Below are 112453 nucleotides of genomic sequence, written 5' to 3'. Positions count from 1 at the left end.
AATACCAGCAAGCGTTAGCCGGGCATATGCCGCAAGCGCTCAATACCCCGCCGCTCCGCTTCCCTGTTATAGACTGAAAAAGTCAATTGCATTCTCGGTTTTTGCACATAAAAAAGATCGCTTTTAAAGATTGCGCCAGCGACTTCTAGGCACTACAATTAGTAAAAATCAAATCCAGAAACCTACATGTAGTGTTTTTTGTGTCTCGCATTTGGCTGTTTTGTTGTCTGTCTGCATATTTGAATGCTCTATATCGTACTTATATAGATGTAGTGCAGATGCAGGTGCCGGATAGGCGGCAGGGCGGTTTCCCAGTTGGTCGAGTTTGCTATTGGTTGTATTTGGCGCTCATTTTTTTTCATCTTGTTTTCAACGTATTTTCAACTTAGGTTCGTGCATTTCCAGTCATTCCGTTGAGATGTCAGTCATGGGTATCAAGTCTTGCTGTCGCAGCATAAAGGCAGGTTCGACGCAGTATGTGACTGATGTAGAAATGGCATGCGTTGTATCTGCACCGGTGAACCCTTAGCGGTTTCAAGGTTCTAATTAATAACAGCAGGCGTAATGAGTTCGCCTGCTTTCACAGTCTCGGGAGGCTCAGTGCAATCTACTCAAGAAATTTCCGTCAAATCATCAGCCGATGTTGCTGGTGTCCCGCCATCGGCCGGTAGCGGCTCTCCCGTCAAGGTGTCCAGCAGTTTCGGCGACTACCGGATCATCCGCCGTAACGGCGCCGTGGTCGGTTTCGAGCCATCCAAGATTTCGATCGCTGTCACCAAGGCTTTCCTCGCTGTCAACGGCGGCCAGGGCGCAGCTTCGGCGCGCGTGCGCGAGTTGGTCGAACAATTGACCTCCAACGTGGTTGCTGCGCTGGTGCGCCGCCAGCCAAATGGCGGCACATTCCATATTGAAGACATCCAGGACCAGGTCGAACTGTCCCTGATGCGTTCCGGCGAACACGATGTGGCGCGTGCCTACGTGCTGTATCGCGCCAAGCGCATGGAAGAGCGTTCGCAGCAGCAGACCGGCAGCAAGCCGGCTGTCGGCGGCACTGAATTGTTTGTCACCGAAGATGGCCAGCGCCGCGCGCTGGACATGAACCAGGTGCGTGATCTGATTACCGCAGCCTGTATCGGCCTGGAAAAGCATGTCGATGCTGAAGCGATCCTGGCGGAAACCGTCAAGAACCTGTACGACGGCGTGCCGGTTGAAGAACTGCACAAGTCGGCGATCCTGGCAGCGCGTGCATTGATGGAAAAAGACCCTGCTTACAGCACGGTTACCGCACGTCTGCTGATGCACACGATCCGTAAGGAAGTATTTGGCAAGGAAGTGGCGCAAGCCGACGCACCAGCTGAATATCTTGAATATTTCCCGAAATTCATTAAGAAGGGTATTGAAGCAGATTTGCTCGATGCCAAGCTGGCGCAATTCGACCTGGCGTTGCTGGGCGAAGCATTGAAGCCGGAACGCGACCTGCAATTCGGTTACCTCGGCCTGCAAACGCTGTACGACCGTTATTTCCTGCACGTCCGCGATATCCGCATCGAAATGCCGCAAGCGTTCTACATGCGCGTGGCGATGGGCCTGGCGCTGAATGAAGTCAACCGCGAAGCGCGCGCCATCGAGTTCTACAACCTGCTGTCCAGCTTCGATTTCATGAGCTCGACGCCGACCCTGTTCAACTCCGGCACCCAGCGCTCGCAGCTGTCGTCCTGCTACCTGACAACGGTGGCCGACGATCTCGACGGCATCTACGAAGCGATCAAGGAAAACGCCTTGCTGGCGAAGTACGCCGGCGGCCTCGGCAACGACTGGACGCCAGTACGTTCGTTGGGCGCTCACATCAAGGGCACCAACGGCAAGTCGCAAGGCGTGGTGCCATTCCTGAAAGTGGTCAACGATACCGCCGTGGCGGTCAACCAGGGCGGCAAGCGCAAGGGCGCGGTCTGCGCCTACTTGGAAACCTGGCACATGGACATCGAGGAATTCCTCGACCTGCGTAAAAACACCGGCGATGATCGCCGCCGCACCCACGACATGAACACCGCCAACTGGATTCCAGACCTGTTCATGAAGCGTGTGATGGAAAAAGGCGAGTGGACCCTGTTCTCGCCAAGCGATGCACCGGACCTGCATGACAAGGTCGGCAAAGCCTTCGAAGCAGCCTACACCGGCTACGAAGCCAAGGCTGCGCGCGGCGAACTGCGTCTGTTCAAGAAGATCCAGGCGCTCGACCTGTGGCGCAAGATGCTGTCGATGCTGTTCGAAACCGGCCACCCATGGATCACTTTCAAAGATCCATGCAACATCCGTTCGCCGCAGCAGCACGTCGGCATGGTCCACAGCTCAAACCTGTGCACCGAGATCACGCTGAACACCAATGAATCCGAGATCGCGGTCTGTAACCTGGGTTCGGTCAACCTGCCGGCGCACATGAAAGATGGCCAGCTGGATCGCGCCAAATTGCAGAAAACCATCAATACTGCGATGCGCATGCTGGATAATGTGATCGATATTAACTATTATGCAGTCAAGAAGGCGCGCGATTCCAACCTGCGTCACCGTCCGGTTGGCCTCGGCATCATGGGTTTCCAGGATTGCCTGCACATGATGCGCGTGCCTTATGCCTCGAAAGCAGCGGTTGAATTTGCCGATACCTCGATGGAAGCAGTCTGCTTCCACGCCTATTGGGCATCGACCGAACTGGCGGAAGAGCGCGGCCGTTACAGCAGCTACCGCGGTTCCTTGTGGGATCGTGGCATCCTGCCGCAAGATTCGTTGAAATTGCTGGCGGAAGAGCGCGGCGGCTATCTCGAAGCAGACCTGTCCGAGTCCTTGGACTGGACCGAACTGCGTGCCCGCATCAAGGAATTCGGCATGCGCAATTCGAACTGCGTAGCGATTGCGCCGACAGCGACGATCTCGAACATCATCGGTGTATCGGCATGTATCGAACCGACTTACCAGAACCTGTACGTGAAATCGAACCTGTCCGGCGAGTTCACTGAAATCAATGAATACCTGGTGCGTGATTTGAAAGCGCGCGGTCTGTGGGATGAAGTGATGATCTCCGACCTCAAGTATTTCGACGGCAGCCTGGCCAAGATCGACCGCATTCCGCAAGATTTGCGCGACATCTATGCCACCGCATTCGAAGTTGAGCCGTCCTGGCTGGTGGAAGCTGCATCGCGCCGTCAGAAATGGATCGACCAGGCACAGTCGCTGAATATCTATATGGCAGGCGCATCCGGCAAGAAGCTGGATGAAACCTACAAGCTGGCATGGTTGCGTGGTCTCAAGACCACTTACTACCTGCGTACCATCGGCGCAACGCATACCGAGAAGTCGACTTCGAAAACCGGCGCATTGAATGCGGTGGCTGTCGATGGCGGCATGAGCGGTGGTGCGGCAGCGACTTACGGTACAGCGCCAGTAGAAGCTGCGCCACTGGAACTGGACGGCCCGGCGTGCACCATGCGTCCTGGCGATCCTGGTTTCGAAGAATGCGAAGCTTGCCAATAAATACTGTTCAGCTATAACGAAATAATGAAAAAGTAGGGTGGGCATGTTTTTCTGCCCACGCGTTACCGAAGCAAACCTAGTGACGGATTTAACGTCACGCGTGGGCGCAACTGCCCACCCTACAAAGATAAAGGAATAAAGAATGCTCTCCTGGGATGAAGAAAAAAGTTCGGCGCCCGCTCCTCGTACTCCGCCGGCACAGCCAGGGTTTTCCCCTTCGGCTCGTCCGCAAATGTCCGATACCGCTTTCAACCCGGCAGTGATGGGACAAGCCGCAGCACCGGTGGTCGACACCACACACCGTGTCAATGCTGCCGACAAGCGCATCATCAACGGCCATACCGACGTCAACCAGCTGGTGCCGTTCAAGTACAAATGGGCTTGGGATAAATACCTGGCCGGCTGCGCCAACCACTGGATGCCGCAGGAAATCAACATGCAGCGCGACATCGAGCTGTGGAAGAACCCGAACGGCCTGACCGAAGACGAACGCCGTCTGGTCAAGCGCAACCTGGGTTTCTTCGTCACCGCCGACTCGCTGGCAGCCAACAATATCGTGCTCGGCACCTACCGTCACATCACAGCGCCGGAATGCCGCCAGTACCTGTTGCGTCAGGCTTTCGAAGAAGCGATTCACACTCACGCTTATCAGTACATCGTGGAATCGCTCGGCCTGGACGAGGCAGAGATATTCAACGCCTATCACGAAGTCAAATCGATTCGCGACAAGGACGAGTTCCTGATCCCGTTCATCAATACGCTGACCGATCCTGAGTTCAAGACCGGCACGACTGAAAACGATCAGAAACTGCTGCGCTCGCTGATCGTATTCGCCTGCATCATGGAAGGACTTTTCTTCTATGTCGGCTTCACGCAGATCCTTGCGCTGGGCCGTCAGAACAAGATGATGGGCGCTGCTGAACAGTATCAATACATCTTGCGCGACGAGTCGATGCACTGCAATTTCGGGATCGATTTGATCAACACGATCAAGATGGAAAACCCACATTTGTGGACACCGGAATTCCGCGATGAGATTAAAGCGTTGTTTTTAAGCGCAGTAGAGTTGGAATATCGCTACGCAGAGGATACAATGCCGCGTGGAGTGCTCGGTTTGAATGCGCCAATGTTCAAAGGGTATTTGCGGTTCATCGCAAATCGCCGCGCGCAACAGATCGGACTGGACCCAATGTTCCCTCAGGAAGAAAATCCCTTCCCCTGGATGAGTGAGATGATCGATCTGAAAAAAGAACGCAACTTTTTTGAGACTCGAGTAATCGAATACCAAACCGGCGGTGCACTGAACTGGGAATAAAGGTTTCAGATCTCGGACAAGAATAACGAGGTGGTTGGACGAGGTAGACGGAGACCTGCAGCGCTTAGTAGATAAAAAAAGAGTGCGCAACTGAAAGGTGATTTCCAAATTTAATGAACAGTCAAAGACAGCTTCGATCTTATCTGTTGTCGCCGCTTACCCCGATTCAATCGGGTTTGGCGGCGTTTTCTTTGGGAAAAGCAAAGTGTCTCTGCAATAGAATTCCGACGCTGGCGTAACCGCCGGCGTTTTTTGGCCCTGGAGCGCGGCAGATAGGTGCTGCGACAGACTCCGGGCCAATGATGGCTGAAGTGCTGCATCAATGAGGGGATGGAGCAGTTCAGCTGGTGCCGAATTCATTAGCGCAAGCAGAATTGATTGTGCCGATGAATAATCCGCCGTACCCATCGCGATGGGTTCGTCGGGTTTCCAACTTGGAGTTTGATTTTTTCCATCACGTGAAGGAGAAACAAAATGGCAACAGCAGCAAAGAAACCCGCAGCGAAGAAACCCGCTGCGAAGAAGGCAGCACCGGCCAAGAAGCCAGTAGCTAAAGCAGCAGCAAAACCAGCAGCGGCAAAGAAGCCAGTTGCTAAGAAAGCTGTAGCAGCGAAAAAGCCGGTAGCTAAAGCAGCAGCAAAACCAGCAGCTAAGAAACCAGTTGCTAAGAAAGCTGTCGCGGCCAAAAAGCCAGTAGCTAAGAAAGCAGCAGCAAAACCAGCAGCGGCGAAGAAGCCAGTTGCTAAGAAAGCTGTTGCAGCTAAAAAGCCAGTAGCTAAGAAAGTAGCAGCTAAACCAGCAGCGGCGAAGAAGCCAGTTGCTAAGAAAGCTGTTGCGGCTAAAAAGCCAGTAGCTAAGAAAGCAGCAGCAAAACCAGCAGCTAAGAAGCCAGTTGCTAAGAAAGCTGTCGCGGCCAAAAAGCCAGTAGCTAAGAAAGCAGTAGCAGCCAAGAAGCCAGTAGCTAAGGCAGCAGCGAAACCAGCGGCCAAAAAGCCGGCAGTTAAGAAAGTCGCGGCTAAGCCAGCAGCAAAAAAGCCAGTAGCTAAGGCAGCAGCGAAACCTGCCGCCAAGCCTGCAGCTGCTAAGCCAGCTGTGAAGAAAGCCGCAGCTAAGCCTGCAGCAAAAAAGCCAGTAGCTAAACCGGCAGCTGAGCCAGCAGTAAAGACAGTGCTCAACCCGGCAGCAGCTTGGCCATTCCCAACTGGCACACGTCCGTAATTAGTGTTTGTCAGTTCGCCTGAGCAGCTTCAGGCGTATCGCCCGCTGTATAGCCTAGCGCTATCCAGCGGGTTTTTATTTTTACAGGCCCTCATGGAGGGCTGATGCGGCGAGCCTGCCTCCGTTACGCCGGCCGCTCCTGCACGCTGCCGACAGGGCTGGGCAAAGCTAAAATAGCTGGTAGGATGGGATTCCTGCTGTGTGCCCGATCCTGATTTCCTGGCATCGGTGCTGCGGCCTGGCTCACAATTTTCAGCTGAATTCGGGTAAGTTATTGGCATGTCGGGTGGCAAGCGCCACGCTTCGTTGCAGCTGAAAACCTGCATGTCCAATCTGGAAAAGGAAACGCTTCGTGTTGCAGAATATTTTTACCTTGATTATCGAAACGATTGCCAGCGTCGTCGGCGGCGTCTTGCTGCTTCGGTTCTGGATACAGGCGGTTCGGGTGCGTCCGCCGCAACAGCTGGCGCAATTCATCTTTACCCTGTCCGACTGGGCCGTACGCCCAATGCGCAAAGTGCTGCCGGGTCTCGGCGGCTACGATTGGGCCAGCCTGATTGGCGCCATCCTGGTTGCGGTGATCTGCATCCTGCTTGAGCTGGGTGTCAGGTCCGCGCTCAATGCCTCGCTGATTTTCAGCCTGTCGGCGCTGCTGTTTTTCCAATGGGTGTTCTATGGCTTGATCGCATTGCTGATTATCGAGGCGATCTTCAGCTGGGTGAATCCGAATGCGCCGCTGGCGCCCTTTGTACGGGCGTTGAACGAGCCGCTGCTGCGTCCTTTACGCCGGATCATCCCGCTGATCGGCAATGTCGACCTGTCGCCGCTGGCGGCCTTGATACTGCTGCGGGTGGTACATCAACTGGTGATTTATCTGATCATGTCGCTGGCATGAGCCGCAATGCGCCCGCTGCCGCCCTTGGCGGCGCCTGGTGCAGCGAGATTACCGGTGGCGTCCGGTTGGTGCTACAGGTAACGCCGAATGCCAAGAAGAGCCAGGTAATCGGTCCGCTGGAGGATGTACTCAAGCTGCGCTTGCAGGCGCAGCCTATCGAAGGCAAGGCGAACGAGGCGCTGTTGCGTTTCCTGGCGGAGTTGCTGGATGTGCCGCGCAGCAGGATCAGCATCAGCCACGGCTTGACCAGCAAACGGAAAATGGTGGAAGTGCTGGGTGCCGCATTGACCGCTGAGAAGGTCATGCGTGTGCTGCTCGCAGACGCGCAATAGCTTCGCTTAAAGTAAAAACGACTTCCGATAAAGATATCGGAAGTCGCTTGGTCCGGCTTTCCCGCTGCGGCGTCAGGCGCTCAGCGGCAAGGTGTGCTGAAAGATGCCGGTTCAGGCATCCATCTGGCTTTGCAGATAGTTCTGCAGGCCGACTTTGTCGATCAGGTCGATCTGGGTTTCCAGCCAGTCGATATGCTCTTCGGTATCTTCCAGGATCTCGCGGAACAGTTCACGCGACACGTAATCGCCAGCCTTTTCGCAAGCCGCGATACCTTCCTTGACGGTTTTTTGTGCGCCTTGTTCCAGCTTCAGGTCGCATTCCAGCATCTCCGGCGTCGATTCGCCGATCATCAGCTTGTGCAATGCCTGCAGGTTCGGCAAGCCGTTCAGCATCAGGATGCGGTCGATCAGCTTGTCGGCGTGTTTCATCTCGCCGATCGATTCTTCGTATTCTTTCTTGCCGAGTTTTTCCAGGCCCCAATGCTTGTACATGCGTGCATGCAGGAAGTATTGGTTGATGGCAGTCAGTTCGTTGGTCAGCTGTGCGTTGAGCAGCGTGATGATTTGTTTTTCGCCTTGCATGGGGACCTCTTGAGAATAGGGGAGCGGGACGAGGGGGCCGATACGCCGGATGCAACTGGCGATTTTCATGCCGTATCCTCGCACTATCGGTGTGTTACAACCGAAATCGCAGCCATGATAGCGCATGCTCCGCGCTTTTTCATCATCAGATAGCGCGAATCATTTTCATTGTGATTTGTGCACCAACCGGTCGGCGATGGTGAGTCGGGACAGGTGCTCCATATGCAAACAGAGCCTGCGCATCGTTAGATGGGCAGGCTCTTTGCGTTGCGGCCAGTGCAAACGATCGATAGCGGTCAGCTATGGAAATCTGCAAGTGATCGATAAAGGCTTGGCATCATATCGATTTAGGTTATGACTTACTTTGCATCCGGCTCCGTCACGAAGCCTATCTTGCCGAGTCCGCCCGATTGCGCCGCCGCCATCACTTGCGCCACTTTTTCATATTGAACGGTGCGGGCGGCACGCAGATGCAACTCCGGTTGCGGCTGCTTTTGCGCCGCTGCGGCAATCCGTACAGCCAGTTCATTATGGTCGATCGCCTCTTCATTCCAGAACACCTTGCCGTCGGCATCGATCGCCAGGTTGATGTTTTCCGGCTTGGTCTGGTCCGGCTGATTACTGGCGCGCGGCAAGTCGATCTTGACCGCGTGATTCATGACCGGAATCGTCATGATGAAGATGATCAGCAGCACCAGCATCACGTCGACCAGCGGCGTGGTGTTGATCTCCGGATTGAAATCGTCGTCCGAATCGGACAGTGAGCCCATCCCCATCATGCACCTTTCACGGCAACCAGCTTGGCGCCATTACCCGAACCGTTGGCCTGCTCGGTTTCGTTATTGCTGGAACGGGAACCGGTAACGAACAGCGCGTGCAGGTCAAAGCCGAACTTGTTCAGTTTGGCGATGATGGTCTTGTTGCCGCGCACCAGGGCGTTGTAGCCGAAGGTAGCCGGAATCGCCACTGCCAACCCCAGCGCCGTCATGATCAGCGCCTCGCCGACCGGGCCGGCAACTTTGTCGATACTGGCCTGGCCGGAGGTGCCGATCGATACCAGTGCGTGGTAGATGCCCCAGACGGTGCCGAACAAGCCGACAAACGGCGCGGTCGAGCCTACCGAAGCCAGCACCGCCATGCCGGCCTGCAATTTGCCCGAAACCTCGTCGATTGCCTGGCGCAGCGACAGCGTGACCCAGTCGCTGACCGACAGTTGGTCGTGCAGATGGCCCTTATGAGCAGCGTGGTGGCGCATCGAAGACACACCGGCTTGCGCTACTTCGGCGAACGGATTCTCGGTGCCAAGCGTGGCGATTCCCTCTGGCAGGCTGGTGGTATCCCAGAACTGGTGGCCGGCGGCGTGTGCGGCGCGCTGGAAACGCAGGATCTGCAACGCCTTGGTCAGGATCACGTACCACGATGCAATCGACATCGCGACCAGCAGCACGGCCACGCTCTTGATGACAAAATCGCCCTGACCCCAAAGCGCTTCTAACCCGTATGGACTTGCTTCCATGATGAACTCCCCTTGTATCTTTTGAATTGATTGCGGCTGAATTGGCTCTATGCGCCAAAAAATGCCGTGGCTTGACTGAAATTAACTGGACAGCTGGAAATTGATCGGCACGATGGCAAACACCGGCAGCGCCTTGCCGTCTTCCATATAAGGCTTGAACAAGGCACGCATGACCGCCTGCTTGGCAGCGTCATCGAGACGGCTGGAGCCGGATGATTTCTGCACTTCGACGCGCTCGGCGCGGCCTTTTTCGTTGATCAGGACCCGGATCACGGACTTGCCTTCTTCGCCCATGCGCTTGGAGACGGCCGGGTATTTCACATCAGGCGGCTGGATGTACTCGACGCCGGAGGTGATGGTGCGCGGTTGCGCCGGGGCGGCAACTGGCGCCGGTGCAGGTGCCGCGGCAGCAACCGGTTCTTCGCGCTGCGGTGGTTGCGGCGGCGGCGTTGGCACTGAAATGGCGGTTTCCGACGGGGTATTGTTGACGACCGGGATGGGGCGCGGAGGAGTGATGCTTTTCTTGACGATGGCGACGGTTTTTGGCTGCGCTGGCTGCGGTTTCGGCGGTGTCGGTTCAGGCGCTTTTTCAGGCGTAATGAAACTGGCGATGATTTCTTTCGGCAAGGCTTGTGCCGCCTGATGAATCAAGCCGTTTTCCAGCGCCCAGAAAAAAGCGACATGCAGCAGCAGAATCGTGCCCAGCGGGCCGATGCGTTTGATTTTTTTCCACGTAAGCGCAGGTGGACGCGCGCGTGGACTGATTGTTGCTGACGACATGGTTATGCTGACTCTGCCAGATTACGCGGCTTGTATGTTTGGTTGGAACACCAATGCCTGAACATGGCGGAGGGCTGCCGGGGCGCGGTTATCCAGGCATTCGCGCAACACGCTTTTTGCACAGGTATGGCATTTCCCGCAGCAGGTTGCGATGCCCAGGTTCTCGCGCAATTCGGACATGGAAGTCATGCCCGAATCGACAGCCTGCCGGATCTTACGGTCAGAAACGTTATTGCAAACACAAACAATCATTTTGCACCTTACTGCCATAGTTGGAAGGCAGATTAAAAATAAAAGCAGGCCGGAAAATGCAGTTGCGGCCGTATGGTTTATCGATATTGCTTTAGCAAACTCTGCTGCCGGCGCCAAATCTGCCCAGCAACGTGTACTTCTCAGGGCGCGGCATCGTACTTTCGACGACGCTACCCCATTGTTCCGACAACTGCTGGCAGGTTGCGCGCAGCACCGGCGCCAGATTCGGCAAGTCGGCCAACGCTTTCAAATGCCGCTCAATCACTGAAGCCAGCTTGACGCAGCCGCTGCTTTCCTGGCTGTGTGCGGTGTAATGCGACATCAGGTGCAACACCGCTGAAACCAGCAACTCCGGCTGTGCCGGTGCGCCGTTTGGCTCCACGAAAGCCGGATTGATTTTCTCAGAGACCATTCAGTACTCCTCTATCAGTATCTCGCTGGCTGGCGGGTGCGGCAGGCGGGCTTCACAAGTAATGGCTTTAAAAAACTGCTTTTGCGGCTATGACGCCAGGCTCAAGCAGTCAGGATCAACTTGTTCAACTGGGTCAACCGCAGCTTGTAAATTCTGCCGCCATGATCGATTTCCAGTTCGCGCATTTGCTTGAACAGATCCTGGCTCTTGATTCGCGTGACTGCTGATGCAACTGACTTCGTGATGCTGGACACAGTGTCTTTATCAACTGGGGTTTCGCGTCGTATCGAGTGGCTCATTATAGTCCTTTCTGTAAATGCGAACAATTCGTATTTGTATTATTCTCCACTTGAACAGGGAATGCAAGCGCTTTTGACGCTTGCTGTGCGCGCCATCCACAGGCAGTTTCCCCGGGGATAATATCTATTCATTTTGTTGTTTATTTAAAATCAAATACGGCAAGAAAAGCCGCTTTGAGCAAGATTCCGCCGTATTTCGAGCCAGTTGTTTCTAACGAGAAATGGGGAGAGGCGGTATTCAGGATGCAGAAATGAAACAGGCGCAATCCACTGGATTGCGCCTGTTTATTGGGAGAGGCTATACAGCGCTTGGCGTGCTTATTCGGTTTTCGGCTTGGCCGCTTCGCGCCGGTTGAAGCCAGCCACCATGTCGAAACGGAACAGGCGGCATTCCAGTGCGCCGTTGAAGAAAGGCGTCTTGCGCGCCTCTTTCAGACGCAGCAGCTTCGGCAAGCCGAGGTCGGCCGAGAACAGGAAGATGCTCCAGCCGGCAAAGCGCTGCTTCAGCGTGGTGCTGAAGGCGGTAAAGAATGCGGTCAGCAAATCGTCGCTGCTCAAGGTGCTGTCGCCGCGCACGCCAATCCGTTCGCCATACGGCGGGTTGGTCAGCATGATGCCGCCTTCGGCATCGCTCGGCGGTTTGACTTCCTGTGCTTCGATCTGCTTGATCGGTACTTCAAACAGGATGCCGGCATTGCGCAGGTTGTTGATGGCGATTTGCACCATGTCGCCTGAGATGTCGCTGCCGAAAATGGTTGGTGTGGTCGGCAACGGGTTGGGCTTGAAGCTGCCTTTGATCGCCAGCCATTTGTCGCTTTCGAAATCGTTGAATTTTTCAAAGGCGAAATGACGCCGGGCGCCGGACGGGATGCCAGCCAGGATCTGCGCCGCTTCGACCAGGATCGTGCCGGAACCGCACATCGGATCGAACAATACCGTGCCTGGCTTCCAGCCGGTAGTGCGCAACAGGCCGGCAGCCAGGTTCTCGCGCAACGGTGCATCGCCGGTTTCAGCGCGCCAGCCGCGCTTGAACAATGCTTCGCCCGAGGTGTCCAGGTAGAGCGTGAAATTGTGCGCATCGAGAAAGCCGACGATACGCATGTCCGGCGTGCCGGTGTCGACCGAAGGACGCTCGTTGTACAAGTCGCGGAAACGGTCGCAGATGCCGTCCTTGATCTTCAGGGTAGTAAATTGCAGGCTGCGCAATGGCGATTTCACCGCAGTGACGTCGACGCGGATGGTGTGGCTGACCGGAAACCAGCTTTCCCATTCCTGTTCCAGCGTCATGTCGTAGATATCGTTTTCGGTTTTATACGCGCCGTGCGTCAGGCGCAGCAGCACCCGGCTGGCGATGCGCGAATGCAGGTTGATGCGCCAGGCATCGCTCAGCAAGCCGGAACAATGGACGCCGCCCGGCACCTGGGTATGCACCTTGAGCGTGACCGCAGGGGCGCTGAATTGCGCAATTTCATTTAACTCTTCCGCCAGTGCGCCTTCCAGGCCGCGTGGGCAAGGGCAAAAATAGGAGTGTTTATCGGTAGATTTGTGTGACATAGGAGGACCTTTTATCCGTTGGTATTACAATTTTGCGTAGGGTGGGGACGCTGTGCCCACCCTACAAAACAATTTATTTGGCGAAGGCGCGCTCCACAAAATCAAGCCGGTCCTGGCCCCAGAATCCTTCGCCGTCGACCACATACCAGGGGGAGCCAAATACATTGGCGGAAATCGCTTCTTCGGTAAAGCGGTCGAATTCACTCTGGACGCTGGCGGTTTCGGCCGATTTCAGCAAGGTCTTGCCGTCATGGCCGAGGTCGGTGGCAATTGCGATCAGGGTAGCGCCATCCGCGATATTGCGTTGTTCGGCCCAGACTGCGCGCATTATAGCGCTGGTCAGCGTCAGTGCCGCTTCGGTGCCATGCGCCAGTTGCGCCGCGATGATCAGTTTTGCCGCGTCGTCGCTTTGCACCGGGAAATAGGTCGGCTGCAGGTTCAGCGGCACTTGCAGGTATTCGCTCCAGCGTCGCAGCTCTGCCAGCCGGTAGGCCTGGCGTTGCGGTGAGCGCTTGGCCAGCGGCAAACCGCCGGAGATGCTGAAGACTTTCGACAGGTCGCACGGCTTCAGCGCGATCTTGACGTTATATTGCTTGGCCAGCTCCAGCAGGCGCGCGTGGCCCAGATAGGCGAACGGCGAATGCGGCGCAAAATAATATTCGCAAAGCTTGCTCATGGCGAGTCCTTGGATAAGATTAGAACGGTTTGACCACGACCAGGATGACGATCGCCAGCAACAGGATGACCGGCACTTCGTTGAACCAGCGGAACCATGTGTGGCTGCGCGTGTTCACGCCATTTTCAAATTTCTTCAACAGGCTGCCGCAAGCATGGTGGTAACCGATCACAAAAATCACCAACAGCAGTTTGGCATGCATCCAGCCATTGCCCGGACCTTTGCCGATGCCGTAACCAAGCCACAACCAGGCGCCGAACAGCACCGCAGGGAACGCCAGCATTGTCATGAAGCGATACAGTTTGCGCGCCATCAGCAACAGGCGCTGGGTCGCCACGGTTTCGGTTTCCTGCGCCAGGTTGACCAGGATGCGCGGCAAGTAGAACAAGCCCGCAAACCAGGAGGCGATGAAGACGATATGTAGCGATTTGATCCAGAGCATGAAGTTTCCTTTTTGATTATTGCGGGAAGGGCGATGCGTTTGCTGATGACGACAAGTGGGGCCAGTTCCTTGCGGTCTGGACCAATAGCTTGAAGCGGGCTGCAGCTGCTACTTCGACAGCGCGAAACTGCCGCAGCCCGATTCAATATAACGGTTTCTCAAAGCTGCCTGACGGTGTTGCTTGCCTAAAAACGGGTACACAAAGGAGCATGCCGCGTCAGGCACGACGACATTACTCGCGTACCTGTCCTTGCCCGAACACCACATATTTCAGCGAAGTCAGGCCTTCCAGGCCGACCGGTCCGCGCGCATGCAGCTTGTCATTGGAAATGCCGATCTCGGCGCCCAGGCCGAACTCGAAGCCGTCCGCAAAGCGGGTTGACGCATTGACCATGACCGATGCCGAATCGACTTCGCGCAGGAAGCGCAGTGCGCGTGAGTAGTTTTCGGTAACGATGCTGTCGGTGTGTTGCGACGAATAGGTATTGATGTGGGCGATCGCTTCATCGACGTCGGCGACGATCTTGACTGCCAGGATCGCGGCCAGGTATTCGGTGCTCCAGTCCTCTTCGGTGGCGGCGCTCAGGTGAGGGTAGCCTTGCAGCAGCGCACGCGCTTCGTCGTCGGCGCGCAGTTCCACTTCCTTGGCGCGGTAGAGTTGCGCCAGCGCCGGCAAAACCTGAGGCGCGATGGCGCGCGCCACCAGCAGGGTTTCCATGGTGTTGCAGGTGCCGTAGCGATGGCATTTTGCGTTGAAGGCGATCGGCAGTGCCTTGTCGAGATCGGCCTGGTCGTCGATGTAGACGTGGCAAATGCCGTCCAGGTGTTTGATCATCGGTACCGTTGCTTCCTTGATCAGGCGTTCGATCAACCCTTTACCGCCGCGCGGCACGATCACGTCGACATATTGCGGCATGGTGATCAGTGCGCCAACGGCGGCGCGATCAGTGGTGTCGACCACTTGTACCGCATCTTCCGGCAAGCCGGCGCCGGCCAGGCCTTCCTTGACCAGCTTGGCCAAGGCCTGGTTGCAATGATGGGCTTCGGAACCGCCGCGCAGGATGGTTGCATTGCCGCTCTTGATGCACAGGCCGGCGGCATCTACGGTGACGTTCGGCCGCGCTTCGTAGATGATGCCGATGACGCCGAGCGGCACGCGCATCTGGCCGACCTGGATGCCGGTCGGGCGGTATTTCATGTTCGAGATTTCACCGATCGGATCGGGCAGGGCGACGATCTGCTCCAACCCTGCGATCATGGTGTCGATCGCCTTGTCCGACAGTGTCAGGCGATCCAGCATGGCTGGCGCCAGACCGTTGGCGCGCGCCGCGTCGAGATCGAGCTGGTTGGCGCTGCGCAGCAGCGCGGCATCGCGCCGGATGGCGGCGGCGATCAACGCCAGCGCGCGGTTCTTGGCGGCAGTGTCGGCACGTGCCATGGCGCGCGATGCGGCGCGGGCGCGCTGCCCGACTTCGGTCATGTATTGTTGGATGTTCATATATTTATTGATGCTTCCCTGCATTTTTACACGTGTTGTTCCGCCACCTGGCACCGGCCGCGATGCGCATTGAATCAGCGCGGTTGCGCAACTTTCAATCCCAGCTGCAGCAATGCATCCCATGCATCGCCGGAAAACGCCTTGGCGCGCAAGCCCTTGACCATCTTGTCGACCTGCGCCGCATCTTTCAAGGCCGCTTCCAGCGTCGCCACGCTCAGGCGCCGCAACGCCGGCTCCATCAGGCGCTCGCGCGGCCCCCAGATCCGGTACTCCTTCAGCAGCGCGGCAATCGGACGTCCCTGCGCAGCCGCCGATTTCAATTTCAGCAAGGTGCGGATTTCTTCCGAGACCGCCCACAGCACCAGCGGCAGCGCTTCGCCTTCGCCTTTCAGGCCGTCCATCATGCGCACCAGGCGCGTCGCATCGCCGACCAGCATGGCTTCGTTCAGCTTGAATACATCATAGCGCGCGACGTTCAGCACTGCATCGTGGCACTGCTCAAAGCTCAGTTTGCCGGGCGGATGCAGCAACGCCAGCTTCTGGATTTCCTGATGTGCTGCCAGCAGGTTGCCCTCGACCCGGTCGGCGATGAAATCCAATGACTGGCGGTCGGCGCTTTGTTGTTGTGCCGCCAGCCGCACACCGATCCAGTTCGGCAGATGGGCGCGCTCCACCAGCGGAATATCGATATACACCGCAGCCTGCTGCAGGCTGGCGACCCAGGCCGCCTTTTGCGTGGCCCAGTCGAGTTTGGGCAGGCTGATGATCGTGATGTTGTCGGGATTCAGCGTGGCCGCATAGTTTTGCAAGGCCTGGCCGCCATCCTTGCCGGGTTTGCCACTGGGAATCCGCAGCTCGACCAGCTTCTTGTCGCCGAACAGCGATTGCGACTGGTTGGCCGCCAGCAATTCGCCCCACTTGAAACTGCGGTCGACCACCAGCACATCGCGCTCGCTGCAACCGCTGGCGCGCGCACTCTTGCGTATCTTGTCGGATGCCTCCAACGCCAGCAGATGCTCGTCGCTGGTGATCACATACAAGGGCGCCAGGGTTTTCGCCAGATGGCCGTCGAGCGCGTCGAACCGCAGTTGCATTGCCGATCCCGTTACTTGACTGCCGGCGCTGCCGGCGCCGGTGTCGTTTGTTTGTCAACTGGCTGCTGCGTCGATGATGGCTCCGTTGGCGTCGACAATGGCTCTGCCTGTGTCGGCTGTGCCGTCTTGATCGCAGCCAGGCGGCGCAGGACCTGTTGCACCATGTCGGTTTGCATGTCGCGGTACAGCAGCACTTCTTCCGCCGCCTTCGACAATTCCTGCGACGAGTTGTAGCTGATGTCGCGCTTCAGCGTGATCAGCGTCGGTGCCAGCAGTTCTTTCTTGTCGGCGTCGATGACGCGGAAAGTCAGCTTGTAGTACAGCAAATATTCGCTGGCTTGGCCTGAGCTGTTGAGGATCAGAACGACTTTCTCGCGGGTTTCACCCAATACCTGCAGGGTTACCTCGGCACCTTTTTCCGTCGGTAGCACCGCCGTATTGCCGCTGGCCAGGATGTTGCGTCGCAATTCCACGCCGAGCGGCGAGTTCGCGCCGAAGGTCATGTAGATCGATTTGAATGGCAGGTTGGCCGAAGCACGCAGATGGAAGCCGCAGGCGGACAGTAGCGCTGCCGTGAGCAGCAGCAGTGGCCAGTGCAACCATGAACGGGGGGCGGCAAACATTCCGAGAGACATTCTATTCAGCATTCGGGCATTCCTTGTTTCAAGATTGAAGGCCGGACTGGCTAGTCCGGCCGCACCGCGGGTTAAGCGACGATATTGACCAGCTTGCCGGGCACTACGATGATTTTCTTCGGTGCGCCTTCGAGATACTTCTGTACGTTCTCGTTGGCCAACGCAGCCGCTTCGATGCTGGCCTTGTCGGCATCCTTGGCGACGGTGATGCTGCCGCGCAGCTTGCCGTTGATCTGGATCATCATTTCGATTTCGCTTTGCTCCAGCGCTTTGGCATCGACCTGCGGCCAATCGGCATCGAGCAGGTCGCCGTGCACCGCAGCGAAGCCGAGTTCCTGCCACAGCGCGTGGGTGATGTGCGGCGCCACCGGGTTGAGCACGCGCAGGAAGATCGAAAAGCCTTCAGTCAGCACCGCATTGCTGGCCGGCGACTGATCGAGCTTGGCGCCATCGAGCGTGTTGAGCATCTTCATGCAGGCCGAGACCACCGTGTTGTACTGGATCCGCTTCAAGTCGTGATCGGCTTGCTGCAGGATCTTGTGCATTTCCCGGCGCAAGGTCTTCTGGACATCGTTCAAGTTCGAAAAATCGGCGCTGACGGTTGGCGTGATGCTGTCCTTGCGTGCATGGCCGAACGACCACACTCGGCGCAGGAAGCGATTCGCGCCTTCGACGCCAGTGCCCGACCATTCCAGGGTTTGCTCTGGCGGCGAAGCGAACATGGTGAACAGGCGCGCGGTGTCGGCGCCGTACTGGTCGATCTGCGCTTGCGGGTCGATACCGTTGTTTTTCGACTTCGACATCTTTTCGGTGCCGCCGATTTCCACCGGCTGGCCGTCCGATTTCAGGATAGCCGTCAATGGCCGTCCCTTGTCGTCAAAGGTCAGTTCGACATCTTCCGGGTTGAACCAGGTCTTCTTGCCGCTGGCGTCTTCGCGGAAATAGGTTTCATTGAGCACCATGCCTTGCGTCAGCAGGTTGGTGAACGGCTCGTCGTATTTGACCAGGCCAAAGTCACGCATGACCTTGGTCCAGAAACGCGCATACAGCAAATGCAGAACGGCATGCTCGATGCCACCGATGTACTGGTCCATCGGCATCCAGTAATCGTTGCGCGAATCGACCATCGCTTCATTGTTGTTTGGCGAACAATAGCGCATGTAATACCAGGACGAATCGACGAAGGTATCCATCGTGTCGGTTTCACGGCGCGCCGGCTGGCCGCATTTCGGGCAGTCGACGTGCAGGAATTTCTCGTGCTTGTTGAGCGGGTTGCCGCTGCCGTCCGGCACGCAGTCTTCCGGCAGGATCACCGGCAGGTCTTTTTCTGGAACGGGTACGTCGCCGCAATCGCCGCAATGGATGATCGGGATCGGCGTGCCCCAGTAACGCTGGCGTGAAATGCCCCAGTCGCGCAGGCGATAGGTGATTTTCTTTTCGCCGAGACCGTGCGCCGCCAGGTCGGCAGCCACCGCATCAACGGCTTGCTGGTAGTTGAGGCCGTCGTATTTGCCGGAATCGACGCAGACGCCGTTTTCCTTGTCGCCATACCACTCGTGCCAGCTTTCGTCGGAATAGGTCTTGCCTTCGATAGCGATGACAGGGCGGATCGGCAGCACGTATTTCTGGGCGAAAGCAAAGTCGCGCTCATCGTGTGCCGGTACGCCCATCACGGCGCCGTCGCCGTAGGTGATCAGGACGTAGTTGCCGACCCATACTTCAATCTGTTGGCCGGTCAGCGGGTGCGACACGTACAGGCCGGTCGGCATGCCTTTCTTTTCCATCGTCGCCATATCGGCTTCGATGACACTGCCCAACTTGCATTCGGCGATGAACTGGGCCAGTTCCGGATTGCTCTTGGCGGCGAAAGTGGCCAGCGCGTGTTCTGGCGCTACCGCGCAGAAGGTGACGCCCTTGATGGTGTCGGCGCGGGTGGTGAAGACCCACAGCTTGCCATCCTGGATCAGTTGGCCGTTTTCTTCGATCTTGTGCGGAAACGCAAAGCGCACGCCGGTCGATTTGCCGATCCAGTTGGCCTGCATCAGGCGCACCCGTTCCGGCCAGCCTGGCAGCTTGGTTTCGACGTGATCCAGCAATTCTTCAGCGTAGTCGGTGATCTTGGCGTAGTACATCGGGATTTCGCGCTTTTCGATCAGCGCGCCCGAGCGCCAGCCGCGGCCGTCGACTACCTGCTCGTTGGCCAGCACGGTCTGGTCAATTGGATCCCAGTTCACGGTGCCGGTCTTCTTGTAGACGATGCCTTTTTCCAGCATCTTCAGGAACATCCACTGATTCCACTTGTAGTATTCCGGCGTGCAAGCCGTCATTTCGCGCGACCAGTCAATCGCCAGGCCCATCGCTTCCATCTGTTTCTTCATATGGGCGATGTTGGCATAGGTCCATTGCGCTGGCGGCACGTTATTGGCCATCGCGGCGTTTTCCGCCGGCATGCCGAACGCGTCCCAGCCCATTGGCATCAGCACGTTATAGCCATTCATCCGCAGGTAGCGGTACATCACGTCATTGATGGTGTAGTTGCGCACATGGCCCATGTGCAGCTTGCCCGAAGGGTAAGGCAGCATCGAGCAGGCGTAGAACTTCTTCTTCTCCTGGCCGTTCTTGTCCTTGGCATGTTCGACCGCCTTGTAGGCGTCTATCGCTTGCCAATGGTCTTGCGCTGATTTTTCGACTTCGGTTGGGCTGTATTTTTCTTGCATGACGGGATGAGGCTAAAAGGTGAATGTTATTCCGCTCGCTGTATCGGATGAACCAGGCGCCGGGCTGTTGGCAATAAGCCATGCACCGGCCGCGACGAACTCGCGAATCCTGATCGTTCCTGATGCGGAGCGGAATGGGAACTTGCCGGATCATTAAATAATAATCCTCGAACCGGTGATTATACTGGTTCGGCTGCCGCTTTAGCGTATAGGACTCGTGGAGTCGTGCGACAGGTTGGGAGAGGGCGGTTCAGGCGTCGTCGAATGTGGTCGCAAAAGCGGCCGGCGCGGCCTGGGCTATGCGTTCGGTCGATGCCACGCGCCTTCTTGCTTTCGGGCATTTGCGGGGCGGGATTTGTTGCAGATCGGCGACGGGCTTGGTGTCGGAAGAGAGTGCATAGCCGCCGTCCGCACGGCGCCAAGGATTACTTGGCCGCCGCGGTTTTACTTGGGACGGTAACGAAGCCGATCTTGGTCAGGCCGTTGTTTTGCGCCAGCGACATGACCTGCGCCAGGATTTCATAGCGGGTGTCTTTGTCTGCGCGCAACTGCAATTCCGGTTGCGGCTGGTGCTGGGCCGCTTCCACCAGGCGGTTTTCCAGGTCGGCTTCTTGCACCGGCTGGTCATTCCAGAACATTTTTCCGGCGCGGTCGATCGACAGCGATATCGTCTCCGGTTTTTCCGGTGCCGGCGCCGACTGCGCTGTAGGCAGGTCGACCTTGATCGCATGTGTAAAGAGCGGCGCGGTGATGATGAAGATCACCAGCAGCACCAGCATGACGTCAACCATCGGCGTGATGTTGATATCCGCCATTGGCGCCTGGTTCTGATTGTCGTTGAAACCGCCGAAAGCCATGGTTTGCTCCTCTTAGTCGCTACGTGCAGATGGGCAAATGGTTATTTGCCGACCCGGCTGCCGGTTGTCAGGTAAGCATGCAGGTCGTGCGCAAAGGCGTCGAGCTCGGCCAGCGTGATCCGATTGACCCGGGTGAAGGCGTTATACGCCAGCACCGCAGGAATCGCCACAACCAGACCGAGCGCCGTCATGATGAGCGCCTCGCCGACTGGACCGGCAACTTTATCGATCTGGATGGTGCCAGCGCTGGAAACCGCCTCCAGCGCATGATAAATGCCCCAGACCGTACCGAACAAGCCGACGAACGGCGCGGTCGAACCGACCGATGCCAGCAAGGTCAGGCCGCTTTCCAGGCGCGAAGAAACGCGGTTGATTTCGCGGCGCAGGGTGCGTGTAATCAACTCACCTGGATCAGACGCAGCGTTCAGCGATGCTGCCGCAGTGCCGGGTGCAGGCGGTTTGATGGCGGCGGCATCGGCGGCCTGGCTGGCCAATGGCGAATAGACATTTTCGGTATCGAAAGGCTTGATGCCGGCAATCGCTACTTCCAGCGTCGAGGCTTGCCAGAAATCGTCGAGCGCTGCGGCGCTGCGGCGGATGCGCCAGGAGCTCCAGGTTTTCGACAGGATATAAAACCAGCTGACCACCGACATCAGCACCAGCACGTAAGCCACCGAGTGAGAAACCGCGTCAGTTTGCGCCCAATATCGCGCCAGTCCGAGAGATTGATCCATGTCGTCGATCCGAGAAAAGTGTTTGTTGCAAAACCAGCATCACCGTGCTGCAAGCGACTCGCCGCCGCCTATCCGCACGCAGTTGGAGTCGTTGGAGTCAATTGTGCCGATTCAGGTTCATTTGCATTTCAACGCAGGCCCAGCACATCCTGCATGTCGAACAAGCCGCTGCTCTTGTCGCTCAGGAAACGTGCCGCGCGCAAGCTGCCATGGGCGTAAGTGACGCGGCTGGAAGACTTGTGCGTGATTTCAATGCGTTCGCCGATGCCGGCAAACAGGACGGTGTGATCGCCGACGATATCGCCGCCGCGGATGGCAGCAAAGCCGATCGATGACGGATCGCGCTCACCGGTGACGCCTTCGCGCGCGTAGACCGCGACATCGTCCAGCTTGCGGCCCTGTGCGTTAGCGATCACTTCACCCATCATCAATGCCGTGCCGGATGGGGCGTCGACCTTGTGGCGGTGATGCGCTTCAATGATTTCGATATCGTAGCCGTGCGAAAAACTCTTGGCGGCCAGTTCCAGCAGCTTCATCGTGACGTTGACGCCGACACTCATGTTGGGGGCAAACACAATCGCGGTCTTCTTGGCGGCAGCGGCAATCGCCGCCTTGCCGGCTTCGTCGAAACCGGTGGTGCCGATAACCATCTTGATGCCGTGGGCCGCGCAGTATTCGAGATGCTTCAGCGTTCCTTCCGGACGGGTGAAGTCGATCAGGTAGTCAGCGCCAGCCAGGCCTTTGGCCAGGTCGGATTCGATCAGGACGTTGGCGGGCTGGCCGAGAAATGCAGCGGCATCGGTGCCCAGTTCCGGCGCACCCGGTACGCCGAGCGCACCGGCCAGTACTGCATCGTCAGCGTTCTGGATGGCTTCCACCAGCATGCGCCCCATGCGCCCCGAAGCACCTGCAACGGCAATTTTCATCTGAGTCATTATTAAATCGACGATCTGTACGGTTGGTCTGTTAGCTTACAGCTTGATTGGGGACGGCCAGGCGCGCCGCATGGCGGCGTTGCCCGAATCCTGTCCCGCACATAAAAAACAATCAGTTTTTCGAAGGAGCGGGTGCTGCCGGCACTGACGGTGCAATTTCGACATTCTTCACGCTCTTCTTGGCTTCCGCGGCGCCGCCGGAAATCCGTGCCAGGTAGTCGGTTTCGGTCGGCAGGTTACCGCCTTCGATCCGGCTCAGCAGATTGCCGTTGAAGAAAGCGGTCACTTTGCTGGAAGTGACTTCGCCATTACCTTTTTGCAGGCGGAAAACATAATCCCAGCGATCCGCATGGAAAATATCCGTCAGCAGCGGCGTGCCCAGCGCAAAACGCACTTGCTCGCGGGTCATGCCTTCTTTAACTTGCGCCAGCATTTCTTTCGAGACAAAGTTTCCTTGCTGGATATCGATGCGATATGGGGAAAAAATGCCAAGGAAGCGACGATGCTTGACGGTCTGGACGCCACTGCCGTCGTCTGTGCTGACAACAGGTGCCGGTGCCAAGGCAGCGTCGGTATTGACTGGCGCTGCGGCGGGAGAGCCGTCGATCAAGGGGTTTTTCGAGGCGCAGCCGGCCAAAGCGGCCATCAAGACAACTGCAGCGGTCAAAGCGGAGGTACGGACAGGGGAGAGCAACATTCGCATAAGGATCTCAATTGATTGAGCAACTGTGCTAAAACGCTATATGATAAAGCAGATCATCCATTTGTGACCAAAACATGCCGAACAATCCATCCGAACTGAAAGCCAGCGGCCTCAAAGCCACGTTACCACGACTTAAAATCCTGGAAATTTTCCAGAATAGCGAGGTGCGTCACCTGAGCGCTGAAGACGTGTATAAAATTTTGCTGAGCGATAATCTCGATGTCGGTTTGGCAACTGTCTATCGCGTATTGACCCAATTTGAACAAGCCGGACTGTTGCAGCGCAACCACTTTGAAACCGGCAAGGCTGTGTTCGAGCTCAACGAAGGCTCGCATCACGACCATCTGGTTTGCCTGGACTGCGGCCTGGTCGAAGAGTTTTATGACGAGGAAATTGAAAAGCGCCAGAAAATCGTCGCCAAGGAACACGGTTTCGAAATTGCCGACCATGCGCTGGCCCTGTATGGCCATTGCCGCGATTGCCGCAAGAAAAAAGGTCAATAGTGCAAGGCTTAGCCCTTGATCTGACTGTTCCTCAGCGTTTGCGCGGCTTGGCTGCTGGCTTGGCATTCGCCTTGCGCAGCGCCGCCGCGTAGGCCAAGCGCGCCCACGGCAGCATCGCCGGCGGCGAATCCAGCGCCTCTTCAGGCGCTGACCAGTAACTCATCTCGATCTGCTTCCCTCTGCTTTCATAGACAAACGGCCTGCAACCGGCAGCGGCAAACTGCGGCCTGGTTGCGTCGTCGGTCTTGAGAAACAGATCGCCGTCGAACACGATGCCGATCATCACGCCGTCATGGTAGATACCGTAGCCGCCGAACATCCTGCGGGCGCTGATCGCGCCCAGAGGTGCGAGCAATTCATGGATGTAGTCGATGAGCGCGTCGTTGCGGGACATGTGCCGGTGCGGTTGACGCTGCTTAGCTGTGGCTCAGTGCGTTCGACAATAATTTCGCGGTGATATTGACGATCGGGATCACCCGTTCGTAAGCCATGCGGGTAGGCCCGATCACGCCCAGCGTGCCGACGATCTTGCCGTTGACTTCATACGGCGCCGTGACCACGCTCATTTCATCCATCGGCACCAGCTGCGATTCGCCGCCGATGAAAATCTGCACGCCGGTCGCCTTGCCGGAGATGTCGAGCAATTGCATCAGGCTGGTCTTTTGTTCAAACATGTCGAACAGCTTGCGCAGGGAATCCATGTTGGACGACAGATCGGTCACGCTGAGCAGGTTGCGCTCGCCGGAAATCACCACTTCGTCGCTGTTGTCGGTCATGGCGTCGCTGCCGGCTTCGACCGCAGCCTGCATCAGCCAGGTCATGTCGTCGCGCAGCTTGCGCAATTCGCTTTGCAGGCGCAGGCGAACGTCGTCGATGCTGAGGCCGCCGTAATGCTGGTTGATGTAATTGGCCGCCTGCACCAGTTTCGCCGGGCTGTAATCGACATCGGTCAGAAGCAAGCGGTTCTGGACATCGCCGTTGGGGCTGACGATCACCAGCAGGATGCGTTTTTCCGACAGCCGCAGGAATTCAATCTGCTGGAAAATCGATTCGCGCCGTGGCGTCAGCACCACGCCGGCAAAGTGCGACAGCGAAGACAGCACCTGCGCCGCGTTGGTAATGATTTTTTGCTGCGAATTCGGCTGCAGGCGCGCCTGCATTTTCGATTCCAGCGCGGTCTCGTCGATTGGCTCGACCGTCAGCAGGGTGTCGACAAACATGCGGTAGCCGCGCGGCGTCGGCACCCGTCCGGCGGAGGTGTGGGGACTGGCGACAAAGCCCATCTCTTCGAGATCGGCCATGATGTTGCGGATGGTCGCCGGCGATAGCTCGAGGCCTGAAATCTTGGACAAGGCGCGCGAGCCCACCGGCTGGCCGTCGGCGATATATCGTTCGACCAGGGCTTTGAGCAGGGTTTGGGCGCGGTTATCTAGTTGCATATCAGTATTTTAGTGTACCAGCGGGCAGTGTGGTGCTTCGGCAGCGATAGAACGCCAGAAGTTAGCTTGCCAGCGGCTTATGGATGCACTTATACACTGTTTTTGTTATCGGGCGTTTGTTTGTTCCAGCCACGCCTCCAGCTCGTGCAGGCTGGTAAAACTGGCCTGGGCCGTGATGCCATCCGGCAGCACCCGGTCGAAACGATTGATCCAGACCGCCTGCAACCCGGCTTGCTGGGCGCCGGCCACGTCCAGTAGCGGGTCGTCGCCGGCATACACGGTTTCTTCCGGCGCAACGTTCAAGGCCGTGCAGGCCGCGTGGAAAATCGCCGGATCGGGTTTGGCGCGGCCGAAGCGGTGGGCGGCGATCGAGGTCTGGAAATGCTGCGCCAGGCCGATCTTGCCGAGATCGGCGAAGCCGTTCGACACTGTACCCAACAGCACGCGGCTTTGCAGCCGGGCCAGCGCCGGTTGCACATCGGCGAACGGCGTTACCGCATGGCGCGCTTCGGAAAACACCTCCATCGCAGCATCCACTTTGCGCACATCTTCGCCGACGCCGGCAAACACCTCGGTCAAGACGGCATGGCGCAATTTCCACAAGTCGATCCGTAACGCCGGATTGGTCGCCGCCAGATCCATGCGGCGCTGGCGCAGGCTGTCGATGCTGGACTGCTGCGTGACGGCGGGGGCATTCTCGACTAGCCATTCAAACAATAATTGCTCGGCGCGCGCGATCACCGGGCCGATCGGCCAGAGCGTATCGTCGAGGTCGAACAGGACCGCCTTGATGGCAGGCGGCTTGCCGGGCAGAGTCGGTGAATTATTCGTGTGGGGCATGTGCGTATCCTTCATGGCAAGCCTAAATTATGGTCTAATCGCCAGCATGTGGCCTATAAAATTACCTTCTCAGCAGGATTTGTCCGACCCTTCGCCAAAAACCATTGCGATCGTCGGCAAGTATTTTGCCGTCGGCATCTCCGAATCGTTGACCGAAATCATCGATTTTTTGCAAAATCGCGGCCATATCGTCGTGCTTGAAGCGGAGACTGCGCAGAACGTCGACATGGCCGGTATCCCGGCGATGACGCCGGCGCAGATCGGCGAGCAGGCCGATGCCGCGATTATCGTCGGCGGCGACGGCACCATGCTCGGTATCGCCCGGCAGTTGGCGCCCTACGATGTACCGTTGATCGGCATCAACCAGGGCCGGCTCGGATTCATCACAGATATTTCGCTGGAGCGGATGTTGCCGGTGCTGGCCGATATGCTCGATGGCATGGTCGAATCGGAACGCCGCAGCCTGTTGCAGGGTGTGGTGATGCGCGAGGACCAGCAGATTTTCAGCGCGCTGGCGTTCAACGATGTGGTGGTGTCGCGCGGCGCCGCTTCCGGCATGGTGGAGCTGATGGTCGAGGTGGATGGCCGCTTCATGTACAACCAGCGCTCCGACGGCCTGATCGTGGCAACCCCGACCGGCTCCACTGCGTACGCGCTGTCGGCTGGCGGTCCGTTGTTGCATCCATCGCTGGGCGGCATGGTGCTGGTGCCGATTGCGCCGCATGCGTTGTCGAACCGGCCGATCGTGATTCCCGACAGCAGCGAGATCGTGATTGAAATCGTCAACGGCCGCGATATCAGTGTCAATTTTGACATGCAGTCGCTGGCCAGCCTGCAGCACGGCGACCGCATACTGGTGCGGCGCTCGGAACATACGATCACCTTCCTGCATCCGGCCGGCTGGAGCTATTACGACACCTTGCGACAAAAGTTGCATTGGAACGAGTATCCGTCGGCAGAGGGCAAGCTGAAGTAAACTATTGATGAGCGACACAATGGCAAATACGCCGTTGTTAAGCCAATGATGCATTTTGATGACGACGTCGCCTGCGGTCGGCGTCGTGTTTTATTCTGAATCCTCGCACCCACTTTTAAGCCATTTCCAGACTCCCATGCTGCGTACACTTTCCATCCGCGATTTTGTCATTGTCGATGCCATCGAGCTTGAGTTCGCCGCCGGCTTTACCGTTTTCACCGGCGAAACCGGCGCCGGCAAATCGATCCTGATCGATGCGCTGGCACTGGCGCTGGGCGGCCGCGGCGACGCCAGCGTGGTGCGCGAAGGCGCGGCCAAGGCTGATGTGATCGCCGAATTCGTGCTCGGCAACGGCGCTGCCGATGACGTCGACGCCTGGTTGCAGCACAATGAATTCAGCAGCGACGAAGGCGTGATCCTGATGCGCCGCGTGATCGACAATGCCGGCCGTTCCAAGGCGTTCATCAACGGCGTGGCGGCGACTGCCGGGCAGTTGCGCGAATTGGGTGAAATGCTGGTCGATATCCACGGCCAGCATGCGCACCAGTCGTTGTTGAAGAGCGATGCGCAACGATTGCTGCTGGATGGCCAAGCCGGCTTGCAGGATGACTTGCTGGCGGTGGCCGCCGCCTTCAAGAGCTGGCGTTCGCTGGCGCGCCAACGCGAGGAATTCGAAACCAACGCCAAGAACGTATTGCTGGAACGCGAGCGGCTCGAATGGCAAGTCGGCGAACTGGAAAAGCTGGCGGTCAAGCCTGGTGAATGGGATGAGATCACCAACGAGCACAGCCGCCTGTCGCATGCCGCCAGCCTGATCGAGGGCGCGCAGGAAGCGCTGAACGTGATTTCCGAAAACGACGCCAACGACACGCCGCCGATGCTGTCGCAGTTGTCGGCGCTGAATCAGAAAATCGGCAAGCTGGTCGATGTCGACAGCAGCCTCAAGCCAGTGCTGGAAGCGCTGGAGCCGGCGCGGATCCAGTTGCAGGAAGCGGTTTACGCGCTGAACGATTACCTGAGCCGGGTTGAACTCGATCCGGCGCGCCTGCATCAAGTGGAAGATCGGATGGAGGCGATTCATTCAGCCGGCCGCAAATTCCGCCTGGCGCCGGACGAACTGCCGCAGGAGCTGGAGACGCTGTCGGTGCAATTGCGGCAACTGGCCGATGCCAGCGATCTCGACGCCATGCGCGCGCAGGAAGAAAAATTGAAATCGGCCTATCTGGCGCTGGCGCAAAAGTTGTCGAAAGCGCGCGCCAAGGCGGCCAACGCGCTGGGTACGGCAGTGACCGCGGCGATGCAGGATTTGAGCATGAGCGGCGGCCGTTTTGCGGTTGCCCTGAATCCGTGCGAGCCGGCTAGTTATGGCGTCGAGCAAGTCGAATTCCTGGTTGCCGGCCACGCTGGCGTGGCGCCGCGGGCGCTGGCTAAAGTGGCGTCCGGCGGTGAGCTGGCGCGGATTGCGCTGGCGATTTCAGTGATCACATCGAGTTCTACCGCAACGCCTACCCTGATTTTCGATGAGGTCGACAGCGGCATCGGCGGCGGCGTCGCCGAGGTGGTCGGACGGCTGCTGAAACGGCTTGGCCAGGATCGCCAGGTGTTGTGCGTGACGCACTTGCCGCAGGTAGCCAGCCAGGCCAACCAGCACTTCCAGGTCAGCAAGCAAAGCCAGGGCAACAAAACGGTGTCGGCGATCGACGGCCTCGACGCCAAGAACCGGATCGAAGAAATCGCCCGCATGCTTGGCGGCTTGGAAATTACTGCGACGACGCGCAAGCATGCGCGCGAGCTGCTTGCACTGTAAGCCGGAGGGTGGGCAAGTTTTTTGCCCACGCGTTGCAACGATAAGTGGCGTGGTGCAACCAGAGAGCAGCCAGAGAAATTCCTAACGTGACGCGTGGGCACAGGCGCCCACCTTGCGTCGGCATTTAATATTATCGCGATATCCATCGCGTCCAACTTCCCGGAAATCCCACATGGCATTTCGTAAAGAACCGCAATTCACCCACGGCACGCTTGCCAAGACCGCAGTTGTGCTGGTTAACCTCGGCACACCCGATGCGCCAACCACCAAAGCGGTGCGCCGTTACCTGAAGCAGTTCCTGTCCGATCCGCGCGTGGTGGAAATCCCGCGGGCGATCTGGTGGGCGATCCTGCATGGCGTGATCCTGCCGTTCCGCTCCAGCAAGTCGGCGCATAAATATGCTTCGATCTGGACCAACGAAGGTTCGCCGCTCAAGGTCCATACCGACAAGCAGGCCACCTTGCTGCGCGGCTATCTCGGACAGCGCGGCCATCAGGTCAAGGTGGCGTATGCGATGCGCTACGGCAGCCCGTCGATCACTGAGGTCCTCGATCAGCTGAAAGTCGATGGCTGCGAGCGCATCCTTATCCTGCCGGCCTATCCGCAATATTCCGCGACCACCACAGCCTCGATCTACGACGCGGTATTTGCCCATTACGCGCAGGTGCGCAACGTGCCGGAATTGCGGCTGATCAAGCATTACCACGATCACGAGGAATACATCCAGGCCCTGAAAGAGTCGGTGCAGGCGCATTGGGCGATGCATGGCATGCCGGACCAGCTGGTCATGAGCTTCCACGGGGTGCCGAAGCGCACCTTGACGCTGGGCGATCCGTATCATTGCGAATGCCATAAGACGGCAAGGTTGCTGGCGCAGCAACTGGGGTTGGGGCCGGAGCAGTATCAGGTGACCTTCCAGTCGCGCTTCGGTAAAGCCGAATGGCTGCAACCCTATACCGCACCGACCTTGAAAAAAATGGCGAAGCAGGGCGTCAAGCGGGTCGATGTGATGTGCCCTGGATTCACCAGCGATTGCCTGGAAACCCTGGAAGAGATCGCCATGGAGGCCAAGCAGGACTTCCTCGGCGCCGGCGGCAAGGAATTTCATTTCATCCCCTGCCTGAATCAGTCCCAGCCCTGGATTTCGGCCATGGCCAGCCTGGTCGAGGAGCACATGATCGGTTGGCCGACGCATCTGACCGACGCCGAACGCACTGAACTGAAACAACAGGCCGACGCCTCGAAGCAGCGCGCCGAACGCCTGGGCGCTGCCCAGTAAGGGCTGCAGCGAGGGTTGTAGCGGGTTTGCAGCAGAAATTTTGAGATGGAGTGCGCCACACAGGCGGGGCACAACTATAATGAGCGCCCAGCTTGCAGTTGGGCGTTCAGATCGGGGTGTTATCGGTTTGGCAAGGGCAGGAAGTCTGGCAAGACATCAACATAAAAAATTAATACAGCGCGACCAGTTGCGAATAACTGATCCAGCTGGCTGCCAGCACGATATAGACAACCAGAAATGCGGAAATCAACGGCAGTTTCACGATCTTCCCCTTTCATCGGCTTGATTTGTTGAGCACTTTTGCGTGTACCAATCCACGTCTTTAGGATAGTTCCTATGGCGCGTTGCAGCAAACCCGCAGGTGGTAAATTTTGTTTCAATTTGTTGCTGGAAAATGGCGTGGACAGTAGCTTTGACGCTGCTTTTGCCGGAATCCGGGTGGCCGGTGTTTTTAACCCTTGAAAAAGTAGGGACATAGCCTCATTTGGCTTTGCATACACCACTAAGTTATTGATTGTTGGAGGTTTTTGAATGGAAAACATGGAAAATCAGAGCGGACAAGCGCAAACCGAAAAGAATGCTGTTGCTGAAGATGCAACGGTAGTCGCCGAATCGGCGCTGGAAGTCCAGTTGTCCGAGGCGCAGGCCAAGATCGCGGAAATGCAGGATGCTTTCCTGCGCGCCAAGGCTGAAGCGGAAAATATCCGCCGCCGGGCCCAGGAAGATATTGCTCGTGCACACAAATTTGCGATTGAAGGCTTTGCCGAAGCGTTGGTGCCGGTGAAGGACAACCTTGAAATGGCGTTGAAAATTGAAACGCCATCGGTTGAATCGCTGAAGGAAGGCGTCGAAATGACGCTCAAGCAGCTTTCTTCGGCCTTCGAAAGAAACCGTTTGCTGGAAATTTCGCCGCAGGTCGGCGAGAAACTCGATCCGATGAAACACCAGGCAATCTCGACGGTTCCGGCCGAACAGGAAGCCAATACCGTAGTAACAGTGCTGCAGAAGGGTTACACCATTGCCGACCGCTTGTTGCGTCCGGCACTGGTCGTCGTTGCGCAAGGAAAATAACAAAAAATCGCTTGGCGAGCGCTTGAAAGCGCTGTTTTTCTCCTTATATTCAGAACATCAAAACATTAATCAGATTTCAGTAAAGGACATACACCATGGGTAAAATTATCGGCATTGACTTGGGTACCACCAACTCTTGCGTTTCGGTTATCGAGGGCGGTCAACCTAAAGTGATCGAAAACTCGGAAGGCGCACGTACTACGCCGTCCGTCATCGCTTATCAAGAAGACGGCGAAATCCTGGTCGGCGCGCCGGCCAAGCGCCAGGCAGTCACCAATCCGAAAAACACGCTGTACGCAACCAAGCGTCTGATCGGCCGCAAGTTCGACGAAAAAGAAGTGCAGAAAGACATCGCCCTGATGCCTTACCAGATCCTCAAAGCCGACAACGGCGATGCATGGGTCGGCGTGCGCGATCAAAAACTGGCGCCACCACAAATCTCCGCAGAAGTGCTGCGCAAGATGAAGAAGACTGCCGAAGACTACCTCGGCGAAGAAGTCACCGAAGCCGTGATCACGGTGCCGGCATACTTCAACGATGCACAGCGCCAAGCAACCAAGGATGCTGGCCGTATCGCTGGTCTGGACGTCAAGCGCATCATCAACGAACCGACTGCAGCAGCGCTGGCATTCGGCCTGGACAAGGCTGAGAAGGGCGATCGCAAGATTGCCGTGTACGACTTGGGCGGCGGTACATTCGACGTCTCGATCATTGAAATCGCCGATGTCGATGGCGAAAAGCAATTTGAAGTGCTGTCCACCAACGGCGATACATTCCTCGGCGGTGAAGACTTCGACCAACGCATCATCGATTACATCCTGGACGAGTTCAAGAAGATCAACGGTATCGACCTGGGCAAGGACGCGATTGCTTTGCAACGCATCAAGGCATCGGCCGAGCGCGCCAAGATCGAACTGTCGTCGTCGCAACAGACTGAAATCAACGAGCCGTACATCGCGATGGCTAACGGCGCACCGGTCCACTTGAACCTGAAGATCACCCGCGCCAAGCTGGAATCGCTGGTTGAAGAACTGATCGCCAAGACCATCGAACCTTGCCGCATCGCCATCAAGGACGCCGGCGTCAAGGTTTCCGATATCGACGACATCATCCTGGTCGGCGGCATGACCCGTATGCCTAAGGTGCAAGAGAAGGTCAAAGAGTTCTTTGGCAAGGATCCACGCAAGGACGTGAATCCGGATGAAGCTGTTGCCGTTGGCGCAGCGATCCAGGGTTCGGTCTTGTCGGGCGACCGTAAGGACTTGCTGTTGCTGGACGTGACTCCGCTGTCGCTGGGTATCGAAACCATGGGCGGCGTGATGACCAAGATGATCCAGAAGAACACCACGATCCCGACCAAGTTCAGCCAGGTGTTCTCGACTGCCGACGACAACCAGCCGGCCGTGACCATCAAGGTTTTCCAAGGTGAGCGCGAAATGGCTGCAGGCAACAAGGGCCTGGGCGAATTCAATCTGGAAGGTATCCCGCCAGCAGCACGCGGCACACCGCAGATCGAAGTGACCTTCGACATTGACGCCAACGGCATCCTGCACGTCGGCGCCAAGGACAAGGCAACCGGCAAGGAAAACAAGATCACGATCAAGGCCAACTCCGGCTTGACCGAAGAAGAAATCCAGAAAATGGTGCGCGACGCTGAGGCGAATGCCGAGGAAGACAAGCGCCTGAAGGAAGTTGCCGAAGCCCACAACCAAGGCGATGCATTGGTCCATTCGACCAAGAAATCCCTGGCGGAATACGGCGACAAGCTGGAAGCCGGCGAAAAGGCCAGCATCGAAGCTGCAATCAAGGAACTGGAAGAAGCATTGAAGGGCAGCGACAAGGCAGCCATCGATAACAAGACAGCCGCCTTGACCACCGCAGCGCAGAAGCTCGGCGAAAAGATGTATGCCGACATGCAGGCGCAGCAAGCCGCTGCCGGCGGCGCTGAAGCTGGTGCCGCAGGTGCCGGTGCAGAAGCCAAGCCAAAGGAAGACGACGTGGTTGATGCTGACTTCAAGGAAGTGAAGGACAAGTAATCTCTTCGTCAGCGATGGCTTGCTAGTCTGATTTTGAATCGGAATTGTGACCATCGCGAAGACGCGCCGGACAGATGCCATCGCTTGCGATGCCCTGTTCGGCGTTTTCGCTTAAACAAGAGGGTGTAAAAAGATGGCGAAGCGTGATTTTTACGAAATACTGGGTGTTGCGAAAAACGCTTCTGATGAAGAAATCAAGAAGGCGTACCGCAAGCTCGCAATGAAGCATCATCCGGACCGCAATCCGGATAGCAAAGGTGCGGAAGAGAAGTTCAAAGAGGCGAAAGAAGCCTACGAAATGCTGTCAGACCCGCAAAAGCGGGATGCTTATGACCGCTATGGCCATGCCGGCGTCGATCCCAACATGGGTGGTGGCGGTGGTGGCGGCGCGGGCGGATTTGCCGATGCCTTTGGCGATATCTTCGGCGACATTTTCGGTGGCGGCGGCGGTGGTCGCGGCGGCCGCGGTGGCGGACCGCAGGTGTATCGCGGCGCCGATCTGCGCTACAACCTGGAAATCACGCTGGAGCAGGCGGCGCACGGCTTCGATACGACAATCCGTGTGCCAAGCTGGGACGAGTGCGAGCCGTGTCATGGCTCAGGCGCCAAGCCGGGCACCGAACCAGTCACTTGCCCAACCTGCGGCGGTCACGGCCAGGTACGCATGCAGCAAGGTTTCTTCAGTATCCAGCAGACTTGCCCCAAGTGCCATGGCAGCGGCAAGATCATTCCGGAGCCATGTCCGTCTTGCGCGGGTGCAGGCCGCATCAAGCGCAACAAGACACTGGAAGTGAAGATTCCGGCCGGTATCGACGACGGCATGCGGATTCGTTCTTCCGGCAACGGCGAGCCAGGCATGAATGGCGGCCCGACCGGCGACCTGTATGTGGAAATCCACATCAAGCCGCACGCGGTGTTCCAGCGCGAAGGCGACGACCTGCATTGCGAAATGCCGATCTCGTTTGCCAAAGCAGCTTTGGGCGGTGAAATCGAAGTGCCGACACTGAACGGCAAGGCTTCGTTCACGATCCCTGACGGCACCCAGTCCGGCAAGACCTTCCGTCTGCGCAGCAAGGGCATCAAGGGCGTACGCTCAGGCTACGCCGGCGACCTGTTCTGCCACGTCGTGGTGGAAACTCCGGTCAAGCTGAGCGAGCGCCAGAAGGAATTGCTGCAGGAGTTCGAGCAGCTCACCAGCGAAGGCGGCGCCAAGCACAGCCCGCAAACCAAGTCCTGGAAGGACAAGGTAAAAGAGTTCTTCGAATAATTTCGAGCGTGGACGCTTTCATGGAAACCGCCAGCCATTCAGGTTGGCGGTTTTTTTTCGTCAGGAATTTCTCTGTGGAAATGTTATCCAAAGTGGTCGGCGCCATTAACAATTTCTCTATTGCATAATCCTGCGCGTCTCTCTATTCTGTAGGTGGTAATAATAAAACGATCGTTCTTTTATATCGGCGATCAACACAAAACAAACTCCATATACAAACCATAGGAGGAGACATGAAGATAGTTGCTCGTTTGAAGCGTGCAGGGGCTTGCGCCTGCATATTGTCTGCGCTGATCGTGGCGCAGCATGCGTCTGCGCTGGATGTGGCGGGCGTCAAGGTCGACGAAACGGCAAAGGTCGGCAATCAGGATTTGAAGCTGAACGGCGCCGGCATTCGCTACAAGGTGATTTTCAAGGTGTATACGGCGGCGCTTTACCTGACCGACAAGAAAACCACTGTGCCGGACGTCTTGGCAGCGCCGGGCGCACGGCGGATCGAGCTGGTCATGCTGCGTGATGTCAGCAGCGAAGATTTCAGCCGTGCTTTCATGGCCGGTATCCAGAACAATGTGGATAAAGCCGATAAGTCGAAGATCATCAACCAGCTGCTGAAATTCGGTGAGCTGTTTGCCTCGATCCCGGAATTGAAAAAAGGCGATGTGCTGACCACCGACTGGATTCCCAACGTCGGTACGCAGATCCACTTTAACGGCAAGCCAGTGTCAGAGAATTTGCCCGACCAGACTTTCTATAACGCCCTGTTGAAAATCTGGCTCGGCGAGAAACCGGCGGACAGCAAGCTGAAGCAGGCGTTGCTCGGTCAGGCAGGATAGGTAAGCCCGAAGCGAATATCGGTTATAGGAAGTAAAAACCGATAAAAGCTGATGGGATTTGCCAGTTTTCTATAAAATAAGGCCTAGGATGTCTTGCATATCGTTATCAAAATGGTATGCGGATGGAACTTTATTGAATAGAAAACAATGACAGCAAAAAACAAGCAATCCCTGACCAGAGAAGATCTTTTCCAGAGAAACCGTGAGTGGGCGGCGGCAATTACCGCCCGCGACCCGGACTTTTTCAAAACCCTGGCAGCGCAACAGACGCCCGAGTATTTCTGGATTGGGTGTTCCGACAGCAGGGTGCCGGCAAATGAATTGCTGGGCTTGCTGCCGGGTGAGTTGTTCGTTCACCGCAACGTCGCCAACGTGGTTGCGCACAGCGACCTGAACTGCCTGTCGGTGCTGCAATTCGCCGTCGACGTGCTCAAGGTGAAGCACGTTTTCGTGGTTGGCCATTATGGTTGCTCCGGCGTGCATGCGGCGCTTACCAAGCGCCGCGTTGGCCTGGCTGACAACTGGTTGCGGCATGTCGAAGACGTGCATCAGAAGCACGAACGCTACCTGGGCGAAGCGTTGCCGGAAAATGTTCGCCACGATCGCCTGTGCGAACTCAACTCGATGGAGCAGGTCGCCAATATCTGTCGTACGACGATTGTCCGGGATGCCTGGGAACGCGGCCAGCCACTGACCATCCATAGCTGGGTCTATGGGTTGCGCGACGGCCTGCTGAGCGATCTGGGCGTGACCGTGAGTTGCATGGCCGATCTGGAAAAGGGCATGGCGACGAGCTTGAAGCGTTACGAAGATTAAAGCCGGCGGATGCGGTAGTTGTGCATCGAAGCGATCATTGAATAAAAAAAACGACCAGTAGCTTGGTCGTTTTTTTTATGTGCGGTTCATCTGTATTGCTTGCCTCGGCAACGTCGGCACTTGTACCCACGTTGCCGGGCAATAATTGGATGACGATGATTAGATGACGATGGTTTGCGCTTCGCCTTCAGCGCGGGCGCGGATTTCGCCGATGCGGTTGACGGTTTCGCCGGCTGCCTGCAATTGGGCGATGGCGGCGTCGGCGTTTTCCTTGGAGACGATGACAGTCATGCCAATGCCGCAGTTGAATACGCGATGCATTTCCGCATCGGCGACTTGGCCGTGTTGCTGCAACCATTTGAACAGTGGCGGCATGGTCCAGCTGTCGGCATGCAATACCGCAGTCAGGTTGTCTTGCAGCACGCGTGGGATGTTTTCCACCAGGCCGCCGCCGGTGATGTGCACCATGCCCTTGACTTCCATCGACTCCATCAGCGCCAGCAACGGCTTGACGTAGATGCGGGTAGGTTCCATCAGCACGTCGGCCAGTTTGCGGCCGTGGAAGTCGGCGTCGAGATCCGGTTGGGCGACGTCGATGATCTTGCGCACCAGCGAGTAGCCGTTGGAGTGCGCACCTGACGATGCCAGGCCGAGGACAACGTCGCCCGGTACGATCTTGGTGCCGTCGATCAGTTTGGATTTTTCAACCGCGCCGACCGCGAAGCCGGCCAGGTCGTATTCGCCATCCGGATACATGCTTGGCATTTCAGCGGTTTCGCCGCCGATCAGTGCGCAGCCGGCCAGTTCGCAACCCTTGGCGATGCCCTTGATGACATCGGTGGCGCTTGGCACATCGAGTTTGCCGCAGGCGAAGTAATCGAGGAAGAACAGCGGCTCGGCGCCTTGCACCAGGATGTCGTTGACGCTCATGGCGACCAGGTCGATGCCGACCGTGTCGTGGCGCTTCAGGTGGAAGGCCAGCTTGAGCTTGGTGCCGACACCGTCGGTGCCGGAGACCAGTACCGGTTCCTTGAATTTCTTGCTGATTTCGAACAAGGCGCCGAAACCGCCGATGCCGCCCATCACGCCTTCACGCATGGTGCGTTTGGCGAAGGGCTTGATTGCCTCGACCAGGGCGTCGCCAGCGTCGATATCAACACCGGCATCGCGATAAGAGAGGGGCACGTTGGAAACGTTTGAAGTGGAAGTCATGATGTGATTGGCGGCAGAGGCGGTAAAATAGAGGAATTCGGCCACGCATTCCCTATACATTGCTGTATTTGGGGTGAAATAATCGGCCAGCGACAGGCTTGCGAGGGCAAAACAAGCGGAAAATACGACTTTTCCACGAGATTTTGCCTGTCCCCAGCTTGTCATTCGCCTGGTGTCGGCTGGATTATTGCGCGGTAAAAGCGGTATTTTATCAAACCGATCCATCAAACTCTCGATTCCATGCCATTTTCTTTTACCGACGAACAAAAACAAACAGCTTTGTGGCTTGGACTTGGCCTGTTGCTGATAGCCCTGATGGTGGCATTGGGGCCGATCCTGACTCCTTTCATCGCCTCTGCGATCCTCGCCTACGCGCTCAATCCGGGCGTCGACTGGCTGTCGCGCAGGCGCATCGGCAAGTTCCCGTTTCCGCGGGCGCTGGCGGTGCTGATCGTGATCATGCTGCTGGTGTTTGCAATCCTGGCGGTGATCCTGATCGTAATTCCGGTATTGCGCAAAGAGTTTCCTTTGTTGCAAGATCAGATTCCGAATTTCCTCAGCAAGCTGGACGGCTTCATCGGTCCGCATCTGCAGGATTTCGGCATCAACATGCGGCTCGACGGCACTGGCATCAAGGAAATGCTGACCAAGCAGCTGTCCGCCAGCAGCGATGAAATCTGGACCTCGGTGCTGGCTTCGGTCAAGGTGGGCGGCACGGCGGTGTTGGGCTGGCTGGCGACGATCCTGCTGGTGCCGGTGGTGCTGTTTTACCTGTTGCAGGACTGGCATCAGATCGTTGCTCGCGTGGGCACGTTGGTGCCGCGCCGCTGGCTGGGCAAGACCGGCAACATGACGCAAGAGGTCGATAGCCTGCTGGCGCAGTATTTACGGGGCCAATTACTGGTAATGTTGGTTCTGGCGATTTATTATTCGACCGGGCTGGCGATTGCGGGCTTTGATGTGGCGTTGCCTGTTGGCATTATTACCGGTTTGCTGGTATTTATCCCATATGTCGGCTTCGGCCTCGGCCTGGTGCTGGCGCTGATTGCCGCGATGCTGCAATTCCAAGGCTGGCATGGGCTGATCGCGGTTGCCATCGTTTATGGCATCGGCCAGGTACTGGAGAGTTTTATCCTGACCCCGCGCCTGGTGGGCGAACGCATCGGCCTGCATCCGCTGGTAGTGATTTTTGCATTGATGGCCTTTGGCCAACTGTTCGGCTTTGTCGGCATACTGCTGGCGCTGCCATGTTCTGCAATCATGTCGGTAGTGGTCAAGCACGTGCGTGCGCACTACCTGGACAGCAGTTTTTATAAACATTAATTATTATTAATTAAACAAATTAAAAGGGGTTCGAAAAATCGTCGCGAGCAACGCAGAATTAAGAGGGAGCATCGCAGCTCCCATATCGTGTCGCGCAGCCGGTTTGTCGAGCCTCCTCTTGGGTAAAGAAGTATGAGGCAGCTTACGCTGGACATTACTGCGGAAGAACCGCAGACTCTCGACACTTTTGTGGTCGGGCAGAATCAAGAAGCTTTACAGTTCTTGCAGCGTCTGGTCGCGCCGTCGACGACATCCATCACCGCACCGGGCGACCGCTTCGTCTACCTGTGGGGCGATGCCGGCGCCGGTAAAAGCCACGTGCTGCATGCCCTGGCGAGCAGCACCGGGGCCCGCCTGATCCGCGGCAATCAATATAACGGAGATGTGTTCAATTTTTCGCCGGAGGTATCCGGCTATCTGATCGACGATTGCGACAAGCTGTCGGCCACCGACCAGATTGAAGCGTTTGCCCTGTTCAACCAGATCCGCGAGCATGGCGGCTGGCTGGTCACCAGCGGCGAACTGCCGCCATCCGAACTGAGCGTGCGCGAAGATTTGCGCACCCGTCTCGGCTGGGGCTTGATCTATCAATTGCATGGTTTGAGCGATGAAGAAAAGATCGCCGCACTGACGCACGCCGCGCAAGTACGCGGCCTGCACCTGTCGAGTGGCGTGTTACCCTACCTGATCACGCATTTCCGGCGCGATATGCGGTCTTTGACAGCCATGCTGGATGAATTGGACCGTTATTCGCTGGAGACTCAGCGTCCTATTACGCTGCCTTTGCTGCGCAGCTTGTTGCAACTCGAATCCGAAGATAATAAACCTCTATGAACCTGGCCTTATTCGACCTTGACCATACGCTGTTGCCCGTCGACTCCGACTATGAATGGGGACAGTTCCTGGTGCGCATCGGCGCAGTGGATCCCGATGCCTTTGAAAAGAGCAATGCCGAATGGTTTGCGCAATACCAGGCCGGTACGCTCGATCCGGTCAAATACCTGGAATTCGCATTCGGCACGCTGGCCAAATTCCCGCGCAAGCAGCTCGATGCTTGGCACGAACAATTCATGGCACAAGTGATTCAGCCGCAGATCAAGCCGGCCGCGCGCGCGCTGCTGCAAAAGCATCAGGACGCAGGCGACCTGGTGGCGATCGTGACCGCTACCAACAGTTTTGTGACAGAACCGATCGCCAAGGCGCTCGGCGTCGATTTCCTGATCGCCTCCGATCCGGAAACTACCGGCGATGGCGAGATTACCGGCAAACTGCTGGACACGCCGACCTACGGCCCCGGCAAGGTCGTCCATACCCATGCGTGGCTGGCCACCATGGACATGACGCTGAAAAGCTTCCCGCGCAGTTATTTCTATAGCGATTCGCACAACGACCTGCCGCTGATGCTGCTGGTCACGGATCCGATTGCCACCAATCCGAACTCGCTGTTGAAAGCGCATGCCACCGCGCACGGCTGGCCCATCCTGAATTTATTCGACGCGCAATGATCAAGAAGCTGATTCGCTCCATCCTTGGGAAAAAGAAAAAAGATCCCACCCAACCGTTGATACTCGGCCCGAAGCAGCACGGCATCAATCCGCAACTGGTGTCGCCGAATGCCGTCAGGGTTACCAAGACGCTGCAGGATAACGGCTACAAGGCGTTCATCGTCGGCGGCGCTGTGCGTGACCTGCTGTTGGGCGTGAAACCCAAGGATTTTGACGTCGCCACCAACGCCACGCCCGAGCAGGTCAAACGCCTGTTCCGGCGCGCCTTCATCATCGGCAAGCGCTTCCAGATCGTGCACGTGATGTTCGGCCAGGAGCTGATCGAAGTCACCACTTTCCGCGGCGCGTCGTCCGACGGCTCACCCAAGGATGAACATGGCCGCGTGTTGCGCGACAACACCTTCGGCGAGCAACACGAAGATGCCGTGCGACGCGATTTCACCATCAACGCGATGTACTACGATCCGGCCACCGAAAGCGTGCTGGACTACCACGGCGGCATCGACGATATTCGCGCCAAGACCTTGCGCATCATCGGCGATCCGGAAGCCCGTTATCGCGAAGATCCGGTGCGCATGCTGCGCATCGTGCGTTTCGCCGCCAAGCTCAAATTCACGATTGATCCGGCCACGCGGGCGCCGATCCCGGTGATGGCGGCGTTGATCGATAACGTACCGGCGGCACGGGTATTCGACGAGATGCTCAAGTTGTTGATGAGCGGCCATGCGCTGGCTTGCTTGCAGCAACTGCGCAAGGAAGGCCTGCATCACGGCTTGCTGCCGTTGCTGGATGTGGTGCTGGAGCAGCCGCTGGGCGAAAAATTCGTCACGCTGGCGCTGGCCAATACCGATGTCCGCGTACAGCAAGGCAAGCCGGTGTCGCCTGGCTTCCTGTTTGCATCGCTGCTGTGGCACCAGGTGCTGGAAAAATGGAGCGCCTACAAGGCCGCCGGCGAACTGCCGATCCCAGCCTTGCATCTGGCCGCCGACGACGTATTGGAAGCGCAAACCGACAAGCTGGCCTTGCAACGCAAGATTGCGTCCGACATGCGCGATATCTGGGCCATGCAGCCGCGCTTTGAACGCCGTGTCGGCAAGGCGCCGTACAAGCTGCTGGAGCATCTGCGTTTGCGCGCCGGATACGATTTCCTGCTGTTGCGTTGCGCCTCAGGCGAGATCGATAGCGAAATCGGCGAATGGTGGACCGCCTTCATGGAAGGCGACGGCGAGCAGCGTGAAAAGCTGCTGGCGCAAAAACCGAAGGTAGCGGCTGCGGCGGACGCTGCGCCGGCCAAGAAACGGCCGCGCCGACGCGGTCCGCGTGGCGCTGCCAAGACCACCAATGCGGGCGGCGGCAATAAAGAGTCAGGTGGTCAATGACGGCAGGTTCCAGCAAGGTTGACGATCCGGTAAAGGCGTACATCGGCATCGGCGCCAATCTCGGCGATGCGCGCGGCCAGGTGCAGCGCGCCATCCTGCAGCTCGGCAAGTTGGCCGACACCAGCCTGACGGCGCAATCGAGCCTGTTTCGCACAGCGCCGCTGGATGCCGGCGGCGACGATTACATCAATGCCGTCGCTTGCGTCGCCACGCGCCTGAGCGCGCATGCGTTGCTGAAGGAGCTGCAGCGGATTGAACTGGATTTTGGCCGCGAGCGTCCGTATCAGAATGCGCCGCGCACCCTTGACCTGGATTTGCTGCTGTACGGGCAGTCGACCATCGCCGATGAGGTGTTGACGCTGCCGCATCCGCGCATGACGCAGCGCGCTTTCGTGCTGATCCCGCTGTTGCAGATCGATCCCTTCATCGTCATTCCCAACCATGGCCCGGCGCATCAATTTGCACCGCAGGTTGCAGACCAGGTCATCAGCAAAGCATAAAATCCGATTAATGACGGATGCCTGCCGGTTACGCCGGCTTCTGGCACACTGTCCACTTCTTGCGTATCCGCACACCATTCTCGAACATGAATCTAGCCAGCTACAAATACATCGTTGTCGAAGGTCCGATCGGGGTCGGCAAGACCACGCTGGTCAACAAGATCGCCATGCACCTGGGCGGCAAGGTTTTGCTGGAACAGCCGCAGGCGAATCCGTTCCTGGAAAAGTTTTACCGTGACGCTCCGCGTTACGCGCTGTCGACGCAAATGTTCTTCCTGTTCCAGCGCATCAATCAGTTGCGTGATGCCGCGCAGGAAGACCTGTTCGACAATAACGGTCACCTGATCGCCGATTTCCTGCTGGCCAAGGATCCGATTTTCGCGCGCCTGACGTTGGCTGACGAAGAACTCAAGCTATATCAGCAGATGTACGACCATCTGCGGCCGCAGGTGGCGACGCCGGACCTGGTGATCTATCTGCAGGCCGAACCGGAAACCCTGGTCGGACGCATCAGGAAGCGCGGCATCGAGATGGAGGCGGGTATTTCGCCCGAGTACCTGGCGCGCCTGTGCGAGAGCTATAGCAGCTTTTTTTATCATTACGACGATGCGCCTTTGCTGATCGTCAATAACGAACATCTGGATTTGGCCGGCAACGACGCCGACTTCAACTTGCTCTTGGCGCGCATCGACGGCATGCGCGGCAAGCGTGAATTTTTCAATCGTGGAGAATGACAATGGCAGGCTATCTACAAGGCGGTGAGCCGGCAGCAGACGGCAAGGCGCCGGTTGCGCGCACTAAACCGATTACTATCCCGGCATTGCAGGCGTTGCGCGACAAGGGTGAAAAAATCACCATGCTGACCTGCTATGACGCCAGCTTTGCGTCACTGATGGACCGTTGCGGCGTCGAGACGCTGCTGATCGGCGATTCGCTCGGCATGGTGTGCCAGGGCCACAATTCGACCTTGCCGGTATCGGTGCAGGATATCGTTTATCACACTGCCAGCGTGGCGCGCGGCAACCGCACGGCGCTGGTGCTGGCTGACCTGCCGTTCGGCGCCTATGCGACGCCGGAAAGCGCATTTGCCAATGCGGTGCCGGTGATCCAGGCCGGTGCGCAAATGGTCAAGATCGAAGGCGGCACCTGGCTGGCGCCGACCGTGCGCTTCCTGACCGAACGCGCGATCCCGGTGTGCGGCCATCTCGGCCTGACGCCGCAATCGGTGCATCAGATGGGCGGCTACAAGGTGCAGGGCAAGTCGCACGCAGCAGCCGAACAACTGAAGGCCGACGCGTTGGCGCTACAGGAAGCGGGCGCCAGCCTGCTGGTGCTGGAAGCGATTCCGGCGGCGCTCGGCAAGGAAGTCAGCGAGTTGCTGTCGATCCCGACCATCGGGATAGGCGCCGGCCCGGATTGTTCCGGCCAGGTGTTGGTGATGCACGACCTGATGGGGGTTTTCCCCGGCCACAAGGCGCGCTTCGTGAAAGACTTCATGCAAGGCCAAACCAGCATCGACGCTGCTGTGCTGGCGTATGTGCGCGCGGTCAAGGATCAGTCGTTTCCAGCGCCTGAGCATTGTTTCTGACATGGCCTGGTGACTTTGCCCGGGTTTAAGCAGGGCACAAAATGAAAACGGCGCCGAATCACGGCGCCGTTTTTTTATAGGGTTCTTTCAGCGTTGCTTGCTGTCGCTACCTTGCGCCAGCGTCTGCAGCGGCGCCGGCGGGTTCTCGGTGGCCAGTCCTTGCGGCGGCAGCACCACCAGCGGCTGGCTGCGCGAGCCTTGCGCCGACAGCACATTGGCTGTGGTTTCCGGGTCGGCATTCCAGACTGGATCGGCGAGGCCGTCGAACACGGTTTTGAGCTGCTTGCCCCAGTTTTCGCGGATCATCTGAAAGTACTGGTTCTTTTCGCCGATGGTGACGAAGCGGGTGACCGCCAGCGTATCGTGTTCATATAGCAGCATGTCCAGTGGCAAACCAACCGAGACGTTGGAGCGTAGCGTCGAATCCATCGAAATCAGCGCACATTTTGCCGCCTCGTCGAGCGACGAAGCCGGGGTGATGACGCGATCCAGGATCGGCTTGCCGTACTTCGATTCGCCGATCTGGAAGTAGGTGTTTTCGTTGTGCGATTCAATGAAATTGCCGGCTGAATAAATCTGGAACAGGCGGCAACGCTCGCCCTTGATCTGGCCGCCGAAGATGATGCTGACGTTGAAATCGATGCCGAATTTTTCCAGCGCCTGCGCTTCGCGGTCGTGCACGGTGCGGATCGCCTCGCCGACGATTTGCGCGGCTTCATACATCGAATCGACAGTCCAGATGGTCTTGCCGGCGGCATTCATGCGCTCGCCGATGATTTCCTTGACCGATTGCGAAATCGACAGGTTGCCGGCGGTCATGAGGACCATCAGGCGATCGCCCGGATTCTCGAACACGCTCATCTTGCGCGCAGTGGCGACATGGTCGACACCCGCATTGGTGCGGGAGTCGGAGAGAAAAACCAGGCCGGAATCGAGGCGCAGGGCAACGCAGTAAGTCATGGTGTCAGAGAAAAACGCAAAGAGAGGATTTTACAGGAACCCAAGGTCGTTTCCTGCTCAGGTTGCTACGGTTTTGTTGTTTGTGCAACAAGTTTTTACACATTCTCCCGCTTGTTTCATTGATCTGATGGCAGTGCGGAAACATTGACCTGTACCGTCAGCGTTTCTTCACCACCGCCGCGCCGCACGCCGCGCACCGGCGCCGCCGAATCGTAGTCGCGCCCGATTGCCAGGCGACAATAATTGTTGCTGGCAAAGCAGGCGTGGGTCACATCGATGCTGATCCAGCCGGCAAAATCGCTTTCCTGCACCCAGACATCAACCCAGGCGTGGCTTTCCGCATGATTGGTATTGCCGGGATCGATATAGCCCGATACGTAGCGCGCCGGGATGCCGACGGTGTGGCAGCAAGCCAGGAACAGATGGGCATGGTCCTGGCACACGCCCTGGCCTTGAGCCAGTGCGTCGTCGGCGCTGGTGGTCACCGCAGTCGAACCGCTTTGATAGGCAACCGCGGCGCAGATTGCTTGCGCCAGATCCAGCAATTGCTTGCTGCCGGCGCCGGCTTGCAGGTGGCGATGGGCGAAGTCCATGACGGCAACGGTGGGCTGCGTCAGTTGTGTCGCCACCGTAAATACCAACGGCGAAAATTCGCCCGGCTGCGGCAGCCGGCCCAAATGCAAGGGCGCGACCGCCACAGTGCCTTCAGCGATGATGCGCACCTCGTGGTGCGGCCTGGTGATGGTCAGTGTATGGCTCAGATTGCCGAATGCATCGGTGAACGGATGACGGGTGCCCGAGCTGCGGATATTCCAGGCCAGCGTGCGCTGCTGCACTTCGGCGCGCGGCGACAGGCGCAACTGCTGGATGGTATAGGTCAGCGGCGCGGTGTAGTGATAAACCGTTTCATGCCGAATAGTCAGGAGCATGGCGGGTCTATCCTGGAAGCGCTAGTGATGCAGGTGTTGAGATACATTTCCGGCTTTCTGGCTGACGGGTTTGAAAATACTGCGTAAGCCGCTTGATCGACCTGACTATCTACGTAACTGCCGCTTCCAGGTACCGGTCTAAGTATTCAGCGGCACCAGGAAGTCGCGGCTGATGCGGTTACCGAGTTCAAAAATCCTTTCAAAGAAACGCGTCAGGTAGTCGTGCAGCCCGGCGTCGAGGATTTCGTCGAGATTGCTGAACTGGAGATCGGCATGTAGCTTGCCGGCGAAGCGTTCGGTATCCGAGGAAATGTCGTTGCGCACGTGCTTCAGATTGCCGACTACCTGCGCCATGCAGGCCAGCAGCGAGCGTGGCATGTCCGGCCGCAGGATCAGCAAATCGGCGACGCGCGCCGGCGTGATCACATCGCGATATACCTTGCGGTAGATTTCGAAGCCCGATACCGAGCGCAGGATCGCCGCCCAGTAATAGAAGTCGACTTGCGGTTCGGCGATCGCGTCCTTGCGTTCTTCGGCGTGCTGCTGTTCCTTGCTCTGTGTCTGTTGCTGGCCGTTCTTCTTGTAGGCCGCGCCTTCCTTGGCGCCGTGGAATTTAACGTCGATGATACGTGCGGTGTTGTCGGCGCGCTCCAGGAATGTGCCGAGGCGGATGAAGTGGAAGGCTTCATCCTTGAGCATGGTGCCGATGGTGACGCCGCGCGACAGGTGCGAGCGATGCTTGACCCATTCGAAGAATTCACTTGGATTCTGCTCCAGCGCATCGGTCTGCAGATAACCTTGCATCTTGATCCAGGTAGCGTTCTGGATTTCCCAGGCTTCAGTGGTCAGCGCGCCGCGCACGGCGCGCGCGTTCTCGCGCGCCTGCTTCAAGCAAGAGGCAATCGACGATGGATTGCCGGGATCGCGCACCATGAAATCGATTACGTCCTTTTGCGTCAGGACGCTGTACTTCTTGTCGAACGCCTGCTGCAACTCGGAAATGCCGAGGATCGCGCGCCAGCCTTTTTCAGCATCTTCGACCGATTGCGGCAACAAGCCGGTTTGCACGTGCACATCCAGCATGCGTGCTGTATTTTCCGCCCGCTCGGTGTAGCGGGACATCCAGAACAAATGATCTGCGGTACGACTGAGCATGTTATTTCTCCAGAATCCAGGTGTCTTTGGTGCCGCCGCCTTGGGACGAGTTGACCACCAGCGAGCCATCCTTGAGCGCTACGCGGGTCAGGCCGCCGCGCACCATCGAGACAGTTTTTCCGGATAGTACAAACGGCCGCAAGTCGATGTGGCGCGGCGCGATGCCGGATTCGACATAGGTAGGGCAGGCGGACAGCGCCAGCGTTGGCTGTGCGATGTAGCCTTCAGGCTTGGCAAGAATGCGCTGGCGGAAATCTTCGATTTCCTGTTTGGTCGAGGCCGGTCCAACCAGCATGCCGTAACCGCCGGCGCCATGCACTTCCTTGACCACCAGATCATTGAGATTATCGAGCGTGTACTGCAGATCTTCTTTTTTCCTGCACTGGAAAGTGGGGACGTTGTTGAGGATCGGCTTTTCCGACAGGTAGAACTGGATCATGTCCGGCACAAATGGATAGATCGATTTGTCATCGGCGACGCCGGTGCCGATCGCATTCGCCAAGGTCACATTGCCGGCGCGGTACACCGACAGCAGACCCGGCACGCCGAGCGACGAATCGGGGCGGAACGCGAGGGGATCGAGGTAGTCATCGTCAATGCGGCGGTAGATCACGTCGACCCGCTTGGGGCCGCGCGTGGTGCGCATGTAGACGGCGTTGTCGTTGACGAACAAATCCTGGCCTTCGACCAGCTCCACACCCATCTGCTGGGCCAGGAACGCGTGTTCGAAATAGGCTGAGTTGTACATCCCCGGCGTCATCACCACCACAGTCGGATCGGTGACGCCGATCGGCGCGACCGAGCGCAGGTTGTCGAGCAACATGTCGGGATAATGCGCGACCGGCGCAATTTTATGGCGCAGGAACAGCTCAGGGAACAAGCGCATCATCATCTTGCGGTCTTCCAGCATGTACGACACGCCGGACGGTACCCGCAGGTTATCTTCCAGCACGTAGAACTCACCCTGGCCGGCACGCACGATGTCGACGCCGGCAATATGCGCGTAGATATCCGAAGCGACCGAGATGCCTTGCATTTCAGGGCGGTACTGGGCGTTGCGGAAAATCTGCTCGGCGGGAATCACGCCTGCCTTGACGATGTTCTGGTCGTGGTAGATGTCGTGGATGAACATGTTGAGCGCTTTCACGCGCTGCACCAGGCCGGCTTCCAGGGTCGCCCATTCCTGCGCGTGGATGATGCGCGGAATGATGTCGAAGGGGATCAGGCGTTCAGTGCCGGCATCGTTGCCATACACGGCGAAAGTGATGCCGACCCGGCGGAAAATCAGGTCTGCTTCGGCGCGTTTGCGGGCGATCGTTTCAGCGCTTTGCGCTGCCAGCCAAGAGGAGAATTCGTCATAGTGCGGGCGCACCGACGAGTTGCCATCGGAATACATTTCATCGAAAAAATTTGCCATGATCTTGCTTTGCTGTGGTTTGATCGGAAACTATCAAGTAGCTATCAAGAAGCGTGCCCGTAGCATCCGGCTGGTCGCCGATGATTGCCGTTTATTGCCTGTTAAGCATTATCTTATTCAAAGATTAACACGATGTATTGCGTTATGAATAGATTTTATTTTTCGGCACTGCTACGTTCGCTCTTAGCAAATTTTGCGTAATCTGGGTGTCGGCCTCCGTGTTGATTTGATTGCAAAAATTTGTCTCAAATACTGGTGAGCCTGTTCAAACCCAAGGCTTTGGCGCCGGGACGGCGCACGGTGCGGGCATGTCGATCGACGTGAACGCGGCCGGGCTAACGATTTCAAGATACTCCATGTCTTTGGAGTAGTCGAATAAAAAATGCACGATACCGGGGCGTTGATGCACGCAATCGCCCGCCTTGACCAGGGTTTCCTTGTCTTCATACATGAAGCGCGCCCAGCCTTTGAGCATGTACACGATGTGGAAATTCGCTTCATGCCGATGCCAGCCGGTGCCGATTTCCGGCGCCATGTTGGCCTTGACCAGATGGGCGACAACCTGGCCGCCGGTGGCGGCTGCGATACCGAGATCGCGATACAGGAAAAAATCGCGCAAGCCGCCCGATTCGAATGCAGTGTCGCCTTCGCAGACGTGGGAAAACAAGGTGTGTGGGCTGGTTTCTGTACTTGTATCCATCGCAGCTATCCTTTCAGGTCAGTAAGCGTGCAAGCTCTTCAGCGTTTCAGAATTCCACATCCAGTTCATTGATATCTTCCGGCTCCAGTTTGGCAGCCTTGATCCATTCCTGCATTTCCGGCATGGCGATGATGCGTTTGCAATACGCGCTGCAGATGGAATCCAGTTTGACATCGTAGGTCAGGAACCGGGTGGTCACCGGCGCATACATGGCGTCCGCCATAGAACGTTCCTCGCCAAACAGGAAAGGTCCGCCATAGGTTGCCAGGCATTGTTTCCAGATGGTGGTGATGCGCTTGATGTCGGCTTCCGCGCGCGACCAGACCTTGAAGTCTGGAAAATGCGCCTTGATGTTCATCGGCAGGGCGGAGCGCAGGGCGCTGAAGCCGGAGTGCATTTCACCGCAGATGGAGCGGCAATGGGCGCGCGCCGCGCGATCGGCCGGCAGCAGCCCGGATTTGGGCCGGATCTCGTTGAGGTACTCGGCGATGGCCAGGGTATCCCACACCACGATATTGCCGTGATACAGGCAAGGCACCAGAATCGATGACGACAGCAGCAGTATTTCGGCGCGGGCGTCGGGATCGTCCGGCGAGATCAGGTTTTCCTGGAATTCCAGCCCCGAAAATCTCGTCAGCAACCATCCGCGCAACGACCATGACGAATAGTTTTTGCTGGTAATGCTCAAGGTGGTCTTAGGCATGGCAATATTCTTCCGTATTGGGTCGAAAGCGATTTTGATTGGCAAACCGTTTTAACAACACAGAGCAAAGGCCGTGCCAGAAAGTTGGGCATAGATATTGCAGACGTAGCGTTTGGCGGCATTCCAATAACAGGGTAGTCCCATGACGAAAATTTACCAGGCATATCAGGGCTATGCGGATCTCAGCGATCCGATGCGCGTGCTGGCAGGTGCAGCGGCTCCCATGTTCAGCAACAAATGGCCGGGTTGGCCGGATAGCCTGGCGCTGCGCAAGATGGCGGCAGCCTGCGAAGTGTTTTCATGCACCCAGTTGACGCATCAGCGCCCTGCATTCGGGATCGACAGCGTGGAAGAGAATGGCTGCACGGTTTCGGTGCATGAAGAGGTGGTTGAGCAGACGCCGTTTTGCACTTTGTTGCGTTTCAGTAAGGGCAGCAATGTGGAGCAGCCCCGCGTCCTGCTGGTGGCGCCGATGTCAGGTCATTTTGCGACGCTGCTGCGCGGTACCGTGGCAACCCTGCTGCGCGATCACGATGTGTATATCACCGACTGGCACAATGCCCGCGACGTCGCCTTGAGCGACGGTCGTTTTGGCTTCGACGAGTATGTCGCGCACCTGATCCGCTTTATCGAGACAATCGGTCCCGGCACACATCTGGTGGCAGTCTGCCAGCCGACCGTGGCGGCGCTGGTGGCGGTTTCGCTGATGGCCGCGGAACGTCATCCGGCGCAACCCGCCAGCATGACGCTGATGGCCGGTCCGATCGATACCCGCATCAATCCAACCGCGGTCAACCACCTGGCCAAAAGCAAGCCGATCGACTGGTTTGAAAAAAACCTGGTCAGCACCGTTCCCGGCCGTTACGCTGGTAGCCAGCGCCAGGTCTATCCTGGTTTCCTGCAACTGACCGCGTTCATGAACATGAACCTGGAGCGGCATATGAAGGCCTTTCAAAACCTGTATAACTACCTGGTCGAAGGGGAGGTGGAAAAAGCCAACGCCATCAAGACTTTCTACGCCGAGTATTTCGCAATGTCGGATCTGGCCGCCGAGTTTTACCTGGAAACGGTGCAAAGCGTGTTCCAGGATCATGCACTGCCGCTGGGCGAGCTGCAGGCGCTGGGGCGCACCGTCGAACCGGCAGCGATTCGCCGCACCGCCCTGTTCACTGTGGAGGGAGAGAAGGACGATATTTGCGCGGTAGGCCAGACCGTGGCGGCGCAGGACATGTGCAGCGGCATCCGTCCGTACATGAAATCGCACCACGTGCAAACCGGTGTCGGGCACTATGGTGTCTTCAATGGCCGGCGCTGGGATAACGAAATTTATCCACGCTTGCGGGATTTCATCTACAGCCACCAGTAGGATGGGCACGCGTGCTCACCCACGAAAAGATTATTGATTGTCGCAGAGGATACCCATGTCAATTCACGTAGCACTCAATCATCTCACCACCTATCGCTACGAACGCCCGATCAGCCTGGGCCCCCAAATCATCCGCCTGCGGCCGGCGCCGCATTGCCGCACCCGCATCCTCAGCTATTCGCTGCGGATCTTGCCGGAGCCGCATTTCATCAACTGGCAACAGGACCCGCAAGCGAACTACCTGGCGCGGCTGGTGTTCCCGGAAAAGACGACTGAGTTCCGCATCGAGGTCGACCTGGTAGCCGAAATGTCGGTCCTTAATCCTTTCGATTTCTTCCTGGAGCCCTACGCCGAGAAAGTGCCGTTTTCGTATGCGCCGGAACTGCAGAACGAACTGGAACCGTATCGCAAGAAATTGCCGCTGACGCCGCTGCTGCAAAAATTCCTCGACCAGGTGCCGCGCGAGCGCGTGCGCAGCGAGGATTTCCTGGTCAGCTTGAACCAGAAGCTGGCGCAGATGATCAGCTACACGATCCGCATGGAACCTGGCGTGCAAACGCCGGAGCAAACGCTACGCCTCGGCTCCGGCTCCTGCCGCGATTCGTCCTGGCTGCTGGTGCAAATATTGCGCTACCTGGGACTGGCAGCGCGCTTCGTTTCAGGTTATCTGATCCAGTTGACGGCGGATCAGAAGTCGCTCGATGGTCCGTCCGGGCCGCAAGCCGATTTCACCGACCTGCACGCCTGGTGCGAGGTGTATCTGCCCGGCGCCGGCTGGATCGGCCTCGATCCTACTTCCGGCCTATTCGCCGGCGAAGGCCACATCCCGTTGTCATGCACGCCTGAACCCTCATCGGCAGCCCCGGTCAGCGGCATGGTCGAGCCGTGCGAAGTAGTGTTCGAGCATGCGATGAGCGTCAGCCGGATCTGGGAATCGCCGCGCGTCACCAAGCCGTACAGCGAACAGCAATGGGAAGAGATCGAGGAGTTGGGTCACGCCATCGACGACGATCTGGACGAACTCGACGTGCGTCTGACGATGGGTGGCGAACCGACTTTCGTGGCGCTCGATCATCCCGAAGGCGAGGAATGGAATACCGCCGCGATGGGACCGACCAAGAAACCATTGGCGGCGCAACTGTATCACCGCCTGCGTCAGCAATATGCAGCGGAAGGCTTGCCGCATTTCGGCCAGGGGAAATGGTATCCGGGTGAACAGCTGCCGCGTTGGGCGCTCAATTGCTACTGGCGGCGCGATGGCGAGCCGATCTGGAATACGCCGGAACTGATCGCCGACGAAACATTGCAGCAGGCGCCCGATGACGGCATCGCCGAACGCTTCTTGCAAGGTGTCGCCGCACGGCTGGGATTGGATCGCCAGTATGTGTTTGCGGCCTATGAAGACATCTACTACTACCTGTGGCGCGAGCGTCGTCTGGCGATCAACGTCGATCCATCCGATGCCCGCCTCGATGACAAACAGGAACGCGCCAGGCTGGCGCGGGTGTTTTCGCAGGGCTTGCGCAAGGTAGCAGGGTTTGTGTTGCCGCTAGCGCGTACGCCGGATGACAGCGATTGGAAAAGCGGCAGCTGGTACTTGCGTAGCGAGTATTGTTACCTGCTGCCAGGCGACTCCCCGCTGGGCTATCGCTTGCCGCTGGATTCGCAGCCGTGGGTCAAGGAAGGCGACTTCCCTTATGTGCACCAAGCGGACCCGACCCAGGCGTTTCAGCCGCTGCCGATCGCGCAACAGATTCGGCATCAATTGTCGACGCCGGCTTTCGCTGCCACAAAAACCGCGGCAAGCAATGGTTCCAGCGATGCACCGAAATACAGTTCGGCGTTCAACGGCGATACGCACGCCGTGCCGGCGCCATTCGAATCTGCCGACGAAATCGCGCGCACCGCGTTGTGTGCGGAAGTACGGCAAGGTACCTTGTACCTGTTCATGCCGCCGCTGGCGCGGCTGGAAGATTATCTGGAACTGGTGGCGGCCATCGAAGCCACCGCCGAGGCCTTGCAGCAACCGATGCTGCTGGAAGGCTATGAACCACCTTCCGATCCGCGCCTGGCCAAGTTCAGCGTCACCCCCGATCCAGGCGTGATTGAAGTGAATATCCAGCCGATGCACAGCTGGAGCGAACTGGTGGCCAACACCAACTATTTGTACGATGTCGCCCGTGAGACACGCCTGACTACAGAGAAATTCATGCTCGATGGCCATCACTCCGGCACTGGCGGCGGCAACCATCTGGTGCTGGGCGGCGCCACCACCGGCGATTCGCCATTCCTGCGCCGGCCTGACTTGCTGCGTAGCCTGATCAGTTACTGGCACAACCATCCGGCGTTGTCCTATCTCTTTTCCGGCATGTTCATCGGCCCGACCTCGCAAGCGCCGCGCGTCGACGAAGCGCGCAATGATGCGGTGGTCGAGCTGGAGCTGGCGTTTATCGAAATGGATAAGCAACTGGCCGCCGGCGAATGTGCGCCGTGGCTGGTAGATCGCCTGCTGCGTAATCTGCTGATCGACGTTACCGGCAACACACACCGCGCCGAGTTTTGCATCGACAAATTGTATTCGCCAGACAGCAGCACCGGCCGCCTCGGCCTGCTGGAGTTGCGCGCATTCGAAATGCCGCCGCATGCGCGCATGAGCCTGACCCAGCAGTTGCTGCTGCGGGCACTGGTGGCGCGTTTCTGGAAGACGCCATACACGCCGCCGCGCCTGGTGCGCTGGGGCACCGAACTGCATGATCGCTTCCTGTTGCCGCACTTCATCTGGCAGGATTTCTGCGACGTCATGAATGACATGCAGCAAGCCGGCTATGCGCTCAAGCCGGAATGGTTTGCACCGCATTTTGAGTTCCGCTTTCCGAAAATCGGCGATTTCGCGGTCAATGGTATCGGACTTGAACTGCGCACTGCACTGGAACCTTGGCATGTCTTGGGCGAGGAAAGCCGCTCCGGCGGCAACGCCCGTTATGTCGATTCGTCGCTGGAACGCCTGCAGGTCAAGGTAAGCGGCATGGCGCCGGAGCGTTACGTGCTGACCTGCAACGGCGTGCCGGTGCCACTGCAGCCGACCGGCAGGGTTGGCGAATTCGTCAGCGGCGTGCGCTACCGCGCCTGGCAGCCGCCATCGGCGCTGCATCCGACCATCGGCATCGATTCGCCACTGACCTTCGATTTGGTCGATACCTGGAACGGCCGCAGCCTGGGTGGCTGCCAGTATCACGTGGTGCATCCGGGCGGACGCAGCTACGAGACCTTCCCGGTCAATGCGTTCGAAGCGGAAAGCCGACGCCTGGCTCGCTATTTCCGTCTCAATCACACGCCGGGCCCGATGCAGGTCACAACGCCGATAGCGTCCATCGAGTTCCCATTTACGTTAGACTTACGTCACTTCTGACCAACCTCGGTCGTCAAGGATCGTCAAAGAACCCGGTCATCCCCGCGAGCGCGGGGATGACGTGCCGGAGTTTTTCGACTCCTTGATCCAGGTTGTCTTTAACCAATACAAGTGACGCAAGCGATCAACCATGTACCGGCGTTTACTCGAGAGTTATCCCGCAGAAGCAGATCGCTACGACGAAATGCTTGAGCCCGGCGGCCGTCTGCGGCCGCACTGGCGCACCCTGATCGATCAGCTGGAAGACCTGTCGCCGGAAATCCTGCGCCGGCGCGCACGCGAAGTGCGCGAAGCCATCGCCGCCGATGGCGTCACCTACAATGTCTACGCCGATCCGCAGGGCGCCAATCGCCCCTGGGAACTGGACCTGTTGCCACAGATCATTTCTGCCGAGGAATGGCAGACGCTGTCTGCCGCGGTGACGCAACGCGCGCGCCTGCTCAATGCGGTACTGGCCGATCTGTACGGCCCGCAAACACTGCTGTCCGAAGGCCTGCTGCCACCGGCGCTGGTATTCGGCCAGCATGGCTATCTGTGGCCGTGCCGTGGCATCGAACCGCCCGGCGGCATTCATCTGCACTTGTACGCAATCGACCTGGCGCGCTCGCCGGATGGTCATTGGTGGGTCATGTCGGATCGCACCCAGGGGCCATCGGGTGCTGGCTACGCGTTGCAGAACCGGCAGATCATGTCGCGCGCGATGCCGGATACGGTACGCGACATGCATGTGCAATCGTTGCTGAAATTTTTCCATACCCTGCACAGCAGCCTGAGCGCGCTGGCGCCTTCCGGCGGCGAAGCGCCGCTGGTGGTGTTGCTGACGCCGGGACCGTACAACGAAACCTATTCCGAGCACGCATTCCTGGCGCACACGCTGGGTTTTCCGTTGGTCGAAGGCGCCGACCTGATGGTGCGCGGCGACATGGTGTATCTGAAAACGCTGAGTGGTTTGCGTCGTGTGCATGCAATCCTGCGCCGGCTCGACGACGACTATTGCGATCCGCTGGAATTGCGCGCCGATTCCGCGCTCGGCATTCCCGGGCTGGTACAGGCGGCGCGCCTCGGCAATGTGCTGATCGCCAACTCGCTGGGCAGCGGCGTGCTGGAGTCCGGAGCTTTGCACGGCTTCCTGCCGGCTATCTGCGAACGCTTGCTTGGCCAACCGTTGGCGCTGCCGGCGGTGGCATCCTGGTGGTGCGGCGAGAAGCCGGCGCTTGAATACACCTTGGCCAATCTGGAACAGTTGGTCATCATGCCGGCGTTTCCGTCGATGCGGATGCAGCCGATTTATGGCCACAGCCTGAATGCGCAATCGCGTCAGCGCCTGATCGATAGCTTGCACGCTCAACCGCATGCTTACGTGGCGCAGGAATGGGTGCGTCTGTCGCAGGCCCCGGTGCTGTCGCGCAGCGGCGAATACCGTTTGATGAGCCGGGCAGTTAGTTTGCGCGTGTTCGTGGTGGCTGCCGCCGATGGCAGTTATCATGTGATGCCGGGCGGCCTGACCCGGGTCGCGCCTCGCCAGCGCAAGGATGTGGTGTCGATGCAGCAGGGCGGCGCCAGCAAGGACGTCTGGGTACTCGGACAGATACGTCCGGAAAATGCTGACGCGGCTGACGGCACTAGCACGCCGATCGAGCATATCGACGGCCGCCACCGCACGCTGGATGCGATTCGCAGCACCGTCGATATTTCATCGCATGCCGGCGAGAACCTGTTCTGGATGGGCCGCTATGCAGAACGCTGCGACAACCTGGCGCATTTGCTGCGCGCCACTCTGCAACGCAGCCTCGATCTGCAAGGCGAGGCGCGCGAGACGTTCTATCAGCTATGCGACATATGCCGCGGTCTCGGCATTGCGCTGCCGGAAGCCACTGCTGCCGGACGGCCAACGGTCAGTGCGTTGCAGCAGGGCCTGATTGCCGCCATCGTCGATCCGGATGCCGGTATCGGCATTGCCGGCAACCTGCGCCATTTGCATCACTGCGGCTACCAGGTGCGCGAACATCTTTCGTTAGATAACTGGCAGGCGCTCAATCGCATGCCCGGGTTGGTAGCGGACGGCGGCAATGCCGGCCTGCCGCCGGCCGCCGCCTTGAACATGCTGAACAACGTGATCCAGGCCTGCGTTGGCCTGGCCGGCCATGCGCTGGACGACATGACCCGCGATGAAGGCTGGCATTTCCTGATGCTGGGACGCCACATCGAACGCATGACGCATCTGGCGACATTGTTCGGCCTGTTCCTGCGCATGCCGGAGGAGCGCCAGAACCGCACATTGCCGTGGCTGCTGGAGTCCGCCAACAGCGTGGTGACGTATCGCGTGCGCTATCGGCGTGCGCCGGAATGGCTGCCGGTATTGCATCTGCTGGTGTTCGATATGAGCAATCCGCACGGCATCGCGTTTCAATTCCAGATGCTGGAACGCTACCTGAGCGATATCGGCGAGCAGCTTGGCACGCTCAGCATGGACACGCCGGCGCATTTGTCGGCCTTGCTGCGCGAGTTCGAGCTACAGGATCTCAGCCACGATTCCTTGTTCCTGACGGACGCCAATGCGCGCCTGGTGCAACTGATGCGCGACGCCATAACTGGCGCCTATGCCTTGTCGGATGAATTGGCGCGGCATTTCTTTACGCCGCTGAATGCGCCGGTCAGCCAGGGAGTTTCCTGATGAACGAACACGTTTATCACATCCGCCACGATACGCATTACGCGTACTCATTGCCGGTTCGCTTGTCGCACCAGATGCTGCGCCTGACGCCGCGCTCGCTGCCGTGGCAGACCTGCACCTCGCATGGCATCACCATCACACCGGAACCGCAGCAGTTGCGCATGTTCCTCGACAGTTTCGGCAATCCGCTGCAATCGTTTTCGCTGGAAAGCGACCATAGCGATTTACGTGCGCTGGCTGAATCCTGGGTCACATTGACACCGCGCCAGTTGCCGCAAACCACGCTGCCATGGGAGCAAGTGCGCGAGACGCTGTCCTATCAGGCCGGGCGTTTCCTGCTGCCGGACGACCTGGAAGCAACCCGCTATCTGTTCGAATCGGCGCACGTCAGGATCAAGCGCGAATTCCTGGCTTACGCAGCGGAATCGTTTACGCCAGGATTGCCTTTGCTGGCCGGCATTGAAGCGCTGATGACGCGGATTTTCCGCGAATTCACCTTCGATCCGCTGGCAACTACCGTGTCCACACCGGTCACCGAAGTGTTCGCCACGCAACGCGGCGTGTGTCAGGATTTCGCACATTTCATGCTGTCCTGCCTGCGCTCGCTGGGCCTCGCAGCGCGCTACGTCAGCGGCTACCTGCTGACCGAGCCACCACCAGGACAAGCACGTCTGATCGGCGCCGACGCCTCGCATGCCTGGGTATCTGTGTATTGCCCCGGCAGCAATGGCGAAGGTAATAGCTGGATCGACGCCGATCCGACCAACGGGATTTTCCCCGACACCAGCCACATCACACTCGGCTGGGGGCGCGACTTCCTTGATGTCTCACCGCTGCGCGGCGTGCTGATCGGCGGCGGCCAGCAAACCATGGATGTGGCGGTGACCGTTTTGCCAGGACATGAGGCGCCTGGCTTCGGGTTCGCGGTCTGACGAGATTTTTTCTGAAATTCAAGGCGCCCGCACATGATGCACCAGCGTCACCGCGCGTGGATCGGGCGGTGGTGTCAGCAGGCTGACGACAACCAGCGCCAGCATGCCCGCCGGCACGCCGAAGATGCCGGCCGCCATCGGTGCGATGTGGAACCATTGGCCGCTGACTGAGCCGCCGAGCGCCGGATAGGTGTGCAGCATGTAATAGATGCAGATGCTGAAGCCGACCGCCATTGCGGCGATTGCGCCTTGCTGGTTGCCGCGTTTCCAGAACACGCCGAGCGCCAGCACCGGGAACAAGGTTGAGGCCGCCAGCGAAAACGCCGCGCCCACCATCGACAGGATATCGCCCGGCTTCAACGAAGCGGTGTATGCCGCCAGCAATGCCACCACCAGCAACAGCAGCTTGGACACCGTCACGCGCTTGGCGGTGGAGGCGTGTGGGTCGATCATCTTGTAGTACACATCGTGCGACAAGGCATTCGAAATCGTCAGCAGCAAGCCGTCTGCGGTCGACAGCGCCGCCGCCAGCCCGCCGGCCGCCACCAACCCAGAAATGTAATACGGCAGGCCGGCGATCTCTGGCGTCGCCAGTACGATCATGTCGGCGTCCAGCGTGATTTCCGACAGCTGCACGATGCCGTCGTGATTGAAGTCGGTGATGCTGACCAGTGGACTGGCCTTGTCGATATTGGCCCAGTACGAGACCCAATCGGGCAGGTGCGCATACTGGGAACCGACCAGCGAGGTGTAGATATAGTATTTGACCAGCACCGCCAGCGCCGGCACCGTCAGGTAGATCAGCAGGATGAAGAACAGTGTCCAGAACACCGACTTGCGGGTTTCCTGCACCGATGGCGTGGTGTAGTAGCGCATCAGGATATGTGGCAGGGAAGCGGTACCGAGCATCAGGCAGAACACCAGGGCCAGGAAATTGTTGCGTTTGATGTCCGATGCCTCCGGCGTGCTGCCGGGGAACGGCGTCGCCTGCGGCACCGGCGGCTCGGCGCGCGCCAGGTTGCTGGCCTTGTCTTCCTGCCACTTGCGCTCGGCTTCTTCGGGTGTTTTCGGATAACTGTTCAAGGCCCGGTTGGCGGCGCGGATCTCGAGCAGAGAGCTGTTGTTGCGCTTCAGTTGTTCGAGATGCTGCTGCGCTTCAATGCGTCCCAGTTCCCAGGATTTAGGCAGGTTGCGCAGGCGGGTGTCGAAGTCGTCGGCGTTGGCCTTGAAGATCGCCCGCACCTGCAGCTCTTTCGGATCGGTATCGAGCTTCTTTTCGATGTCGGTGATTTGCGACAGCACCGAACCATAGGAAATTTGCGCCACCGGATTGCTCGTGTGCTCGGCCGAGAGCCAGACCACCGGGATCAGATAGGCGAACAGGATGATGATGTATTGCGCCACCTGGGTCCAGGTGATCGCCCGCATGCCGCCGAGGAAAGAGCAGACCAGGATACTGGCCAGGCCGAGGAAGATGCCGACTGAAAAATCGACACCCGTGAAGCGCGACGTAATCAAGCCGACGCCGTAAATTTGCGCTACCACGTAGATGAAGGAAATCACTACTGTAGCGATTACGCCGAGTATCCTTATCGGATTGCTGCTGGTGCGGCCGCGATAGCGCGCCGCCAGGAAATCCGGAATCGTGTACTGGCCGAACTTGCGCAGGTACGGCGCGATCAGCAGCGCCACCAAACAGTAGCCGCCGGTCCAGCCGACGATGTAGGCCAGGCCGTCGAAACCTTGCAGGTACAAACCGCCGGCCAGGCTGATGAAGGTGGCTGCAGAAATCCAGTCGGCGGCGGTCGCCATGCCGTTGAACAGACCCGGCACACGGCGCCCGGCGACGTAGTATTCAGAGACATCCGAGGTGCGGCTCATGATGCCGATGCCGGCATACAGGACGATGGTCGCAAACATGAACAGGTAGCCGATCCAGGTACGCGGCAGGCCTTCCTTCTCCAGGATCGCCAACACTACCAGCAGCACAATGAAGCCGCCGGTGTACCAGCCGTAGTAGCGGACCAGGCGCCAGAAAAAAGATTTGTCGCTCATTGCTGTCCGGCGCCGGGGTAACGTTTATCTATTTTTTGCATTTGCCAGGTGTAGATGACGACGATCAGCAGGTACGCCAGCGCCAGTCCCTGCGCCACCAGGTAAAACGACAGCGGCCAGCCGAACAAGGTCATGCCCGACAGTTCACGCGCAAAGTAGATGACGCTGAAGGTCAGGATGAACCAGACCAGCAGCAGCACCGCCGTCAATCGCCGAGTGCTTTGCCAGTGGCTTGCGGGTTGCCGTAGACGCGATTTGAATAGTTGCATGCAGGGTCCAGGGTTCGGTAGGGGGCAGTTGTTGTTATTGGAAATCCGAATTGATGTCTAACGGTGATCTTTGCTGCAGGCGAAAGCTGACGCGGAACAGGCTGCCCGGCTGCTCGGCATCGTTGCTATGCGGGTTGTACGAAATCGTCACGTCGGCATTATGCTGCTGGGCGATCTCGCGTACGATCGCCAGCCCCAGGCCGCTGCCGCCGCGACTACTGTCGAGGATGCGGTAGAAACGGTGGAACACGTGTTCGCGTTCTGCCGGTGGAATGCCGGGGCCGGTATCCTCGATTTCAAGGATCGCCAGCCCGGCTTCCGCTTCACCGCGCACACGTATGGTGACGCGGCCCTCAACCGGGGTGTAATGCAGCGCATTGTCAATCAGGTTGCCGAGCATCTCGCGCAGCATCAGCGGGTTGCCGAGTATCGGCAGCGGCTGGTCGGCCTGTTCAAAGCCGAGGTCGATACGCTGTGTGAACGAGGCCTGGACCCAGTCTTGGACGACGGCGCGGGCAAATTCGGAAAGGTCGATCTGAATGAATGGCGCGCTCTCCTGCGACTGGTTTTCCGCGCGCGCCAGTGACAGTAATTGGTTGACCAGCCGGGTCGCCGATTCCGAACTTTTCGCCAATTGCTCCAGCGAGCGATGGATGTCGTGTGCGCTGGTCTGGCGCAGCGCCAGTTCGGATTGCATGCGCATCCCCGCTAGCGGTGTCTTCATCTGGTGTGCGGCATCGGCGATGAAACGTTTCTGGGTCTGGATCGAAAGTGAAAGACGCGACAGCATGTCGTTGAGCGAACGCACCAATGGTGAAATTTCTTCCGGCACCTGGCCCGAATCGATCGGGCTCAGATCGTCGGGGCGACGGGCGCGGATGCGCTGTTGCAATTCGGACAGCGGCGAGAGGCCGCGCGACAACGCAAACCAGATCAGCGCCAGCGCAATCGGCAGGATCAGGAATTGCGGCAGGATCACGCCCTTGATGATTTCATTCGCCAGGCGCGCCCGTTTTTCCAGCGTCTCGCCGACCTGCACCAGCACCAATTTTGGCTGCTCCGTGCTGCCGGCCACGGTATCGGCGGCGTTGCGCACGTCGACGTAGGTGTAGGCGATCCGTACATCGCTGCCGTGCATGGAGCTGTCCCAGAAGTGGACGGCGCCCGGATGGAACGGGTCTTCGTCCGCAGGTGGTGCATGCATGTCACGATCGCCGTCGATGTATTCGCCGCGCGGACCGGTAATCAGATAGTAGACATTGTCGACATCGTCGGCGCGCAGAAAGTCGCGCGAACTGCCGTTCAGGCGTGTCGTGATTTTACCATTGACGGTGACGACCTGTTGCGACAACACCGTGACGCTATCGTCCAGCGCCTGGTCGAACGGCTGGTTGGCGATCGATTTGGCGACCACATAGGTTATCGCGATGCTGATCGGCCACAGCAGCAGCAGCGGCACCAGCATCCAGTCGAGGATTTCGCCGAACAGCGAGCGCTGTACCCGCTCCTCGGTTTGCGTGACTGGATGGCTCGATGGAGCCGGCTGCGCAGCCATGGATTGAGCTTCGCGCATGATGCAGGTATCAGCCGCGGCCGGATGAGTCAGGTGGCGAGAACGGCGGGGCGGTGCCGGCGCTGAGTGCGTTGGTCACCTGCGGCTCGACGATTTTCTCCAGGCAGTAGCCGAGGCCGCGCACGGTGGCGATGCGCACGCCGCCGCCTTCGATTTTCTTGCGCAGGCGATGTACATACACTTCGATCGCGTTGTTGCTGACTTCCTCGCCCCATTCGCACAAGTGGTCGACCAGTTGTTCTTTCGAGACCAGGCGGCCGGTGCGTTGCAGCAATACTTCCAGCAAGCCGAGTTCTCGCGCCGACAGGTCGAGCATCTGCTCGTTGATGTAGGCGATCCGCCCGACCTGGTCGTAGCTCAGCGGGCCGTGCTTGATCACGGTCGGGCCGCCGCCGGCGCCGCGCCGGGTCAGCGCCCGCACGCGGGCTTCCAGTTCGGATAGTTCAAACGGCTTGGCCATGTAGTCATCGGCGCCGAGGTCCAGCCCCTTCACGCGTTGCTCAAGGGAATCTGCAGCTGTCAGGATCAGGACCGGCAAGCGCGAATTCCTGGCGCGCAAACGGCGCAGCACTTCCAGTCCGCTCATCTTTGGCAGGCCGAGGTCGAGGATCAGCAAATCGAAATCCTGGGTCGACAGCGCGGAATCGGCCTCCATGCCGTTCATGACGCAATCGGTGGCATAGCCGGACTGACGCAGCGAACGTGTCAATCCGTCGGCCAGGACGCTGTCGTCTTCAGCAAGCAAAATACGCATGGTGTGTGTAATTTTCCGTGTACGGTAGGTGGACAGGGCCGGCGCTGCCGCTGACTCCTATCTACTAGTCTATGGCGTTTCATTCTTGGCAGCAAGGCCGCTCTGAAATCCTTCTGGTTTGGTATAATCGGTACTCTTTGATTTCTACGGACGCGGTTTGCCGCTTCGATGCAACGACTCCTGATACTCCTGCTGATCTGTTTGCTGCCGATGCAAGTCTTTGCAGGCACATCCGCATCTCAAGCGGAAGTGGTGGCGACGCTGGCTTTTAGTGCCCAGCAGCATGAGTCTGCAACGCAGTGCAGCATTGCCGACGATTGCAGTTCGCAGGATACGCTTGTCGACGATATCGAGATGCATGTCGATCTTGGCGACGAAACCGTACCGGCTTTCCCCTTTGTATTTGCCGCCGCGACCATCGCTGCGGCGCCCGCGCTGAGCAACGACAAGGCGCGCCAACCACCGTTCCTGCCACCGGCAGGGCCACCCCCCAGAGCATAAGCGCCGTTTCACCGCCTCGGATTTGATCTGCGGCGGTCGGCGCATTCCCATCTGCCGGCATTCATTCGGCAAATCCATGCATCCATTGCGTTGTCAGGCGTGCTGATTTCAGTACGCTGATCGGCGTCTTTCCCGAGACGTGTCAGCGCCTTGGCTTGCGTGTGCAGTTTCAAAAATCAGCAGTACGCATGTATAGCCATGTCCGACATGGCATCAAATCTCAGGAGAAAGTATGAAGAAATTATTTGTCGCGCTGATCGTCGTTGTCATGACGTTGTCAGCCGGAATCTCAACCGTAGAAGCCAAGCGCATGGGCGGTGGCGGCTCGTTCGGCAAGAAGTCGCAAAGCATGAACCGCCAGGCTGCGCCGGCGCAAAACCAGGCAACGAATGCCGCCAAACCGGCTGCCGCAGCAGCGGCGCCGGCAGCCGCCGCAGCGGCCAAGCCAAGCATGTGGAAAGGCTTGCTGGGCGGGGCATTGCTGGGCTTGGGTCTGGGCGCGTTGTTGTCCAGCCTGGGCTTGGGCGGCGCGATGGCCAGCATGATCAGCAACATATTGATGATTGCGCTGTTCGCATTTGCCGCGATGTTCATCTACAAGCTGGTGCGTCGCAAAATGGGTAATGGCGCAGCCGGCAACACTGGCAACAACGGCATGCAGCCGGCCTTCTCGACTCCGGCGCCATCCAGCTTCACGCCGGAAATCGCTTCGCGCATCGAGCAACCGATGCAACGCACCGCATTTGATGCAACCCCTGCAGCGGCTGCTGCCGGTGCCGGTGCAATCGGCGCCGCAGCCTGGGGCGTGCCTGCGGATTTCGATACGGCCGGTTTCCTGCGTCATGCCAAGACCTACTTCCTGCGTTTGCAGGCAGCCTGGGACAAGGCCGACAGCAACGATATCCGTGAGTTCACGACACCGGAAATGTTTGCCGAACTGCGCATGCAACTGCAAGAGCGCGGCGCCTCGGAAAACCATACCGACGTCGTCACGTTGGATGCCGAACTGCTCGGAATCGAAACCCTCGACAATGAGTACCTGGCCAGTGTGCGTTTTACCGGCATGATCAAGGAAGACGATGCAACCACCGTTGCGCCGTTCGCCGAGATCTGGAACTTGTCCAAGCCAAGCACTGGCCAGGGCGGCTGGATTCTGGCAGGGATCGAGCAAGTAGAGCAAAACAGCTGAAATTAAATCTCAGCTAATTGCTGTTTGAAAGCCGCCGGCGACAGATTGCCGGCGGCTTTTTCGTTTTCTGGTGGCACAATATGGGGTTTTCAGGATACTGCTAAAGGAGTTTCAATGAGTTTGCCAGCGAGTTCGTCAGCGACGACCCCGGGTTCTTCCGTGATTTTGACCGGCGATCGTCCGACCGGCCCTTTGCATCTTGGCCATTTCGTCGGCAGCTTGCGCAATCGCGTGGCTTATCAGAACGACTACCAGCAATTCATCATGCTGGCCGATGCCCAGGCCTTGACCGACAACATGGACGACACCAACAAGGTGCATCGCAATGTGGTGGAGGTAGCGCTCGATTACCTGGCGGTCGGCATCGATCCGAGCCGTTCGACGATCCTGATCCAGTCGCAGATTCCTGAGTTGGCGGAGTTGACTTTTTATTACCTGAACCTGGTGACCGTGGCGCGCCTGGAGCGCAATCCAACGGTCAAGGAAGAAATTCGCCTGCGCGGTTTCGAGCGCGACATTCCGGCCGGCTTCCTGACTTATCCTGCCAGCCAGGCTGCCGATATCACCGCATTCAAGGCGGCCATCGTGCCGGTCGGCGAAGACCAGATTCCGATGATCGAACAAACCAATGAAATCGTGCGGCGTTTCAACCGCATCGCGAATCGCGATATCCTGGTCGAGGCGAAGGCGCTGGTACCGGAGATCGGGCGTTTGCCGGGAATCGACGGCAAGGCGAAGATGAGCAAGTCGCTGGGTAATACGATCAACCTGGGGGCGACGGCCGATGAGATCCGGGCGGCGGTGAAAAAGGTATATACCGATCCCCTGCATCTGCGGGTGGAGGATCCTGGTCATATCGAAGGCAATGTGGCTTTCCTTTACCTGGATGCCTTCGATCCGGATCAGGCGGGTTTGGCGGAGATGAAGGCACATTATGTGCGCGGTGGCTTGGGCGATAGTTTGGTGAAAGCGCGTTTGGAGGCTTGCTTGCAGGACTTGCTGGCGCCGATACGGGCGCGGCGCGAGGAGTTGGCGAAGGATCGTGGGCATGTCCTGCAGATACTGAAAGAAGGCACCGCCAAGGCGCGTGAAGTGGCAGCAAAAACCGCCGATGAGGTCAAGGCGGCTTTGGGTTTGACCTACTTCTAAATCTTTGTATCGGCATAAATTGTGGGCGGGTTATTGCATGCCGCGAGCATGGAGACGAAGTGTGTGCCACGACTAAGCAGTTAAATGGGGTCAGATTTTTTTTTCGCGGCTTTTTGCGAAAATTACTCTGCCCCCTTTTAACGGGCCACGGAGTGAGTGCGGTGGTGTATCAGCCTTGTTCGTTTGGCGTTACTTAAAACGGTTGCTACTCCGTGGAAGCTAGCCGGGGGCGGCCCGGCAGCCGCTCACTTTCTTTGCTTCGCCAAAGAAAGTAAGCAAAGAAAGGCGATCGCACAGCCGTTGCCCGCCTTCGGCGGGTTCCCAAATGAGCCGTGCGCCAGTCGGATGGGACACAAACTCGCTTCGCTCAAACATGTGTCCCATAATTCCCGACTGTCACCCGACTCATTTGGCAACGTCAGCATGCGAAAAGTCAAAAACAACGGCAACGGCAACGTCAAAAGCCAATTCAAATTCAAAATCAACAGCAACAGCAACGTCAAAACCACCTCCGCGCAGTTAAATGGGGTCGGAGTTTTTTTTTCGCGGCTTTTTGCGAAAATTACTCTGACCCCATTTAACGAACCACGGAGTAAATAAAAAGGTGCATCTTCCGTTATTGCGCAGCAGAACCCGTCACATTATTCCCCAGTTGTCCCTGCTCCGGAAACAGCTCCCCCAACACCCCACGCAACCACCGATTCGCCGGATCCAGTTCGGCGTTTTCGTGCCAGTACAGGTAGACATCCAATGGCGGTGTCGGCAGCGGTAGCGGGTAAATCCGGTTCGGCAGATTGATGTTGGCGATCTGGGCGTAGTGTTCGGGCATGGTGGTGAGCAGGTCGGAATTGCTGACTACCTGACAGGCTGCGAAGTAGTGCTGGCAGCGCAGGCCGATGTGGCGTTGGCGGCCGATGCGGGCTAGTTCTACGTCTTCGACACCGGGGCCGGTGCGGCGCGAGGAGACCAGGATGTGGTTTTGGGACAGGTAGGTTTCCAGGTCCAGTCCTTTTTTCAATGCAGGATGATCCTGGCGCGCCACCACCACCAACGCATCGCGGGATAGTGGCGTGCTGCGGATTTCACCGGGGCGCTGCAGCAGCACATCGACGGCGATGTCCAGCGTGCCGGCGGCCAGTTCCGATTCCAGTTGTCGTCTTTCCACCCGCACTGAATTGATTTCAATCAGCGGCGCCTTCGCCTGCAGCAGTTGCATCAGCGGCGGCAGCAAGCGCGCTTCCAGCACGCCCGGCAGGCCCAGGTTGAAACTGCGGCGTGTGGTCGCGGGATCGAACTGGTTGCCGTGTTTGACGCTGACTTCCAGGGTTTGCAACGCCTGTCGCACCGGGCCGATCAACGAACGCGTCATCGGCGTCGGCAACATGTTGCTGCCTTGTCGAATGAATAACGGATCGCCCAGCAAGTCGCGCAGCCGCGCCAGCGCGTGGCTGACCGCCGGCTGGGTCAGGTTGAGCGCCTTCGCCGCGCGCGTGATGTTGCCCTCGGCGTAGATGGTGTCGAGCACCACGAACAGGTTGAGATCAATGCGGCTGATATGCATGAGATTAATTATTGTCTATATAAATCATTCATTTGATGAATTATAGCGACTGCGGCACACTTGGCAGAACTATTCAACAGTCGAGGACGCCATGGATTTTGCCTATTCGCCGAAGGCGCGCAACTATATCGAGCGGCTCAATACGTTCATGCGCGAGCATGTCTTGCCGGCCGAAGCCGACTATTTCAGCCAGCTGAAACGCGGTCCGCTGCCGTGGAATGTGCCGCCAGTGATGCTGGCCTTGAAGGCTAAAGCCAAGGAAGCCGGCTTGTGGAATCTGTTCCTGCCGGACGAGGAGTTCGGCGCTGGACTCAGCAATACCGATTACGCACCGCTGGCTGAAATCATGGGCCGCTCGTTCATCGCGCCGGAAGTCTTCAACTGTAATGCTCCCGACACCGGCAACATGGAAGTGCTGGCCAAGTACGGCTCGCCCGAGCAACAGGCGCAATGGCTGAAGCCGTTGCTGGCCGGCGAATACCGTTCGGCATTCTGCATGACCGAACCCGAGGTGGCATCCAGCGATGCCACCAACATGCGCGCCACCGCACTGATCGATGGCGACGAAGTGCTGCTCAACGGCCGCAAATGGTGGAGCACCGGCATCGGCCATCCGAACTGCAAGTTCGTGATTTTCATGGGCCTGACCTATCCCGACGGCCCCAAGCATGCGCGCCATTCGATGGTGATCGTGCCGATGGCAACGCCCGGCGTGAAAATTGAAAGGATGCTGCCGGTATTCGGCGCGCTGGATGAACCGTATGGCCATGGCGAAGTCAGTTTCACCAATGTCCGCGTGCCGCTGACCAATATCATCGCCGGTCCGGGACGCGGTTTTGAAATCGCCCAGGGCCGCCTCGGACCGGGCCGCATCCACCACTGCATGCGCGCGCTCGGCGCCGCTGAAGTGGCGTTGGAAATGATGTGCAAGCGCGCATTGACACGCACGGCCTTCGGCAAGCCGCTGGCCGATCTCGGCGGCAATGCCGACATCATCGCCAATGCGCGCATGGCGATCGAACAATCGCGCTTGCTGACCCTGAAAGCGGCATGGATGATGGATACCGTCGGCGCCAAGGCGGCGATGAGCGAAATCTCGCAGATCAAGGTGGTGGCGCCAAGCGTGGCTCAACTGGTGATTGACCAGGCGATCCAGATTCATGGCGGCGCCGGAGTTTGCGACGATTTACCGCTGACAGCCTTGTTTGCCTACGCCCGCGTGCTGCGTTTGGCGGATGGGCCGGATGAGGTACACCGCGCGCTGATCGCCAAGCTGGAACTGAAAGCGCAAGCGACTAAATTTGCTGCACAAGGAGAGCCTGCATGACCTTGATCGACCAAGCCGGTGCTGTGCGCAGCGGCGAAGAATTGGATGTCGCCGCCATCGATGCTTTCCTGAAAGGCGTTGACGCCAGCCTTGAGGGCGTGCCTGCGGTGAGCCAGTTTCCGGGCGGCGCCTCCAACCTGACTTACTTGCTGAGTTACGCCAACCGAGAGCTGATCCTGCGCCGCCCGCCATTCGGCGCCAAGGCCAAGTCGGCTCATGACATGCTGCGCGAAGCCAATATCATGACCGAGTTGAAGCCGGTCTATCCCTATGTGCCAAGCGTGTTTGCGACCTGTCAGGATCGCGCCGTGATGGACAGTGATTTCTATGTGATGGAGCGGCTGCGCGGCATCATCCTGCGTGACAAATTGCCCGACGGACTAGTGCTGAGCGAGGCAGAGACGCGCCAACTGTGTCTGAACGTGATCGACAAGATGATCGCACTGCACCAGGTTGATTACCAGGCCGCCGGCTTGGCGCATCTGGGCAAGGGCGACGGTTATGTGCAGCGGCAGATATCGGGCTGGAGCGAGCGCTATCGCAAGGCGCGCACCGAAAACGCGGTCGATTTCGAAGAGGTGATGCGCTGGCTGGTCGACAAGATGCCGGCCGGCGATGTTGCCACCTGCCTGATCCACAACGACTTCCGTTTCGATAACGTGGTGTTGAATCCTGACGATCCGCTGCAAGTTATCGGCGTGCTGGACTGGGAAATGGCGACGCTCGGTGATCCGCTGATGGACCTTGGCAACACGCTGGCCTATTGGGTACAGGCCGACGACGAACCGCAATTCAAGCAGATGCGACGCCAGCCGACCCATCTGCCGGGCATGCTGACGCGTAAGGAAGTGGTGGCCTACTATGCCGAGAAGACCGGTTACCGCACCGATCATTTCGATTTTTATGAAATCTACGGCCTGTTCCGACTGGCGGTGATTGTGCAGCAAATCTATTACCGCTTCCATCACGGCCAGACCAAGAATCCGCAGTTTTCATTCTTTGTCCATGTCACCAATTATCTGGAACAGCGCTGCAAGAATCTGATCGCGCAGTCGACGCTGTTGAATACATGAGTGCCATCTATCTGGTGCGCCACGGCCAGGCCAGCTTCGGTGCGGCTGACTATGATCAGCTGTCCGAACTGGGTGTGCGCCAGTCCACATTGCTGGGACAGTGGCTGGCGCAGATCGGGCAGGACATGCCGTTGCTGGTCACCGGCAGCCATCGCCGTCATCAGCAAAGCAGTGCGGCTTGCCTGGCGGCGCTGTCGCAGAGCTGCGGTACAAGCGCGCAACAGCAGTTGCAAGATCCCGGCTTCGATGAATTCGATCACCAACAGGTACTGCTGCGCCTGATGCCGCAGTTTGCCGACCGTGCCGTGCTGGCGGCTTACCTGGCAGAGCAGGAGAATCCGGCGCGCGCATTCCAGCAAGTGTTTGCCAAAGCCGTGGCACGCTGGGTTGGCGGTGAACACGATGCCGATTACAGCGAAACCTGGCCGCAATTCAAGGCGCGTTGCAACGCTGCGTTGGCGCGGTTGCTGGAACGTATCGGCTCTGGTCAGTCGGCCTGGGTGTTCACTTCGGGCGGCCCGATCAGCGCGATTTGCCAGCAGTTGCTGGCGATTCCGGACCGGCAGATTTTTGAATTGAACTGGTCGCTGGTCAACACCGGCGTCACCAAATTGCTGTATCGCCCCGGGCGTGTCAGCCTGAGTTATCTGAACAGTTTTGCGCATCTCGAAAACGCGCGCGATGCGACGCTGGTGAGCTATCGCTAATCACCAGCCAAGTTACCCGCCAAATTACCCATTTCAACGGAGACAGAGAACATGACAAGCACAACCATTTTTGACCTGAAGGGCAAGATCGCGCTGGTCACCGGCGCCAGCCGCGGCATCGGCGAAGCGATTGCCAAGATATTGGCGCAGCAAGGCGCGCACGTGATCGTATCGAGCCGCAAGGTCGAGGCATGCGAGAAAGTGGTGGCCGAGATTGTGGCCGCCGGCGGATCGGCGGAAACCATGGCTTGCCATATCGGCGAGATGGCGCAGATCGAAGCGATCTTTCAAGCCATCGCCAGCAAGCATGGGCGGCTCGATATCCTGGTCAACAACGCTGCCGCCAATCCGCATTTCGGGCCGATCGTCGAGACCGACGTCGCGGCTTTCCAGAAAACCGTCGATGTGAATATCCGCGGCTATTTCTTCATGTCGTCTCACGGCGCCAAATTGATGGCGCAGAACGGCGGCGGTGCGATCGTCAATGTTGCCTCGGTCAATGGCGTCACGCCTGGCGTGTTCCAGGGCATCTATTCGATTACCAAGGCAGCGGTGATTTCGATGACCAAGGCTTTCGCCAAGGAATGCGCGGCCAGCGGCGTGCGCGTCAATGCCTTGCTGCCGGGCTTCACCGAGACCAAGTTCGCAGCCGCACTGATCGACAACCCGGCGATCCTGAAACAGGCCTTGCAGCACATCCCGATGAACCGCGTGGCGCAGCCGGATGAAATGGCGGGCGCCGTGCTGTATCTGGTATCGCCGGCAGCCAGCTACACCACGGGTGTTTGCATGAATGTCGACGGCGGTTACTTGTTGAATTAAGAACAGACGAGAAAAATAAAATGAAGAACTTACAAGGCAAGATCGCAGTCATCACCGGCGGCGCAGAAGGCATCGGCAAGGGCATCGCGGTACGCGCGGCGGCAGAAGGCATGAAGCTGGTGCTGGCCGATATCAACGCTGCCAAACTGGAAACCACGGTGGCGGAGTTCAAGGCACAGGGCATCGAGGTGATTGGCGTGCCGACCGATGTTGCCAGCGAAGAGCAAGTTAACGCGCTGGCGGCCAAGGCTTTTGCGCACTTCGGCAATGTACATCTGCTGGTCAACAATGCCGGTGTCGCTGTTGCTAAGCCGGCCTGGGAAACCACGCAGAAAGATTGGGATTGGGTCATGGGCGTCAATTTCTATGGCGTCACCCACGCATTGCGCGCCTTCATCCCGACCATGCTCAAGCACGGCGAGGAAGGGCATATCGTCAATACCGCCTCGATGGCCGGACTGACCTCGCAGCCGAGCCTGGCTAGCTATAACGCCAGCAAGCATGCGGTAGTGACAGTGTCCGAAGGGTTGCATCACGACCTCACGCTAAGGCAGTCGCGCATCAAGGTCTCGGTGCTATGCCCCGGTTGGGTCAAAACGGGAATAGGTCATTCGGAACGCAATCGCGATGACGGCAAACAAACGGCTTCTGCCATCGATCCGGTGGCGGCGAAAGTTGGCATGGCCGTGTTGCAAGCGGTCGAGAACGGTATTCCGGTAAGCCAGGTGGCAAGCGATGTATTCGATGCGATTGCAGCGGAGCGCTTCTATATCCTGACCCATCCTGAAATGAAGCAAGCGATCCAGGTACGGATGGAAGATATCCTGCAACAACGCGCACCGACACTGCTGAAGATATAAAGAAAGTAGGGTGGGCACTGGTGCCCACGCAGACGCGAAGATATGCCGGCACGACGTGGGCACAAAAGCGTGCCCACCCTACAAAAAAGGCAGGATGAGATGTCAATCTCATCCTGCCTTTTATATTTCAGCTAGTCAGCTAGTACAGCTTAGTCGATATCAAACTTCACGCCTTGCGCCAACGGCAAGGTACGGCTGTAATTGATGGTGTTGGTGGCACGACGCATATAAGTCTTCCACGAATCGGAACCCGATTCACGGCCGCCGCCGGTTTCTTTTTCACCGCCAAACGCGCCGCCGATTTCGGCGCCGCTGGTGCCGATGTTGACGTTGGCCAGGCCGCAATCGCTGCCGCTGGCGGACATGAAGGCTTCCGCTTCGCGTACATCGTTGGTGAAAATCGCCGACGACAAGCCCTGTGGCACTGCATTGTTCATGCGCACCGCGTCGTCGAAGTTTTCGTAACGCAGCACATACAGGATCGGCGCGAAGGTTTCGTGATGCACGATGTCGCTTTGCTGTGGCATGCGCACCAAGGCAGGACGTACGTAATACGCATTTTCGCCATCGCCTACCGCGACCCGCTCACCGCCCGTGACCACGCCACCTTCGGCCTTGGCCTGTTGCAATGCGGTCTGCATCGCTTCGAACGATTGCTGGTCAACCAGCGGACCAACCAGGGTGCCGGCATCCAGCGGATCGCCGACCTTGACGCTGGCGTAGATGCGTTCGATGCGGCTCACCACATCGTCATAAATGCTGCTGTGGACAAACAAACGGCGCAAGCTGGTGCAGCGTTGGCCGGCGGTGCCGACAGCGGAAAAAGTAATCGCGCGCAAAGCCAGGCTCAAATCGGCGGTCGGCGTGACGATCATGCCGTTGTTGCCGCCCAGTTCCAGCAGGCTGCGGCCCAGGCGTTCGGCGACGGTGGTGGCGACCTTGCGGCCCATGCGCACGCTGCCGGTAGCGCTGATCAGCGGCACCAGTGGCGATGCCGACAAGGTGGCGCCGATCTCGGCGCGGCCGAGCACGACCTGGCACAGGTTTGCCGGCAGCAGGTCAGGACGCTGTTGCGAGAAGCGCGCCACGGCCTTTTCATACAAGGCATGCACGGCCAGCGCAACCACCGGGGTTTTTTCCGACGGCTTCCAGATCACCGCGTTGCCGCACACCAGCGCCAGCGCGGCATTCCACGCCCACACAGCGACCGGGAAGTTGAACGCGGTGATGACGCCGCACACGCCCAGCGGATGCCAGGTTTCCATCATCCGATGACCCGGACGTTCGGAAGCGATGGTCAGGCCGTACAGCTGGCGCGACAGGCCGACTGCGAAATCGCAGATGTCGATCATTTCCTGCACTTCACCGATACCTTCGGACAGGATCTTGCCGGATTCCAGCGTCACCAGCTTGCCCAGCGGCTCGCGGTTTTCGCGCAGCACTTCACCCAGGATGCGCACCAGTTCGCCGCGTACCGGCGCCGGCACCACGCGCCATTTTTCGTAGGCTTGCTGGGCATTCTTGATGGCGGCTTCGGTTTCCGCCACGGTATGGGCGCGCAGCGATGCAATCGCAGCGCCGTCACGCGGCGAACGCGAATGGAGATCGTTGCCGGCATGTGCGGAGAAATCGAAACCGAGTTCAGCGAAGATGGTGGAGATTTGCGTCATGATGTCCTTTGCGGGGTTCGGATGCCGATCTGCGTGCCGCCTTGTGGGCGAACGGCTATCGGTGATGGCATCGAGTATAAGGAATAAGTCGTGGTTTCTTAAAGTCAAAAAATATCAGGACATCATTACCTTTGATCATGCAGCGTCGCCGCAGTTCATCGCACCGGAATGGCCGCTCAGGCTTCCGGCAGCTCACCCAGGATCCATTCCTGGAATTTGAGCACCGCCGCCTTGCTGGCGTTTTTCTCAGGATAAGTCAGGTAATAGGATTGCGGACTCTTGACCGCGAAAGGGAACGGCACATGCAACTGGCCGAGAGCGATCTCGGTTTCGACCAGGAATTTCGGCATCAGCGCCACACCGAGGCCGGCAGCGGCAGCCTGGATCACCATCGACAGCTGTTCGAAGCGCGGGCCGGAGAGGGCGTCGGGACAGGCCACGCCGACCTGGCTGAACCAGTCCTGCCAGGCTTGCGGGCGGGTTGTGTGTTGCAATAACGTCATCTCGGTCAGATCTTCGATGCGCTTGATCTGCCGCCCCAGTTCCTGGCTGCAGACCGGCAGCACTTCCTCACCCATCAGCCGCACCATGACCGCGCCAGGCCAGTTCGGCTCGCCGAAATGGATCGCGGCATCGACCGGCCGGCTGTTGAAATCGAACGGCAGCACCTCAGTGCTGAGATTGAGGATTACATCGGGATAAGCGGCATTGAATTTGGCCAGGCGCGGAATCAGCCATTTGACGCCGAAGGTCGGCAAGGTTGCCAGGTTGAGCACGCCGCCGGAATTCTTGTGCGCCATGACCTGGAAGGTGGCCATTTCGATCTGCTTGAGGATGGTGGCGACCTGGCTGGCGTATTCGACCCCCGCCTCGGTCAGGATCAGGCGGCGGTTGATGCGCTCGAACAGCTTTACCCCGAGATAGTCCTCCAGGATCGCCGCCTGCCGGCTGACCGCGCCTTGCGTCATGTGCAACTCGTTGGCGGCCTTGGTAAACGACAGGTGACGGGCCGCCGTGTCGAAGGCGATCAGACACGAGGTGGAAGGGATGAATCTGCGCATTTTTCGTGGTGCCGAGTAGGTATGTGCTGCCGTGCTTGCTATCGAGCAGGCACTATACCAAACGCGCGGCTTTTCAGCTTCACCTTTAGTTTGCATAAATACCAATCAGAATCGACATCCGACAGCCGCGTTATTGCTTGGCGCCATAGCTGGTCACCCCCAGCAGCCGCTCAGGGTCGAACACGTTTTGCATTCTGGTCGCCAGGGCCAGCTGTTCGGGTGTCGTATAACGCTCGTAGAATTGCTGGTTGAACGGACCGACGCCATGCTCGGCGCTGAAGCTGCCTTTATATTTCAGCACCGCAAGGTCGTAGATTTCCTGGCGCAGGGCGTTGACGCGCAGCGGTGGAAAATCGGCGATGAGCTGTTCGGGAATCGCCAGGTTGAAGTGCAGGCCGCCATCGCCCCAGTGGCCGAAATCGAAGAGCTTGATGCCGGCGTAGCTGTGTTCCAGCAGCGCCACGGCTTCCTGGCGGAACTGGCCGAGCCGGGAACGCGGCACGGAAATATCGAAAGCCACTACTTTGCCTTCCTGGCGCACGCTGTCGCTGATGGCATGGCGAATGCGCCACAGCACCTCGGGTTTGTCGATCACGGCATCCAGGATGAGATCGCCGAAACAGCTTTCCAGCCATGCGCCGAAGAGCTTTTCCAGGTCGAAATCGGCGCTGCGCGGCCGCGCCGAGCTGAGTTCGATCAGGAAGGCGTAAGGTGGTAGCGGCTCGAATGGCGCGGCGATGCCGGGCACGTGCCGCAATACGGATTGCAAGGCATTTTGCGAGATGCCTTCGAAGGCGCTGAGAAAATCGGCGAAATTGCGTTCGGCGTCGCGCAGCAGCTGCGCCGCTGCTTCCATTGAGGCAGGCGCCACCAGCGCGGTGGCGCTTTGCTGCGGCCGCGGATGGACTTGCAACACCACCTGGGTGATGACGCCGTAAGCGCCGCCGGTGCCGATGAAGCATTGTTTCCAGTCGGGGCCGGTATTGTTTTTTCTGAGGCGATTCGTGAGATCCAGCCGTTCGCCGGGTGGATCGATCAGCAGCGCTTCCAGCCCCAGGGTGTTGTGGCGGACATCACCATAGCGGATCAGCCTTGCACCGCCGGTATTGGCTGCCAACATGCCGCCCAGCGAGGGATCGGCGCCGAGGTCGATGGGGAAATACAGGTCGTGCTTTTCCAGCGCCTGATTCAGCTCAGACAAGCGAGTGCCGGCATACGCCTGTACCACGCGGTCGACCGGGTCGATATCGATCACGCCCTTGATGCGCTCCATGCTGAGCACCACGTCCAGCCCGGAACGATCCGGCGATGCGGCGCCAACCAGGCCGGTATTCGCTCCTTGCGGCACGATCCGGATCTTGTCGCGCGCGCACAGGCGCATCAGTTCCGCTGCTTCATCGACATTGGCCGGACGGGCGATGCACAGGCTCTTGCCGTCGCCGTAGCGCGCGCCTTTTTCATACGGTTGTCGTTGCTCCGGCTGCAGCAGGCAACCTTGCGGGCCGAGCAGGTCGGCGATGCGTTGCTGCAGCGTGATGATATCGGTCATGTCAGGCATTCGCCGGGTTGGATGGCTGCTCTGCCGAAGCGGTCATCTTGAAAATTCCCTGCGCGTTGCCGCTGTCGAAGGTCAGGTCCAGCTTGTAGGTTTGGCTGGTTTCATCCAGATAGCGGTCGCGCGAAATGAATTCGTAGAACGATCCCGGTACCTGCATGTCGACCAGTTGACCGTTATCGTCAAGCATCGGCCGCGATACCGTGTTGGCGCGGAACGCGGTTTGCCGTACGCGGCCGTTGCGTGAGACTTCGATCTTGTCCTTGATGCTGCGTCCCAGCGCACGCTGCGCATCGGCCACCTGCTCGACATGGGCGACGCGATCGGTGGCGTGGTTGAACGCATTGCCTTCAGTCGAAATCCAGGCCATTTCGGCCGACTCCGCCAGCAAGATCCGGTATTCGGCGACGCTGGGCAATGCATGCTGGCGATCGAAGCAGCGCACCAGTACCGGCAGCAGCGCCAGCGCATCGGTGAGCGGCAGGGCTTTGTCGGCAGCGAGTTGCTGCAGCAGACGCGCCGAGTGTGAGTCGATCGGATCTTGCGAGGTCGACAAGACCTTGTTGACGGTCGCCTGGAATGTGTGGGAAAACTGATGCGGATGCAGTTCGCTCAGGAAGAACTGCGCGATTTCTTCAGGATCGTCCTCATGCGCGTAGGCGCGGCCGGTCATGCTGATCCGTTGCAGCGGGTAGACGCCGTTGACGTGGTAGCCAAGCGGCCGCAGGATGCGTGTGAACGCTGCTTCGCCGGCCGGCAGCGTGCCGGTGCTGATGCCAAGCACGGTGCGCAAGGCGCCGTGGTCGAAGCGGATCTTGTTGCCGGCGCGGACCGAATCCTGCACGTAGTCATTGCCTTGCGGGACGGCTTTCAGCAGTTTCTCGAACAGCAACATGTTCAGCGCCTGCGCGATCTCGATGCGGGAAACCTTGTCGGAACGCGGCCGCAATGTGCTCTCAGGGATTTGCAGCAGGTCGGATAATTGGCTGGCATGCTCGGCGCCCAGCAGGGACGCCAGCATGAATTGCAGGTTGGTGGTGGACATGCGCGCTCTTTATCGAGGAAGGATAAGCGCAGTGTAAATTTGATTTCGCCCCGGATAAAACGATAAATACTATTAGAACCATGCGTTTTACTCATGAACAGAGCAATTGGCTTTGGGCGGGACGAAAAAAAACAGCCGCCGAAGCAGCTGTCCTTATGGTGGGCAGAAAAACTTGCCCACCCTACAATGAACGAAGTAGGCGCTGGGCGCATTGTACCCACGCGTAACCGACTAACGCATCAATACCCGATCGCAGCGCCTGCAGGACGACGTGTATCGTTGGCGCCGTAATAGAAGCCAGGACGCACGATGCCCGATACGCCGGAATCATTGCCGGAGCTGGCGGATGTCACACCCGCAGCGCCCGGCAAGCCGATCATGATCAGCTCAGCCGCGCCCCAAGGGGTTTGTTCCTTCATCTTGTAGCCCATGCCTTCGAGGATCTTCAGGGTATCTGGCGACAGGCCGCGGGTTTCGTAGTAGACCTCGTCGGGCAGCCATTGGTGATGGATGCGCGGCGCATCGACCGCTTCCTGCGGCGCCATGCCGTAATCGATCACGTTCAACGCAGTTTCCAGCGTGATGGTGATGATGCGCGAACCGCCCGGCGAACCCAGCACCATGTAAGTCTTGCCATCCTTGGTCACCAGGGTCGGCGCCATCGACGACAGCGGACGCTTGCCAGGAGCGATCGAATTGGTCGCGCCTTGCACCAGGCCGAACAGGTTCTGTACGCCGGCCTTGACGGTGAAGTCATCCATTTCATCGTTCAGGAAGAAGCCGGTGCCCGGCGCAATCACCACGGCGCCGAAGCGGCCGTTGATGGTGTAGGTGGTGGAAACCGCGTTGCCATCCTTGTCGACGATCGAGTAGTGGGTGGTTTCCGGTTTCTCATGCGGCGCCATGCCAGGCTGCACCTCGACTGATGGCGTGGCCTTGTCGGCGCTGATCTTTTCGCGGATCGAGGCAGCGTATTCCTTGCTCAGCAAGCGATCCAGCGGATTCTTGACGAATGCCGGGTCGCCCAGGAAGGTGTTGCGATCCATGTACGAGTGACGCATCGCTTCGGTCATGTAGTGCACTGCCGACGCCGAGTGGAAGCCCAACGCCTTCATGTCGTAGCCCTCAAGGATGTTGAGGATCTGGCACATGGTGGCGCCGCCGGAGCTTGGCGGCGGTGCGGAAACGAATACATAGCCGCGGTAGTTGCACGACAGCGGTGCGCTTTCGCTGATCTTGTAACCGGCAAAGTCGGCTGCGGTAATGATGCCGCCGCCAGCCTTGGAGGCGCGTTCCACGGCTGCCGGGATGGCGCCTTTATAGAAAGCGTCAGGGCCGTTGCGCGAGATGGCTTCCAGCGTCTTGGCCAGATCCTTTTGCACCAGGCGATCGCCAGGTTGCAATGGCGTACCGTCGCGACGCAGGAACAGGCGCGCGGCTTCCGGGTCTTTCTTGAACTGGGCGATGGTGGTGTCGAGGATGTCGGTGTCGCCGCGGTTCAGGATGTAACCGTCGCGCGCCAGCTTGATCGCCGGCTGCATCACCTGGGCGCGCGTCAATTTGCCGTATTTGCGTTGCGCGGTGTCGAGTCCGAGTACGGTGCCCGGCACGCCGGCCGCCAGGTAGCCGAACAGGCTGGCGTTGGTGATCGCCTTGCCGTTGGCGTCCAGGTACATATTGGCGCTGGCTGCAGCAGGCGCGGTTTCACGGAAATTGATGAAGGTATCGCGGCCGTCGGCCAGGTGGATGGTCATGAAGCCGCCACCGCCGATATTGCCGCAGCACGGATTGACCACCGCCTGCGCATAACCGACCGCAACCGCGGCATCAATCGCATTGCCGCCCATCTTCAGGATGTCGACGCCGACTTGCGAGGCCAGATGCTGCGAAGTCACCACCATGCCATTCTTCGCCTCGACTGCCGGCGCCGAAGCCGCCAGGGCGTTGCCCAGCAAGCCCAACAACAGCGCCGATGCGGCTAACGGTTTCAGCCAATAAGTAATACGCATACCTTCTCCCTTTTATTAGTGGGCAACCCGCTTGCCCGTACTTTCGAATTTGGTGCATGACCCCACTGCGAGCCAGCAGACGGTCGTTCGCTGCCGCAGAGGATGTGCGCGACAATTATTGCACTCTCTTGCCGGCCCGGCATGCTTTTTACAAATCCGGATAACGATATGCGTATTAAGCATGAACTGCGCCAATGCAATTTGGCGGCATGGCGTTAAGTGCCGCCCTAAAGCGTGATTTCTTGATCGGATTTTCAAGCGAGCGCATGCCAGTCCATGATTTCTGCACATACAATACGTCCATATTTGTAGAAAAATGCGACAGTGCTTGCATAAATCACTGTTTTTTTATACAGTGCTACCTGAAGCTAAAGCACAGGTTCCAGATTCCTCACCATTTTTGCCGAAAGAATAGCTATGGACGATAAAAAATCCGCACCCAATCCGGATAAAAGCAAGGCCCTTGCCGCGGCCTTGGCGCAAATCGAGAAACAATTCGGCAAAGGTTCGGTCATGCGCATGGAAGACGGCGCCGTGGTCGAAGAAGTGCAAGTGGTCTCGACCGGCTCGCTCGGCCTGGATATCGCCCTGGGCGTCGGCGGCTTGCCGCGTGGCCGGGTAGTCGAAATCTACGGTCCTGAATCGTCCGGTAAAACCACGCTGACGCTGCAGACCATCGCCGAAATGCAAAAGCTCGGCGGCACCTGCGCGTTTATCGATGCGGAACACGCACTGGACGTCGGTTACGCACAGAAATTGGGCATCAACCTGTCCGAACTGCTGATCTCGCAACCGGATACCGGCGAACAAGCGCTGGAAATCACCGATGCGCTGGTGCGCTCGGGCGGCGTTGACCTGATCGTGGTCGACTCGGTTGCAGCCTTGACGCCACGCGCCGAAATCGAAGGCGACATGGGTGATTCCCTGCCAGGCCTGCAAGCGCGTCTGATGTCGCAAGCGCTGCGCAAGCTGACCGGCAGCATCAACCGCACCAACACGCTGGTGATCTTCATCAACCAGATCCGCATGAAGATCGGCGTCATGTTCGGCAATCCGGAAACCACCACCGGTGGTAACGCCCTGAAGTTCTACGCTTCGGTGCGCCTGGATATCCGCCGTACCGGCTCGATCAAATCCGGCGACGAAGTCATCGGCAACGAAACCAAGGTCAAGGTCGTCAAGAACAAGATCGCGCCGCCATTCAAGGAAGCGCATTTCGACATCCTGTATGGCGAAGGCACATCGCGCGAAGGTGAAATCCTCGATCTCGGTTCCGATGCCAAGATCGTTGAAAAGTCGGGCGCCTGGTACAGCTACAACGGCGAACGCATCGGCCAGGGCAAGGACAACGCCCGTACCTACTTGAAAGAACGGCCAGAACTGGCGCGTGAAATCGAGAACAAGGTGCGCGCTTCCCTGGGCGTGCCAGAACTCGGCGCGATCAAGTCGGACGGCGGCGACAAGGCTGAAAAAGCCGCAGCCAAGGCCAACAAGGCCGCAGCTGCTGCAGCAGCAAAGTCGGAAGAGCCGGTTTAATATCCTGACTGGCCTCGCTTCTCGCTTAAGCAGTTAAGTAAGAAACAGGCTGGTCAATCAAGAACGCCTTTCATAAAATTCCGCACAACGGGTTTTTGAAGGGCGTTGTTGTTTGCGGCGCACGATAGAACACAGCAGGCGCTATGTAATAAACGCGACCTGTTAAGTAACAAGTAACAATCAATCAGCACCATTTAATAAGCATTACCGGGAAAGCGGAGATGGCCAAACTGCAAATCAGCCTGAAGGGCAGGGCGCTGCGCTATCTGTCGGCGCGTGAACACAGCCGCCTGGAACTGGCGCGAAAATTGTCGCGTTACGCGCAGGAAGGCGACGACATCGAAGCCCTGCTCGACACGCTGGAAGCCGCAAAACTCCTGTCCCAATCGCGCTTTTCAGAATCCCTGATCCACCGCCGCGCCCATCGCTACGGCAACAGCCGCATCCTCTCCGAACTGCAAAGCCATGGTATCGACGCCGAGTCATTGGTAGATATCAAAGCCGACCTGGCCAGCGGCGAAGTCGCCCGCGCGCGCGAAGTCTGGCGCAAGAAATTCAACCAGCCACCGGCCGATGCCGCCGAGCGCGCCAAGCAAATGCGTTTCCTGCTGCAACGCGGGTTTTCGCACCGGGCGATACAGGCAGCAATTAGAGGTGTTCGCGATGCAGTCGATTAGCGAATTGGTGCGGCTTAGTGATTGTGTTTGGCAATGGCAACAATGTTTTTGCATCGGATTTGCCAAGTGTGAACAGATTAAGTCCTCGTCCAACGGAGGTCCTGCGAAAATGCATTTTCTTGAAAATATGCTGCATGCCTTTTGCATATTTATTGCAGTACGCCCGGATTTCAGTGTCAGGAGGCTGCATCTCTAGGAACTTACTAATCATGCACTTGCCGTAGCCCTGTCCGCGAAGCCCGTACTTGATGGCGCATAAATCAATTAGCTTGTAAAAATTATTATTTTTATCTTGATAATTTATAACTTGCAAAAAACCTATCGGCTCACCGTGGTCGGAAAAAATCAAGAGTTCCTTTCTCATATGATAAAACCGTTCATCATTTCTCGAGCATATTGACTTCAATTTCAAAAAAAAGCGATGTGACAGAAATAATGAAGAAAGAATCGTGAAATAACCGCTCGATGATATAAATGCGTCTGTAAACGAACCGTCCATACTGCCTCTTACTATAAGGTCAAATATGAAGGGAATATCAAGGAGTCCTGCATCATGAATCGATGTGTCTGCAAATAAATTAGTGATCGACGTCACTTTGTTGCGCATCTCGCATCCTCGGAAATGTCTGGTAATTGAATTCTGTGTATCAGCGAAGAATACTGAGTTTGGAAATGTATTTCCATTCGGAAGTGTATCGCACTGTTTTATACTGTTTCACTCTGATGCGAGCGCATCTTATTCAAGGCGCTAATTCAGGTCAAGACGATAGTCTGAGGGCAGACCTCGAAACGCAGGTCAGGCTTGTATAAATACCTCCCCGACCTGAAACGCCGGCAAACGCAACACAGCCAGAGGCAATGGCGTATCAAAATAGCGGCGGGCCACAAGCTGTGCTACACTTTTGGGGTTTTTGCAAACCGCAGGAGCGGCAGTTGCCATAGAAACTGTGGTAACGATACGCAAATTAGTCCACCGATATGTCTCTGACACCCTCTATCCCCCGCCGAGCGCTGAAGCACACCCGCGCGATTCACGTCGAAGCTTTTGTACGCGATGATGGCTTGTGGGATATCGACGCGCATGTTACCGATACCAAACCATTCGATCTGCCATTGCCATCCGGAAACTTGCCGGCGGGCGCGCCATTGCATAGTCTGTGGTTGAGGTTGACGCTGGATCGCGAGTTTGTTGTCGTTGATGTCGAGGCAAATTCCGAAGCGGTGCCATATCCTGGTTATTGCAACACGATTGGTCCTGATTATAAAAGGTTGATCGGCTTAAGCCTGGTCAAGGGTTTTCGTCATGCGCTCAAGGAGCGCATTGGCGGCGCGCTCGGTTGCACCCATCTGACCGAACTGGCGCAGATATTGCCGACCGCGGCATTGCAGGCCTTTGGTGGCGAAGTAAATCGACCGAATGTTTCAGATCCGCTGGCAGAGCAGAAAAAGCCGCCCCAGCTCGATCGTTGTCATGCTTTACGTAGTGAAGGCGCAGTTGTCGCCAAATATTATCCGAAGTGGGCAATCAGCCCTCCATCAGCAGTTGACTCCCAATCTAATTTATCCAACCAAGTAATTTCATTTAATTAAGTGTCAGAAGGGAAGCTCGTATGAAGATCCATGAGTATCAGGGTAAAGAAATTCTCCGTCAGTTCGGAGTGACAACACCGCGTGGCATCCCGTGCCTGAGCGTCGATGATGCGGTCAAGGCAGCTGAAACCCTCGGCGGTTCGGTTTGGGTTGTCAAAGCCCAGATCCACGCTGGTGGTCGCGGCAAGGGCGGCGGCGTGAAAGTTGCCAAGTCGCTGGAACAAGTGCGTGAATACGCCAACCAGATCCTCGGCATGCAACTGGTGACGCATCAAACTGGCCCAGAAGGCCAAAAAGTACGCCGCCTGCTGATCGAAGAAGGCGCTGACATCAAGCAAGAACTGTATGTCAGTATGGTTACCGACCGCGTTACCCAACGCGTGGTGCTGATGGCATCGAGCGAAGGCGGCATGGACATCGAAGAAGTCGCAGCCAGCCACCCAGAAAAGATCCATCAAGTCGTGATCGATCCGGCTACCGGCCTGACCGACGCCGAAGCAGACAGCATCTCGACCAAGATCGGCGTACCAGCCGGTTCGATCGCTGACGCACGCAAGCAATTGCAAGGCCTGTACAAAGCGTACTGGGATACCGATTCGTCGCTGGCTGAAATCAACCCGCTGATCGTTACCGGTTCCGGTAAAGTCATCGCACTGGACGCCAAGTTCAACTTCGACGCCAACGCCTTGTTCCGTCACCCAGAAATCGTCGCTTACCGCGATCTGGACGAAGAAGATCCAGCCGAAATCGAAGCTTCCAAGTTCGACCTGGCTTACATCTCGCTCGACGGCAATATCGGCTGCCTGGTGAATGGCGCCGGTCTGGCCATGGCTACCATGGACACCATCAAGCTGTTCGGCGGCGAACCAGCCAACTTCCTCGACGTCGGCGGCGGCGCTACAGCTGAGAAAGTCACTGAAGCGTTCAAGATCATGTTGAAGAACCCAGGCCTGAAAGCCATCCTGGTCAACATCTTCGGCGGCATCATGCGCTGCGACGTGATCGCCGAAGGCGTTATCACTGCATCCAAAGCCGTTTCGCTGCAAGTACCGCTGGTCGTCCGCATGAAGGGCACCAACGAAGAAATCGGCAAGAAAATGCTGGCCGACTCCGGCCTGCCGATCATCTCGGCGGACAGCATGGAAGAAGCGGCGCAGAAGGTTGTTGCTGCGGCCAACGGTAAATAAGTAAATAACTAGGAACAGATATGTCGATCCTGATCAACAAAGACACTAAAGTCGTCACCCAAGGCATTACCGGCAAGACCGGCCAATTCCATACCCGCGCTTGCCGCGATTACGCAAACGGCAAGAACGCGTTTGTCGCTGGCGTGAACCCAAAGAAAGCCGGCGAAGATTTCGAAGGCATCCCGATTTTCGCTAACGTTTCCGAAGCCAAAGCCGCCACTGGCGCCAACGTATCGGTTATCTATGTTCCGCCAGCAGGCGCAGCAGCAGCAATCTGGGAAGCCGTCGAAGCTGAACTCGACCTGGCCATCTGCATCACCGAAGGCATTCCAGTGCGCGACATGCTGGCACTGAAAGACCGCATGGCAAAGGCCGGCAGCAAGACCCTGCTGCTCGGACCTAACTGCCCAGGCCTGATCACGCCAGACGAAATCAAGATCGGCATCATGCCAGGTCACATCCACAAGAAGGGCCGTATCGGCGTGGTTTCGCGTTCCGGTACCCTGACTTATGAAGCAGTCGGTCAATTGACCGCACTGGGCCTGGGCCAATCGTCGGCAGTCGGTATCGGCGGCGATCCGATCAATGGCTTGAAGCACATCGACATCATGAAGATGTTCAACGACGATCCAGAAACCGATGCAGTCATCATGATCGGCGAAATCGGCGGTCCGGACGAAGCCAATGCTGCTTACTGGATCAAGGACAACATGAAGAAGCCAGTGGTCAGCTTCATCGCTGGTGTTACCGCTCCTCCGGGCAAACGCATGGGCCATGCCGGCGCGTTGATCTCGGGCGGTGCTGACACTGCACAAGCCAAGCTGGACATCATGGAAGCGTGTGGCATCACCGTAACCAAGAACCCATCGGAAATGGCTCGCCTGTTGAAGGCTTTGCTGTAATCGTTGGTTGATGTAAGGTGGGCACATGGTGCCCACGCGTTACCGCAATATCTGGAGTGCAGACGTGGGCACGGTGTGCCCACCCTGCGAGATTGCTGTATCAACTGCATCACGCGTAACAAACAAAAAGGGAGCTTCGGCTCCCTTTTTGTTTTGATGCGTCGCTGGTTTGTACTTACTTCCGCTGCTGGTTTGCACGTACTTCAGCCGGTGGGTGTAGCATCATCGACAAGGGCATTTGTATCGGCGCGCAATTTGTCTTGCCGTCCTTGCCAGAACCAACGAAAATACTTGAACTCAGGCAACCGCCTGGTCAGAATTCTTTTAGCTACCATCTTCATGTCTCGACATATGCCGCTTGAGTTTGCCGCCAAAACGGATATTGGTATGGTGCGAGTACAAAACGAAGACACCGTCGTGGTCGACGCTGCCTTGCAACTGGCCATCCTGGCCGACGGCATGGGCGGCTACAACGCCGGTGAAGTCGCCAGCAGCATCGCCACCGTCGCCATCCAGGAAGAAATCGAAAGCCAGCTGCAGGAATACCGTCGCCTGCAAAAGCCCGAAGCCGAACTGCCGGTGCGCCAGTGGTTGATGCAAGCGGTGCGGCAAGCCAACAGCACCATCATCAATGCAGCACGCCGCGAGCCCGAATACCGCGGCATGGGTACCACGCTGGTGGTGGCCTGGTTCCAACCGGAAAACCACGTCAGTATTGCCCATGTCGGCGATTCGCGCGCCTATCGCATCCGCGACGGTTTGCTGGAGCAACTGACGCGCGATCACTCGCTGCTGCAGGAACAGATCGACGCCGGCCTGATTCGTGCCGAAGACGCGCAATTCGCCCTCAACCGCAACATCGTCACGCGCGCGGTCGGCATCGATTACCAGTTGGTCGTGGAAATCCATCAGCACCAGTTGCGCGCAGGGGATCTGTATTTGCTGTGCTCCGATGGCTTGTCGGACCGCATTGGCGCCAGCGACATCAGCAATATCATCGACGACGCCCAGGGCGACCTGAAGATGGCATGCACCATGCTTGTCAATGCAGCGAATAAGTCCGGCGGCCAGGACAATGTCTCGGTGATCCTGATCAAAGTGCCTCAGGAGGCCGAGCAGCAAGCGGAATAGATGGCCCGGTGTCATGAAATCCCAAATTTTGAGTATCATTGCCCCTAAACAACATTAAACTAGGGGCGCGTTGAAGCATGTAAAACCGGAAGTTTGACCAGCGCCAGCAGCCGTGAGACCACCCGCGGTATTGTTTTAATCAACTTACAGATAGCGTTTCCCAAGAGAGATAGGAATGGCGAAGATCATCCTGACCAAAGGCGGCACCGTGATACAAGAGATGACGCTCACCAAAGAGCGCACCACCATCGGTCGCCGCGCCCACAATGACATGGTTATTGATAACCTCGCCATCAGCGGCGAGCATGCCGTCATCATCACTATCTACAACGACTCGTTTCTGGAAGACCTCAACAGCACCAACGGCACCCAGGTCAATGGCCACCCGGTCAGTAAGCACTTCCTGCAACACAACGACATCATCCAGATGGCCAGGTACAAACTGGTCTATCAAGTCGATTCCGAAGAAGAAATCAAGGACAACCGCCCCAAGATGTTCCCGGTGCCGAGGCCGGATGCGACCATTACCGTGCTGGATGGCCCGAGCGCTGGCAAGGAAATGCTGCTGACTAAGGTGCTGACCACGATTGGCCGTCCTGGCATTCAGGTCGCGATTGTCACACGTCGGCCGCATGGTTACGAACTGACTCATGTGGAAGGGCAGACTTATACACGGGTCAATGATGTGCCATTAAGCGCTGGTGCGCGGGCTTTGAAGGATGAGGATGTGATTGATATTGCTGGGACTATGATGAAGTTTTCATGGAAGGCTGCTTAGACAGTTTTTAACTTCAGTAGGCGGTACGTCTTTCGTCTCCCTTCGTGTCATTCATAGTGGCGTGGCCCAGTCCACGTTGTGTTACAACACTTTTCGTACGCCGGCAGAACTCCAGAATTTAACGGGCACATCATCTCCGATTGTTTTGGTAATACAGTGAAACTGCCTAATGTCTTGCTAAATGTTTATCGTGGTGACTGGCTACCTACCTGTCGTTGAATTAAGCAGCCAACGGCGAATTAGCGCAGTTTCTTTGTGACAAACTTTGTCAGCACAACATCGAAAATCTGCCAAATTTCCTCACTTTTCCAGCGCCAGACCGGAGAAACTCAACGATATCCAACTGGCACAGACATTGCTCTACATCACGTGTAGTGCAGACCCCTTTTATTAACAGGAGAAACAAATGAAATCGTTGAAAATGATGCAACGCGCAATGCGTGGTTTTACACTGATTGAATTAATGATCGTTGTGGCGATTATCGGCATTTTGGCAGCCGTGGCGATTCCTCAGTACAGTAACTATACCAATCGCGCTTATGCATCCTCAACAATTGGCGAACTGTCCGCTTACAAAACGGCAGTTGGTGATTGCGCGAGTTCGCAAGGTCTCACAGGCGGAGTATCTGGTTGCGCAAATGGAAGTAATGGTGTCCCAGTAAGCCAAGTGACTTCAAACTTGCCTACTGGCGTCACTGTTTCAGATGCAGGTGTTCTGACTGGAACTAGCAAAGCAACAGTCTCAGGAAGTACCGCGATGGGTTTTACCGATACACCTACATTGACGGCCGGTGCGGCAAATATGACTTGGGCAATGTCCGGTACAATTTGTAACCAGTCGCGCGGGATGCGCTCTGGCCAAGGCGATTGCCCGTAATTGATTGAGGTTGGTGCTGGTAAATGCACTAACTAGAAGTGTTCCAGCGTTTAATATGGATAGGGTGCCCGTGGGTACCCTATTTTTCTTGTGGCGAATAGTTGAATTACTTGACGTTGCGAACAATCTTAATATCTATCCTCATAAACTAATTCGTTCTATGAAGCTTGTCGCCAATTTTGCCTAGATGTAAAACAAACAGCTTTTGTATGTAATGGGGGTTTGATTTCGAATTTTATGTGATGTTTTATTCTTTAGTTTTGCAAGATTTGAACTATGAAAAAGAAAGTTTTTGCAGGTTTACTACACCTAATTATTAGTCTAGCCCTTGTTACATGTACGTTTGCTTTTGTTTTCCTTGTGTGTTATCCAGAACCATACTTCACGGTTATGGGGATAGGAAAATTATTAGTTATTCTGGCAGTCGTCGATGTTTGTCTTGGACCACTGATAACATTCATTATCTTTGATCCGAGAAAGAAATGGCTAAAATTCGATTTGGTGGTTATTGCGATTGTACAGTTACTTGCATTGATATATGGTGTCTTTACAGTGTTCTCTGCACGGCCTGTTTATCTAGTATTTGATGAAAATGCATTATTTACCTTGGTTTCTGCATACCAAATTCCCGAAAAGGAATTAAAGAAACTGGATTTACTGATATTACCAATGACTGGTCCAGAACTTGTCGGCGCACGTATTCCAAAGAATAGAGAAGAACGAAAAAAATATGTGGCAGAAGTGTTAGAAGCGCGCATCGATTTACCGCGTATGCTTCAATATCATGTGCCTTACGAATCAGTTGTTGATGATGTCAAGGCGCAAATGAAACCTTTGGATGATTTGATAGCACAGCAAGGCTCCGAGAAAGTGACCGAAACAAAATTGATCTTAGATCAAGTCGCTAAGAGGAGTCGTTTGAGTTTTGATGAGCTCGCATTTCTTCCAGTGACAACATTTGACCGTCAATTGACAGTTATCATTCGGCGCAGCAACGCAAGAATCGTAGAAATATTGCCGGTTGATGCTAAGCGTTAAGGCTTGCTTAACGCGACGTATTAATGGCAATGTAGTGGCCAATATTCGTCCGTGGCCAACTGTCCATGATTATGGCGGGTTGGAAAGTTCTTTAAATTGCCTGCATCCTTGAGCTGAGCCCATTAGACAGCTGATTCTATAATTCCAGCGTGCAGCATTCAAATTATTTAATTTTTCATAAACTAATCCCCTTCCAATAAAAGGGGGGAAGTAGCGTGGATTTAGCTCAATGGTCTTGTCAAAGTCGCTCATCGCGCGCTGATATTGCTTCAATTCTAGATATGCGGCGCCACGGCCATTGTAGGCATAGCTATATTCTGGATAGACTGAAAGCGCTTTATCGTAGTCCTTTATCGCCTGCTCGTAATGTGCTAGTCGAAAAAGCGTCTGCCCACGGTTGTAATAAATACGTTCTACGCCGGGGCGATCAGTTTTATCCTCAACAAGGCGAGCCGCATCATCCCAAAGTAATAGTGGATGCGAAAAAGTGATCAGCCGAAACCATGCTGTGGGGATCATAACAAGTGCGATAGCAATGAGTGCTATTGCCGCATGTTTTGCGGGCACTTTCTGTACTACGAATGGCATTGCAGAAAACAAGCCTATTATCCAGAAATAACTACGGTAAATCACAAAGGACTCTTGAATACGGACTGTTGAAAATTCAGTGATAAACAGGAGCCATGGACACAGCAGAGCAAAGCCGAGTAGACCTTTCACGCCGCGTTGGAGCAACAGATAAAAAGCTGCGAGCGGGTAGGCAATAAAACCGATTAAACCAACTATTTGTGGCCATGACCACAGCCGCTTGGCAAAATCTTCATACATGTCTACTGACATCCATGCGGGGCTCGGTATGATCCAAATCAGTAAATATTTGAAAAACAAAAAAGACTGCGTCAATATGGACAACGGATAAGCCATTCGAATCTCGAATCCTGGATCCTGTTTTGCCAACCTTGCCAGCATTTGCGCAGCGTTGACTTCGTAAGTTTGTCCAAGAATATGTTCAGACTTGACCTCAAACATAACAAGTATTGCGATCAATCCATATAGGACAAACGTTGGCCAAATCAGTTTGGCTATTCCTTGGGATGGTTGGCGTAATAGTAGCGCTATGGCAGCTGCAACAGCAGGTGCCATGACTGTATGTTCTTTTGAAAAAACAGCAAAAAAATAAGCAACAGCGGATGCAATTAAGCAGTATTGGTTTTCACGCACGATCCCCTCAAGAAACAGGCGCCACATAATTAATGCGAAAAATGTCGCCATTAGTATTGAGCGCTGCGAAAGGTAAGTTACTGCGTATACTGACGCCGGATGCAGGGAAAATATCAGGGCACAAAAAAAAGCCAACCAAGAAAGCGGCAGTGTCGCAATTATATTGGCGTCACTAGCGATTGCATTTTCCTGTGGAATAACAATTTCAAACAAGCGGCGCAAAAACAGGAAAAGCGCAGTTGAGTTAGCGATATGCAGCGCAAGATTCTCAAGATGAAACCAAATCAGATTCAAACCGAGAAACTCTCGGGTCCATTCGAAGGTTGCATAAGGTAACCAGCGTAGTTTCAAACTGAAAATTTTGCCCAAATACTCCTTATGTATCGTCCCGTTAAAGAAATCCTGATCGTCGAAAACGACAGGATTCCATAGAAATTTTCCATAAAGTAGGGCAGGAAGAAGAAATAGCAGAAAAATGGGAGGGAGTGTCGATTTTGCGTGCAGTTGCAACTGGATTTGCCGTTTGAGGGAAATGGGCATCTATGATTTTAAGATATCGAGTTGAGGCTCTTGCAAAATGCCAAAGCCGGGCGGGATTTTAATGTCATGAGAAATGCGAAAAATCCAGCAAGAATCGTCGCTGTAAATAAGGTGCAATCGTCGAAAACAATATTTACGTATGGGCTAGATACTACATGTAACACCCTGACGGTGTACATGTAAATTTTTCTTGGTGGACTTATTTGGTCATTACACTAACTTCTCTGGGGCAATGACCGAATCCCGGTTGCCCTACATACTTTCATCACTCGATGATTGCATCGAATGAGGATCGATATTGCTCATAGCCGTCGCTTTACCTCGATTAGAAACTATGATCGGCAGCGTATACCGAGAACTTGGGTTTCGCTGGGTGGTGATGCGGATAGGGCTGTAAGGATCAAAGTGTCCAATATCTCAATCTGAGTAAAGCGTGCATTAGAACGGCATGTCGCAGAAACTGGAGTATATTTTTGTGACAACTTTAAATTCATAAAATTACAGGCGACGGCGAATGCATCGTTGGATTCTTTTTAAGATATCTATTTCATATCTGAGCGCCATTGCAGTTATCACCAGTCCGTTATTGCTTTTCCCCCTCGTTAGCGGCGCTGGATTCCACGACAATCAACGTGTTATCGAAGTTTTTTGCGTAGCTTTAAGCACGTTCATCTTGGTCGGTTTGTTATTTTGGAATCCCTCTGTCAGGTGGCTTTGTCATGGCCATTTGATTTGCTTGTTGGTGTTGCTTTTTCTACTCGGTTTTGCATCCAGTTCCTTTGCATATACGTCGCGATATGCGTTTTTTGAGTGGGCAAATTTGCTCTTGCTGATTGTAATGTCGGGTTTGATTGCATGCGAGATAGGGTTTGGCGAAGGTCTTTTTTTCGACCAGATATTGTGGCTGTGTGAACTTGGGTGTGCGGCCTATATTCTGCTTGAAATCATTATCTACCTAGCCTTAATTGCAAAAGGCACTCAACCGCCGAATGAAAGTTTCATTTTCGGTTTCGACAACTACCGGTTTTTCAACCACATTCAAACAATCACATTGCCCCTGTTGGCTCTGCTGATATGCCGCGGTTGCGATAGCAAACAAAACATATTCGCCTGGGCCGTCACATCAATATGGTGGACGCTGCACTTTGTCACAGCCGGACGCGGCACTTTTATTGGCCTGCTGGCCGGCATGTTCGTCACCTGGTTTTGTCTACGAAAAGACGCCTTACCATGGTGCAGAATAATGCTGTGGTCTGCGTTGATCGGCCTGGGCATATACATTCTGTTTTACGTACTGGTCCCACTATCGCTAGGTTTGCGGCCATTCGGCTTTCTGTTTTCCGTAGTTGACCGCACCATGGAAAATCCCAGCTCCAGCCGTTGGGTATTGTGGGCGCGCGCATGGGAACTCATGTTGGCGCATCCGTGGCTGGGTGTCGGACCCTTGCATTTCGCGCACTACGGACGCGATCTGCAACTCGGTGCGCATCCGCATAATTGGATATTGCAGATCGGTTCCGAGTGGGGGATTCCGGCCTTGCTTTGCCTGATGGCGGCGATTGGGCTTGGATTGAAAAGACTGCTGGCGGTACGTCAGTATCTGGATCCCAAGGATGTCAAAAACCACACGACGCTGGCCGCCTGGTTGACCATCGGCGTGGCGATTCTGGTGGATGGACTGGTGTCGGGCTTGATCGTGATGCCGACCAGTCAGCTGTGGATTGCCTTGTACATCGGCTGCGCCTGGGGCTGGACCGTTTCGATGACGCCGGCGGCGCAGGTTACTACGGTGCGGCTATCGATGACGATGCGGGTAGGTGGCATCGTCATTCTGCTGGCGTCGATTTATTTTCTCTTCAATGGTTTGTGGCCGGAGATTCTGAATTTGCCTGCCTATGAAGAGCAGAATCTGCAAAAAGAACTCTATCCACATCCACTGTTGCGCCCCCGAATTTGGGCCGGCGGTTATTTCTGAAGCGGGGGCGGATGTTTCAACGCATTATTCCGCCACCCAATCCCCCGATTTGCCGCCATGCTTTTCCATCACCCGCACATCGGTAATCACCATCCCCCGGTCCACCGCCTTGCACATGTCATAGATCGTCAATAAACCGATCTGCACCGCTGTCAGCGCTTCCATCTCCACCCCGGTCTTGCCGACGGTTTCCGCCTGTGCATTGCAGGCGATGCTGGCGTTTGCCTCGTCGATGCTGAAATCGACCGTGACGCGTGTCAGTGCCAGCGGGTGGCACAGCGGGATCAGGTCGCTGGTGCGTTTGGTGGCCATGATGGCGGCGATGCGGGCGATGCCTAGCACGTCGCCTTTTTTTGCGGTGCCGGATTGGATCAGAGCCAGGGTTTCGGCCTTCATGCGGATGCGGCCGCTGGCGACGGCGATGCGGTGGGTGTCGTTCTTGTTGCCGACATCGACCATGTGGGCCTGGCCGGTTTGATCGAAGTGAGTCAGTTTGCCGGGGGCGGGTGTTTTGTCGGTCATGGCGATATGTTCTTTAGGTGATGCAATCAGTGGCGTTGTTTCCGCGAAGGCGGGCGGCCATTTTACGGCCGAGCCCGATTTCCGTGTTCACGGGAATGGTGCCCATTTAAAATTACTGACGCGAACTTACTTGCTAGCTTAGTATCATAGCATCGTGATTTTGACACTATCCAGTAATCAATGACCCGACCAATGCAATCGCCACAACGGATACTGCTTGCTGCGCTCGTCAGCGTGTGTTGTGCGCTGCCGCTGCCGTCCGCCTTGGCTATACAAAATCTGCCCACATTGGGCGATTCTGCGCGCGAATCGCTGCCGCCGTTGATGGAGCGCAAGCTCGGCGAGGAGATCATGCACGATATCCGGCGCGATCCGGATTACATGAACGATGCTCCGCTGCTGGAATACCTGAACAATTTCGGCTGGACGCTGGTTGCCGCGCGGCCGGAAGTGCGCGGCGAGGCGGGTTTCGATTTTTTCTTTTTTGCGGTGCGCGATCCGGTCTTGAACGCATTTGCATTACCGGGCGGCTTCATCGGCGTGCATTCCGGCCTGATCCTGGCGGCGCAAAGCGAATCCGAGCTGGCTTCGGTGCTGGCGCATGAAATCGGCCACGTCGCGCAGCGCCATATCGCGCGCATGCTGGGGAGCCAAAAACAGGATTCGATGATTGCCCTGGCTTCGATGCTGCTGGGTGCGCTGGCGATGCGCGGCAGCGGCGACGCCGGCGCGGCGGTGATGATGGGCGGCACCGGCCTGGCGATGCAGCGGCAGTTGAACTTCAGCCGTGATGCAGAGCGCGAGGCCGATCGGATCGGGCTGTCGATCCTGGATTCCGGCGGTTTCGACACCAGCGGCATGGTGGCGTTTTTCGGCCGCATGCAAACCGCTTCGCGCAATTATTCCGATGCGATTCCGCCGTATCTGCTGACTCACCCATTGACCACCGAACGGATCGCCGACATCGAGGCGCGCATCCGCGAGCAGCGCTATCGGCAGCGTGCCGACAGTCTGGATTTCCAATTGATACGCGCTCGCGTGCGGGTGCTGCAGAACGATACCGAACTGGGCCGGCGCGATGCGCAGTACGTTTTTGAAGCGCAGCTGAATCTGCATACCAAGCAGCAAGTGGTCGCCGCCAAATACGGCATGGCTTTCCTGGCGTTCAAGAAGGAAGATTACGCCAAGGCGGAAGAGTTGCTGAACCAGGCTGTGGCGGCCGCTGCGCCGGCAAAGCAAAGCCTGGTGCTGACCGATCTGGGGATTGAGATCATGCTGGCAACCAAGCGTGAGGCGGAGGCGTTGAAGCTGGTGGAACAGGCGCAGCTGCAGTTTCCACTGTCGCGCGGATTGGCGCATCAGTACGCGAGGATTCTGATTGCCAGCAAACGGCTGGATGAGGCGACCAAGTATTTGCGCGAGCAGGCGCAGCTGTATCGGCAGGACGCGGATGTACAGGATTTGCTGGCCAAGGCGTATTCGGCGCAGGGGAAGCGGGCGCTGCAGCACATGGCTTTGGCGGAGTCTTATGTGTTGACTGGTAGTGTGCCGGCTGCGTTGGATCAGTTGCGTATTGCGCGTAATTCGCCGGATGCGGGGTTTTACGATCAGTCGATGATTGATGCGCGTGAACGGGAGTTGCAGGAGCGGTGGAAAGAGGAAGTGAAGGCTTCCAAGGAGTAGGGATGCGGAGCTTGTTTCTCTGTGGTCCGTCAAATGGGGTCAGAGTAATTTACGACGGTGAGGCTGTCGTAAAAAAACTCTGACCCCATTTGACTAGGTTTGGCGTGGTTTGGGGACAAAACCGAAATGCGCTGCGATGTTATCAGAGGCAATGCGTGAGACGGTGAGTGCGGTCTCTGCGAACTGCCAGGTCAGTATCTTTTGGTCTGACGGATTCGCCATCCAGTCGAGTAAGGTCTCGTCGTTCAGGACTTCTCCATCCATGCGCAAATCTGCCAACGCTTGCGCCAGATCGCGATCATCGATTGCCGCAACCTGTCTCGGCGCGATCAGCAGTAACCTGCCTTCGTCAGTCAGCATGACTGCCTCGATATCGCTCATCGCTTCGCCAGTCTGCAAGACAAAGCCCAAGGCCGGATCGGTATGGGCAATGTAGGGCGTCAGTTCCAGGTCGACATACACCCGTTGCGGACCATTCTGGAAATACCAGCAGCCTTGCTCATCTGCTTTGTAGTTACGATTGATGAAGCCAACCAGCGCCGTGTGCATGATCTTGTCGCCCGGCAGATTCTGGCGTTGCGTCTGTTCATCGCGCATGCGCCATGCGCCGCGCGCGTCCAATCCCAGCCAGCCGTAGCAGTGCGGCACGTTCGGCCATTTGCGCATTGCCTGTTCGACGATGTCATCCATGGCTGGTCAGGTCTCCGACAAAAAGCGCAGCATGCGTTGCGGTAGCCAATCCAGCCGGCCGGGCGGGCCGCCGACGGCGAAGCCGACATGGCCGCCATGCTCCGGATATTCTAGCGTGACGCTGGATGCCGCCTTGGCCGGCAAATGCTGCGGCGGCAGGAATGGATCGTTTTTTGCGTTGAGCACCAGCGTCGGGATCGTGATGTCGTTCATCACCAGTTTGGCGCTGGCGCGGTGCCAATAGTCTTCCGTGTTGCGAAAGCCGTGCAGGGGCGCGGTGACGACATTATCGAACTCGTACAGATCGCGCGCATTCAGCATTTTTTCGCGGTCGAACAGGCGCGGGAACTGCTGCAGCTTGTCCAGCGATTTGCTCTTCATGGTGCGCAGGAAAGAGCGCGTGTAGACCATGTTGAAACCGTGCGACAGCGCGGCGCCGCCGCCGGCCAGGTCGAGCGGCGCGGAGATGGCGCAGGCGGCATCGATGATCTTGGCTTCGTGCTGCGATTCGCCGAGCCAGCGCAGCAGGGCGTTGCCGCCGAGTGAAACGCCGGTTGCATAGAATTTGCTGAATTGCTTGTCGGCGCGCGAGGCCGACAAGCGGCGCAGTATCCAGTCGATTTCTTCGGCATCGCCGGAGTGATAAAAACGCGGCGCCTGATTGATTTCACCTGAGCAGCCGCGAAAATGCGGCACTGCGCCCGACCAGCCCATCGCCGCCAGTTGCGCCATCAGGGCGCGGCTGTAGTGGCTGTCGGACGAGCCTTCCAGCCCGTGGAACAGCACCACCAGCGGCAGGCCCGGCTGGCCGTCGACAAAATCGATATCGATGAAATCGCCATCCGGCGTATCCCAGCGTTCGCGCCGGTAACTGACGGCCGGCTTGCTGATGCAGGTCGCCGGATAGATGGTTTGCAGATGGCCGCCCGGCAGCCACAACGGCGCCGGATAAGAGGTGGGGAAAGCGGAAGGGCTCATACGAACACTTTACTACCTATGCTTGGGAGAGTTGAGGTCAATGCAACATGGTTGTCGCCACGGCTTCTTCCGGCGCCGGGCCGGGAGCCACTGAGGCGTGATGCAGCACGATGCGCCAGCCGCGCGGCGTCTTCATGTAGATGTTGGTCGCCAGGATATGCATGTCGCGATCGTTCTCGCTAGCCTGGTGCAATTCTTCGACCAGGTTGTGGATGCTGGTCGACATGTTATGCGTGACGTGCAACTGGCGCGCGCGGATATGCACACCGCCGCGCTCGAACAGAACTTCGAACGCCGCCCGGATCGCCGCATGTCCATGCAAGCGCGACGCATTCGGATGGATGCAGACGATCTCGTCGTCATCCGCCCACAGCGCCATCATGGCCTCGATGTCGGCCCGACTCATGGCGTCGTAAAACGCGGTTTCTGTTTCTTCGGCTGAACCATGCATAAATTTGACATGCGGCATATTGCCTCCGTGCTCACGCACATTTAGAACGAATGGTGACGATGTGACGACGCTTTGCTGACATCAAAAAAGGGAGCTGTGCTCCCTTTTGGTTTCAATCAAAATGCTTAATGTCCGTGAACCACGGCGCCCGGTTTGAGCCGGTATTGCGTGCCGCAGTACGGGCATTTGGCGTTGCCATTGCTGTCCAGGTTCAGGAATACGCGCGGATGCGACGACCAGGTCGGCATCAGCGGGTTAGGGCAATGTGCAGGCAAGTCCTTGCCGTCGAGTTCAACCGGGGCTTGCGCGTTTGCTGCTGTAGTCATTTGCTTCTCCAAATTTGCTTGTACTGAATTTGTGCGGGTGCCAGCTTATTTGCCGACGACGGTGAGCCAGTGCCGATATTTGTCCGATTTTCCTGCCACGACATCGAAGAACATCGATTGCATTTTTTCGGTGATCGGGCCGCGCTTGCCTTCGCCGATGGCGCGGTTGTCGAGTTCGCGGATCGGTGTGATTTCCGCAGCGGTGCCGGTGAAGAAGGCTTCGTCGCTGCAATACACTTCATCGCGGGTGATGCGTTTTTCGATCACTTCAATGCCGCTGTCGCGCGCCATCGTCAACACCGCATCGCGGGTGATGCCGTCCAGGCAGGACGCCAGATCGGGCGTGTAGATCTTGCCGTTCTTGACGATGAAGACGTTTTCGCCGGAGCCTTCCGAGACATAGCCGTCGGTATCCAGCAGCAGCGCTTCGTCGTAGCCGTCGGTCAGCGCTTCCTGGTTGGCCAGGATCGAATTGATGTAATAGCCGCTGGCCTTGGCGCGCACCAGCGACACATTGACGTGGTGGCGACTGAACGAAGAAGTCTTGACGCGGATGCCTTTGGCTAGGCCGTCTTCGCCCAGGTAAGCGCCCCACGGCCAGGCCGCAATCGCGACGTGGACGGTGTTGCCCTTGGCGGCGATGCCCAGTTTTTCGGAACCGATCCAGATCAGCGGACGCATGTAGCAGGATTCCAGATTGTTCTGGCGCACCACTGCGATCTGCGCATCGATCAGGGTTTGCAGGTCGTACGGCACTTGCATCTGGAAAATCTTGGCCGAGTTCAGCAGGCGTTGGGTGTGCTCTTTCAAACGGAAGATGGCCGGGCCTTGCTCGGTCTTGTAGGCGCGCACGCCTTCGAATACAGCCATGCCATAGTGCAACGAATGCGTCAGGACGTGGATGTTGGCTTCGCGCCAGTCAATCAGTTTGCCATCTTTCCAAATTTTGCCGTCGCGGTCGTCCATGGACATAGTTAACTCTCCGATAAATTAAAAAATTGCCTAAGATGCAACGGAATGCGGCTGAAGTCCGGCTTCAGCCAGTTGAGGGGCATTCACAGCAGGCATTTAGCAAATTCTAGGCGTCTAAAGTGACATTTTAACGGATTCGGCGTGGCCTACTCTGTAGAATATTGGTTTTGGCAATATGGCTTTTGGCAGCAGTTCCACGTGCAAAACGGTGTTTTGACAGGAGCTGGTGGAGTAAAATAGCCCCTTTTCCTCACTGATATTGTCTGATCGACATGAAATTCAATCGACTAAGCGACTTGATCGCGCAACACCAGCTGCAAGGCAAGCGTGTTTTTATCCGCGCCGACCTCAACGTACCGCAAGACGACGCGGGCAATATTACTGAAGATACGCGCATCCGCGCCTCGGTGCCGGCGATCCGCCAGGCGCTCGACGCCGGCGCCGCAGTGATGGTGACTTCGCACCTCGGCCGTCCGACCGAAGGCGAATTCAAGCTGGAAGATTCGCTGGCGCCAATCGCCAAGCGTCTGGCTGAATTGCTGGGCCAGCCGGTTGAGCTGAAACAGAATTGGGTTGATGGCGTGGATGTTGCGCCGGGCCAGGTGGTGCTGCTGGAAAACTGCCGCGTCAACAAGGGCGAGAAAAAGAATAGCGATGAGCTGGCGCAAAAGATCGCCAAGCTGTGCGATATCTACGTCAACGACGCGTTCGGCACTGCCCACCGCGCTGAAGCCACCACCCACGGTATCGCCAAGTTTGCGCCAGTCGCTTGCGCCGGTCCTTTGCTGGCCGCTGAACTGGATGCGCTGGGCAAGGCCCTGAACCAGCCGGCCCGTCCGCTGGTGGCAATCGTTGCCGGTTCCAAGGTGTCGAGCAAGCTGACCATATTGAAGGCCTTGGCTGACAAGGTCGACAACCTGATCGTCGGCGGCGGCATCGCCAATACCTTTTTGCTGGCTAGTGGCTTGAAGATCGGTAAATCGTTGGCCGAGCCGGATCTGGTCGATGAAGCCAAGGCGATTATCGAGATGATGGCCAAGCGCGGCGCTTCGGTGCCGATTCCGGTCGACGTTGTCTGCGCCAAGGAGTTTTCTCCAACTGCCGCTGCGCAGGTCAAGGATGTCGGCGATGTGGCCGACGATGACCTGATCCTGGATATCGGTCCGAAAACCGCAGCAACGCTGGCCGCGCAAATCTCCCAGGCTGGCACGGTGGTCTGGAATGGCCCGGTCGGCGTGTTCGAGTTCGACCAGTTTGGCGAAGGCACCAAGACGCTGGCGCTGGCGATTGCCAATTCCAAGGCATTCTCGATTGCCGGCGGCGGCGATACGCTGGCGGCGATTGCCAAGTACAAAATTACCGACAAGATCGGCTACATCTCGACCGGCGGCGGCGCTTTCCTGGAATTCTTGGAAGGCAAGACCTTGCCAGCAGTTGAGATTCTGTTGCAACGCGTTAGTTAATTTTCAGCCAGGAGTGAGACATTTGGTTGATGACAACCAAATGTCCTGATGTTTGTTCATGTTGTACTGAAAGGTTGTCCATGCAAAGAGCTACCAAGATCGTCGCCACTATCGGACCAGCATCGAGCGATGCTGACACACTCGCGCGGATGTTCACCGCGGGAGTTGATGTGGTGCGCCTGAATTTTTCGCACGGTAAGGCGCAGGATCATATCGATCGCGCCAAGCTGGTGCGTGAGGTAGCGGCGGCCTGCGGCAAGCAGGTTGCGATCATGGCCGACTTGCAAGGCCCGAAAATCCGCGTCGGCAAGTTCGAACAGGGCAAGGTTGAATTGAAGAATGGCGAAAAATTCATTCTCGATGCGGACTGTGCAATGGGCAGCCTGGAACGCGTCGGCCTCGATTACAAGGCCCTGCCGCGCGATCTGAAACCGGCTGACGTATTGCTGTTGAACGATGGCCTGATCGTCTTGACGGTCGAAAAAATCATCGGCAACGAAATCCACACCATCGTCAAGATCGGTGGCGAACTGTCCAACAACAAGGGCATCAACCGCCAGGGCGGCGGCTTGTCGGCGCCGGCGCTGACGGCCAAGGACATGGATGACATCAAGACCGCGATGAGTTTCCGCGCCGATTACGTCGCCGTCTCGTTCCCGAAAAATGCCACCGATATGGAAATGGCCCGCCAACTGGCGAATGTCGCCGGCGAAGCCTACGATCACAAGCCGATGATGATCGCCAAGATCGAACGCGCCGAAGCGATCCCGGTGCTGCAAGAAATTCTCGATGCCTCCGACGGCATCATGGTGGCGCGCGGCGACTTGGCGGTTGAAGTCGGCAATGCTGCCGTGCCGGCGCTGCAAAAGCGCATGATCCGCATGGCGCGCGTCTCCAACAAGCTGGCCATCACTGCAACGCAGATGATGGAATCGATGATCGTCAACGCCGTGCCGACCCGCGCTGAAGTGTCCGATGTCGCCAACGCCGTGCTGGATGGCACCGACGCTGTGATGACCTCGGCTGAAACCGCTTCCGGCAAATATCCGGTGGAGACGGTGGAAGCGATGTCGGCAATCTGCCTGGAAGCCGAAAAATCGGAAGACTGCAAGCTGGACGCCGACTTCCTGAATGTCCGTTTCACCCGCGTCGATCAGTCGATTGCCTACGGCGCCTTGTTTACTGCGCATCATCTGCGCGTCAAGGCGATTGCTGCGCTGACCGAGTCCGGTTCCACCGCACTGTGGATGAGCCGTCACAATATCGACATCCCGATTTTTGCCATCACCCCGAGCGTCGCAACGCAGCGCAAGGCCGCCTTGTATCGCAATGTGCAGACTTTCGAGCTAGCCAAGTCGACCGACCGCGAAGCGGTGTTGCAGGCCGCGCAGAATCTGCTGCTGGCCAAAGGCGTGGTGCAGTTGGGCGATCTGGTGGTGGTGACATGGGGGGAGCCGATGGGCCAGATCGGCGGCACCAATGCGCTGAAGATCATGAAGATCGGCGAGTATTGAGCGAGTATTAATTGAATTCGTTGGAGCAGACTCGGCGCGGCATTGATTGTCTTGCCTGAACGCTGCTCCATTACAGGTTTTTATTATCGGAGTACAACATGCCTCTCGTATCCATGCGTCAATTGCTGGACCACGCTGCCGAAAATAGCTACGGTCTGCCTGCTTTCAACGTCAACAACCTGGAACAGGTCACTGCCATCATGCAGGCTGCCGATGAAGTCGGCGCGCCGGTCATCATGCAAGCCTCGGCTGGCGCCCGCAAATATGCCGGCGAAGCTTTCCTGCGCCACCTGATCGAAGCTGCGGTTGAAGCGTTCCCGCACATCCCGGTCGTCATGCACCAGGATCACGGCCAATCGCCTGCAGTCTGTATGGCAGCGATCAAGTCCGGCTTCACTTCGGTGATGATGGACGGTTCGCTGATGGAAGACGGCAAGTCGGTTGCCAGCTATGAATACAATGTTGAAGTGTCGCGCAAGGTAGTCGAGTTCTCGCACGCCATCGGCGTAACTGTGGAAGCGGAACTGGGCGTGCTCGGTTCGCTGGAAACCATGATGGGCGACAAGGAAGACGGTCACGGCGCGGACGGCAAGATGACCCGCGAACAGTTGCTGACCGATGTCTCGCAAGCTGCGGATTTCGTCAAGCAGACCCAGTGCGACGCATTGGCGATTGCCATCGGCACCTCGCACGGCGCCTACAAGTTCTCGCGCAAGCCAACCGGCGACATCCTGGCGATCGAACGCATCAAGGAAATCCATACCCGCATTCCTAACACCCACCTGGTGATGCACGGCTCCTCATCGGTGCCGCAGGAACTGCTGGCGGAAATCCGCGAATTCGGTGGCGACATGAAAGAAACCTATGGCGTGCCGGTTGAAGAAATCCAGGAAGGGATTCGTCACGGCGTGCGCAAGATCAATATCGATACCGATATCCGCCTGGCCATGACTGGCGCGATTCGCCGCTACCTGATCGAAAATCCAAGCAAGTTCGATCCGCGCGATTACCTGAAGCCGGCGCGCGAAGCGGCCAAGGCTGTGGTCAAGGCGCGTTTCCTGGCGTTCGGCTGCGAAGGTCAGGCTGCCAAGATCAAGCCGATTTCGTTGGAAAAGATCGCAGAGAAGTACAAGAAGGGCGAGCTGGCACAGATCGTTCAGTAATAGATTCACTAATAAGCAGTGTGGTACCGGCGCCAGGCAAGGCTTGGCGCAATAACTTACCAGGTGCAGGATGATGCTCACATCGTTCTTTACCTGGTTTTCTGACTTTTGGAATAACCATGACAAGCCTCTACCAATCCACCATTACTTCACTGCCATTGCTGGGTCGCGGCAAGGTGCGCGAAAACTACGCCGTCGGTGAAGACAAGATCCTGATCGTCACCTCCGACCGCTTGTCGGCTTTCGACGTCATCATGAACCAGCCTATTCCAGGCAAGGGCAAGGTCTTGAACCGCATGTCCGATTTCTGGTTCGACAAGCTGGCTGCCGTTGTCCCCAACCATCTGACCGGTATTGCGCCGGAATCGGTGGTGGCGCCGGATGAAGTCGAACAGGTGCGTGGCCGTGCGGTGGTGGCGAAACGCCTGCAGCCGATCATGGTCGAGGCGGTGGTGCGTGGTTATATCATCGGTTCCGGTTGGAAGGATTACCAGGCTACCGGCGCCATTTGCGGCATCAGCCTGCCGGCGGGTTTGCAGCAGGCAGCCAAGTTGGCCGAGCCGATCTTCACCCCAGCGGCCAAAGCCGAGATGGGCGAGCATGACGAGAACATCAGTTTTGCCGATATGGAAAGCCGCATCGGCAAGGAACTGGCCGAGAAAATCCGCAGCGTCAGCATCGAGCTGTACAAGACCGCAGCCGACTACGCGGCAACGCGCGGCATCATCATTGCCGACACCAAGTTTGAATTCGGCCTCGACAAAGATGGCGTCCTGCACCTGATGGATGAAGTGCTGACCGCCGATTCTTCGCGCTTCTGGCCAGCCGCCAGCTACCAGGTCGGCATTTCGCCGCCATCGTTCGACAAGCAGTTCGTGCGCGATTACCTGGAAACCGTCACCAGCTGGAACAAGACAGCGCCGGCGCCGACATTGCCGGATGACGTCATCGAAAAGACGGGCGCCAAATATCGTGAAGCGTTGTTCAGCCTGACCGGCGAAACCCTGAAGGACTGATGATGACCAAGGATACTGCCAGCAAGCCGGTTATCGGCATCGTCATGGGGTCGTCCTCGGACTGGGACGTGATGCAGCACGCAGTCGCCATTCTCACCGAGTTTGGCGTCGCCCACGAAGCGCAGGTGATTTCGGCGCACCGCATGCCGGACCAGATGTTCGCCTACGCAGAAACCGCGCGCGAGCGCGGCCTGCGCGCGATCATCGCCGGCGCCGGTGGCGCTGCGCACTTGCCGGGCATGATCGCCGCCAAGACTATCGTGCCAGTGCTCGGCGTGCCGGTGCCATCCAAGTATCTGCGTGGCGAAGATTCCTTGCTGTCGATCGTGCAGATGCCGAAAGGCATTCCGGTCGCCACCTATGCCATCGGTGAAGCTGGCGCCGCCAATGCCGCACTGTCCGCCATCGCGATGCTGGCCACCACCGACCAGGCGCTGGCCGACAAACTGCTGGCGTTCCGCGCCAAGCAGACCCAAATTGCCCTTGATATGAAATTGCCACCGGTATGAGTCGTATGCAACAAGATTCCATCGCCCCGATTGTTCCAAGCACAACGCCGCCGACCTGGTTGGGCGTGATGGGTGGCGGCCAGTTGGGCCGCATGTTCACTCACGAGGCGCAAGCCATGGGTTACAAAGTCGCGGTGCTGGAGCCGGAGCAGGATTGCCCGACCGGGCATGTCGCCGATCGCCATTTCCTGGCTGATTACAGCGATGCGGTAGCCCTGGGCGAGATGGCCAGCCTGTGTGCAGCGGTGACTACCGAGTTTGAAAATGTCGCCGCCGACAGCCTCGCGCTGTTGGCGCAGAACAGTTTTGTGGCTCCGGCCGCGGCCAGCGTATCGGTTGCCCAAGACCGCATGGTGGAAAAGCGTTTCTTCACCGCTTGCGCCAACGAATCCACGGTATTGCCAGCGCCGCACCAGTTGATTGCGTCGGCAGCCGATATCGATCAGGTTCCGGCCGATCTGTTGCCAGGCATTTTGAAAACCGTCCGCCTCGGCTATGACGGCAAGGGCCAGGCGCGGGTGCGTACCCTGGACGAGCTGCGCGCAGCGTTTGCCGGCATGAACGGCGTCGAATGCGTGTTGGAAAAGATGCTGCCGCTGGCTTATGAAGTATCGGTGCTGGTGGCGCGCGGCGCCGATGGCAAAGCCGTGGTCTATCCGATTGCCGAGAACGTGCATCGCGACGGCATCCTGTTCACCACCACAGTGCCAGGTCCGAATGTTTGCGATGAAACCGCCAAGCGCGCGCAGCATGCGGCGCTGGTCATCATTGAGCAGCTGGCGTATGTCGGCGTGCTGTGTATTGAATTCTTTGTCTTGCAGGACGGTTCGCTGGTGGTCAATGAAATGGCGCCGCGTCCGCATAACAGCGGCCATTACACGATGGATGCCTGCGTCACCAGCCAGTTCGCACAGCAGGTGCGGGCAATGGCGCGCATGCCATTGGGCGATACGCGCCAGCATTCGCCGGCAGTGATGTTGAACATCCTCGGCGATGTCTGGTTTGACGGCGACAGCGATCAGGCGCGCGAACCAGCGTGGGACCAGATCCTGGCATTGCCGTCCGCGCATCTGCATTTGTACGGCAAAGCCCAGCCGCGCCGCGCCCGCAAGATGGGGCATATCACTTTCATCGCAGCGACACTGCCGGAAGCACAGCAACAACTGGCCGCTGCCTGCGCCATCCTCGGCATCGCACTGTAATGACAGACTCGACTCTCGATCTGCCGGCAATCCGCCTGGCTGCACGCAAGCTGGAAGCCGGCGGATTGGTCGCGTTTCCAACCGAAACGGTGTACGGTCTTGGCGCCGATGCTGAAAATCCCGCTGCGGTAGCGAGTATTTACACCGCCAAGGGCCGGCCCTCGAATCATCCGGTGATTGTCCATGTCGCGCCCGAGGCGGACATCGGTTATTGGGTGGCCTCAATTCCGCCCCAGGCCCAGGCTCTGATCGACGCCTTTTGGCCGGGACCGCTGACCTTGATCCTGCCGCGTGCGGCGCATATCCCGGATCAGGTCTCCGGCGGTCAAAATTCAATCGGCCTGCGTTGCCCGTCGCATCCGGTGGCGCAGGCTTTGCTGCGCGAGTTCAAGGGCGGAAAAGGCGGCATCGCCGGCCCATCCGCCAACAAATTCGGCCATGTCAGCCCAACCACCGCGCAACATGTGCGCGATGAGTTCGACGCCGACGGCGACAGCCCGATCGCCTGCATATTGGATGGCGGTCAAAGCGAGGTCGGCATCGAGTCGACCATCATCGATTTGTCGCGCATCGCGACCCATGGCCCGGTGCTATTGCGGCCCGGTCATATCAGCGCCGCCCAGATTGCGGCAGTGCTCGGCGTCCCGGTGCAAGCGGCCGATGCGGCGGCGCCGCGCGCTTCTGGCACGCTGGAATCCCACTACGCGCCGCGCACGCCGGTGTTGCTGGTGTCTTCCGAAGATTTGGCTGCGACCTTGTTGCAATTGCATCAGGCTGGACAAAAGCTGGCCTTGATTGCTTACTCCGGACCGGTAGCGCAATTGCCGCCGCTTGCCGCCCAATTCCCGATGGCCGCAGAGCCGCAAGCCTACGCCCATGATCTGTATGCGGCGCTGCGCAATATGGACCATGCCGCGGCCGACCTGATCGTGGTCGAAGCTCCGCCATTCGAGGTCTCCTGGCAGGGCATCAACGATCGTTTACGTCGTGCCGCGCACGATTCTTTAGCCGTCCTGGCAGGATTTAAAAAATAATTGCGGTAAAAAAGCTACAACTATAGTCAAATCATTCTAAAGCTGGCATAGTGTAAAAAAAGAATAGCACGCGCGTTCTTTTCGGGAAAAGAGCAGGGAAGAGATGTGTCCAGATTGGATATCTCCCGCTGTTCTGATCTGATAGTTGAAGTTGAAGAACAGAGCGCTGTCTGGTTAGCCAGAACTGCAAAGTGCCGCAAATGGGTTTGTACTGCATCCATGCAGACAAGATCCCGCTAATGAAAATGAAGTGAAACTTGGAGAAGACATATGAAAAAACAATTTAAAGTATTGCCTAAACTCGCTGCCCTTTCCTTGCTGGCAGCATTCGCGGCTCCTGCCATGGCGCAGCAAGCCGGCGACAATGTCGTCAACGCCGGTTGGGCCCACATCGGCCTGCATCAGTCCAGCGAAGAGCTGAAAGTCGGCGGCAATACCATTCCAGGTACCGGCGCTTCTGTCGATAACGCAGATACGCTGATCGTGCAATTCACGCATTTCTTCACCGACAATATCGCGCTGACTACCGACTTGGGCGTACCGCCGACCATGAAGCTGAACGGCGCAGGCCCTGTGCTACAAGGACTTGGCCAGATCGGTACAGCCAAGCTGTGGAGCCCTGCCATCGTTCTCAAGTATTACTTTGGCGAGTCAACCAGCACCTTCCGTCCATATGTCGGTGCCGGCCTTTCTTACGTTTGGTACTCGGACATCAAGCTCAACAGCGGTTTGACCAACTTGCTGGGCGCGGTTGCTGCCGGTAACCCGAATGCCCAAACCACCGCTTCCCTGAGCAGCAACCTGGTGCCAGTCGCCAACGCGGGTTTTGCCTACAATTTCGACAAGAACTGGTCCGCCAACCTGAGCTTCTCTTATGTGCCGCTCAAGACCAAAGCCGACCTGACAACGCAGACTGCTAACGGTCCGGTTCACAGCACCACCAAGCTGACCCTGGATCCGTTGGTATCTGTCCTGACGATCGGTTATAAGTTCTAAATTCCTGGATAAGGTTTTTATGAGAAGGCCCCGCAAAGTCGGGGCTTTTTTTCGTCTGTGGATGGCGCACCTTTATCGGGCGGGCCATCGTCAGTCCACTGTGAGTCGCACCGATTGTTGTTGAGCGCGCCTAATCAGGATTCTGTGATGCTGACCAAGCCATTTCTACATCGACAAGCGCCGACGGATTGCGTTAAAGTAAAAGCATTATTGAAAGGCAACCAGGGGAGTAGCGATCATGGCCAACGAAGTCGCGGTATTGGGGGGAGGGTGCTTCTGGTGCCTGGAGGCGGTTTATCAGCAACTCAAGGGCGTGCAGCATGTGGAGTCTGGATATACCGGCGGCCACGTTGCCAACCCAAGCTATGAACAGGTATGTGATGGCACGACCGGCCACGCCGAAGTGGTGGCAGTGACATTTGATACGGACAAGATCAGTTTTCGCGAGCTGCTGGAGATCTTCTTCACGATCCATGATCCGACTACCTTGAATCGCCAGGGCAATGACGTCGGCACCCAGTATCGCTCGGCGATTTATTATCAGTCGCCGCAGCAGAAAAAAGACGCCGAGCAGGTAATCGCGGAAATGGCCAATGTGTGGGATGCGCCGATCGTGACGGAACTGACGGCGGCGGAAACCTACTACAAGGCGGAAGACTATCACCAGAATTACTTCCGCCAGCATCCGCTGCAAGGCTACTGCGCTTTCGTGGTGGAGCCGAAAGTGGCCAAGCTGCGCAAGATCTTCTTCGATAAGGTCGTCAGTTGATAGAAACTCGCTGTCATTGCCGGCAAGCGCGCGGCAACGACAGCGGCTAAGTAGCGGTTATGTGGCGGCTAAGTGGCGGCTAATGCTCGCCCTGATAGATATAATTCCGCGACCACGGCAAGGTTTCCGCGCTGCGCCCGGCTTTGCGGCACACCACCTGATACAGCGACATCCAGTCGCGTTCGAAGCCGTAAGAACTTCCCGCCAGATAGATGCGCCAGATGCGGAAACGCCGGTCATCGGCCGCTTTCCGGACCTCATCGGCTCGCGCTTCCAGGTTGTCGGCCCAGATGCCACAGGTCTTAGCATAGTGACGGCGCAGGTTTTCCACATCGAATACTTCCAGCCCACCTTGTTGCATGGTCTTCAGCACCATGCCGATGTGCGGCAGCTCGCCGTGCGGGAATACATATTTTTCGATGAATTCCCCGCCGCCATAAGGCGATTCGCCATTGTCGATGTCGGTCGTGGTGATGCCGTGATTCATCGCAATACCGTCGTCTGCCAGCAAGGTCCGGATGCGTTCGAAATACATCGGCAGATGAATCAGGCCGACATGTTCGAACATGCCGACGCTGGTGATCCTGTCGAAAGTGCCGGTGACGTCGCGATAATCCTGCAATCGGATTTCGATCTGGTCTTCAAGTCCGGCTTTGGCGACGCGTTCCCTGGCTAACGCATACTGGTTTTCCGAGAGCGTGACGCCGACGCATTTTGCACCGAATTTCTGTGCCGCTCGAAGCACTAAAGCGCCCCAGCCGCAGCCGATATCCAGCAGGGTCTGGCCTGGCTTGACCTGGATCTTGGTCAGGATGTGATCGATTTTCTTGATCTGTGCGGTGTCGAGATCTTCATCGCCATTTTCGAAGTAGGCGCATGAATAGACCATGTTCTCGTCCAGCCACAGCTTGTAGAAATCGTTGGAGACGTCGTAGTGGTAGCGAATCGCTTCGGCATCCTTTTCCTTGTTGTGGCGGAAGGTGCGCGTGATGCGGGAGAATTTGCCGTCGGCCTTGAGCGAGTTGGCCGCCAGTGCGTTGCCAACTGCGATGATTTCCTTGATCTTGCCTTCGACTTCAATTTTCCCTTCGACATACGCTTCACCGAGATTGGCGAGCGACGGCGTCAGCAAATAAGTCAGTGCGGAGGCATGCGGAACGCGCACCGTGACGTCCGGCGCGGCATACGTGCCAAAGTCGAAATGCTGGCCGTTCCATAATTCGAGCCGCAATGGTAGTGAGGCGCGGTGACGAATGTCATTAACCCAGTTCTCAAGCTTTTTTTCCCAGAACACGATTTCTCCTCCGGTGAATTAATACTTGTACCAAGCGGCCCATGGTGGCCGATAAAGATGCCCTGTTGTCAGGGTTGCAGACGTTGCCGCAACCAGCCACCATTCACATCCAAGGTATACAGAATCCGATCATGCAAGCGTGACCGGCGACCCTGCCAAAATTCTACCGTATCCGGAGAAAGTCTGTAGCCGCCCCAATGTTTTGGTCGCGGCGGATTGTCGCCGAATTTTTGTTCAGCCTTGGCGTACTCTGTTTCCAGTAGTTCGCGACTGGCGATGATCTCGCTTTGCGCCGAAGCGATGGCGCCGAGCCGGCTGCGCAAGGGCCGGCTGTTGAAGTAGGCATCGCTCTCGTCGTCGCTGACTTTTTCGACGCGGCCTTCAATGCGCACCTGGCGTTCCAGCGCGATCCAGTGAAACAGCAATGCGCCGTGCGGGTGTTCTTCCAGGTCGTGACCCTTGCGGCTTTCATAGTTGGTGAACCAGGTGAAACCATGTTCATCGAACTGCTTGATCAGCACGATGCGCGACGAAGGCCGACCATTGCTGCCGACGGTCGCCAGGCTCATCGCATTGGCTTCCGGGACTTCCGCATGCATGGCTTCATCAAACCATCTGCCGAACTGGGTGATCGGATCGGCAGCGGTGTCGGCTTCCGACAAGCTGGCCTGGCTATAGTCGATGCGCAGGTCGGCAATCGATTTGTCTTTCTGTTGGTTTTGCGTACTCATACCGAAATTCCTCTACGTTGTTGCATCGCTGATCCCAGCTGTTGCATCTGCTGTTCATTGAAAAGCCGCTTCGCCATCGGCGCGATCCAGGCTTCTTCTTTTTCCATGTGAGCAGAATAGATGGCGGAAAATTGCTGGACGTCGTGCGCCGACAACTGGTTGGCCGATTCGCCGGCGGCGATAGGCTTCAATTGCAGGTCGAGTGCGTGCCACAGCTTATCCATCTGCTGGTGCTCGGCCATGATTTCCGGCATCAGCTTTTGCAGCAGCGCGGCATCTTCCCCGCTGGCGGTAACGCTCAGCATCGGCAGCAGGTCGACTTCTTCATCCGCGTGATGATGCGGAGCGGCCTGGTTGAAATAGCGCATCACGCTCTGCGCGGCTTGCTGGGCCTGGACATCGCTGCCATGTTGCGGCAAGTGTTCGATCAGGTTTTGCAGCGTGTCCAGCTGTTTGCGTATGCGATCGTGGCAATGCTTGAGCACGGCGATCGGCTGGCTGAAATCTGGCGCGGTGGCTATCAGTGCGTTGGGCATGGTGGGTATCTCGTGATTGGATGGAGGCGCTCATCGAAGGATGAGTGTCTATTTGATAATTTTTTGCCGGCTGATGAATTATTTGTATTAAAGCACTTCAAAAGTGATCCGTCATGCAGAGCCGGTAAAATAGCTGCACTAGTGATATCCAGTTTGATCTGTATCAAGATTATCCTGGCTTATCTTGTCGAATGCCTGTCGTTTCATTTTTAGTTGCCCATCATGTCCTCATCTGTTGCAGCCAGCGCTTCCGGCGCCTCCGTTCCCACCGCAGTCGATCTTGACGAGATTGATTTCGACCGCCGTTTCGGCGGCATCGGCCGTTTATATGGCGCCGCCGCGCTGTCCCGCTTCTTGCAGGCGCGCGTGTGCGTGATCGGTGTCGGCGGGGTCGGTTCGTGGGCGGTCGAGGCATTGGCGCGCAGCGCCGTCGGTAACCTGACCCTGATCGATCTCGACAATCTGGCCGAATCCAACATCAATCGCCAGATCCATGCACTGACCGATACGCTCGGCCAAGCCAAGGTGAGCGCACTGGCGGCACGTATTGCGCAGATCAATCCGTATTGCCACGTCACCGAAGTGGAAGATTTCATCAGCGCCGACAATCTGCCGGAAATGATTGGTGAGGGACGTTATGACTATGTGCTCGACGCCATCGATAATGTACGCGCCAAGGCGGCATTGATCGCCTATTGCCGTGACAAGGGGATTCGCCTGATCAGCATCGGCAGTGCCGGCGGCAAGGTCGACGCCACCTGTATCGAAGTGCGTGATCTGGCCAAGACCGAGCAAGAGCCGTTATTGGCCAAGGTACGCAAGCGCCTACGCTCGGAATACCGCTTCCCGCGCGGCGATAAGGTCCGTTTCGGCATCGACGCCGTATTTTCAACGGAGCCGATCAGCGCACCGCTGCTTGAACAGGCATGTGAGGTTGATGGCGAGGCGGCGCCGGGTGTGACCGGACTGAACTGCGCCGGTTACGGCTCGGCGGTAGTGGTGACGGCTACCTTCGGCCTGGTCGCCGCCGGCCACATCTTGCGCAAGCTGGCCGCTGATCCAGTCCCTGCGGCTTGACTTGCCCATGCCGTCTAAATAGAATCCTGTGGACCATGTTTGCAGGAGACCCGATTTTGGACAGTTGTACCAGTACCCCTGGATGGGCGCCCATCAGCCCGACGTAATTCGCCTGCCAGCAAGCCTTCATCGCTGCAGCTCGTGAGTTCAAGCGCTGTAGCATCCGGGAGATGCGTTCCTGCATTCCCGTCACATATCCCCATCCGTTGTTTATTTGCCCGGCCGGCTGTTCTTCAATTCCTGAAGCGGCGCTGGGCGCTAATGAAATGCCGTCATGTCGTGCGCATGGCGACGCATGCAGAAAGGTAGCGAAGATGGATTGGAAAATATTTACCCTGCGCGTATTGCTTGCCCTGACCCTGGGCTCCCTGATCGGCGCTGAACGCCAGATGCGTCAGCGCATGGCGGGTTTGCGTACTAATGCGCTGGTGTCGATTGGCGCCTCGCTGTTCGTGATGGTGTCCGCGTTCGAATCGGATCCGCAGGGAGCGACGCGGATTGCTTCTTATGTTGTATCCGGTATCGGTTTCCTCGGCGCCGGCGTCATCATGCGTGAGGGTATCAATGTGCGGGGTTTGAATACTGCAGCTACCTTGTGGTGCTCAGCTGCGGTCGGTGTGTTGTGCGGACTTGGGCATGCGCTGGAAGCGGCCATCGGCGCCGCCGCCATTTTGGGCGCGAACGTGCTGTTGCGCGGTGTATCCCATATGATCAACCGCCAGGATCTGCATAGCGCGACGGAAATCGAGCAGGTCTATCGCCTCTCTATAGTATGTCGGCCGGAAGATGAGGTGCAGGTACGCACTCTGATGCTGCATATGCTGAACGGCATGCCGCACCTGGTGGTGCAGTCGCTGCACAGCGAAGACCTGGCGTCCGGCACGCAACTGGAAGTGCGTGCGGATCTGATTACTTCTCCCAGCAACCATTTGCAGCTGGAGCAGATTGTCAGCCGGGTCAGCCTGGAGAAAGGCGTCAGTGCTGCGCGTTGGGCGGTATTGAATTCGGTAGATGTATAGGCTCTCTAATAGAGTGCATGTAGTAGCAAGGAATGCCCCGGAATAGGGCTAAATCAAATAAATCGAAATATTTTAAAGAATTTGAATAAAAGTACTTGCGGGGTTTGTAGAGGGTTGCTATAGTTCGCCTCCCGTTGAGAACGACGCGAAATAAAACGAAGCAGCAGCAAGTAATTGGGGCTGATTTGGACGCGAAGTTTGAGGGAAATAAAGCGGGTTGCAGGTTGTGTTGGAAGTAAAAAGTTTTTCGGTAAGTAGTAAAAAAGTAGTTGACGAAAAACTTGAA

At 57.4% G+C, this 112453-nt stretch carries 107 protein-coding genes and 1 pseudogene (1 of these 108 cut by a window edge); 57 read left to right on the top strand and 51 right to left on the bottom strand.

Features of this window, described 5'->3' with window-relative positions:
* The 6 genes from ampD to ACIPF8_RS15840 form a co-directional block, all read left to right on the top strand.
* Positions 1-77, top strand: the 3' portion of a protein-coding gene (gene ampD / locus ACIPF8_RS15865; RefSeq protein ID WP_400422730.1) for a 1,6-anhydro-N-acetylmuramyl-L-alanine amidase AmpD. Its footprint begins 565 nt before the window's first position; the window shows 77 of its 642 coding nt (coding positions 566-642); its start codon lies beyond the left edge, outside the window; the stop codon is at positions 75-77.
* A gap of 523 nt (positions 78-600) precedes the next feature.
* The gene (locus ACIPF8_RS15860) at positions 601-3525 is read left to right on the top strand and encodes a ribonucleoside-diphosphate reductase subunit alpha (protein WP_400422728.1); all 2925 of its coding nucleotides are present in this window, start codon (positions 601-603) and stop codon (positions 3523-3525) included.
* Between the two features lie 142 nt (positions 3526-3667).
* Positions 3668-4840: a ribonucleotide-diphosphate reductase subunit beta gene (locus tag ACIPF8_RS15855; protein ID WP_400422725.1), complete on the top strand. Its 1173-nt coding sequence runs from the start codon at positions 3668-3670 to the stop codon at positions 4838-4840.
* Positions 4841-5314: 474 nt separating this feature from the next.
* Positions 5315-6058, top strand: coding sequence for a histone H1-like DNA-binding protein (locus ACIPF8_RS15850; RefSeq protein WP_400422723.1), 744 nt, complete (start codon positions 5315-5317; stop codon positions 6056-6058).
* A 352-nt stretch (positions 6059-6410) separates the two neighbouring features.
* Entirely contained in the window at positions 6411-6953 is a 543-nt protein-coding gene (locus ACIPF8_RS15845; protein ID WP_400422720.1) for a YggT family protein, read from the top strand.
* Complete coding sequence (locus ACIPF8_RS15840) at positions 6950-7285, top strand: DUF167 domain-containing protein (RefSeq protein ID WP_400422717.1); 336 nt, start codon at positions 6950-6952, stop codon at positions 7283-7285. Before ACIPF8_RS15845 ends, ACIPF8_RS15840 begins: the two co-directional genes overlap by 4 nt.
* Positions 7286-7396: 111 nt before the next feature.
* Here ACIPF8_RS15840 and bfr read toward each other — a convergent pair whose 3' ends face one another.
* From bfr to ACIPF8_RS15750, 18 genes are all read right to left on the bottom strand, one after another.
* Entirely contained in the window at positions 7397-7867 is a 471-nt protein-coding gene (gene bfr / locus ACIPF8_RS15835; protein WP_061534572.1) for a bacterioferritin, read from the bottom strand.
* A gap of 359 nt (positions 7868-8226) precedes the next feature.
* Positions 8227-8643 carry an ExbD/TolR family protein gene (locus tag ACIPF8_RS15830; protein ID WP_400423005.1) on the bottom strand — a complete coding sequence of 139 codons (417 nt, stop codon included), beginning with the start codon at positions 8641-8643 and terminating at the stop codon, positions 8227-8229.
* Positions 8643-9383, bottom strand: coding sequence for a MotA/TolQ/ExbB proton channel family protein (locus ACIPF8_RS15825; RefSeq protein ID WP_400422715.1), 741 nt, complete (start codon positions 9381-9383; stop codon positions 8643-8645). Before ACIPF8_RS15825 ends, ACIPF8_RS15830 begins: the two co-directional genes overlap by 1 nt.
* A gap of 81 nt (positions 9384-9464) precedes the next feature.
* Positions 9465-10163 carry an energy transducer TonB gene (locus ACIPF8_RS15820; RefSeq protein WP_400422712.1) on the bottom strand — a complete coding sequence of 233 codons (699 nt, stop codon included), beginning with the start codon at positions 10161-10163 and terminating at the stop codon, positions 9465-9467.
* 21 nt (positions 10164-10184) lie between these two features.
* The gene (locus ACIPF8_RS15815) at positions 10185-10415 is read right to left on the bottom strand and encodes a bacterioferritin-associated ferredoxin (protein WP_400423002.1); all 231 of its coding nucleotides are present in this window, start codon (positions 10413-10415) and stop codon (positions 10185-10187) included.
* 91 nt (positions 10416-10506) lie between these two features.
* Entirely contained in the window at positions 10507-10827 is a 321-nt protein-coding gene (locus ACIPF8_RS15810) for a hypothetical protein (protein ID WP_400422709.1), read from the bottom strand.
* 101 nt (positions 10828-10928) lie between these two features.
* Positions 10929-11126: a hemin uptake protein HemP gene (gene hemP / locus ACIPF8_RS15805; protein WP_400422706.1), complete on the bottom strand. Its 198-nt coding sequence runs from the start codon at positions 11124-11126 to the stop codon at positions 10929-10931.
* Between the two features lie 318 nt (positions 11127-11444).
* The gene (locus ACIPF8_RS15800) at positions 11445-12680 is read right to left on the bottom strand and encodes a class I SAM-dependent RNA methyltransferase (protein ID WP_400422703.1); all 1236 of its coding nucleotides are present in this window, start codon (positions 12678-12680) and stop codon (positions 11445-11447) included.
* A 73-nt stretch (positions 12681-12753) separates the two neighbouring features.
* Positions 12754-13356 carry a 2-hydroxychromene-2-carboxylate isomerase gene (locus tag ACIPF8_RS15795; protein ID WP_400422700.1) on the bottom strand — a complete coding sequence of 201 codons (603 nt, stop codon included), beginning with the start codon at positions 13354-13356 and terminating at the stop codon, positions 12754-12756.
* A 19-nt stretch (positions 13357-13375) separates the two neighbouring features.
* Positions 13376-13798, bottom strand: coding sequence for a CopD family protein (locus tag ACIPF8_RS15790; RefSeq protein ID WP_400422697.1), 423 nt, complete (start codon positions 13796-13798; stop codon positions 13376-13378).
* Positions 13799-14030: 232 nt separating this feature from the next.
* Positions 14031-15296, bottom strand: a complete 1266-nt coding sequence (locus ACIPF8_RS15785) for a glutamate-5-semialdehyde dehydrogenase (RefSeq protein ID WP_400422694.1) — start codon at positions 15294-15296, stop codon at positions 14031-14033.
* Positions 15297-15370: 74 nt separating this feature from the next.
* Entirely contained in the window at positions 15371-16390 is a 1020-nt protein-coding gene (gene holA / locus ACIPF8_RS15780; protein ID WP_400422691.1) for a DNA polymerase III subunit delta, read from the bottom strand.
* An 11-nt stretch (positions 16391-16401) separates the two neighbouring features.
* Complete coding sequence (gene lptE, locus ACIPF8_RS15775; protein ID WP_400422689.1) at positions 16402-17037, bottom strand: LPS assembly lipoprotein LptE; 636 nt, start codon at positions 17035-17037, stop codon at positions 16402-16404.
* A gap of 59 nt (positions 17038-17096) precedes the next feature.
* A complete protein-coding gene (gene leuS / locus ACIPF8_RS15770; RefSeq protein ID WP_400422687.1) occupies positions 17097-19742 on the bottom strand; it encodes a leucine--tRNA ligase in 2646 nt (881 codons plus the stop codon).
* A gap of 425 nt (positions 19743-20167) precedes the next feature.
* The gene (locus ACIPF8_RS15765; protein WP_400422685.1) at positions 20168-20599 is read right to left on the bottom strand and encodes an ExbD/TolR family protein; all 432 of its coding nucleotides are present in this window, start codon (positions 20597-20599) and stop codon (positions 20168-20170) included.
* Positions 20600-20640: 41 nt separating this feature from the next.
* Entirely contained in the window at positions 20641-21333 is a 693-nt protein-coding gene (locus tag ACIPF8_RS15760; RefSeq protein ID WP_400422682.1) for a MotA/TolQ/ExbB proton channel family protein, read from the bottom strand.
* A gap of 128 nt (positions 21334-21461) precedes the next feature.
* Positions 21462-22268 (bottom strand): 4-hydroxy-tetrahydrodipicolinate reductase, encoded by an 807-nt coding sequence (dapB, locus tag ACIPF8_RS15755; protein ID WP_400422679.1) that lies wholly within the window; start codon positions 22266-22268, stop codon positions 21462-21464.
* Positions 22269-22380: 112 nt separating this feature from the next.
* Positions 22381-22971, bottom strand: a complete 591-nt coding sequence (locus ACIPF8_RS15750) for an outer membrane protein assembly factor BamE (protein ID WP_061534559.1) — start codon at positions 22969-22971, stop codon at positions 22381-22383.
* Positions 22972-23045: 74 nt separating this feature from the next.
* Between ACIPF8_RS15750 and fur the strand changes: the two genes are divergently transcribed.
* Positions 23046-23474, top strand: a complete 429-nt coding sequence (gene fur, locus ACIPF8_RS15745) for a ferric iron uptake transcriptional regulator (RefSeq protein ID WP_400422676.1) — start codon at positions 23046-23048, stop codon at positions 23472-23474.
* A 31-nt stretch (positions 23475-23505) separates the two neighbouring features.
* On the opposite strand, the gene ACIPF8_RS15740 is transcribed toward fur, so the two are convergent.
* The 3 genes from ACIPF8_RS15740 to ACIPF8_RS15730 all read right to left on the bottom strand — a co-directional run bounded on the left by ACIPF8_RS15740 (position 23506) and on the right by ACIPF8_RS15730 (position 25753).
* The gene (locus ACIPF8_RS15740; protein WP_400422673.1) at positions 23506-23868 is read right to left on the bottom strand and encodes a TfoX/Sxy family protein; all 363 of its coding nucleotides are present in this window, start codon (positions 23866-23868) and stop codon (positions 23506-23508) included.
* Positions 23869-23890: 22 nt separating this feature from the next.
* Positions 23891-24913 (bottom strand): heat-inducible transcriptional repressor HrcA, encoded by a 1023-nt coding sequence (hrcA, locus tag ACIPF8_RS15735; RefSeq protein ID WP_400422670.1) that lies wholly within the window; start codon positions 24911-24913, stop codon positions 23891-23893.
* 105 nt (positions 24914-25018) lie between these two features.
* Positions 25019-25753 (bottom strand): HAD family hydrolase, encoded by a 735-nt coding sequence (locus ACIPF8_RS15730; RefSeq protein ID WP_400422668.1) that lies wholly within the window; start codon positions 25751-25753, stop codon positions 25019-25021.
* A gap of 46 nt (positions 25754-25799) precedes the next feature.
* Here ACIPF8_RS15730 and ACIPF8_RS15725 point away from each other — a divergent pair, with 46 nt between their 5' ends.
* The 3 genes from ACIPF8_RS15725 (at position 25800) to hemH (ending at position 29815) form a co-directional block, all read left to right on the top strand.
* On the top strand, positions 25800-26729 hold the full coding sequence (locus ACIPF8_RS15725; protein WP_400422665.1) for an NAD kinase: 930 nt from the start codon (positions 25800-25802) through the stop codon (positions 26727-26729).
* 136 nt (positions 26730-26865) lie between these two features.
* The gene (gene recN, locus ACIPF8_RS15720) at positions 26866-28536 is read left to right on the top strand and encodes a DNA repair protein RecN (RefSeq protein WP_400422663.1); all 1671 of its coding nucleotides are present in this window, start codon (positions 26866-26868) and stop codon (positions 28534-28536) included.
* 172 nt (positions 28537-28708) lie between these two features.
* On the top strand, positions 28709-29815 hold the full coding sequence (hemH, locus tag ACIPF8_RS15715; RefSeq protein WP_400422660.1) for a ferrochelatase: 1107 nt from the start codon (positions 28709-28711) through the stop codon (positions 29813-29815).
* 119 nt (positions 29816-29934) lie between these two features.
* Here the strand turns inward: hemH and ACIPF8_RS15710 are convergent, their stop codons facing one another.
* A complete protein-coding gene (locus ACIPF8_RS15710) occupies positions 29935-30357 on the bottom strand; it encodes a hypothetical protein (protein ID WP_400422658.1) in 423 nt (140 codons plus the stop codon).
* Here ACIPF8_RS15710 and grpE point away from each other — a divergent pair.
* The 5 genes from grpE to can all read left to right on the top strand — a co-directional run bounded on the left by grpE (position 30347) and on the right by can (position 35838).
* Positions 30347-30886: a nucleotide exchange factor GrpE gene (gene grpE / locus ACIPF8_RS15705; RefSeq protein WP_400422655.1), complete on the top strand. Its 540-nt coding sequence runs from the start codon at positions 30347-30349 to the stop codon at positions 30884-30886. The two genes, ACIPF8_RS15710 and grpE, sit on opposite strands and share 11 nt — an antisense overlap.
* A gap of 95 nt (positions 30887-30981) precedes the next feature.
* Positions 30982-32922 (top strand): molecular chaperone DnaK, encoded by a 1941-nt coding sequence (gene dnaK / locus ACIPF8_RS15700; RefSeq protein ID WP_400422652.1) that lies wholly within the window; start codon positions 30982-30984, stop codon positions 32920-32922.
* Positions 32923-33055: 133 nt separating this feature from the next.
* Positions 33056-34189, top strand: a complete 1134-nt coding sequence (dnaJ, locus tag ACIPF8_RS15695) for a molecular chaperone DnaJ (RefSeq protein ID WP_400422649.1) — start codon at positions 33056-33058, stop codon at positions 34187-34189.
* 233 nt (positions 34190-34422) lie between these two features.
* Positions 34423-35022, top strand: a complete 600-nt coding sequence (locus ACIPF8_RS15690; protein WP_400422646.1) for a chalcone isomerase family protein — start codon at positions 34423-34425, stop codon at positions 35020-35022.
* A gap of 147 nt (positions 35023-35169) precedes the next feature.
* Complete coding sequence (gene can, locus ACIPF8_RS15685) at positions 35170-35838, top strand: carbonate dehydratase (protein WP_400422643.1); 669 nt, start codon at positions 35170-35172, stop codon at positions 35836-35838.
* Between the two features lie 159 nt (positions 35839-35997).
* On the opposite strand, the gene purM is transcribed toward can, so the two are convergent.
* The gene (purM, locus tag ACIPF8_RS15680) at positions 35998-37050 is read right to left on the bottom strand and encodes a phosphoribosylformylglycinamidine cyclo-ligase (protein WP_400422640.1); all 1053 of its coding nucleotides are present in this window, start codon (positions 37048-37050) and stop codon (positions 35998-36000) included.
* 240 nt (positions 37051-37290) lie between these two features.
* Between purM and ACIPF8_RS15675 the strand changes: the two genes are divergently transcribed.
* From ACIPF8_RS15675 to panB, 7 genes are all read left to right on the top strand, one after another.
* A complete protein-coding gene (locus tag ACIPF8_RS15675; protein ID WP_400422637.1) occupies positions 37291-38373 on the top strand; it encodes an AI-2E family transporter in 1083 nt (360 codons plus the stop codon).
* A 132-nt stretch (positions 38374-38505) separates the two neighbouring features.
* Positions 38506-39207 carry a DnaA regulatory inactivator Hda gene (gene hda / locus ACIPF8_RS15670; RefSeq protein WP_061534548.1) on the top strand — a complete coding sequence of 234 codons (702 nt, stop codon included), beginning with the start codon at positions 38506-38508 and terminating at the stop codon, positions 39205-39207.
* Positions 39204-39878 (top strand): HAD family hydrolase, encoded by a 675-nt coding sequence (locus tag ACIPF8_RS15665; RefSeq protein ID WP_400422634.1) that lies wholly within the window; start codon positions 39204-39206, stop codon positions 39876-39878. Before hda ends, ACIPF8_RS15665 begins: the two co-directional genes overlap by 4 nt.
* The gene (gene pcnB / locus ACIPF8_RS15660; RefSeq protein ID WP_400422631.1) at positions 39875-41257 is read left to right on the top strand and encodes a polynucleotide adenylyltransferase PcnB; all 1383 of its coding nucleotides are present in this window, start codon (positions 39875-39877) and stop codon (positions 41255-41257) included. The genes ACIPF8_RS15665 and pcnB overlap by 4 nt, the downstream gene beginning before the upstream one ends.
* Positions 41254-41757 (top strand): 2-amino-4-hydroxy-6-hydroxymethyldihydropteridine diphosphokinase, encoded by a 504-nt coding sequence (gene folK, locus ACIPF8_RS15655; protein ID WP_400422629.1) that lies wholly within the window; start codon positions 41254-41256, stop codon positions 41755-41757. Before pcnB ends, folK begins: the two co-directional genes overlap by 4 nt.
* Before the next feature lie 86 nt (positions 41758-41843).
* A complete protein-coding gene (locus ACIPF8_RS15650; protein WP_061535455.1) occupies positions 41844-42491 on the top strand; it encodes a deoxynucleoside kinase in 648 nt (215 codons plus the stop codon).
* Between the two features lie 2 nt (positions 42492-42493).
* The gene (panB, locus tag ACIPF8_RS15645) at positions 42494-43345 is read left to right on the top strand and encodes a 3-methyl-2-oxobutanoate hydroxymethyltransferase (protein WP_400422627.1); all 852 of its coding nucleotides are present in this window, start codon (positions 42494-42496) and stop codon (positions 43343-43345) included.
* An 87-nt stretch (positions 43346-43432) separates the two neighbouring features.
* Here panB and ACIPF8_RS15640 read toward each other — a convergent pair whose 3' ends face one another.
* The 6 genes from ACIPF8_RS15640 to ACIPF8_RS15615 all read right to left on the bottom strand — a co-directional run bounded on the left by ACIPF8_RS15640 (position 43433) and on the right by ACIPF8_RS15615 (position 49209).
* Positions 43433-44305 carry a peptidase gene (locus tag ACIPF8_RS15640; protein ID WP_400422624.1) on the bottom strand — a complete coding sequence of 291 codons (873 nt, stop codon included), beginning with the start codon at positions 44303-44305 and terminating at the stop codon, positions 43433-43435.
* 116 nt (positions 44306-44421) lie between these two features.
* On the bottom strand, positions 44422-45234 hold the full coding sequence (locus tag ACIPF8_RS15635) for a transglutaminase domain-containing protein (RefSeq protein WP_400422621.1): 813 nt from the start codon (positions 45232-45234) through the stop codon (positions 44422-44424).
* 138 nt (positions 45235-45372) lie between these two features.
* Positions 45373-46389 carry an alpha-E domain-containing protein gene (locus ACIPF8_RS15630; protein ID WP_400422618.1) on the bottom strand — a complete coding sequence of 339 codons (1017 nt, stop codon included), beginning with the start codon at positions 46387-46389 and terminating at the stop codon, positions 45373-45375.
* A gap of 1 nt (position 46390) precedes the next feature.
* Entirely contained in the window at positions 46391-47806 is a 1416-nt protein-coding gene (locus tag ACIPF8_RS15625) for a circularly permuted type 2 ATP-grasp protein (protein ID WP_400422615.1), read from the bottom strand.
* 265 nt (positions 47807-48071) lie between these two features.
* On the bottom strand, positions 48072-48506 hold the full coding sequence (locus ACIPF8_RS15620; protein ID WP_400422612.1) for a cupin domain-containing protein: 435 nt from the start codon (positions 48504-48506) through the stop codon (positions 48072-48074).
* Positions 48507-48552: 46 nt separating this feature from the next.
* Positions 48553-49209, bottom strand: coding sequence for a glutathione S-transferase family protein (locus ACIPF8_RS15615; RefSeq protein WP_400422609.1), 657 nt, complete (start codon positions 49207-49209; stop codon positions 48553-48555).
* Between the two features lie 142 nt (positions 49210-49351).
* On the opposite strand from ACIPF8_RS15615, the gene ACIPF8_RS15610 reads away from it, so the two are divergent.
* From ACIPF8_RS15610 to ACIPF8_RS15595, 4 genes are all read left to right on the top strand, one after another.
* A complete protein-coding gene (locus ACIPF8_RS15610; protein ID WP_400422606.1) occupies positions 49352-50575 on the top strand; it encodes a polyhydroxyalkanoate depolymerase in 1224 nt (407 codons plus the stop codon).
* A gap of 55 nt (positions 50576-50630) precedes the next feature.
* Positions 50631-53984, top strand: coding sequence for a DUF2126 domain-containing protein (locus ACIPF8_RS15605; protein WP_400422604.1), 3354 nt, complete (start codon positions 50631-50633; stop codon positions 53982-53984).
* A 130-nt stretch (positions 53985-54114) separates the two neighbouring features.
* On the top strand, positions 54115-56658 hold the full coding sequence (locus tag ACIPF8_RS15600) for a circularly permuted type 2 ATP-grasp protein (protein ID WP_400422601.1): 2544 nt from the start codon (positions 54115-54117) through the stop codon (positions 56656-56658).
* Entirely contained in the window at positions 56658-57590 is a 933-nt protein-coding gene (locus tag ACIPF8_RS15595; protein ID WP_400422598.1) for a transglutaminase N-terminal domain-containing protein, read from the top strand. Before ACIPF8_RS15600 ends, ACIPF8_RS15595 begins: the two co-directional genes overlap by 1 nt.
* A gap of 18 nt (positions 57591-57608) precedes the next feature.
* Here the strand turns inward: ACIPF8_RS15595 and ACIPF8_RS15590 are convergent, their stop codons facing one another.
* From ACIPF8_RS15590 to ACIPF8_RS15575, 4 genes are read right to left on the bottom strand one after another with little or no spacing between them, the layout of a single operon-like run.
* Complete coding sequence (locus ACIPF8_RS15590; RefSeq protein WP_400422595.1) at positions 57609-59645, bottom strand: sodium:solute symporter family protein; 2037 nt, start codon at positions 59643-59645, stop codon at positions 57609-57611.
* Positions 59642-59914 carry a DUF4212 domain-containing protein gene (locus ACIPF8_RS15585; RefSeq protein ID WP_400422592.1) on the bottom strand — a complete coding sequence of 91 codons (273 nt, stop codon included), beginning with the start codon at positions 59912-59914 and terminating at the stop codon, positions 59642-59644. The genes ACIPF8_RS15590 and ACIPF8_RS15585 overlap by 4 nt, the downstream gene beginning before the upstream one ends.
* A 34-nt stretch (positions 59915-59948) precedes the next feature.
* Entirely contained in the window at positions 59949-61487 is a 1539-nt protein-coding gene (locus ACIPF8_RS15580; RefSeq protein ID WP_400422589.1) for a sensor histidine kinase N-terminal domain-containing protein, read from the bottom strand.
* Between the two features lie 10 nt (positions 61488-61497).
* On the bottom strand, positions 61498-62241 hold the full coding sequence (locus ACIPF8_RS15575; protein WP_400422587.1) for a response regulator: 744 nt from the start codon (positions 62239-62241) through the stop codon (positions 61498-61500).
* Between the two features lie 168 nt (positions 62242-62409).
* Here ACIPF8_RS15575 and ACIPF8_RS15570 point away from each other — a divergent pair, with 168 nt between their 5' ends.
* The 4 genes from ACIPF8_RS15570 to ACIPF8_RS15555 all read left to right on the top strand — a co-directional run bounded on the left by ACIPF8_RS15570 (position 62410) and on the right by ACIPF8_RS15555 (position 65680).
* Positions 62410-62742: a hypothetical protein gene (locus tag ACIPF8_RS15570; RefSeq protein ID WP_400422584.1), complete on the top strand. Its 333-nt coding sequence runs from the start codon at positions 62410-62412 to the stop codon at positions 62740-62742.
* Between the two features lie 232 nt (positions 62743-62974).
* The gene (locus ACIPF8_RS15565) at positions 62975-63931 is read left to right on the top strand and encodes a Tim44 domain-containing protein (protein ID WP_400422581.1); all 957 of its coding nucleotides are present in this window, start codon (positions 62975-62977) and stop codon (positions 63929-63931) included.
* A gap of 114 nt (positions 63932-64045) precedes the next feature.
* Positions 64046-65080: a tryptophan--tRNA ligase gene (gene trpS, locus ACIPF8_RS15560; RefSeq protein ID WP_400422579.1), complete on the top strand. Its 1035-nt coding sequence runs from the start codon at positions 64046-64048 to the stop codon at positions 65078-65080.
* A gap of 183 nt (positions 65081-65263) precedes the next feature.
* A complete protein-coding gene (locus ACIPF8_RS15555) occupies positions 65264-65680 on the top strand; it encodes a hypothetical protein (protein WP_400422576.1) in 417 nt (138 codons plus the stop codon).
* A gap of 16 nt (positions 65681-65696) precedes the next feature.
* Here the strand turns inward: ACIPF8_RS15555 and ACIPF8_RS15550 are convergent, their stop codons facing one another.
* A complete protein-coding gene (locus tag ACIPF8_RS15550) occupies positions 65697-66641 on the bottom strand; it encodes a LysR family transcriptional regulator (RefSeq protein ID WP_400422574.1) in 945 nt (314 codons plus the stop codon).
* 91 nt (positions 66642-66732) lie between these two features.
* On the opposite strand from ACIPF8_RS15550, the gene ACIPF8_RS15545 reads away from it, so the two are divergent.
* Genes ACIPF8_RS15545 through ACIPF8_RS15525 form a run of 5 tightly spaced genes read left to right on the top strand, consistent with a single transcriptional unit; the run spans position 66733 to position 71430 of the window.
* Positions 66733-67968 (top strand): acyl-CoA dehydrogenase family protein, encoded by a 1236-nt coding sequence (locus ACIPF8_RS15545; RefSeq protein WP_400422571.1) that lies wholly within the window; start codon positions 66733-66735, stop codon positions 67966-67968.
* A complete protein-coding gene (locus ACIPF8_RS15540) occupies positions 67965-69041 on the top strand; it encodes a phosphotransferase family protein (protein ID WP_400422568.1) in 1077 nt (358 codons plus the stop codon). Before ACIPF8_RS15545 ends, ACIPF8_RS15540 begins: the two co-directional genes overlap by 4 nt.
* Positions 69038-69748, top strand: a complete 711-nt coding sequence (locus ACIPF8_RS15535; protein WP_400422566.1) for a histidine phosphatase family protein — start codon at positions 69038-69040, stop codon at positions 69746-69748. The genes ACIPF8_RS15540 and ACIPF8_RS15535 overlap by 4 nt, the downstream gene beginning before the upstream one ends.
* A 51-nt stretch (positions 69749-69799) precedes the next feature.
* Positions 69800-70570 carry an SDR family oxidoreductase gene (locus ACIPF8_RS15530; RefSeq protein ID WP_400422563.1) on the top strand — a complete coding sequence of 257 codons (771 nt, stop codon included), beginning with the start codon at positions 69800-69802 and terminating at the stop codon, positions 70568-70570.
* Between the two features lie 20 nt (positions 70571-70590).
* Positions 70591-71430 (top strand): SDR family NAD(P)-dependent oxidoreductase, encoded by an 840-nt coding sequence (locus ACIPF8_RS15525; RefSeq protein ID WP_400422560.1) that lies wholly within the window; start codon positions 70591-70593, stop codon positions 71428-71430.
* Between the two features lie 149 nt (positions 71431-71579).
* Here the strand turns inward: ACIPF8_RS15525 and ACIPF8_RS15520 are convergent, their stop codons facing one another.
* The 5 genes from ACIPF8_RS15520 to ggt all read right to left on the bottom strand — a co-directional run bounded on the left by ACIPF8_RS15520 (position 71580) and on the right by ggt (position 78662).
* Positions 71580-73100: an aldehyde dehydrogenase family protein gene (locus ACIPF8_RS15520; RefSeq protein WP_400422557.1), complete on the bottom strand. Its 1521-nt coding sequence runs from the start codon at positions 73098-73100 to the stop codon at positions 71580-71582.
* 176 nt (positions 73101-73276) lie between these two features.
* Complete coding sequence (gene gcvA, locus ACIPF8_RS15515) at positions 73277-74161, bottom strand: transcriptional regulator GcvA (RefSeq protein WP_061534525.1); 885 nt, start codon at positions 74159-74161, stop codon at positions 73277-73279.
* A 130-nt stretch (positions 74162-74291) separates the two neighbouring features.
* Positions 74292-75710, bottom strand: coding sequence for an FAD-binding oxidoreductase (locus ACIPF8_RS15510; RefSeq protein WP_400422554.1), 1419 nt, complete (start codon positions 75708-75710; stop codon positions 74292-74294).
* Position 75711: 1 nt separating this feature from the next.
* Positions 75712-76761: a DUF1338 domain-containing protein gene (locus tag ACIPF8_RS15505; protein ID WP_400422551.1), complete on the bottom strand. Its 1050-nt coding sequence runs from the start codon at positions 76759-76761 to the stop codon at positions 75712-75714.
* A 239-nt stretch (positions 76762-77000) separates the two neighbouring features.
* Positions 77001-78662: a gamma-glutamyltransferase gene (gene ggt / locus ACIPF8_RS15500; protein ID WP_231879318.1), complete on the bottom strand. Its 1662-nt coding sequence runs from the start codon at positions 78660-78662 to the stop codon at positions 77001-77003.
* 525 nt (positions 78663-79187) lie between these two features.
* Here ggt and recA point away from each other — a divergent pair.
* Together recA and recX are read left to right on the top strand one after the other, a co-directional pair.
* On the top strand, positions 79188-80306 hold the full coding sequence (gene recA / locus ACIPF8_RS15495) for a recombinase RecA (protein WP_061534521.1): 1119 nt from the start codon (positions 79188-79190) through the stop codon (positions 80304-80306).
* 221 nt (positions 80307-80527) lie between these two features.
* The gene (gene recX / locus ACIPF8_RS15490) at positions 80528-80983 is read left to right on the top strand and encodes a recombination regulator RecX (RefSeq protein WP_400422547.1); all 456 of its coding nucleotides are present in this window, start codon (positions 80528-80530) and stop codon (positions 80981-80983) included.
* On the opposite strand, the gene ACIPF8_RS15485 is transcribed toward recX, so the two are convergent.
* Positions 80955-81590 carry a GNAT family N-acetyltransferase gene (locus tag ACIPF8_RS15485; protein WP_400422544.1) on the bottom strand — a complete coding sequence of 212 codons (636 nt, stop codon included), beginning with the start codon at positions 81588-81590 and terminating at the stop codon, positions 80955-80957. The genes recX and ACIPF8_RS15485 overlap by 29 nt on opposite strands.
* Before the next feature lie 371 nt (positions 81591-81961).
* Here ACIPF8_RS15485 and ACIPF8_RS15480 point away from each other — a divergent pair, with 371 nt between their 5' ends.
* From ACIPF8_RS15480 to tfpZ, 7 genes and pseudogenes are all read left to right on the top strand, one after another.
* Positions 81962-82573: a DUF2889 domain-containing protein gene (locus tag ACIPF8_RS15480; protein ID WP_400422541.1), complete on the top strand. Its 612-nt coding sequence runs from the start codon at positions 81962-81964 to the stop codon at positions 82571-82573.
* 14 nt (positions 82574-82587) lie between these two features.
* Positions 82588-83760, top strand: a pseudogene (gene sucC, locus ACIPF8_RS15475) (ADP-forming succinate--CoA ligase subunit beta); the annotation flags it as partial.
* Positions 83761-83780: 20 nt separating this feature from the next.
* On the top strand, positions 83781-84662 hold the full coding sequence (sucD, locus tag ACIPF8_RS15470) for a succinate--CoA ligase subunit alpha (protein WP_061534516.1): 882 nt from the start codon (positions 83781-83783) through the stop codon (positions 84660-84662).
* Between the two features lie 387 nt (positions 84663-85049).
* Positions 85050-85793 (top strand): Stp1/IreP family PP2C-type Ser/Thr phosphatase, encoded by a 744-nt coding sequence (locus tag ACIPF8_RS15465; RefSeq protein WP_231879045.1) that lies wholly within the window; start codon positions 85050-85052, stop codon positions 85791-85793.
* Between the two features lie 175 nt (positions 85794-85968).
* A complete protein-coding gene (locus tag ACIPF8_RS15460; RefSeq protein ID WP_400422538.1) occupies positions 85969-86571 on the top strand; it encodes an FHA domain-containing protein in 603 nt (200 codons plus the stop codon).
* A 406-nt stretch (positions 86572-86977) separates the two neighbouring features.
* Entirely contained in the window at positions 86978-87448 is a 471-nt protein-coding gene (locus ACIPF8_RS15455) for a prepilin-type N-terminal cleavage/methylation domain-containing protein (RefSeq protein ID WP_400422535.1), read from the top strand.
* A gap of 276 nt (positions 87449-87724) precedes the next feature.
* Positions 87725-88486 carry a TfpX/TfpZ family type IV pilin accessory protein gene (tfpZ, locus tag ACIPF8_RS15450; RefSeq protein WP_400422532.1) on the top strand — a complete coding sequence of 254 codons (762 nt, stop codon included), beginning with the start codon at positions 87725-87727 and terminating at the stop codon, positions 88484-88486.
* A 69-nt stretch (positions 88487-88555) separates the two neighbouring features.
* Here the strand turns inward: tfpZ and ACIPF8_RS15445 are convergent, their stop codons facing one another.
* Positions 88556-90247 carry a tetratricopeptide repeat protein gene (locus ACIPF8_RS15445; RefSeq protein ID WP_400422529.1) on the bottom strand — a complete coding sequence of 564 codons (1692 nt, stop codon included), beginning with the start codon at positions 90245-90247 and terminating at the stop codon, positions 88556-88558.
* Between the two features lie 514 nt (positions 90248-90761).
* Between ACIPF8_RS15445 and ACIPF8_RS15440 the strand changes: the two genes are divergently transcribed.
* A complete protein-coding gene (locus ACIPF8_RS15440) occupies positions 90762-92222 on the top strand; it encodes an O-antigen ligase family protein (protein WP_400422527.1) in 1461 nt (486 codons plus the stop codon).
* Between the two features lie 24 nt (positions 92223-92246).
* Here the strand turns inward: ACIPF8_RS15440 and moaC are convergent, their stop codons facing one another.
* Positions 92247-92744, bottom strand: coding sequence for a cyclic pyranopterin monophosphate synthase MoaC (moaC, locus tag ACIPF8_RS15435; protein WP_400422524.1), 498 nt, complete (start codon positions 92742-92744; stop codon positions 92247-92249).
* Positions 92745-92936: 192 nt separating this feature from the next.
* Here moaC and ACIPF8_RS15430 point away from each other — a divergent pair, with 192 nt between their 5' ends.
* On the top strand, positions 92937-94427 hold the full coding sequence (locus ACIPF8_RS15430) for a M48 family metalloprotease (RefSeq protein WP_400422521.1): 1491 nt from the start codon (positions 92937-92939) through the stop codon (positions 94425-94427).
* Positions 94428-94520: 93 nt separating this feature from the next.
* On the opposite strand, the gene ACIPF8_RS15425 is transcribed toward ACIPF8_RS15430, so the two are convergent.
* From ACIPF8_RS15425 to ACIPF8_RS15405, 5 genes are all read right to left on the bottom strand, one after another.
* The gene (locus tag ACIPF8_RS15425; RefSeq protein ID WP_400422518.1) at positions 94521-95117 is read right to left on the bottom strand and encodes a DUF2946 family protein; all 597 of its coding nucleotides are present in this window, start codon (positions 95115-95117) and stop codon (positions 94521-94523) included.
* Positions 95118-95123: 6 nt separating this feature from the next.
* A complete protein-coding gene (locus ACIPF8_RS15420; RefSeq protein ID WP_400422515.1) occupies positions 95124-96095 on the bottom strand; it encodes a YheT family hydrolase in 972 nt (323 codons plus the stop codon).
* A 37-nt stretch (positions 96096-96132) separates the two neighbouring features.
* Entirely contained in the window at positions 96133-96564 is a 432-nt protein-coding gene (locus tag ACIPF8_RS15415) for a YybH family protein (protein WP_400422513.1), read from the bottom strand.
* 107 nt (positions 96565-96671) lie between these two features.
* The gene (locus tag ACIPF8_RS15410; protein ID WP_400422510.1) at positions 96672-96872 is read right to left on the bottom strand and encodes a zinc-finger domain-containing protein; all 201 of its coding nucleotides are present in this window, start codon (positions 96870-96872) and stop codon (positions 96672-96674) included.
* A 45-nt stretch (positions 96873-96917) separates the two neighbouring features.
* Positions 96918-97844 carry a branched-chain amino acid transaminase gene (locus ACIPF8_RS15405; RefSeq protein ID WP_400422507.1) on the bottom strand — a complete coding sequence of 309 codons (927 nt, stop codon included), beginning with the start codon at positions 97842-97844 and terminating at the stop codon, positions 96918-96920.
* Between the two features lie 272 nt (positions 97845-98116).
* On the opposite strand from ACIPF8_RS15405, the gene ACIPF8_RS15400 reads away from it, so the two are divergent.
* The 9 genes from ACIPF8_RS15400 to msrA all read left to right on the top strand — a co-directional run bounded on the left by ACIPF8_RS15400 (position 98117) and on the right by msrA (position 107510).
* A complete protein-coding gene (locus tag ACIPF8_RS15400; protein WP_400422504.1) occupies positions 98117-99307 on the top strand; it encodes a phosphoglycerate kinase in 1191 nt (396 codons plus the stop codon).
* Positions 99308-99387: 80 nt separating this feature from the next.
* Positions 99388-100821 (top strand): pyruvate kinase, encoded by a 1434-nt coding sequence (pyk, locus tag ACIPF8_RS15395; RefSeq protein ID WP_400422501.1) that lies wholly within the window; start codon positions 99388-99390, stop codon positions 100819-100821.
* A 98-nt stretch (positions 100822-100919) separates the two neighbouring features.
* On the top strand, positions 100920-101984 hold the full coding sequence (gene fba / locus ACIPF8_RS15390) for a class II fructose-bisphosphate aldolase (RefSeq protein WP_400422498.1): 1065 nt from the start codon (positions 100920-100922) through the stop codon (positions 101982-101984).
* A 119-nt stretch (positions 101985-102103) separates the two neighbouring features.
* Complete coding sequence (locus ACIPF8_RS15385) at positions 102104-103000, top strand: phosphoribosylaminoimidazolesuccinocarboxamide synthase (RefSeq protein ID WP_400422496.1); 897 nt, start codon at positions 102104-102106, stop codon at positions 102998-103000.
* Between the two features lie 2 nt (positions 103001-103002).
* Positions 103003-103509 (top strand): 5-(carboxyamino)imidazole ribonucleotide mutase, encoded by a 507-nt coding sequence (purE, locus tag ACIPF8_RS15380; protein ID WP_400422493.1) that lies wholly within the window; start codon positions 103003-103005, stop codon positions 103507-103509.
* Positions 103506-104711: a 5-(carboxyamino)imidazole ribonucleotide synthase gene (locus tag ACIPF8_RS15375; RefSeq protein WP_400422490.1), complete on the top strand. Its 1206-nt coding sequence runs from the start codon at positions 103506-103508 to the stop codon at positions 104709-104711. Before purE ends, ACIPF8_RS15375 begins: the two co-directional genes overlap by 4 nt.
* Positions 104711-105745, top strand: coding sequence for an L-threonylcarbamoyladenylate synthase (locus ACIPF8_RS15370; protein ID WP_400422487.1), 1035 nt, complete (start codon positions 104711-104713; stop codon positions 105743-105745). The genes ACIPF8_RS15375 and ACIPF8_RS15370 overlap by 1 nt, the downstream gene beginning before the upstream one ends.
* Before the next feature lie 270 nt (positions 105746-106015).
* On the top strand, positions 106016-106741 hold the full coding sequence (locus ACIPF8_RS15365) for an OmpW family protein (protein WP_400422484.1): 726 nt from the start codon (positions 106016-106018) through the stop codon (positions 106739-106741).
* 238 nt (positions 106742-106979) lie between these two features.
* A complete protein-coding gene (msrA, locus tag ACIPF8_RS15360) occupies positions 106980-107510 on the top strand; it encodes a peptide-methionine (S)-S-oxide reductase MsrA (RefSeq protein ID WP_400422481.1) in 531 nt (176 codons plus the stop codon).
* Positions 107511-107589: 79 nt separating this feature from the next.
* On the opposite strand, the gene ACIPF8_RS15355 is transcribed toward msrA, so the two are convergent.
* From ACIPF8_RS15355 to ACIPF8_RS15345, 3 genes are all read right to left on the bottom strand, one after another.
* The gene (locus ACIPF8_RS15355) at positions 107590-108804 is read right to left on the bottom strand and encodes a class I SAM-dependent methyltransferase (protein WP_400422478.1); all 1215 of its coding nucleotides are present in this window, start codon (positions 108802-108804) and stop codon (positions 107590-107592) included.
* Positions 108805-108872: 68 nt separating this feature from the next.
* Positions 108873-109535 carry a pyridoxamine 5'-phosphate oxidase gene (gene pdxH, locus ACIPF8_RS15350; RefSeq protein ID WP_400422475.1) on the bottom strand — a complete coding sequence of 221 codons (663 nt, stop codon included), beginning with the start codon at positions 109533-109535 and terminating at the stop codon, positions 108873-108875.
* On the bottom strand, positions 109532-110071 hold the full coding sequence (locus ACIPF8_RS15345; RefSeq protein ID WP_400422472.1) for a hemerythrin domain-containing protein: 540 nt from the start codon (positions 110069-110071) through the stop codon (positions 109532-109534). Before ACIPF8_RS15345 ends, pdxH begins: the two co-directional genes overlap by 4 nt.
* 222 nt (positions 110072-110293) lie before the next feature.
* Between ACIPF8_RS15345 and tcdA the strand changes: the two genes are divergently transcribed.
* Together tcdA and ACIPF8_RS15335 are read left to right on the top strand one after the other, a co-directional pair.
* A complete protein-coding gene (tcdA, locus tag ACIPF8_RS15340) occupies positions 110294-111148 on the top strand; it encodes a tRNA cyclic N6-threonylcarbamoyladenosine(37) synthase TcdA (protein WP_400422469.1) in 855 nt (284 codons plus the stop codon).
* Between the two features lie 314 nt (positions 111149-111462).
* A complete protein-coding gene (locus ACIPF8_RS15335) occupies positions 111463-112167 on the top strand; it encodes an MgtC/SapB family protein (protein ID WP_061534496.1) in 705 nt (234 codons plus the stop codon).
* A gap of 53 nt (positions 112168-112220) precedes the next feature.
* On the opposite strand, the gene ACIPF8_RS15330 is transcribed toward ACIPF8_RS15335, so the two are convergent.
* Positions 112221-112453 (bottom strand): hypothetical protein (locus tag ACIPF8_RS15330; RefSeq protein ID WP_400422466.1); only part of this gene is annotated, 233 nt, incomplete at its 5' end.

Origin of the sequence: Collimonas sp. NPDC087041 (assembly GCF_044745265.1) — a bacterium.
Lineage (GTDB): Bacteria > Pseudomonadota > Gammaproteobacteria > Burkholderiales > Burkholderiaceae_D > Collimonas.
This window is presented reverse-complemented; position numbering and strand designations above follow the sequence as displayed.

What these genes read in the sequence shown, in the direction of transcription:
- purE (WP_400422493.1), top strand. Translation starts at nt 103,003, where the DNA reads ATGACCAAGGATACTGCCAGCAAGCCGGTTATCGGCATCGTCATGGGG.
- ACIPF8_RS15485 (WP_400422544.1), bottom strand. Translation starts at nt 81,590, where the DNA reads ATGCGCAACAAAGTGACGTCGATCACTAATTTATTTGCAGACACATCG.
- hemP (WP_400422706.1), bottom strand. Translation starts at nt 11,126, where the DNA reads ATGAGCCACTCGATACGACGCGAAACCCCAGTTGATAAAGACACTGTG.
- pcnB (WP_400422631.1), top strand. Translation starts at nt 39,875, where the DNA reads ATGATCAAGAAGCTGATTCGCTCCATCCTTGGGAAAAAGAAAAAAGAT.
- dapB (WP_400422679.1), bottom strand. Translation starts at nt 22,268, where the DNA reads ATGACTCAGATGAAAATTGCCGTTGCAGGTGCTTCGGGGCGCATGGGG.
- ACIPF8_RS15730 (WP_400422668.1), bottom strand. Translation starts at nt 25,753, where the DNA reads ATGCCCCACACGAATAATTCACCGACTCTGCCCGGCAAGCCGCCTGCC.
- ACIPF8_RS15590 (WP_400422595.1), bottom strand. Translation starts at nt 59,645, where the DNA reads ATGAGCGACAAATCTTTTTTCTGGCGCCTGGTCCGCTACTACGGCTGG.
- ACIPF8_RS15615 (WP_400422609.1), bottom strand. Translation starts at nt 49,209, where the DNA reads ATGCCTAAGACCACCTTGAGCATTACCAGCAAAAACTATTCGTCATGG.
- ACIPF8_RS15630 (WP_400422618.1), bottom strand. Translation starts at nt 46,389, where the DNA reads ATGCTCAGTCGTACCGCAGATCATTTGTTCTGGATGTCCCGCTACACC.
- dnaJ (WP_400422649.1), top strand. Translation starts at nt 33,056, where the DNA reads ATGGCGAAGCGTGATTTTTACGAAATACTGGGTGTTGCGAAAAACGCT.
- ACIPF8_RS15400 (WP_400422504.1), top strand. Translation starts at nt 98,117, where the DNA reads ATGAAATTCAATCGACTAAGCGACTTGATCGCGCAACACCAGCTGCAA.
- ACIPF8_RS15650 (WP_061535455.1), top strand. Translation starts at nt 41,844, where the DNA reads ATGAATCTAGCCAGCTACAAATACATCGTTGTCGAAGGTCCGATCGGG.
- ACIPF8_RS15795 (WP_400422700.1), bottom strand. Translation starts at nt 13,356, where the DNA reads ATGAGCAAGCTTTGCGAATATTATTTTGCGCCGCATTCGCCGTTCGCC.
- ACIPF8_RS15850 (WP_400422723.1), top strand. Translation starts at nt 5,315, where the DNA reads ATGGCAACAGCAGCAAAGAAACCCGCAGCGAAGAAACCCGCTGCGAAG.
- ACIPF8_RS15625 (WP_400422615.1), bottom strand. Translation starts at nt 47,806, where the DNA reads ATGGCAAATTTTTTCGATGAAATGTATTCCGATGGCAACTCGTCGGTG.
- ACIPF8_RS15420 (WP_400422515.1), bottom strand. Translation starts at nt 96,095, where the DNA reads ATGAGCCCTTCCGCTTTCCCCACCTCTTATCCGGCGCCGTTGTGGCTG.
- tcdA (WP_400422469.1), top strand. Translation starts at nt 110,294, where the DNA reads ATGTCCTCATCTGTTGCAGCCAGCGCTTCCGGCGCCTCCGTTCCCACC.
- ACIPF8_RS15480 (WP_400422541.1), top strand. Translation starts at nt 81,962, where the DNA reads ATGTCTCTGACACCCTCTATCCCCCGCCGAGCGCTGAAGCACACCCGC.
- trpS (WP_400422579.1), top strand. Translation starts at nt 64,046, where the DNA reads ATGAGTTTGCCAGCGAGTTCGTCAGCGACGACCCCGGGTTCTTCCGTG.
- holA (WP_400422691.1), bottom strand. Translation starts at nt 16,390, where the DNA reads ATGCAACTGCGGTTCGACGCGCTCGACGGCCATCTGGCGAAAACCCTG.
- ACIPF8_RS15620 (WP_400422612.1), bottom strand. Translation starts at nt 48,506, where the DNA reads ATGGATACAAGTACAGAAACCAGCCCACACACCTTGTTTTCCCACGTC.
- ACIPF8_RS15430 (WP_400422521.1), top strand. Translation starts at nt 92,937, where the DNA reads ATGCAATCGCCACAACGGATACTGCTTGCTGCGCTCGTCAGCGTGTGT.
- recX (WP_400422547.1), top strand. Translation starts at nt 80,528, where the DNA reads ATGGCCAAACTGCAAATCAGCCTGAAGGGCAGGGCGCTGCGCTATCTG.
- ACIPF8_RS15335 (WP_061534496.1), top strand. Translation starts at nt 111,463, where the DNA reads ATGGATTGGAAAATATTTACCCTGCGCGTATTGCTTGCCCTGACCCTG.
- ACIPF8_RS15415 (WP_400422513.1), bottom strand. Translation starts at nt 96,564, where the DNA reads ATGCCGCATGTCAAATTTATGCATGGTTCAGCCGAAGAAACAGAAACC.
- gcvA (WP_061534525.1), bottom strand. Translation starts at nt 74,161, where the DNA reads ATGCGCAGATTCATCCCTTCCACCTCGTGTCTGATCGCCTTCGACACG.
- ACIPF8_RS15600 (WP_400422601.1), top strand. Translation starts at nt 54,115, where the DNA reads ATGTACCGGCGTTTACTCGAGAGTTATCCCGCAGAAGCAGATCGCTAC.
- ACIPF8_RS15690 (WP_400422646.1), top strand. Translation starts at nt 34,423, where the DNA reads ATGAAGATAGTTGCTCGTTTGAAGCGTGCAGGGGCTTGCGCCTGCATA.
- hda (WP_061534548.1), top strand. Translation starts at nt 38,506, where the DNA reads ATGAGGCAGCTTACGCTGGACATTACTGCGGAAGAACCGCAGACTCTC.
- ACIPF8_RS15525 (WP_400422560.1), top strand. Translation starts at nt 70,591, where the DNA reads ATGAAGAACTTACAAGGCAAGATCGCAGTCATCACCGGCGGCGCAGAA.
- recA (WP_061534521.1), top strand. Translation starts at nt 79,188, where the DNA reads ATGGACGATAAAAAATCCGCACCCAATCCGGATAAAAGCAAGGCCCTT.
- ACIPF8_RS15635 (WP_400422621.1), bottom strand. Translation starts at nt 45,234, where the DNA reads ATGCTCCTGACTATTCGGCATGAAACGGTTTATCACTACACCGCGCCG.
- ACIPF8_RS15375 (WP_400422490.1), top strand. Translation starts at nt 103,506, where the DNA reads ATGAGTCGTATGCAACAAGATTCCATCGCCCCGATTGTTCCAAGCACA.
- ACIPF8_RS15370 (WP_400422487.1), top strand. Translation starts at nt 104,711, where the DNA reads ATGACAGACTCGACTCTCGATCTGCCGGCAATCCGCCTGGCTGCACGC.
- ACIPF8_RS15810 (WP_400422709.1), bottom strand. Translation starts at nt 10,827, where the DNA reads ATGGTCTCTGAGAAAATCAATCCGGCTTTCGTGGAGCCAAACGGCGCA.
- ACIPF8_RS15505 (WP_400422551.1), bottom strand. Translation starts at nt 76,761, where the DNA reads ATGTCCACCACCAACCTGCAATTCATGCTGGCGTCCCTGCTGGGCGCC.
- ACIPF8_RS15765 (WP_400422685.1), bottom strand. Translation starts at nt 20,599, where the DNA reads ATGGCTTTCGGCGGTTTCAACGACAATCAGAACCAGGCGCCAATGGCG.
- ACIPF8_RS15565 (WP_400422581.1), top strand. Translation starts at nt 62,975, where the DNA reads ATGAAGAAATTATTTGTCGCGCTGATCGTCGTTGTCATGACGTTGTCA.
- ACIPF8_RS15830 (WP_400423005.1), bottom strand. Translation starts at nt 8,643, where the DNA reads ATGGGGATGGGCTCACTGTCCGATTCGGACGACGATTTCAATCCGGAG.
- ACIPF8_RS15710 (WP_400422658.1), bottom strand. Translation starts at nt 30,357, where the DNA reads ATGTTTTCCATTCAAAAACCTCCAACAATCAATAACTTAGTGGTGTAT.
- ACIPF8_RS15345 (WP_400422472.1), bottom strand. Translation starts at nt 110,071, where the DNA reads ATGCCCAACGCACTGATAGCCACCGCGCCAGATTTCAGCCAGCCGATC.
- panB (WP_400422627.1), top strand. Translation starts at nt 42,494, where the DNA reads ATGGCAGGCTATCTACAAGGCGGTGAGCCGGCAGCAGACGGCAAGGCG.
- ACIPF8_RS15740 (WP_400422673.1), bottom strand. Translation starts at nt 23,868, where the DNA reads ATGTCCCGCAACGACGCGCTCATCGACTACATCCATGAATTGCTCGCA.
- ACIPF8_RS15605 (WP_400422604.1), top strand. Translation starts at nt 50,631, where the DNA reads ATGTCAATTCACGTAGCACTCAATCATCTCACCACCTATCGCTACGAA.
- ACIPF8_RS15840 (WP_400422717.1), top strand. Translation starts at nt 6,950, where the DNA reads ATGAGCCGCAATGCGCCCGCTGCCGCCCTTGGCGGCGCCTGGTGCAGC.
- ACIPF8_RS15545 (WP_400422571.1), top strand. Translation starts at nt 66,733, where the DNA reads ATGGATTTTGCCTATTCGCCGAAGGCGCGCAACTATATCGAGCGGCTC.
- ACIPF8_RS15855 (WP_400422725.1), top strand. Translation starts at nt 3,668, where the DNA reads ATGCTCTCCTGGGATGAAGAAAAAAGTTCGGCGCCCGCTCCTCGTACT.
- ACIPF8_RS15385 (WP_400422496.1), top strand. Translation starts at nt 102,104, where the DNA reads ATGACAAGCCTCTACCAATCCACCATTACTTCACTGCCATTGCTGGGT.
- ACIPF8_RS15820 (WP_400422712.1), bottom strand. Translation starts at nt 10,163, where the DNA reads ATGTCGTCAGCAACAATCAGTCCACGCGCGCGTCCACCTGCGCTTACG.
- fur (WP_400422676.1), top strand. Translation starts at nt 23,046, where the DNA reads ATGCCGAACAATCCATCCGAACTGAAAGCCAGCGGCCTCAAAGCCACG.
- grpE (WP_400422655.1), top strand. Translation starts at nt 30,347, where the DNA reads ATGGAAAACATGGAAAATCAGAGCGGACAAGCGCAAACCGAAAAGAAT.
- hemH (WP_400422660.1), top strand. Translation starts at nt 28,709, where the DNA reads ATGGCATTTCGTAAAGAACCGCAATTCACCCACGGCACGCTTGCCAAG.
- ACIPF8_RS15575 (WP_400422587.1), bottom strand. Translation starts at nt 62,241, where the DNA reads ATGCGTATTTTGCTTGCTGAAGACGACAGCGTCCTGGCCGACGGATTG.
- ACIPF8_RS15535 (WP_400422566.1), top strand. Translation starts at nt 69,038, where the DNA reads ATGAGTGCCATCTATCTGGTGCGCCACGGCCAGGCCAGCTTCGGTGCG.
- bfr (WP_061534572.1), bottom strand. Translation starts at nt 7,867, where the DNA reads ATGCAAGGCGAAAAACAAATCATCACGCTGCTCAACGCACAGCTGACC.
- pyk (WP_400422501.1), top strand. Translation starts at nt 99,388, where the DNA reads ATGCAAAGAGCTACCAAGATCGTCGCCACTATCGGACCAGCATCGAGC.
- ACIPF8_RS15610 (WP_400422606.1), top strand. Translation starts at nt 49,352, where the DNA reads ATGACGAAAATTTACCAGGCATATCAGGGCTATGCGGATCTCAGCGAT.
- sucD (WP_061534516.1), top strand. Translation starts at nt 83,781, where the DNA reads ATGTCGATCCTGATCAACAAAGACACTAAAGTCGTCACCCAAGGCATT.
- ACIPF8_RS15530 (WP_400422563.1), top strand. Translation starts at nt 69,800, where the DNA reads ATGACAAGCACAACCATTTTTGACCTGAAGGGCAAGATCGCGCTGGTC.
- hrcA (WP_400422670.1), bottom strand. Translation starts at nt 24,913, where the DNA reads ATGCAACTAGATAACCGCGCCCAAACCCTGCTCAAAGCCCTGGTCGAA.
- ACIPF8_RS15425 (WP_400422518.1), bottom strand. Translation starts at nt 95,117, where the DNA reads ATGGATGACATCGTCGAACAGGCAATGCGCAAATGGCCGAACGTGCCG.
- ACIPF8_RS15405 (WP_400422507.1), bottom strand. Translation starts at nt 97,844, where the DNA reads ATGTCCATGGACGACCGCGACGGCAAAATTTGGAAAGATGGCAAACTG.
- ACIPF8_RS15455 (WP_400422535.1), top strand. Translation starts at nt 86,978, where the DNA reads ATGAAATCGTTGAAAATGATGCAACGCGCAATGCGTGGTTTTACACTG.
- ACIPF8_RS15570 (WP_400422584.1), top strand. Translation starts at nt 62,410, where the DNA reads ATGCAACGACTCCTGATACTCCTGCTGATCTGTTTGCTGCCGATGCAA.
- ACIPF8_RS15640 (WP_400422624.1), bottom strand. Translation starts at nt 44,305, where the DNA reads ATGACTTACTGCGTTGCCCTGCGCCTCGATTCCGGCCTGGTTTTTCTC.
- ACIPF8_RS15760 (WP_400422682.1), bottom strand. Translation starts at nt 21,333, where the DNA reads ATGGATCAATCTCTCGGACTGGCGCGATATTGGGCGCAAACTGACGCG.
- ACIPF8_RS15725 (WP_400422665.1), top strand. Translation starts at nt 25,800, where the DNA reads ATGTGGCCTATAAAATTACCTTCTCAGCAGGATTTGTCCGACCCTTCG.
- ACIPF8_RS15510 (WP_400422554.1), bottom strand. Translation starts at nt 75,710, where the DNA reads ATGACCGATATCATCACGCTGCAGCAACGCATCGCCGACCTGCTCGGC.
- ACIPF8_RS15540 (WP_400422568.1), top strand. Translation starts at nt 67,965, where the DNA reads ATGACCTTGATCGACCAAGCCGGTGCTGTGCGCAGCGGCGAAGAATTG.
- ACIPF8_RS15825 (WP_400422715.1), bottom strand. Translation starts at nt 9,383, where the DNA reads ATGGAAGCAAGTCCATACGGGTTAGAAGCGCTTTGGGGTCAGGGCGAT.
- ACIPF8_RS15520 (WP_400422557.1), bottom strand. Translation starts at nt 73,100, where the DNA reads ATGACGCAAATCTCCACCATCTTCGCTGAACTCGGTTTCGATTTCTCC.
- ggt (WP_231879318.1), bottom strand. Translation starts at nt 78,662, where the DNA reads ATGGTGGTGACTTCGCAGCATCTGGCCTCGCAAGTCGGCGTCGACATC.
- recN (WP_400422663.1), top strand. Translation starts at nt 26,866, where the DNA reads ATGCTGCGTACACTTTCCATCCGCGATTTTGTCATTGTCGATGCCATC.
- pdxH (WP_400422475.1), bottom strand. Translation starts at nt 109,535, where the DNA reads ATGAGTACGCAAAACCAACAGAAAGACAAATCGATTGCCGACCTGCGC.
- ACIPF8_RS15665 (WP_400422634.1), top strand. Translation starts at nt 39,204, where the DNA reads ATGAACCTGGCCTTATTCGACCTTGACCATACGCTGTTGCCCGTCGAC.
- tfpZ (WP_400422532.1), top strand. Translation starts at nt 87,725, where the DNA reads ATGAAAAAGAAAGTTTTTGCAGGTTTACTACACCTAATTATTAGTCTA.
- purM (WP_400422640.1), bottom strand. Translation starts at nt 37,050, where the DNA reads ATGACTTCCACTTCAAACGTTTCCAACGTGCCCCTCTCTTATCGCGAT.
- ACIPF8_RS15440 (WP_400422527.1), top strand. Translation starts at nt 90,762, where the DNA reads ATGCATCGTTGGATTCTTTTTAAGATATCTATTTCATATCTGAGCGCC.
- ACIPF8_RS15595 (WP_400422598.1), top strand. Translation starts at nt 56,658, where the DNA reads ATGAACGAACACGTTTATCACATCCGCCACGATACGCATTACGCGTAC.
- ACIPF8_RS15790 (WP_400422697.1), bottom strand. Translation starts at nt 13,798, where the DNA reads ATGCTCTGGATCAAATCGCTACATATCGTCTTCATCGCCTCCTGGTTT.
- leuS (WP_400422687.1), bottom strand. Translation starts at nt 19,742, where the DNA reads ATGCAAGAAAAATACAGCCCAACCGAAGTCGAAAAATCAGCGCAAGAC.
- msrA (WP_400422481.1), top strand. Translation starts at nt 106,980, where the DNA reads ATGGCCAACGAAGTCGCGGTATTGGGGGGAGGGTGCTTCTGGTGCCTG.
- ACIPF8_RS15550 (WP_400422574.1), bottom strand. Translation starts at nt 66,641, where the DNA reads ATGCATATCAGCCGCATTGATCTCAACCTGTTCGTGGTGCTCGACACC.
- ACIPF8_RS15580 (WP_400422589.1), bottom strand. Translation starts at nt 61,487, where the DNA reads ATGCGCGAAGCTCAATCCATGGCTGCGCAGCCGGCTCCATCGAGCCAT.
- ACIPF8_RS15365 (WP_400422484.1), top strand. Translation starts at nt 106,016, where the DNA reads ATGAAAAAACAATTTAAAGTATTGCCTAAACTCGCTGCCCTTTCCTTG.
- folK (WP_400422629.1), top strand. Translation starts at nt 41,254, where the DNA reads ATGACGGCAGGTTCCAGCAAGGTTGACGATCCGGTAAAGGCGTACATC.
- ACIPF8_RS15585 (WP_400422592.1), bottom strand. Translation starts at nt 59,914, where the DNA reads ATGCAACTATTCAAATCGCGTCTACGGCAACCCGCAAGCCACTGGCAA.
- ACIPF8_RS15445 (WP_400422529.1), bottom strand. Translation starts at nt 90,247, where the DNA reads ATGCCCATTTCCCTCAAACGGCAAATCCAGTTGCAACTGCACGCAAAA.
- ACIPF8_RS15800 (WP_400422703.1), bottom strand. Translation starts at nt 12,680, where the DNA reads ATGTCACACAAATCTACCGATAAACACTCCTATTTTTGCCCTTGCCCA.
- moaC (WP_400422524.1), bottom strand. Translation starts at nt 92,744, where the DNA reads ATGACCGACAAAACACCCGCCCCCGGCAAACTGACTCACTTCGATCAA.
- ACIPF8_RS15410 (WP_400422510.1), bottom strand. Translation starts at nt 96,872, where the DNA reads ATGACTACAGCAGCAAACGCGCAAGCCCCGGTTGAACTCGACGGCAAG.
- lptE (WP_400422689.1), bottom strand. Translation starts at nt 17,037, where the DNA reads ATGCTGAATAGAATGTCTCTCGGAATGTTTGCCGCCCCCCGTTCATGG.
- ACIPF8_RS15815 (WP_400423002.1), bottom strand. Translation starts at nt 10,415, where the DNA reads ATGATTGTTTGTGTTTGCAATAACGTTTCTGACCGTAAGATCCGGCAG.
- ACIPF8_RS15785 (WP_400422694.1), bottom strand. Translation starts at nt 15,296, where the DNA reads ATGAACATCCAACAATACATGACCGAAGTCGGGCAGCGCGCCCGCGCC.
- ACIPF8_RS15465 (WP_231879045.1), top strand. Translation starts at nt 85,050, where the DNA reads ATGGTGCGAGTACAAAACGAAGACACCGTCGTGGTCGACGCTGCCTTG.
- ACIPF8_RS15675 (WP_400422637.1), top strand. Translation starts at nt 37,291, where the DNA reads ATGCCATTTTCTTTTACCGACGAACAAAAACAAACAGCTTTGTGGCTT.
- dnaK (WP_400422652.1), top strand. Translation starts at nt 30,982, where the DNA reads ATGGGTAAAATTATCGGCATTGACTTGGGTACCACCAACTCTTGCGTT.
- fba (WP_400422498.1), top strand. Translation starts at nt 100,920, where the DNA reads ATGCCTCTCGTATCCATGCGTCAATTGCTGGACCACGCTGCCGAAAAT.
- can (WP_400422643.1), top strand. Translation starts at nt 35,170, where the DNA reads ATGACAGCAAAAAACAAGCAATCCCTGACCAGAGAAGATCTTTTCCAG.
- ACIPF8_RS15460 (WP_400422538.1), top strand. Translation starts at nt 85,969, where the DNA reads ATGGCGAAGATCATCCTGACCAAAGGCGGCACCGTGATACAAGAGATG.
- ACIPF8_RS15750 (WP_061534559.1), bottom strand. Translation starts at nt 22,971, where the DNA reads ATGCGAATGTTGCTCTCCCCTGTCCGTACCTCCGCTTTGACCGCTGCA.